Annotated in this window: 104 protein-coding genes and 2 pseudogenes (2 of these 106 running past the window's edge); 41 read left to right on the top strand and 65 right to left on the bottom strand. The window is 71.6% G+C overall.

Annotated features, from left to right (window positions below):
* Positions 1-334: the 3' portion of a hypothetical protein gene (locus ACIBSV_RS14565; RefSeq protein WP_395862743.1), read on the top strand. It extends 443 nt beyond the left edge of the window; only the last 334 of its 777 coding nucleotides appear in the window; its start codon lies off the left edge, out of view; the stop codon is at positions 332-334.
* 36 nt (positions 335-370) lie between these two features.
* Here ACIBSV_RS14565 and ACIBSV_RS14560 read toward each other — a convergent pair whose 3' ends face one another.
* Positions 371-2,902 (bottom strand): FHA domain-containing protein, encoded by a 2,532-nt coding sequence (locus tag ACIBSV_RS14560; RefSeq protein WP_395862741.1) that lies wholly within the window; start codon positions 2,900-2,902, stop codon positions 371-373.
* Positions 2,903-3,286: 384 nt separating this feature from the next.
* Here ACIBSV_RS14560 and ACIBSV_RS14555 point away from each other — a divergent pair, with 384 nt between their 5' ends.
* Positions 3,287-4,921 (top strand): streptophobe family protein, encoded by a 1,635-nt coding sequence (locus ACIBSV_RS14555; RefSeq protein WP_395862739.1) that lies wholly within the window; start codon positions 3,287-3,289, stop codon positions 4,919-4,921.
* An 86-nt stretch (positions 4,922-5,007) separates the two neighbouring features.
* Positions 5,008-6,192: a phosphoserine phosphatase SerB gene (serB, locus tag ACIBSV_RS14550; RefSeq protein ID WP_395862737.1), complete on the top strand. Its 1,185-nt coding sequence runs from the start codon at positions 5,008-5,010 to the stop codon at positions 6,190-6,192.
* Between the two features lie 119 nt (positions 6,193-6,311).
* Here serB and ACIBSV_RS14545 read toward each other — a convergent pair whose 3' ends face one another.
* Together ACIBSV_RS14545 and ACIBSV_RS14540 are read right to left on the bottom strand one after the other, a co-directional pair.
* Positions 6,312-6,827: a SixA phosphatase family protein gene (locus tag ACIBSV_RS14545; RefSeq protein WP_395862735.1), complete on the bottom strand. Its 516-nt coding sequence runs from the start codon at positions 6,825-6,827 to the stop codon at positions 6,312-6,314.
* Positions 6,828-7,059: 232 nt separating this feature from the next.
* A complete protein-coding gene (locus ACIBSV_RS14540) occupies positions 7,060-9,411 on the bottom strand; it encodes an MMPL family transporter (RefSeq protein WP_395862733.1) in 2,352 nt (783 codons plus the stop codon).
* Between the two features lie 418 nt (positions 9,412-9,829).
* Between ACIBSV_RS14540 and ACIBSV_RS14535 the strand changes: the two genes are divergently transcribed.
* Entirely contained in the window at positions 9,830-10,135 is a 306-nt protein-coding gene (locus ACIBSV_RS14535) for a hypothetical protein (RefSeq protein WP_395862731.1), read from the top strand.
* A gap of 200 nt (positions 10,136-10,335) precedes the next feature.
* Here the strand turns inward: ACIBSV_RS14535 and fabI are convergent, their stop codons facing one another.
* Positions 10,336-11,115, bottom strand: coding sequence for an enoyl-ACP reductase FabI (gene fabI / locus ACIBSV_RS14530; protein WP_395862729.1), 780 nt, complete (start codon positions 11,113-11,115; stop codon positions 10,336-10,338).
* A 4-nt stretch (positions 11,116-11,119) separates the two neighbouring features.
* A complete protein-coding gene (gene fabG, locus ACIBSV_RS14525; RefSeq protein ID WP_395862727.1) occupies positions 11,120-11,824 on the bottom strand; it encodes a 3-oxoacyl-[acyl-carrier-protein] reductase in 705 nt (234 codons plus the stop codon).
* Between the two features lie 347 nt (positions 11,825-12,171).
* Between fabG and ACIBSV_RS14520 the strand changes: the two genes are divergently transcribed.
* The 5 genes from ACIBSV_RS14520 (at position 12,172) to ACIBSV_RS14500 (ending at position 17,029) form a co-directional block, all read left to right on the top strand.
* Entirely contained in the window at positions 12,172-13,695 is a 1,524-nt protein-coding gene (locus ACIBSV_RS14520) for a TldD/PmbA family protein (protein WP_395862725.1), read from the top strand.
* Positions 13,692-15,101, top strand: a complete 1,410-nt coding sequence (locus ACIBSV_RS14515) for a metallopeptidase TldD-related protein (RefSeq protein ID WP_395862724.1) — start codon at positions 13,692-13,694, stop codon at positions 15,099-15,101. The genes ACIBSV_RS14520 and ACIBSV_RS14515 overlap by 4 nt, the downstream gene beginning before the upstream one ends.
* Positions 15,102-15,294: 193 nt before the next feature.
* Complete coding sequence (locus tag ACIBSV_RS14510; RefSeq protein WP_395862722.1) at positions 15,295-15,834, top strand: RNA 2'-phosphotransferase; 540 nt, start codon at positions 15,295-15,297, stop codon at positions 15,832-15,834.
* Between the two features lie 133 nt (positions 15,835-15,967).
* On the top strand, positions 15,968-16,474 hold the full coding sequence (locus ACIBSV_RS14505; RefSeq protein ID WP_395862720.1) for a DUF3099 domain-containing protein: 507 nt from the start codon (positions 15,968-15,970) through the stop codon (positions 16,472-16,474).
* 297 nt (positions 16,475-16,771) lie between these two features.
* Positions 16,772-17,029 (top strand): hypothetical protein, encoded by a 258-nt coding sequence (locus ACIBSV_RS14500; RefSeq protein ID WP_395862719.1) that lies wholly within the window; start codon positions 16,772-16,774, stop codon positions 17,027-17,029.
* A 195-nt stretch (positions 17,030-17,224) separates the two neighbouring features.
* Here the strand turns inward: ACIBSV_RS14500 and moaA are convergent, their stop codons facing one another.
* On the bottom strand, positions 17,225-18,232 hold the full coding sequence (gene moaA / locus ACIBSV_RS14495) for a GTP 3',8-cyclase MoaA (protein ID WP_395862717.1): 1,008 nt from the start codon (positions 18,230-18,232) through the stop codon (positions 17,225-17,227).
* A gap of 195 nt (positions 18,233-18,427) precedes the next feature.
* On the opposite strand from moaA, the gene ACIBSV_RS14490 reads away from it, so the two are divergent.
* Positions 18,428-19,405, top strand: coding sequence for a D-alanyl-D-alanine carboxypeptidase family protein (locus tag ACIBSV_RS14490; protein ID WP_395862715.1), 978 nt, complete (start codon positions 18,428-18,430; stop codon positions 19,403-19,405).
* Positions 19,406-19,860: 455 nt separating this feature from the next.
* On the opposite strand, the gene ACIBSV_RS14485 is transcribed toward ACIBSV_RS14490, so the two are convergent.
* Together ACIBSV_RS14485 and ACIBSV_RS14480 are read right to left on the bottom strand one after the other, a co-directional pair.
* Positions 19,861-21,237: an ABC transporter substrate-binding protein gene (locus ACIBSV_RS14485; protein WP_395862713.1), complete on the bottom strand. Its 1,377-nt coding sequence runs from the start codon at positions 21,235-21,237 to the stop codon at positions 19,861-19,863.
* A gap of 54 nt (positions 21,238-21,291) precedes the next feature.
* The gene (locus ACIBSV_RS14480; RefSeq protein WP_395862711.1) at positions 21,292-21,927 is read right to left on the bottom strand and encodes a hypothetical protein; all 636 of its coding nucleotides are present in this window, start codon (positions 21,925-21,927) and stop codon (positions 21,292-21,294) included.
* Between the two features lie 293 nt (positions 21,928-22,220).
* On the opposite strand from ACIBSV_RS14480, the gene ACIBSV_RS14475 reads away from it, so the two are divergent.
* From ACIBSV_RS14475 to ACIBSV_RS14460, 4 genes are read left to right on the top strand one after another with little or no spacing between them, the layout of a single operon-like run.
* Positions 22,221-22,790: a hypothetical protein gene (locus ACIBSV_RS14475; RefSeq protein WP_395862709.1), complete on the top strand. Its 570-nt coding sequence runs from the start codon at positions 22,221-22,223 to the stop codon at positions 22,788-22,790.
* Positions 22,791-22,795: 5 nt separating this feature from the next.
* Positions 22,796-24,694: an ABC transporter permease gene (locus tag ACIBSV_RS14470; protein ID WP_395862707.1), complete on the top strand. Its 1,899-nt coding sequence runs from the start codon at positions 22,796-22,798 to the stop codon at positions 24,692-24,694.
* Positions 24,691-25,485: an ABC transporter ATP-binding protein gene (locus ACIBSV_RS14465; protein WP_395862706.1), complete on the top strand. Its 795-nt coding sequence runs from the start codon at positions 24,691-24,693 to the stop codon at positions 25,483-25,485. The genes ACIBSV_RS14470 and ACIBSV_RS14465 overlap by 4 nt, the downstream gene beginning before the upstream one ends.
* Entirely contained in the window at positions 25,485-26,165 is a 681-nt protein-coding gene (locus ACIBSV_RS14460; RefSeq protein WP_395862704.1) for an ABC transporter ATP-binding protein, read from the top strand. The genes ACIBSV_RS14465 and ACIBSV_RS14460 overlap by 1 nt, the downstream gene beginning before the upstream one ends.
* A 506-nt stretch (positions 26,166-26,671) precedes the next feature.
* Here the strand turns inward: ACIBSV_RS14460 and ACIBSV_RS14455 are convergent.
* From ACIBSV_RS14455 to ACIBSV_RS14445, 3 genes are all read right to left on the bottom strand, one after another.
* Positions 26,672-27,757: an amidohydrolase family protein gene (locus ACIBSV_RS14455; RefSeq protein ID WP_395862702.1), complete on the bottom strand. Its 1,086-nt coding sequence runs from the start codon at positions 27,755-27,757 to the stop codon at positions 26,672-26,674.
* A gap of 354 nt (positions 27,758-28,111) precedes the next feature.
* A complete protein-coding gene (locus tag ACIBSV_RS14450; RefSeq protein WP_395862700.1) occupies positions 28,112-28,741 on the bottom strand; it encodes a response regulator in 630 nt (209 codons plus the stop codon).
* Entirely contained in the window at positions 28,738-29,928 is a 1,191-nt protein-coding gene (locus ACIBSV_RS14445; protein ID WP_395862698.1) for a sensor histidine kinase, read from the bottom strand. Before ACIBSV_RS14445 ends, ACIBSV_RS14450 begins: the two co-directional genes overlap by 4 nt.
* Positions 29,929-30,205: 277 nt before the next feature.
* On the opposite strand from ACIBSV_RS14445, the gene ACIBSV_RS14440 reads away from it, so the two are divergent.
* Complete coding sequence (locus ACIBSV_RS14440) at positions 30,206-31,282, top strand: ABC transporter permease (protein ID WP_395862696.1); 1,077 nt, start codon at positions 30,206-30,208, stop codon at positions 31,280-31,282.
* A gap of 74 nt (positions 31,283-31,356) precedes the next feature.
* Complete coding sequence (locus ACIBSV_RS14435) at positions 31,357-32,070, top strand: ABC transporter ATP-binding protein (RefSeq protein ID WP_395862806.1); 714 nt, start codon at positions 31,357-31,359, stop codon at positions 32,068-32,070.
* Positions 32,071-32,176: 106 nt separating this feature from the next.
* On the opposite strand, the gene ACIBSV_RS14430 is transcribed toward ACIBSV_RS14435, so the two are convergent.
* From ACIBSV_RS14430 to ACIBSV_RS14420, 3 genes are all read right to left on the bottom strand, one after another.
* A complete protein-coding gene (locus ACIBSV_RS14430; RefSeq protein WP_395862694.1) occupies positions 32,177-33,136 on the bottom strand; it encodes an exonuclease domain-containing protein in 960 nt (319 codons plus the stop codon).
* A gap of 53 nt (positions 33,137-33,189) precedes the next feature.
* Positions 33,190-33,873, bottom strand: coding sequence for a YidC/Oxa1 family membrane protein insertase (locus tag ACIBSV_RS14425; RefSeq protein WP_395862692.1), 684 nt, complete (start codon positions 33,871-33,873; stop codon positions 33,190-33,192).
* Between the two features lie 78 nt (positions 33,874-33,951).
* Positions 33,952-34,257 (bottom strand): DUF6412 domain-containing protein, encoded by a 306-nt coding sequence (locus ACIBSV_RS14420; RefSeq protein WP_395862690.1) that lies wholly within the window; start codon positions 34,255-34,257, stop codon positions 33,952-33,954.
* A gap of 387 nt (positions 34,258-34,644) precedes the next feature.
* Here ACIBSV_RS14420 and ACIBSV_RS14415 point away from each other — a divergent pair, with 387 nt between their 5' ends.
* Positions 34,645-35,853, top strand: a complete 1,209-nt coding sequence (locus ACIBSV_RS14415) for a hypothetical protein (RefSeq protein WP_395862688.1) — start codon at positions 34,645-34,647, stop codon at positions 35,851-35,853.
* Between the two features lie 93 nt (positions 35,854-35,946).
* Here ACIBSV_RS14415 and ACIBSV_RS14410 read toward each other — a convergent pair whose 3' ends face one another.
* The gene (locus tag ACIBSV_RS14410; RefSeq protein WP_395862687.1) at positions 35,947-36,552 is read right to left on the bottom strand and encodes a TetR/AcrR family transcriptional regulator; all 606 of its coding nucleotides are present in this window, start codon (positions 36,550-36,552) and stop codon (positions 35,947-35,949) included.
* Positions 36,553-36,732: 180 nt separating this feature from the next.
* Between ACIBSV_RS14410 and ACIBSV_RS14405 the strand changes: the two genes are divergently transcribed.
* The 5 genes from ACIBSV_RS14405 (at position 36,733) to ACIBSV_RS14385 (ending at position 42,132) form a co-directional block, all read left to right on the top strand.
* A complete protein-coding gene (locus ACIBSV_RS14405) occupies positions 36,733-37,527 on the top strand; it encodes an acetoacetate decarboxylase family protein (RefSeq protein WP_395862685.1) in 795 nt (264 codons plus the stop codon).
* A gap of 45 nt (positions 37,528-37,572) precedes the next feature.
* Positions 37,573-38,463, top strand: a complete 891-nt coding sequence (locus ACIBSV_RS14400) for an SDR family NAD(P)-dependent oxidoreductase (RefSeq protein WP_395862683.1) — start codon at positions 37,573-37,575, stop codon at positions 38,461-38,463.
* 6 nt (positions 38,464-38,469) lie between these two features.
* A complete protein-coding gene (locus ACIBSV_RS14395) occupies positions 38,470-39,810 on the top strand; it encodes an amidohydrolase family protein (RefSeq protein ID WP_395862681.1) in 1,341 nt (446 codons plus the stop codon).
* A gap of 6 nt (positions 39,811-39,816) precedes the next feature.
* Positions 39,817-41,103 (top strand): amidohydrolase family protein, encoded by a 1,287-nt coding sequence (locus ACIBSV_RS14390; protein ID WP_395862679.1) that lies wholly within the window; start codon positions 39,817-39,819, stop codon positions 41,101-41,103.
* 225 nt (positions 41,104-41,328) lie between these two features.
* Positions 41,329-42,132 carry an SAM-dependent methyltransferase gene (locus ACIBSV_RS14385; protein ID WP_395862677.1) on the top strand — a complete coding sequence of 268 codons (804 nt, stop codon included), beginning with the start codon at positions 41,329-41,331 and terminating at the stop codon, positions 42,130-42,132.
* Here ACIBSV_RS14385 and ACIBSV_RS14380 read toward each other — a convergent pair.
* The 7 genes from ACIBSV_RS14380 to ACIBSV_RS14350 all read right to left on the bottom strand — a co-directional run bounded on the left by ACIBSV_RS14380 (position 42,102) and on the right by ACIBSV_RS14350 (position 48,913).
* Complete coding sequence (locus ACIBSV_RS14380) at positions 42,102-42,539, bottom strand: nuclear transport factor 2 family protein (RefSeq protein WP_395862675.1); 438 nt, start codon at positions 42,537-42,539, stop codon at positions 42,102-42,104. The two genes, ACIBSV_RS14385 and ACIBSV_RS14380, sit on opposite strands and share 31 nt — an antisense overlap.
* Positions 42,540-42,576: 37 nt before the next feature.
* On the bottom strand, positions 42,577-43,854 hold the full coding sequence (locus ACIBSV_RS14375; protein ID WP_395862673.1) for an MFS transporter: 1,278 nt from the start codon (positions 43,852-43,854) through the stop codon (positions 42,577-42,579).
* A gap of 63 nt (positions 43,855-43,917) precedes the next feature.
* Positions 43,918-44,652: a hypothetical protein gene (locus ACIBSV_RS14370; protein WP_395862671.1), complete on the bottom strand. Its 735-nt coding sequence runs from the start codon at positions 44,650-44,652 to the stop codon at positions 43,918-43,920.
* 147 nt (positions 44,653-44,799) lie between these two features.
* Positions 44,800-45,969, bottom strand: a complete 1,170-nt coding sequence (locus ACIBSV_RS14365) for a hypothetical protein (RefSeq protein WP_395862668.1) — start codon at positions 45,967-45,969, stop codon at positions 44,800-44,802.
* 92 nt (positions 45,970-46,061) lie between these two features.
* A complete protein-coding gene (locus ACIBSV_RS14360; protein WP_395862666.1) occupies positions 46,062-46,571 on the bottom strand; it encodes a SigE family RNA polymerase sigma factor in 510 nt (169 codons plus the stop codon).
* Between the two features lie 66 nt (positions 46,572-46,637).
* Positions 46,638-48,263, bottom strand: coding sequence for a protein kinase (locus ACIBSV_RS14355; protein WP_395862664.1), 1,626 nt, complete (start codon positions 48,261-48,263; stop codon positions 46,638-46,640).
* Positions 48,260-48,913 carry a hypothetical protein gene (locus tag ACIBSV_RS14350; protein ID WP_395862662.1) on the bottom strand — a complete coding sequence of 218 codons (654 nt, stop codon included), beginning with the start codon at positions 48,911-48,913 and terminating at the stop codon, positions 48,260-48,262. The genes ACIBSV_RS14355 and ACIBSV_RS14350 overlap by 4 nt, the downstream gene beginning before the upstream one ends.
* A 296-nt stretch (positions 48,914-49,209) precedes the next feature.
* Here ACIBSV_RS14350 and ACIBSV_RS14345 point away from each other — a divergent pair, with 296 nt between their 5' ends.
* Positions 49,210-50,013, top strand: coding sequence for an SURF1 family protein (locus ACIBSV_RS14345; RefSeq protein WP_395862660.1), 804 nt, complete (start codon positions 49,210-49,212; stop codon positions 50,011-50,013).
* A 22-nt stretch (positions 50,014-50,035) separates the two neighbouring features.
* On the opposite strand, the gene ACIBSV_RS14340 is transcribed toward ACIBSV_RS14345, so the two are convergent.
* Positions 50,036-50,794, bottom strand: coding sequence for an SIR2 family NAD-dependent protein deacylase (locus ACIBSV_RS14340; protein ID WP_395862659.1), 759 nt, complete (start codon positions 50,792-50,794; stop codon positions 50,036-50,038).
* 80 nt (positions 50,795-50,874) lie between these two features.
* On the opposite strand from ACIBSV_RS14340, the gene ACIBSV_RS14335 reads away from it, so the two are divergent.
* On the top strand, positions 50,875-51,639 hold the full coding sequence (locus ACIBSV_RS14335) for an SDR family oxidoreductase (protein WP_395862657.1): 765 nt from the start codon (positions 50,875-50,877) through the stop codon (positions 51,637-51,639).
* Between the two features lie 182 nt (positions 51,640-51,821).
* Here the strand turns inward: ACIBSV_RS14335 and ACIBSV_RS14330 are convergent, their stop codons facing one another.
* The 6 genes from ACIBSV_RS14330 to ACIBSV_RS14305 all read right to left on the bottom strand — a co-directional run bounded on the left by ACIBSV_RS14330 (position 51,822) and on the right by ACIBSV_RS14305 (position 54,502).
* Complete coding sequence (locus ACIBSV_RS14330) at positions 51,822-52,454, bottom strand: hypothetical protein (RefSeq protein ID WP_395862655.1); 633 nt, start codon at positions 52,452-52,454, stop codon at positions 51,822-51,824.
* Positions 52,455-52,461: 7 nt separating this feature from the next.
* A complete protein-coding gene (locus ACIBSV_RS14325; protein ID WP_395862653.1) occupies positions 52,462-53,088 on the bottom strand; it encodes a DUF6286 domain-containing protein in 627 nt (208 codons plus the stop codon).
* Positions 53,085-53,441: an Asp23/Gls24 family envelope stress response protein gene (locus tag ACIBSV_RS14320; protein ID WP_395862651.1), complete on the bottom strand. Its 357-nt coding sequence runs from the start codon at positions 53,439-53,441 to the stop codon at positions 53,085-53,087. The genes ACIBSV_RS14325 and ACIBSV_RS14320 overlap by 4 nt, the downstream gene beginning before the upstream one ends.
* Complete coding sequence (locus ACIBSV_RS14315; RefSeq protein ID WP_078977717.1) at positions 53,441-53,623, bottom strand: hypothetical protein; 183 nt, start codon at positions 53,621-53,623, stop codon at positions 53,441-53,443. The genes ACIBSV_RS14320 and ACIBSV_RS14315 overlap by 1 nt, the downstream gene beginning before the upstream one ends.
* Positions 53,624-53,735: 112 nt before the next feature.
* Complete coding sequence (locus tag ACIBSV_RS14310; RefSeq protein ID WP_395862649.1) at positions 53,736-54,014, bottom strand: hypothetical protein; 279 nt, start codon at positions 54,012-54,014, stop codon at positions 53,736-53,738.
* Complete coding sequence (locus tag ACIBSV_RS14305; RefSeq protein ID WP_395862647.1) at positions 54,011-54,502, bottom strand: Asp23/Gls24 family envelope stress response protein; 492 nt, start codon at positions 54,500-54,502, stop codon at positions 54,011-54,013. The genes ACIBSV_RS14310 and ACIBSV_RS14305 overlap by 4 nt, the downstream gene beginning before the upstream one ends.
* A 279-nt stretch (positions 54,503-54,781) precedes the next feature.
* Between ACIBSV_RS14305 and ACIBSV_RS14300 the strand changes: the two genes are divergently transcribed.
* Genes ACIBSV_RS14300 through ACIBSV_RS14290 form a run of 3 tightly spaced genes read left to right on the top strand, consistent with a single transcriptional unit; the run spans position 54,782 to position 56,366 of the window.
* Positions 54,782-55,336, top strand: a complete 555-nt coding sequence (locus ACIBSV_RS14300; RefSeq protein ID WP_360305297.1) for a sigma-70 family RNA polymerase sigma factor — start codon at positions 54,782-54,784, stop codon at positions 55,334-55,336.
* Positions 55,327-56,025: an Asp23/Gls24 family envelope stress response protein gene (locus ACIBSV_RS14295; protein WP_395862645.1), complete on the top strand. Its 699-nt coding sequence runs from the start codon at positions 55,327-55,329 to the stop codon at positions 56,023-56,025. The genes ACIBSV_RS14300 and ACIBSV_RS14295 overlap by 10 nt, the downstream gene beginning before the upstream one ends.
* Positions 56,022-56,366, top strand: coding sequence for an Asp23/Gls24 family envelope stress response protein (locus ACIBSV_RS14290; protein ID WP_395862643.1), 345 nt, complete (start codon positions 56,022-56,024; stop codon positions 56,364-56,366). The genes ACIBSV_RS14295 and ACIBSV_RS14290 overlap by 4 nt, the downstream gene beginning before the upstream one ends.
* A gap of 91 nt (positions 56,367-56,457) precedes the next feature.
* Here ACIBSV_RS14290 and ACIBSV_RS14285 read toward each other — a convergent pair whose 3' ends face one another.
* The 5 genes from ACIBSV_RS14285 to ACIBSV_RS14265 all read right to left on the bottom strand — a co-directional run bounded on the left by ACIBSV_RS14285 (position 56,458) and on the right by ACIBSV_RS14265 (position 63,023).
* A complete protein-coding gene (locus tag ACIBSV_RS14285; RefSeq protein WP_395862642.1) occupies positions 56,458-57,687 on the bottom strand; it encodes an FAD-dependent monooxygenase in 1,230 nt (409 codons plus the stop codon).
* Between the two features lie 67 nt (positions 57,688-57,754).
* Positions 57,755-59,644, bottom strand: coding sequence for an ABC transporter ATP-binding protein (locus ACIBSV_RS14280; RefSeq protein WP_395862640.1), 1,890 nt, complete (start codon positions 59,642-59,644; stop codon positions 57,755-57,757).
* Positions 59,645-59,807: 163 nt separating this feature from the next.
* Positions 59,808-60,557: an enoyl-CoA hydratase/isomerase family protein gene (locus tag ACIBSV_RS14275; protein WP_395862804.1), complete on the bottom strand. Its 750-nt coding sequence runs from the start codon at positions 60,555-60,557 to the stop codon at positions 59,808-59,810.
* 226 nt (positions 60,558-60,783) lie between these two features.
* Positions 60,784-61,017: a helix-turn-helix domain-containing protein gene (locus tag ACIBSV_RS14270; protein WP_020553538.1), complete on the bottom strand. Its 234-nt coding sequence runs from the start codon at positions 61,015-61,017 to the stop codon at positions 60,784-60,786.
* A 407-nt stretch (positions 61,018-61,424) separates the two neighbouring features.
* On the bottom strand, positions 61,425-63,023 hold the full coding sequence (locus tag ACIBSV_RS14265) for an ABC-F family ATP-binding cassette domain-containing protein (RefSeq protein WP_395862638.1): 1,599 nt from the start codon (positions 63,021-63,023) through the stop codon (positions 61,425-61,427).
* Between the two features lie 261 nt (positions 63,024-63,284).
* Between ACIBSV_RS14265 and ACIBSV_RS14260 the strand changes: the two genes are divergently transcribed.
* Entirely contained in the window at positions 63,285-64,187 is a 903-nt protein-coding gene (locus ACIBSV_RS14260; RefSeq protein WP_395862636.1) for a neutral zinc metallopeptidase, read from the top strand.
* A gap of 451 nt (positions 64,188-64,638) precedes the next feature.
* On the opposite strand, the gene ACIBSV_RS14255 is transcribed toward ACIBSV_RS14260, so the two are convergent.
* Complete coding sequence (locus tag ACIBSV_RS14255) at positions 64,639-65,178, bottom strand: hypothetical protein (RefSeq protein ID WP_395862634.1); 540 nt, start codon at positions 65,176-65,178, stop codon at positions 64,639-64,641.
* 191 nt (positions 65,179-65,369) lie between these two features.
* A complete protein-coding gene (locus ACIBSV_RS14250) occupies positions 65,370-65,858 on the bottom strand; it encodes an ATP-binding protein (protein WP_395862632.1) in 489 nt (162 codons plus the stop codon).
* A 384-nt stretch (positions 65,859-66,242) separates the two neighbouring features.
* On the opposite strand from ACIBSV_RS14250, the gene ACIBSV_RS14245 reads away from it, so the two are divergent.
* Positions 66,243-69,128, top strand: a complete 2,886-nt coding sequence (locus tag ACIBSV_RS14245) for a hypothetical protein (protein ID WP_395862630.1) — start codon at positions 66,243-66,245, stop codon at positions 69,126-69,128.
* A 398-nt stretch (positions 69,129-69,526) separates the two neighbouring features.
* On the opposite strand, the gene ACIBSV_RS14240 is transcribed toward ACIBSV_RS14245, so the two are convergent.
* From ACIBSV_RS14240 to ACIBSV_RS14205, 8 genes are read right to left on the bottom strand one after another with little or no spacing between them, the layout of a single operon-like run.
* A complete protein-coding gene (locus ACIBSV_RS14240) occupies positions 69,527-69,859 on the bottom strand; it encodes a metal-sulfur cluster assembly factor (RefSeq protein ID WP_355541487.1) in 333 nt (110 codons plus the stop codon).
* The gene (gene sufU / locus ACIBSV_RS14235; protein ID WP_395862628.1) at positions 69,856-70,317 is read right to left on the bottom strand and encodes a Fe-S cluster assembly sulfur transfer protein SufU; all 462 of its coding nucleotides are present in this window, start codon (positions 70,315-70,317) and stop codon (positions 69,856-69,858) included. The genes ACIBSV_RS14240 and sufU overlap by 4 nt, the downstream gene beginning before the upstream one ends.
* Positions 70,318-70,353: 36 nt before the next feature.
* Complete coding sequence (locus tag ACIBSV_RS14230; protein ID WP_395862626.1) at positions 70,354-71,613, bottom strand: cysteine desulfurase; 1,260 nt, start codon at positions 71,611-71,613, stop codon at positions 70,354-70,356.
* Complete coding sequence (gene sufC, locus ACIBSV_RS14225; protein WP_395862625.1) at positions 71,610-72,374, bottom strand: Fe-S cluster assembly ATPase SufC; 765 nt, start codon at positions 72,372-72,374, stop codon at positions 71,610-71,612. Before sufC ends, ACIBSV_RS14230 begins: the two co-directional genes overlap by 4 nt.
* A 7-nt stretch (positions 72,375-72,381) precedes the next feature.
* The gene (locus ACIBSV_RS14220; RefSeq protein WP_395862622.1) at positions 72,382-72,699 is read right to left on the bottom strand and encodes a non-heme iron oxygenase ferredoxin subunit; all 318 of its coding nucleotides are present in this window, start codon (positions 72,697-72,699) and stop codon (positions 72,382-72,384) included.
* Positions 72,696-73,928, bottom strand: coding sequence for a Fe-S cluster assembly protein SufD (gene sufD, locus ACIBSV_RS14215; RefSeq protein WP_395862621.1), 1,233 nt, complete (start codon positions 73,926-73,928; stop codon positions 72,696-72,698). Before sufD ends, ACIBSV_RS14220 begins: the two co-directional genes overlap by 4 nt.
* A 3-nt stretch (positions 73,929-73,931) precedes the next feature.
* Positions 73,932-75,344: a Fe-S cluster assembly protein SufB gene (gene sufB / locus ACIBSV_RS14210; protein WP_355541505.1), complete on the bottom strand. Its 1,413-nt coding sequence runs from the start codon at positions 75,342-75,344 to the stop codon at positions 73,932-73,934.
* On the bottom strand, positions 75,341-76,192 hold the full coding sequence (locus ACIBSV_RS14205) for a helix-turn-helix transcriptional regulator (protein ID WP_395862619.1): 852 nt from the start codon (positions 76,190-76,192) through the stop codon (positions 75,341-75,343). The genes sufB and ACIBSV_RS14205 overlap by 4 nt, the downstream gene beginning before the upstream one ends.
* Before the next feature lie 201 nt (positions 76,193-76,393).
* On the opposite strand from ACIBSV_RS14205, the gene ACIBSV_RS14200 reads away from it, so the two are divergent.
* The 3 genes from ACIBSV_RS14200 (at position 76,394) to ACIBSV_RS14190 (ending at position 79,170) form a co-directional block, all read left to right on the top strand.
* Positions 76,394-77,323, top strand: coding sequence for an ABC transporter ATP-binding protein (locus ACIBSV_RS14200; RefSeq protein ID WP_395862617.1), 930 nt, complete (start codon positions 76,394-76,396; stop codon positions 77,321-77,323).
* A 74-nt stretch (positions 77,324-77,397) separates the two neighbouring features.
* A complete protein-coding gene (locus ACIBSV_RS14195) occupies positions 77,398-78,123 on the top strand; it encodes an ABC transporter permease (protein ID WP_395862802.1) in 726 nt (241 codons plus the stop codon).
* Between the two features lie 93 nt (positions 78,124-78,216).
* Complete coding sequence (locus ACIBSV_RS14190) at positions 78,217-79,170, top strand: heme A synthase (RefSeq protein WP_395862615.1); 954 nt, start codon at positions 78,217-78,219, stop codon at positions 79,168-79,170.
* Positions 79,171-79,246: 76 nt separating this feature from the next.
* On the opposite strand, the gene egtD is transcribed toward ACIBSV_RS14190, so the two are convergent.
* The 4 genes and pseudogenes from egtD to egtA form a co-directional block, all read right to left on the bottom strand.
* Complete coding sequence (egtD, locus tag ACIBSV_RS14185) at positions 79,247-80,224, bottom strand: L-histidine N(alpha)-methyltransferase (protein ID WP_395862800.1); 978 nt, start codon at positions 80,222-80,224, stop codon at positions 79,247-79,249.
* A 120-nt stretch (positions 80,225-80,344) separates the two neighbouring features.
* A pseudogene (gene egtC / locus ACIBSV_RS14180) lies at positions 80,345-81,073 on the bottom strand (ergothioneine biosynthesis protein EgtC); the annotation flags it as partial.
* Complete coding sequence (gene egtB / locus ACIBSV_RS14175; protein ID WP_395862613.1) at positions 81,073-82,548, bottom strand: ergothioneine biosynthesis protein EgtB; 1,476 nt, start codon at positions 82,546-82,548, stop codon at positions 81,073-81,075. The pseudogene egtC and the gene egtB, both read right to left, overlap by 1 nt.
* A complete protein-coding gene (egtA, locus tag ACIBSV_RS14170; RefSeq protein WP_395862611.1) occupies positions 82,545-83,795 on the bottom strand; it encodes an ergothioneine biosynthesis glutamate--cysteine ligase EgtA in 1,251 nt (416 codons plus the stop codon). Before egtA ends, egtB begins: the two co-directional genes overlap by 4 nt.
* A 394-nt stretch (positions 83,796-84,189) precedes the next feature.
* Between egtA and ACIBSV_RS14165 the strand changes: the two genes are divergently transcribed.
* Positions 84,190-84,642, top strand: coding sequence for a hypothetical protein (locus tag ACIBSV_RS14165; protein ID WP_395862609.1), 453 nt, complete (start codon positions 84,190-84,192; stop codon positions 84,640-84,642).
* 233 nt (positions 84,643-84,875) lie between these two features.
* Here ACIBSV_RS14165 and ACIBSV_RS14160 read toward each other — a convergent pair whose 3' ends face one another.
* Positions 84,876-85,814, bottom strand: coding sequence for a MerR family transcriptional regulator (locus ACIBSV_RS14160; protein WP_395862607.1), 939 nt, complete (start codon positions 85,812-85,814; stop codon positions 84,876-84,878).
* A 104-nt stretch (positions 85,815-85,918) separates the two neighbouring features.
* On the opposite strand from ACIBSV_RS14160, the pseudogene ACIBSV_RS14155 reads away from it, so the two are divergent.
* Positions 85,919-86,202 (top strand): annotated as a pseudogene (locus ACIBSV_RS14155) (helix-turn-helix domain-containing protein); the annotation flags it as partial.
* 51 nt (positions 86,203-86,253) lie between these two features.
* On the opposite strand, the gene ACIBSV_RS14150 reads toward ACIBSV_RS14155, so the two are convergent.
* Both ACIBSV_RS14150 and ACIBSV_RS14145 read right to left on the bottom strand, forming a co-directional pair.
* The gene (locus ACIBSV_RS14150) at positions 86,254-86,613 is read right to left on the bottom strand and encodes a hypothetical protein (RefSeq protein WP_395862606.1); all 360 of its coding nucleotides are present in this window, start codon (positions 86,611-86,613) and stop codon (positions 86,254-86,256) included.
* Positions 86,614-86,705: 92 nt separating this feature from the next.
* Positions 86,706-87,650, bottom strand: coding sequence for a heme o synthase (locus tag ACIBSV_RS14145; RefSeq protein ID WP_395862604.1), 945 nt, complete (start codon positions 87,648-87,650; stop codon positions 86,706-86,708).
* Between the two features lie 425 nt (positions 87,651-88,075).
* Between ACIBSV_RS14145 and tkt the strand changes: the two genes are divergently transcribed.
* From tkt to pgl, 6 genes are all read left to right on the top strand, one after another.
* The gene (gene tkt, locus ACIBSV_RS14140) at positions 88,076-90,166 is read left to right on the top strand and encodes a transketolase (protein ID WP_395862602.1); all 2,091 of its coding nucleotides are present in this window, start codon (positions 88,076-88,078) and stop codon (positions 90,164-90,166) included.
* Positions 90,167-90,292: 126 nt separating this feature from the next.
* On the top strand, positions 90,293-91,405 hold the full coding sequence (gene tal, locus ACIBSV_RS14135) for a transaldolase (protein WP_395862600.1): 1,113 nt from the start codon (positions 90,293-90,295) through the stop codon (positions 91,403-91,405).
* Between the two features lie 192 nt (positions 91,406-91,597).
* A complete protein-coding gene (locus ACIBSV_RS14130; protein ID WP_395862598.1) occupies positions 91,598-93,280 on the top strand; it encodes a glucose-6-phosphate isomerase in 1,683 nt (560 codons plus the stop codon).
* Positions 93,277-94,833: a glucose-6-phosphate dehydrogenase gene (gene zwf / locus ACIBSV_RS14125; protein WP_395862596.1), complete on the top strand. Its 1,557-nt coding sequence runs from the start codon at positions 93,277-93,279 to the stop codon at positions 94,831-94,833. The genes ACIBSV_RS14130 and zwf overlap by 4 nt, the downstream gene beginning before the upstream one ends.
* Positions 94,830-95,996, top strand: coding sequence for a glucose-6-phosphate dehydrogenase assembly protein OpcA (gene opcA / locus ACIBSV_RS14120; RefSeq protein WP_395862594.1), 1,167 nt, complete (start codon positions 94,830-94,832; stop codon positions 95,994-95,996). The genes zwf and opcA overlap by 4 nt, the downstream gene beginning before the upstream one ends.
* Positions 95,993-96,748 carry a 6-phosphogluconolactonase gene (gene pgl, locus ACIBSV_RS14115; RefSeq protein ID WP_395862592.1) on the top strand — a complete coding sequence of 252 codons (756 nt, stop codon included), beginning with the start codon at positions 95,993-95,995 and terminating at the stop codon, positions 96,746-96,748. The genes opcA and pgl overlap by 4 nt, the downstream gene beginning before the upstream one ends.
* A gap of 238 nt (positions 96,749-96,986) precedes the next feature.
* On the opposite strand, the gene ACIBSV_RS14110 is transcribed toward pgl, so the two are convergent.
* Positions 96,987-97,598, bottom strand: a complete 612-nt coding sequence (locus ACIBSV_RS14110; RefSeq protein WP_395862590.1) for a hypothetical protein — start codon at positions 97,596-97,598, stop codon at positions 96,987-96,989.
* A 274-nt stretch (positions 97,599-97,872) separates the two neighbouring features.
* Between ACIBSV_RS14110 and ACIBSV_RS14105 the strand changes: the two genes are divergently transcribed.
* Positions 97,873-99,237 (top strand): tetratricopeptide repeat protein, encoded by a 1,365-nt coding sequence (locus ACIBSV_RS14105; RefSeq protein ID WP_395862589.1) that lies wholly within the window; start codon positions 97,873-97,875, stop codon positions 99,235-99,237.
* A gap of 191 nt (positions 99,238-99,428) precedes the next feature.
* On the opposite strand, the gene ACIBSV_RS14100 is transcribed toward ACIBSV_RS14105, so the two are convergent.
* The 13 genes from ACIBSV_RS14100 to rapZ form a co-directional block, all read right to left on the bottom strand.
* Positions 99,429-99,716, bottom strand: a complete 288-nt coding sequence (locus tag ACIBSV_RS14100; RefSeq protein ID WP_020553570.1) for an RNA polymerase-binding protein RbpA — start codon at positions 99,714-99,716, stop codon at positions 99,429-99,431.
* 209 nt (positions 99,717-99,925) lie between these two features.
* On the bottom strand, positions 99,926-100,162 hold the full coding sequence (gene secG / locus ACIBSV_RS14095; RefSeq protein WP_026218871.1) for a preprotein translocase subunit SecG: 237 nt from the start codon (positions 100,160-100,162) through the stop codon (positions 99,926-99,928).
* Between the two features lie 126 nt (positions 100,163-100,288).
* Positions 100,289-100,642, bottom strand: coding sequence for a hypothetical protein (locus ACIBSV_RS14090; protein ID WP_395862587.1), 354 nt, complete (start codon positions 100,640-100,642; stop codon positions 100,289-100,291).
* Positions 100,639-102,303, bottom strand: a complete 1,665-nt coding sequence (locus ACIBSV_RS14085) for a hypothetical protein (RefSeq protein ID WP_395862585.1) — start codon at positions 102,301-102,303, stop codon at positions 100,639-100,641. Before ACIBSV_RS14085 ends, ACIBSV_RS14090 begins: the two co-directional genes overlap by 4 nt.
* A gap of 306 nt (positions 102,304-102,609) precedes the next feature.
* Positions 102,610-103,410, bottom strand: coding sequence for a triose-phosphate isomerase (tpiA, locus tag ACIBSV_RS14080; RefSeq protein ID WP_395862583.1), 801 nt, complete (start codon positions 103,408-103,410; stop codon positions 102,610-102,612).
* Positions 103,411-103,415: 5 nt separating this feature from the next.
* A complete protein-coding gene (locus tag ACIBSV_RS14075; RefSeq protein WP_395862581.1) occupies positions 103,416-104,603 on the bottom strand; it encodes a phosphoglycerate kinase in 1,188 nt (395 codons plus the stop codon).
* 118 nt (positions 104,604-104,721) lie between these two features.
* Positions 104,722-105,726 carry a type I glyceraldehyde-3-phosphate dehydrogenase gene (gene gap, locus ACIBSV_RS14070; protein WP_020553576.1) on the bottom strand — a complete coding sequence of 335 codons (1,005 nt, stop codon included), beginning with the start codon at positions 105,724-105,726 and terminating at the stop codon, positions 104,722-104,724.
* Positions 105,727-105,924: 198 nt separating this feature from the next.
* Complete coding sequence (locus tag ACIBSV_RS14065) at positions 105,925-106,494, bottom strand: hypothetical protein (RefSeq protein ID WP_395862579.1); 570 nt, start codon at positions 106,492-106,494, stop codon at positions 105,925-105,927.
* A gap of 145 nt (positions 106,495-106,639) precedes the next feature.
* The gene (locus ACIBSV_RS14060) at positions 106,640-109,765 is read right to left on the bottom strand and encodes a M14 family zinc carboxypeptidase (protein ID WP_395862577.1); all 3,126 of its coding nucleotides are present in this window, start codon (positions 109,763-109,765) and stop codon (positions 106,640-106,642) included.
* A 281-nt stretch (positions 109,766-110,046) separates the two neighbouring features.
* On the bottom strand, positions 110,047-111,291 hold the full coding sequence (locus ACIBSV_RS14055; protein WP_395862576.1) for a GNAT family N-acetyltransferase: 1,245 nt from the start codon (positions 111,289-111,291) through the stop codon (positions 110,047-110,049).
* A gap of 142 nt (positions 111,292-111,433) precedes the next feature.
* Entirely contained in the window at positions 111,434-112,414 is a 981-nt protein-coding gene (whiA, locus tag ACIBSV_RS14050) for a DNA-binding protein WhiA (protein WP_020553580.1), read from the bottom strand.
* Positions 112,405-113,370, bottom strand: coding sequence for a uridine diphosphate-N-acetylglucosamine-binding protein YvcK (gene yvcK / locus ACIBSV_RS14045; RefSeq protein WP_395862575.1), 966 nt, complete (start codon positions 113,368-113,370; stop codon positions 112,405-112,407). Before yvcK ends, whiA begins: the two co-directional genes overlap by 10 nt.
* Positions 113,367-113,563 carry the end of an RNase adapter RapZ gene (gene rapZ, locus ACIBSV_RS14040; RefSeq protein ID WP_395862574.1) on the bottom strand. Its footprint extends 697 nt past the window's final position, so only the last 197 of its 894 coding nucleotides appear in the window; the start codon falls outside the window, past its right edge; the stop codon is at positions 113,367-113,369. The genes yvcK and rapZ overlap by 4 nt, the downstream gene beginning before the upstream one ends.

Raw genomic sequence — 113,563 nt, 5'->3', positions numbered from 1 at the left:
CGAGCTGGCCGAGGCGATGCGGGACGCCGTCGAGGACCTGACCCGGCTCGACGTGGCGGGCAGCGGTCCGGCCGCGCAACGTGCCCTGGCCGGGCTGTACCGCAAGGACTCGGACACCCGGGTCGCGCCGGGGCATCCCGGTCGGGCCGGCCGGGTGCTCGACCAGGCCCGCCGGATCCACGCGGTACTGAGCGTGGCCTGCGCCGAGGACGGCGCGGCGGTCAGCGCGGCCGAGATGTCCGCGCGGCTCGGCGCGCTCGCGCCGCTGGAGCGGGCCTGCCGCCGGGCGATGGTGGCGGCGTACGGCGCGGCCCTGGAGCCCGACCGCGCCTGAGCGGACACGAGACGCGCGCAGCGCGTGGAGCACGCTTCAGCTGCCGCGCTTGCGCTTGGTCTTCGGGTCGAGGCGGCGGAGCATCAGCAGGGCGATCAGGCCGTAGACCGCGATCTGGCCGGCCAGGATGCCGATGTTGCGGTACCAGACCTTCGGGTCGTGCTTCCACAGCGGATCCGGGGACTCGCCGGGTTTGCGCGGTAGTTGGGTGGCCAGATCTATCGTGCTGCCGGCCGCGGCGAAGGCCCAGCGGGCCGGGGCCAGCCAGGAGACCTGCTCGATGCCGGCCTTGCCGTTGAGCGGGAACAGGCCGCCGCACAGCACCACTTGCACGATCGCGATGACCACAAGCAGCGGCATCGCCAGCTCCGCGCTGCCGATCGACGCGGAGACCACCAGGCCCACCGCCATCGCCGCTATCGCGGACAGCACCACCGCGATGCCGATCTCGATGATCGGCGGGCTGATCACCACACCCTCGGCGGGCAACTTCTGACCGACCAGCGCGACCGCGGTGAGCACCACGCCCTGGATCGCGGAGATCAGTCCGAGCACGATGATCTTGGAGCCGAGATAGGCGGACACCGAGAGCCCGGCGCTGCGTTCGCGCCGGTAGATCGCGCGTTCCTTGATCAGCTCGTTGACCGCCGTGGCGGTGCCCATCAGACCGCTGATCACGAACAGCACGAGCAACTTGGTGGTCGCCTCCTGGTTCGAGCCCGGCGGCGATCCCTCCGGGCTGACCAGCTTGCCGGGGATCACCCGGCACAACATCCCCAGGAACAGCGGTGCTATCGCCAACAGCGCCAGGTACTTGCGGTCCGAGGAGATCACCGCGAGGTAGCGCCGGGACAGCGTGGTCAGCTGGGAGAACCAGCCCTGCGGCTTCGGCGGCTTGGCCTGGGGCCGATCGCCCTGCACGGCGTGCGCGCGATCGCGGCCGACCTCTATGTACCGCCCGTACAACTCGGAGCGCCGGAACGGACCCTCGTAGTCGCGGTCCGGCTCGTCGTCGAACATCTTGAAGACCTCGGGCCAGTCGCCCTTGCCGAAGAACGGCAGCGCCTCGTCCGGCGGTCCGAAGAAGGCGATCCGACCGCCCGGGGCGAGCACCAGCACGCGGTCGCAGACGTTCAGGCTGCGGGTGCTGTGCGTGACCACGATGACCGTACGGCCGTCGTCGGCGAGTTCGCGCAGTTTCTCCATCACCGAGCGCTCCAGGCCCTCGTCCAGGCCGGACGTCGGCTCGTCCAGGAACAACACGGAGGGCTTGGTGAGCAGTTCGACGGCGACGCTCACCCGCTTGCGCTGACCGCCGGAGAGGCTGCTGACCTTGGTGTCGGCGTACGGCGCCGTGGCGCCGCGCGGCATCTTGTCCAGGCTCAGCTCGCCGATCACCTCCTCGACCCGGCGCTCGCGCTCGGACGCCTCGGTGTCCTCGGGGAAGCGCAGTTGCGCGGCGTAGCGCAGCGCGGTGCGCGCGGTGAGTTGGGCGTGCAGGATGTCGTCCTGCGGAACCAGGCCGATCCGCTGGCGCAGTTCGGCGTTGTTCGCGTACAGGTCGCGGCCGTCGTAGAGGATCTTGCCGCTGGCGGCTCGCCGGCTGCCGGTGAGCGCGCCGAGCAGGGTGGACTTGCCCGCGCCCGAACCGCCGACGATGGCAAGCAGGTTGCGCTCGGCGAGCGGGAAGGAGACGTTGTCGAGCAGGACCCGCTTGCCCGCCGTGACGGTGAGGTTCTGCACCTCCAGCGAGACCTCGCCGGTGTCGATGAACTCGCGTAGTTCCTGCCCGTCCAGCCGGAACGTGGCGTGCCCGATGCCGACCAGGTCCGCCTCGCCCAGCAGCGCGCGCTCGATCGGCTGACCGTTGAGGAAGGTGCCGTTGTGGCTGCCGAGGTCGACGATCTCGCGCCGGCCGCCGGGCGTGGTGCGCAATTCGGCGTGGTGCCGGGAGACCATCAGGTCGGTGAGCACCAGGTCGTTGTCCAGCGCGCGGCCGATCCGCAGGGTGCGCACCGGGAGCGGGATGACCATGCTCGGCGCCCGGTCCACGCTCGGGCGCGGATCCGCGTGCGGCCCGGCGCCGATCTGCGCGCGGCCCAACGGGCGTGCCGGCTCGGAGACTTGCCGGGGCGGCTCGGGCACATACGGCGGTTCGACCCGGCGCGGGGGTTCGGCGCGGCGCGGCGGCGGTTCGCTCCGGCGCGGCGGCTCGGGGATCTGTACGTGGTCGTGGTGGGCCGGCCGCGGCGGCACCACCTCGGTGACACTCGACTCCGGGGCCAGGCGCAGCGGGTCGCCGTCGTCCGGGTCGCCGAGCAGCACCTCGCAGCCTCGGCCGACGACCACGCGGTGCACCCGATTGCCGCGCACCCACGAGCCGTTGACGCTGTTGGTGTCGACGAACTCCCAGCCGTCGGGCCCCACCCGCAGGATCGCGTGTTGGCGCGACACCCGGCGGTCGTCGAGCACGATCGCACAGGACGGGTCGCGGCCGACGACGTGTTCCCGCCCGGGATCCAGGATCACGGGTGCTCCGGCGCTGGTGCCGACGGTCAGGTGCGGCACTGCCGGTCCTTCTGGCGTATAGCTGTCCCCCACTCTTCGAGAGTGTAGGGACGCGCGGGCCTCGCGGGCAGCCTTTCTCATCCGGAAGGGCACCGAACCACTCCGAAGGGGGATTACAACATCAACTTCTCCGAATCGGGTGTGATCTCCTCCGATCATCCATCGATCGGATCTTTGCATTCATATCGCCGATTCGAAGATCTGCCGCAATCGTGACCATCCGCCACTGAAACATGGCCGTGCGTAACCGCCGGTCGGGCGCCGACTTCCGCCGTCCGCACGGGTGGCAGTCCGGCCGAATCCGTTGACGCGCGGGTCGGGGCGCTCGATAGTCGAGTTTGTCCCGCTCAACCGGCAGCCGGGTCGCACGTGACAGGAGCGGTCGTGTCCTGGAACCAGCAGCAGCACAACGCACCGCGGCAACACGATCCGCCTCCGGCCCGACCACCGGCCGGACCCGCCCCCTGGGGCGGCGTGGCGCCCTGGCTGCACGCGCTCGGCGCGGTGCTCGCGGCGTTCGTCGCGATGGCCGTCGCCGCGTGGGTGGCGCTGTGGCTGCTCGGCGCGGACGACCTGGGGTCGGGCACGATGCCCGCGCTGGTCGCGGCGGTGATCGCGCTGGCCGTCGGCGGCACCGTCGACCTCGAGGGGACCGAACAGGGCACCCCTGGCAACGACATCCTCAGCCAACTCACCGGCGACATCTCACTCGCCCAGGGCAGCGGCAAGGTCGACATCATGCTGCTCGGCATCGGCCTGATCGGCGCGCTGGTGCTGGGCTGGTTGTTCCTGCGCCCGCTCCGCCACCGGTTGGTGATCGGCGCGCTGGACCTGGTCGTGCACGGTGTGCGGGTCCTGGTGTTCACCATGGCCGCACTCGGCGTGGTGGTGTCGACGGGTGAACACTCGCTGCCGATCCAGCAGTTCGTCTCTCAGGTCGGCGGCGCCCAGGACCTGATGGGCATCTTCGACCTGGGCGCGGCGGCCAGGTTCGAGACCGACGTGAGCGGCACCCTGGTCTTCGGCGCACTGTGGTTGCTGATCACCCTGGTGGCCGCCGTCGCGGTGTCCGCGCGCGGGCCGCTCCCGCTCAAGTGGCTGCGGCACCGCGCGGTACTGCGGGCCCCGGTCGCCGGTCTGCTCGCGGTGCTGATCACCGCAGTGGTCGCCGGGATCGTGGGCACCCCGTTCGTGGCCGCCGCCGCGCCCGCGCCCAAGCGGATGATCGGCGGCATGTTGTTCGCGCTGCCCAACGCGGTCTGGCTGCTCGCCTCGCTCGGCCTGGGCATCCCGTGGAAGGCCACCAGCAGCGCGCCCACCGAGTTCGGCGGTTTCTCCTTCGGTCTGCCCGGCCCGCTGGGCAAACTGGTCAAGGCCTCCGCCGGGGAGGGCCTGCCGATCCGAATCGACCGGCTGGCGGAGCTGGACTCGCGCGCGTGGTTCGTACCGCTGTTCTCCGCGCTGCTCCTGCTGCTCGGCGCGACCGTGATGGCCATGCGCGCGCCGGCCTCGGTGCGTCCGCATCAGCACGCGTGGCGCTTCGCGGTCGCCCTCGCCGGCGGCCTGCTGGTGATCTCCTACCTGATGGAGCTCCAGCTCAAGGTCGCGGTGACCGTCCTCGGCGGGGTGATGTCCCCGGGCGCGTCGGTGTCGCTGCACGCGGACTACCTGTGGACCGTGCTGCTCGGGCTGCTGTGGGGCGCGTGCGCGGGCTTCATCGGCGGCGCGGTCGCGGACTGGGTGCGCTACCGCAGGACCGACCCCGCCGGCGCGCCGCCGGCCGCGGGTCCGCCGCGACCCACCCACGCCGCGCCGCCCGGCTCGCCTCGGCCGTACCCGCAGGGCGCGCCATACCCGCAGGACCGACCCGCCTCCCGGCCCCCGTCGACACCTCCGCCCGCCCCCGGCGCACCCGCGCCGCCCGGCCCGCCGCACTCGAACAGACCCGCCCCGGCGTACCGCCCGCCGCCGCCGCCCGATCCGCAGGGTCCGACCCGGTCGGGCCCCTGGCCTGGGTAGATCCGACCGGCGCGGGCCCTGCGCCGGTGTTCGTACCGTGGACCGGCGACGCGTGTGCCATCGAACGGCCGGTACCGTGAAGCATCATGAATGCGCCGCGCACTCTTCTCGTCAAGATCTTCGGCAAGGACCGGCCGGGGGTGACGTCGAGCCTCTTCGAGATCCTGGCCGGCCACTCCGTCGAGGTCGTCGACGTCGAGCAGACCGTCACCCGGGGCCGGCTCACGCTGTGCGTCCTGATCACCACGCCGGCCGACGAGGGCCGGCTGCGGGCCGGCGTGCACCGCTGGGCGGACGGCGAGCGGCTGGAGGCGGAGATCCTCTCCGGCGTCGGCGACAACCGCCCGCGCGGCGAGGGCCGCTCGCACGTCACCGTCCTGGGCCACCCGCTGGAGGCCACCGCCTTCGCCGGGATAGCGCACCGGATCGCGGCCACCGGCGCCAACATCGACCGGATCTTCCGCCTCGCCAAGTACCCGGTGACCGCGATCGAGCTCCAGGTCTCCGGCGTCGAGACGGACAAGCTGCGCCTGGAACTGGCCACCGAGGCCGCCGAGCGCCGGGTGGACATCGCGGTCCAGCCCGCCGGGCTGCGCCGCCGGGCCAAGCGGCTGATCGTGATGGACGTCGACTCGACCCTGATCCAGGGCGAGGTGATCGAACTGCTGGCCGAACACGCCGGCTGCCTGGACCAGGTGGCCGAGGTGACCGCCGCCGCGATGCGCGGCGAGTTGGACTTCGCCGAGTCGCTGCACGCTCGGGTGGCACTGCTGGCCGGGCTGGACGAGGACGCCATAGACAAGGTCCGCGAGCAGGTCGTGCTCACCCGCGGCGCGCGCACCCTGGTCCGCACGCTCAAGCGGCTCGGCTACCAGGTGGGCATCGTCTCGGGCGGGTTCACCCAGGTCACCGACGCGCTGGTGGAGCGGCTCGGGCTCGACTACAGCGCGGCCAACACCCTCGAGGTGGTGGACGGCAGGCTCACCGGGCGCGTGGTCGGCGAAATCGTGGACCGGGCGGGCAAGGCCCGACTGCTGCGCCGCTTCGCGGCCGAGGCGGGCGTCCCGCTGACCGCGACGGTGGCCATCGGCGACGGCGCGAACGACCTGGACATGCTCAACGCCGCGGGTCTGGGCGTGGCCTTCAACGCGAAGCCGGTGGTCCGCGAGGCCGCCGACACGGCGGTCAACGTGCCGTTCCTGGACACCGTGCTGTTCCTGCTCGGCGTCACCCGCGACGAGATCGAGGCGGCCGACGCCGCCGACGTGTAGCGCCGAACCGGGACACGCGTCCCGCGACGTCGAACGCCGGACGGGCCGAGTGCGGCCGTCCGGCGTTCGAGGCGGTGCTTCGAGGCGGTGTCTCGAGGCACCGCTTTTTTCGCGGCGGGTCAGGACTCCGGCGTGGTGAACCTGGTCAGGTGCGCCGAGCGCTCCCGAAGATCGGCCCACGGGGTGTGCAGGCTCAGCACCGACACGGCCGAGGTCGGGTACTTCTCCCGGAGCCGGACCAGCGTGTCGTCCTCGCCGCTGCCCGCCAACGCGTTGACCAGCGTGGCCACGCCGGGGTTGTGCCCGATCAGCAGCAGCGTGTCGACCTCGTCGGGGGTCTCCTGGACGAGGTACAGCAGCGCCTGCGCGCTCGCCTCGTACACCCGCTCGTCGTAGATCGTGTGCGGCTTGTGGTCGTAGACCTTGCCCACGAGACGCCAGGTCTCCCGGGTGCGTACGGCCGGCGAGCACACCACCAGATCGGGGGTGATGCCCTGGTCGAGCAGCCGGTGCCCGGTCTCGGCGGCGTCCTTGCGGCCGCGTTCGGCGAGGGGTCGCTCGTGGTCCGGCCCGTCGGGCCACTCGGCCTTCGCGTGCCTCATCACCACAAGATTGCGCTGTCGGTGGGATGCCATGGGTTCAGCCTCTCAGACATCGGCCTTTGTGCACTGCGGGTCGGCGCCTCGGTACACGATTGATTCGGCACCTGGGCACACCATCGACGGGACCGCCGGCGCCGGCCGGATCGCGTCGGTGGAGCCGACACGCACGACGGGTCGGGACCGAGTATCCGGTCCCGACCCGCGCTTTGCTCGGATCTACAGGGTGGTCACCGCCAGGATCCCTCCGGCGGCGGTCCGGTTCGGGTCAGCCGACCGGCGGCTGCGGGATCCGGCGCGACCGGGACACGCCCTCGTCGTATCCGGTCGTCCCCGGGTGCGCCGGCTCGTAGCCCGGCGAGGCGTAGCCGTTCGCCCCGGCGTACGCGGGAACCGGCCGGCCGGCGGGGGCCGGCACCTCGACCGCCTCGTCGCCGTGGTCCATCTGCGGCAGCCAGTTCAGCCAGCGGGGCAGGTACCAGTTGTGGTCGCCGAGCAGGCTCATCACGGCCGGGAGCAGCAGACCGCGGATGATCGTCGCGTCCAGCAGGACCGCGACCGCCAGACCGACACCGAACTGCTTCATCGACTGCATCGACAGGGTGCCGAAGACCGCGAACACCGCGACCATGATCGTCGCCGCACTGGTCACCACGCCCGCGGTGGTGCGGATGCCGTGCGACACGGCCGACTTGGTGTCCATGCCCTTGTCGTAGGCCTCACGGATGCGCGAGACCACGAACACGTGGTAGTCCATCGACAGGCCGAACAGGATCACGAACAGGAACATCGGGATCCAGGAGACGACCGCGCCGGGTGCGTCCGTGCCGACCAGGAAGTCGCCGTAGCCGTGCTGGAAGACCAGCGTCATCACACCGTAGGCGGCACCCACCGACAGCAGGTTGAGCACGATCGCGGTGACGGCGATGGCGATCGAGCGGAACGAGACCAGCATGAGCAGGAAGGCGAAGCCGAGCACGAAGGCGAAGATCGGCAGCCGCGCGTCGGCGAGCTTGTCGTTGAAGTCCTTGGAGCCGGCGGTGTTACCGGTCACCGGGGCGTCCACGCCGTCCAGCTTGCCCAGCGTGTTCGGGATGATCTTGTCGCGCAGCGTGGACAGGGCCTTGTCGCTGGTCGAGTCGTTGCCACTGCCGGCGAGCGGGACCGAGACCTTGAAGACGTTGGTGGTGCCCTGGCGTTCGACCTCGATCGGCTCGTGCATGCGACCGCTGGCGACCGCCTCGCGGCGCAGGTTGTCGAACGCGGCGGCGAGCTTGGGGTCGTCCGGGTTCTGCGCCTTGACCACGATCTGGGCGGGCGCCGGACCACCGGGGAACGCCTTCTCGATGTGCTGGTAGGTCTGCACGATCGACAGCGAGGTCGGCAGTTCCTTGTCGATCGGCAGCTCGGAGGTCTTCATGGCGAACATCGGGACGGTCAGCGCGACGAGCAGACCGCCGGCGAGCACCGTGGTGGCCCTGGGGCGGTTGAGCACGACGCCCAGGATCTTGCCCCAGATCTTGCTGCCCTCGGTGGGACGGCGCATCTTGGCCAGCCCGGGGATCTTGCCCAGGTCGACCCGGTCACCCAGCATCGACAGGATCGCGGGCAGCACGGTGAGCGAACCGAGCACCGCGGTGAGCACGACCAGGATGGTCGCGGAGGCCATCGACTTGAACTCGCTGATGCCGGACAGGAGCAGGCCGGCCATCGCGACCATGACGGTGATGCCGGAGATCAGCACGGACCGGCCGGAGGTGGCGGCGGCGATCCGCAGCGCGGTCTCCGGGTCGCGTCCCTTGGCCCGCTCCTCACGCTCACGGCGCAGGTAGAACATGCAGTAGTCGACGCCGACGGCCAAACCGATCAGCAACATCACCGACTGCGCGTTGTCGCCGACGGGCATCAGGTGGCTGCTCAGCGCGAGCAGGCCGCCGGCCGCGATGAACGCGGTCAACGCGAGGGCCACCGGCAGGAGGGCGGCGACGACGGCGCCGAACGCGACGAGCAGGATGCCGAGCGCGAGCGGAACGGCGGTCCATTCGGCCCGGGTGAAGTCCTTGGCGATGGTGTCCTCGAACCACTTGTCGCCGCTGGCGTCACCGAACTGTTCGATCGCCACGTCGGGGTGCGCCTTGCGGGCCTCGGCCACCGCGTCCAGCACGGGCTGGATGTTGTCGACGGCCTTGTCCTCCTCACCCGCCATGTCGAACTGGATGAGCGCCGAGTGCTTGTCCGCGGACAGGCCCCCCTCGGCCTCGTACGGCGAGCGCATGTGCTCCGTCGCCGGACCCTTGTTGCCCTTGATCTGCACGGCGTTGACGCGGTTGATCACGTCGTCGACGGCGGCCCTGAACCTCGGGTCCAGGGCGGGCAGCGTGTCGCTGCGCACCAGCACCATCTCGCCGGCGGGTTCCTTGATCCCCGCCTCGTCGATGATCCGCGCGGCCCGCCCGGACTCCCCCACGCCCTGGTCGACCTTGGTGATCTCCTGCGACCCCGCCATGTTGCCGATGACGACGGCGAGCACCACGAACAGCAGCCACCCGAATACCGCCGTCTTGCGATGCTGTGCACTCCAGCCACCGATCGAGGCGGCGAGATTACGCCTGGATGCCATTGGTCCCCGCTCCTGTGTTCTCCGTCGGCCGAGGGTTTCCTCGACACGGAAAAAGGTATTGGCGGGCAACCGGGGGTCACATCCTGCGGACAGGTGTCTTGATCGGGGGGCAGGCACCCCTGCGTAGTAGGGCTGGCCCTACCCCTGAGAACGAGCCTCGTGGTGACCAGTCGGGGCAAATCGGGATGCGTGTAAGGGGAAGCTTCCGCGATCAATCCGCTGACCTGCGCAAACGCGGGCAACGCCAGTCGGGGGAAGGACACATCGGACGAGGGTCGACACGTGTGCACAACGCCCGGGGCGAGGTGGGGAGTTCCCCACCACCCGGCCGGCTCCGCGCCGACGGGCGTTCACCCGCCGGGGCACGGCCGCGCCCCGCCGGTCGGTCCGACGGGGCGGGTCTGCGAAACTCGGTCCCATGGCTGCTACATCTGGCGAATCCTCCAAGGAGCGGTACGAGCGGGCCATGGCCGCTCGCAAGGCCCGCGAGGAGCGCACCCACGCGGAGGAAGTCGCGCGGTCGAACGCGCGCAACGAGATCCTCGCCCGCAAGGCCGCCGAGGCCGCCGCGTCCGGCGCGGACGACGAGATCCGCCAGACGGTGCTGGCGCCGCCGGACCCGAACAAATCCTCCGCCAAACAGCTCGGCGGCATCCTGGGCATCATGCTGCTGATCACCGTGCTGATCGGCATCGCCGCGACGATCGCCGCCGCCACCGGCTGATCGGTTTTCCGTCCGCCCACCCGTGCCGCTCCCGAACAGGGCCGCGGTCCCACGGGCGGCGACGCACCCGTCCCGATCCCGCGGCCCCTACGACACAGCCCGACCGCCGCGACCCTGTCGGGTCGGGCGATCGGGCTGCGGAGTGGATCGGTTGCGCCGCCGAGGATGATGCCCGGCGGCGCGGCCGCGCGGTGATCCGGCTACGCGCCGATGGCGTGCAGGCCGCCGTCGACGTGGATGATCTCGCCGGTGGTCTTGGGGAACCAGTCGGACAGCAGCGCGCACACGCCCCGGGCGGCCGGGTCCGCGTCGCGCAGGTCCCAACCCAGCGGCGCCTTCTCGTTCCAGACACCCTCGAACTTCTCGAAGCCGGGGATGCTGTTCGCGGCCATCGTCTTGACCGGGCCCGAGGAGATCAGGTTGACCCGGATGTTCTTCTCACCCAGGTACTTGGCCAGGTAGCGCGAGGTCGACTCGAGCGCGCCCTTGGCGACACCCATCCAGTCGTAGCCCGGCCACGCCACCTGCGCGTCGAAGTCGAGGCCGACGACCGAGCCGCCGGCGCCCTTGTTCGCCTCGATCAGCGGCAGACAGGCCATCGTCAGCGACTTCAGCGAGTACGCCGAGACCTGCACGGCCGTGGCCACGTCGGCCCACTCGGTGTTGAGGAAGTTGCCCCCGAGCGCGTCCTTGGGTCCGAACGCGATCGAGTGCACGACGCCGTCGAGCGAGGGCACGTGCGCGCGCACGTTGTCCGCGAGCGCCGCGAGGTGTTCGGGGTTCTGCACGTCGAGCTCGATCACCGGGGCCGGCTTGGGCAGCCGGTTCGCGATCCGGTTGACCAGCGAGAGCCGGCCGAATCCGGTCAGTACGACCTCGGCGCCCTCCTCCTGGGCCCGCTTGGCGACGTGGAAGCCGATCGAGGCGTCGGTGATGACGCCGGTGACGAGAATGCGCTTGCCCGCAAGCAGGTCGCCCATGAGTTCAGTGCCCCATTCCAAGTCCGCCGTCCACAGGGATGACGGCTCCGGTGATGTACGACGCGGCGTCCGAGGTCAGGAACTTGACCACGCCGGCGACCTCGTCCACGTCCGCGTACCGCGCGAGCGGGATCTCCTTGAGGATCTGCGCCTTGCGCTCCTCGCCGAGCACCTCGGTCATCGCGGTGTCGACGAAGCCGGGCGCCACCACGTTCGTGGTGATGTTGCGCGACCCCAGCTCGCGCGCGATCGAGCGGGCGAAGCCGACCAGACCGGCCTTGGAGGCCGCGTAGTTGGCCTGGCCCGCCGAGCCGAGCAGCCCGACCACGGACGAGATCAGCACGATGCGACCCTTGCGGGCCCGCAGCATGCCCTTGCTCGCCCGCTTGACCACCCGGAACGTGCCGGTCAGGTTGGTGTCGACGACGCTGGTGAAGTCCTCTTCGCTCATCCGCAGCAACAGCGTGTCGCGGGTGATGCCCGCGTTGGCGATCAGCACCTCGACCGGGCCGTGCGTGGCCTCGATCTCCTTGAACGCCTGCTCGACCTGCTCGCCGTCGGTGATGTCGCACCGCACTCCGAGCAGGCCCTCCGGGGGCTCGCCGGAGCGATACGTGATCGCGACCTTGTCGCCGTCGGCGGCGAAGGCCCGGGCGATGGCCAGGCCGATGCCCCGGTTTCCTCCCGTGACCAGTACGGACCGGCTCAACGGATCACTCCTTTGTCCTCGGACGTCCTGTGGATGCGCGCGCGCAGGCCGTCGGCTTGCGTCACGATGACGCTATCGGGCTACCCCGGGGTAAGGGGAATCCGGTCCGGGACAGCGTCCGCGGACCGATAGTTGTGGGAACCCGACAAGAGCCGGCGGGAAGCGGAATCATCGGCTCCACCGACCGAATCCGGCCGGCCTGCGCGCGGCAGGTTTCGTTCCGGTTGTCCGGGCGCAAGACCCGTCCGACCAGCGGACCGGTCCGACCGGCAGACCGGAATGCCGGCGACGTCGTGTCTGGTTGACTGAACGACGCGAGCCGACAGGCCGAACGTATGGAGGAATGGGTGCCCAACGAGATCGATCCGACGTTCCTCGCCTATCCCCTTCGGGAGCTGGCCGCCGCGGCCCTGTCCCGAGCCGGGGAACTGGGCGCCGAACACGCGGACTTCCGCTTCGAGCGGGTACGAGACGCGTCCTTCCGGTTGCGCGACGGGAAAACCGACTCGGCCGCGGACACCACCGACGTGGGCTTCGCGGTCCGGGTCGTGCACGACGGGGCGTGGGGCTTCGCCGCGGGTGTCGACCTGACCCCGGAAGCGGTGACGTACGTCGCCGAACAGGCCGTCGCGGTGGCCCGGGTGTCCCGCTCGGTGAGCGAGGCGGCCGGGGCGGGAGAGCGCGTCGCGCTGGCCGACGAGCCGGTGCACGCGGACAAGACCTGGATCTCGAAGTACAAGATCAACCCGTTCGACGTACCCGAGGCCGAGCGCATCGGACTGCTCGCGCGGTGGAGTCGGGAGCTGCTCGCCGCCGACGGCGTGGACCACGTGGACGCCACGTGCATGGTGGTGCAGGAGAACAAGTTCTACGCCGACTCGGCCGGCACCACCACCACGCAGCAGCGGATCCGGATACACCCCCAGCTCACCGTGATCGCGGTGGACCGCGACTCCGGCGCGTACGAGACGATGCGCACCGTCGCGCCGCCGGTCGGCCGCGGCTGGGAGTACGTCAAGGGCGAGGGCTGGGACTGGGACGAGGAGCTGGCGTCGCTGCCGGGCCTGCTCGCCGAGCGGCTCAAGGCGCCGAGCGTCGAGGCCGGCGAGTACGACCTGGTGATCGACCCGAGCAACCTGTGGCTGACCATCCACGAGTCGATCGGGCACGCCACCGAGCTGGACCGCGCGCTGGGCTACGAGGCCGCCTACGCGGGCACCTCGTTCGCCACGTTCGACCAGCTCGGCAAGCTCGAGTACGGCTCGCCGGTCATGCACGTCACCGGCGACCGCACCGTGCCGCACGGCCTGGCCACCATCGGCTTCGACGACGAGGGCGTCGCGACGCAGAGCTGGGACCTGGTCACCAACGGCGTGCTCACCGGCTATCAGCTCGATCGGCGGATGGCGCTGATGCAGGGCCTGGGCCGGTCCAACGGGTGCGCGTTCGCGGATTCCCCCGGCCATGTCCCGGTGCAGCGGATGGCCAACGTCTCGCTCCAGCCGGGCGAGGACAACCTGTCCACCGCCGAACTGATCGGCCGGGTGCACCGGGGCCTGTACATCGTCGGCGACAAGTCGTGGTCGATCGACATGCAGCGGTACAACTTCCAGTTCACCGGCCAGCGCGCCTACCTGATCGAGGACGGCCGGATCGTCGGCCAGGTCAAGGACTTCGCCTACCAGGCGACCACGACCGACTTCTGGGGCTCGATGGAGGCCGTCGGCGGTCCCGGCACCTACGTCCTGGGCGGCGCCTTCAACTGCGGCAAGGCGCAGCCGGGGCAGGTCGCGGCGGTCAGCCACGGTTGCCCCTCGGCGCTGTTCCGCGGCGTGAAGGTCCTCAACACGGTTCAGGAGGCGGGTCGATGAGCAGCGGGCAGACCGTGGTGACGCGGCCGAACGAGACGGTCGAGCGCGCGCTGGCGCTGTCCAAGGCGGACGGCTGCGTGGTGATCGCCGAGGAGACCTCGGCGGCCAACCTGCGCTGGGCGGGCAACGCGCTGACCACCAACGGCGAGACGCGCGGCCGGCGGATCACCGTGGTGGCCACCGTCGCGGGGACCGAGGGCACCGCGTCCGGGATCGTCTCGCGCGGCGGCGTGACGATGGATCGGCTGGAGGGCCTGGTCCGGGCCGCGGAGGCGGCGGCGCGCGACGCCGGACCGGCCGAGGACGCGCGACCGCTGCTCGGGGCCGGCGGCGGCCCGGACGGCGGCTTCGACCAGGCGCCCGCGCAGACCTCGATCGGGGTGTTCGCGGACTTCGCGCCCGAGTTGGGCGCCGCGTTCGGGCGGGCCCGGGAGAGCGACCGGCTGCTGTACGGGTTCGCGTCGCATCAGTTGACCTCGACCTACGTGGGCACCTCGGCCGGACTGCGACTGCGGCACGACCAGCCCACCGGGCACGTCGAGTTGAACGCGAAGTCGGCCGACCTGAGCCGGTCGGCGTGGGCGGGCGTGCCCACCCGCGACTTCCGCGACGTGGACCTCGCCGCGATGGACGCGGACCTGGGCACGCGACTGTCCTGGGCGACCCGCACGCTCGACCTCCCGGCGGGCCGCTACGAGACGCTGCTGCCGCCCACGGCGGTCGCGGACCTGATGGTCTACATGTACTGGCAGGGCGGCGCCCGGGACGCGCACGAGGGCCGTACGGTCTTCAGCAAGCCGGGCGGCGGCACCCGGATCGGCGATCGGCTCAGCGAGCTGCCGCTGACGCTGTACAGCGACCCGACCTACCCGGGCCTGGAGAGCGCGCCGTTCACCATCGCGCACGCCTCCGGCGACGCGTCGTCGGTGTTCGACAACGGGCTCGCGCTGGAGCGGACGAACTGGGTCACCGACGGCGTGCTCACGTCGCTGCTGACGAATCGGCACACCGCCGAGCTGACCGGGCTGCCGGTCGCGCCGGAGATCGACAACCTGATCCTGGACGGACCGGCCGACGGCCCGAGCATCACGGACATGGTCGCCTCGACCGAGCGCGGGCTGTTGCTGACCTGCCTGTGGTACATCCGCGAGGTGGATCCGCAGACGCTGCTGCTGACCGGGCTGACCCGGGACGGGGTGTACCTGGTCGAGGGCGGCGAGGTGGTCGGCGCGGTGAACAACTACCGCTTCAACGAGTCGCCGGTGGACGTGCTCGGGCGGGCGGTCGAGGTGGGGCGTACGGAGCGCACCTACCCGCGCGAGTGGGGCGACTGGTTCACCCGCGCGGCGATGCCGCCGTTGCGGGTCCGCGATTTCAACATGTCGTCGCCGAGCCAGGCGCAATGACCCCGGGGTCGGAGCGGGCGGCCCGCGGCTCGCTCGTCCTCGGGCGCCGGACAGGCTGAAGCTCCGGCCGGCGCGGTAGCGGCCGCGGTCCGCGGGACGCCGGGTGGGCCCGATCGGGCCCACCCGGCGTTCGGCGTCCACGGGGAAAACCGCTGTCCCCGTGCGGGACTCCGTGCTTTCGTTGGGGTTCATCATGAACATCGTCAAGATTTCGAAGTATCTGTCCCGACACCTGCGGCATCAGCCGGAGCGGCTCGGGATCACCCTGGACGAGGCCGGCTGGGTCGACGTGGACGTGCTCCTGGCGGCGTGTGCCGCGCACGGGGTGGCACTGTCCCGGGCGGGGTTGGAGCAGGTCGTCGCGGAGAACGACAAGCGGCGCTTCGCCTTCTCCGCGGACGGCACCCGGATTCGGGCCAGCCAGGGGCACACCGTCGTGGTGGACCTGGGTCTGGTCGAGGCCGTGCCGCCCGCCGTGCTCTACCACGGCACGAGTCCCAAGAGCGTGGCCGCGATCCTGGTCGAGGGCCTGCGGCCGATGGACCGGCACGACGTGCACCTGTCCGCCGACACCGAGACGGCCCGCCGGGTGGGCGCGCGGCGCGGGAGGCCGGTGCTATTCGTGGTGCGGGCCGAGCGCATGGTCGCCGCCGGGCATGTGTTCCGCCGCTCGGACAACGGCGTGTGGCTGGTCGCGGCGGTGCCGCCGGAGTTTCTGGAGCCGCTCGGCTGAGCCGGTTCCGGCGTCCGCCACTCGGGTCGGTTTGTGGCAAAGGTCCCGGCCCCGGTCTCGGTGTGGCCGGCTCGCGGGCGTACCGTGAAGGGCCGGACGAGTGTGTGGACACGTGGTCGGAGACGGTGAGGTCGTGAAGAACGCCAAGGGCTCGGTGTACCGGATCAGTGGTGCGCGCAAGGGACTGACCGAGGACGTGGCCGGGCGCCAACGCCGGTACGTCATCTCGATGTCGATCCGTACCGTGTGCTTCGTCGCGGCGGTGTTCACGCCGTCGCCGTGGCGGTGGATATTGGTCGCGGGCGCGCTGTTCCTGCCCTACATCGCGGTGGTGTTGGCCAACGCCGGGCGCGAGCCCACCTCGAACACACCCGTGCAGGCGCAGTTCGTGCCGCCGCTCCCGCCCAAGGCGCTGGAGCCGCCGCCCGGCGCGGTGCTCACCAGCGCCGAACGACAGACCGTGCACACCCACGCGGAAGACTCGTGGACGATGCCCGCCGGACCTGCTCCGACCACCGGCGCGGAGCCCACCGACCGTTCCTCGCACACGAATTCGGATACGCACGGTGACACCGGGGGTGCCGACCGGGGCCATGCGGGCGACCCGGCGGGTGCCCCCTCTCACAGCGTCAAAAATTAGCGGTAAGCGCTACGCGGGTTGGTGCTTCAACCGCATGCAGGACGTGCCATACTTCGAAACGTGCTCCGTATCCCCCGTCGGAGCGACCGACGCGATGCCGGGCGGCTCCCCCCGTGGCTGCCCGGCATCGCCCGTGTCCGGGTCGTTTGACTGTCAGGCAAGTCGACACTCGCGCGGTTACCGCACCAGCCCGTTGCTTACTGAGAGCAGCGCTCCGGTTGGTGTCTGACGCCAAGTCAGCTTCCCGTCCGACGCATCGCGACCGGTGTGCCGACCTCGTCTGAGACACTGGTGGGCATGTTCCCCACCCCCGCCGATCCCGTCCGGCCGATCTGTTCGGCGAAGGGCTGTCGTGCCGACGCCCGGTGGGTCCTGGCCTGGAACAACCCCAAGCTGCACACCCCGGAACGGCGCAAGACGTGGCTCGCGTGCGACGAGCACCGTGAGCACCTGTCGCAGTTCCTGGCGATTCGCGGATTCCTCAAGGACACCGTGGCGTTCGCGGACTGGCACGACCCGCAGGCCGCCGCCGGTCCGGCCACCGAGGGTTCCTGACCGACCTGCCGGGCAATCCGCGCCGCGCGTGCCTGCGCCGTGGCGAACTCCCTTGCCCACGAGGAAGGTTGATCGAGCCCGCGGCTCCCCCGCACAAAGGCCGGGTCGGTCGCGGACAACGACGCTCGGTCGCCGACGAGGGTCGGCAGCGGACGACGCTCGGTCGCCGACGAGGGGCCGGTCGCCGAGAGCGGATCAGCCGCCGATGGCCGACATCGGTCGGTCCGGCTGGAGGAACTCCGGGTCGTCGATGCCCGCACCGGCCTTCTTGCCCCACATCGCGGCCCGCCAGCGGTCCGCGATCTCCGCGTCGTCCGCGCCGCCGCGCAGGGCGGCCCGCAGGTCGGACTCCTCGCGGGCGAACAGGCAGTTCCGGATCTGCCCGTCGGCGGTCAGCCGGGTCCGGTCGCACGCGCCGCAGAACGGGCGGGTGACCGAACCGATCACGCCGACCGTGCCCGGGCCGCCGTCCACGAGCCAGCGCTCGGCCGGATTGCTGCCCCGCGCGTCCTCGGGGTCAAGACGGAACGCGCCGCGCAGCGAGGTCAGGATCTCGCCCGCGGTGATCATCTCGGCGCGCTTCCAGCCGTGCTGCGCGTCCAGCGGCATCTGCTCGATGAAACGCAGTTCGTAGCCGCGTTCGAGGCACCACGCCAGCAGCGCGGCGGCCTCGTCGTCGTTCACCCCGCGCATCAGCACGGTGTTCACCTTGACCGGCCCCAGGCCGGCGTCGACCGCCGCGGCGAGTCCCGCGAGCACGTCGGCGTGCCGGTCGCGCCGGGTCATCGCCTTGAACCGGACCGGGTCGAGGGTGTCCAGCGAGACGTTGACCCGATCCAGCCCGACCTCCTTCAGCGTGCCCGCCAATCGGGCCAGACCGATCCCGTTCGTGGTGACGGAGAGGGTGGGGCGCGGCTCCAGGGCCGCGGCGTCCCGCACGATCTCGACCAGTTCGCGGCGCAGCAGCGGCTCGCCTCCGGTGAACCGCACCTCGCGCACACCGAGCACGGTCACCGCGATCCGGACCAGGCGGGAGATCTCCGCACCGGTCAACAGTTCGGGCTTGGCCAGCCAGTCCAGGCCCTCCTCGGGCATGCAGTACGTGCAGCGCAGATTGCAGCGGTCGGTCAGCGACACCCGCAGGTCGGTCGCCACGCGGCCGAAACCGTCAACGAGTCCGCCGGTGCGGTGGTGCGTGCTCACCTTCGACCCCCTTTTCCTGGTTCCGGCAAGTTTCCCAGGTTACGCGGGTCACTCCGACCGCCGGGGTCCCCGGGGTACGAGTGGGGCGGTCGATCGGTTGCAGTGGCGTATCCCACACCGGCATCGACAACCGTGAGTCGAATACCGGACGTGATCCACGAGAGGATCCAGGCTCACTACGAGGAGGCTTCACCGGTGAGACACGCAGCGGGCAGCGGTGCACAGCCCGACGAAGGGGGTACACCCGACGGAGCGCACTTCCTGGACACCTCGTGGCAACAGCACACCATGGGCCCGGCAGGCACATCCGGCACTTCCGGCGCATCGGGCCCACCGGGCCCACCCGGCGCGTTCGACGCGGCGACCACGCCGGTCCCGGCCGACTGGTACCAGCGTGATCAGCAGTCCGTGCCCACGTCCACGCCGGAGGCCGCGGCCGCGCCGGCGAGGCCCACGCGCACGGACGAGCCCGAGCCGCCGCGGCGCGGCCGACGCAAGCTGGTCGTCTGGTCTCTCGCGGGCGCGCTGGTGCTCGCCGGAGCCGGGGCCGGAGCAGTGCTGTTCCTCGGGAGTGGAGACGACAACGACAAGAAGGACCGGGCTGGTTCGGTGGGCGCGGATCTGACGCCCGGCGCCACCACCGCTGCGTCCACGCCACCGGCGGCGGCCACGACCGCGCCGCCCACCGGCGCCCCGTCCTCGTCCCGGCCGCCGTCGTCGAGCAAGCCGCCGAGTTCGTCCTCGTCGGCGTCCTCGACCGCGAAGGCGCCGGCCAACGACGTGGACGCGCCCAAGGATCCGAGCGCGCTCAAGCCGGCCGCCTACGCCGCGTGGAAGAGGATCGACGCCGCGATGGCGGCCGAGGGCATCAAACTGAACCTCAACTCCGGCAAGCGCGGCTGGGCGCATCAGCAGCGGCTGCTCGACGACAAGATCGCCGAGGTCGGCTCGCGCCAGGAGGCGCTGCGCTGGGTGCTGCCGCCGGAGAAGTCGATGCACGTCCAGGGCGTCGCGGTGGACATCTACCCGGCCAACGCCCAGGCCTGGCTCCAGGCCAAGGGCAGCAAGTACGGCTGGTGCCGGATGTACGACAACGAGGCGTGGCACTTCGAGTACAACGCCTCCTACACCTCCGGCTGCCCGAAGCGCCTCCCGAGCGCACTGGACTCGTAGCCGAAGAGGCTCGATCGGGGCCGGGTACGCGGGGCCATGGGAGTGACCTCGCGACACCCGGCCTCGACCCGCTCGTTGTACGCCGTGTCCGCCGACGAGTCTCGGCGGGCGCGGCGTCGGGGCGTGGGATCTCGGGGCCGTCGTAGCGGAGAGGCTCTCCTGTGCGAGGTTCGGCCCTGATCGCCCCCAACCCCGATCCCAACCACCGCCGCCCGTTCGGCATGGTGCCGCTGCCGTACCCGGTGCCGCGGGCGGCCCGCCCGGCACCCGCGATTCCGCCGCCGGCGCTATGGGCTTCGCCGGCCCCACCGCAGCCCTGGTACCGCGCCGACTGGCGCTAGTGCCGCGCCCCGCGACGTTTGCCCCGTCGCGGCGCCCGGCAGGGCACGGCATGGCATGGCACCAAATGCGTCCCCGGGTATCCACCCGTGCCGGCGCGGCCTACGGCCGACCGGTCACGGCTTGTACGGCAGCGACGGCACGTCGAAGCAGTTCTTGGTCATGTCCGGCACCTGGCCGACCCAGCCGCCCGGCGCGGCGTCCTGCCAGCGGGCCACGTCGAAGCAGGTCCGGGTGGGCGCGGCGACGCGGTCGACCGGTTCGGCCTTGAAGTCGACCGGGATCAGCAGCCCGTGCGCGTCGTAGCCCTCGGGACGGTTGACGAAGGCCTCCACACAGGCCCGGGTGACGTTCGCGCCGCACGAGGCGATCGCGTCGGTGAGCCACATCGCCGAGGCCCAGCCCTCCAGTTCCCACTGGGAGAGCTTGTCCTCGCGGTCGGGGAAGTACTTCTTCATCGCGGCCCGGAACTCGGCCACCGCGGGCTGCGCGGTGTCCGTGTAGCCGCGGCTGTTGCTCGTCGCGTAGATGCTGTCGCGGCAGGTCGGGGACGCCTTGAAGTCCTCGCCGACGCGCGCGTTCCAGTTCTGCACGTTGGTCACCTTGGCGGTGACCCGCAGGCCGGCGCCGTCCATCGCCTTGCACAGTTCCGCGTTGCCGCGCGTGTCCACGGCGTCGAAGACGATGTCGACGCCCTTGCTGCGCATGTCCACCACGGCGGCGGCGAAGTTCGGCAGCGCGAAGTCGACCTGCTTGTCCAGCACGGTGTAGCCCTCGGCGCGCAGGCCGTCGGCGACGGTCTGCGCGTAACGCGCGGAGTCGGCCTGGTTGTACGACACCACGGCGGCGGTGCGCGCGCCGAGCTTCTCCTTGAAGTAGCGGTACACCTCGGTGCTCGCGTACAACTCGCCGTTCCAGCCCACCTTGCCCGCGCGCGGGGCCCGCGAGCCGTAGATCGAGTACAGGTGCGGGTAGGTCTCGTACGCGGTCCCGATCGGCTGACCGCCGACGTCCGGGACGCCCTTGTCGCTGACGTACCCGGCGGCGGTGTAGCTGTAGATGCTGTTGCCCGCGAAGGCGAACACCTTGTCGTCCTCGACGAGTTTGCGGGCGCAGCGCTGGTTGGCCACGCCGTACCCGTTGTCGTCGCACGCGGCCACCTTGACCCTGCGCCCGTTGACGCCACCGCGGTCGTTCAGCGCCCGGAACCAGGCCTGCGCGCCGTACATCGGCCCGGAGAAGGTCTCGTTGCCCAGGACGCCCTGGACGGTGTCGATCATGCCGACGGTGATCTCGGTGGGGGTCACGCCCACGTCGGACGCGGTGTTGGCGTTCGCCGCGGGCGCGCCGGTGCCCGCCGGGGCGGGCGTACGGTCCTGGAAGTCGCGCTCGGGCAACCGGGAGCCGCACCCGGTCAGTACGCACAACAACCCGGCCAGCAACAGGGCCACCGAGGCGCACGGTACGCCCCGTCGGTGGAAACGACGATGCATGGGTGCTCCTCGGTGGCCCGGGTGCGGCGGACGTCCGCCCGTTCGGGGTGTGGATCAGGCCTTCGGGCAACCCTCGACGACGGTGCCCGGCTTGAGCGCGCCGACCAGCGTGCAGACGGTGCTCAGGCTGACCTTCCAGGTGCCGTCCTGCTTGACCGCCTGGCCGTTCTGGCCGGGCAGCGCCGGGGTGCCGGCGAGCAGGATGTCGAACGTCACGGCCGCCTTGTCACCGCTGATCTTCACCGCGGTGGTCTTGGACGTGACCGACTTGGCCATCGGGTCGTTCGCGAGCGTCTCCACGAGCGTGCCCATCTTGTCCGCGTTCTCCAGGACCGCCTTGCGGTCGGCGAGCGGCGCGGTGTTGTCGAACAACTTGTCCCAGTTGTCGGCGACCTTCTTCTCCTCGCCGGTCAGCGTGGTGCCACCGGCGGCCGGCGGAGCGCTGGTGGCGCCGCCGGGCGCGGACGCGCCCGTGCTCGGGGTGGTCGCGGCCGGCGTCGTCTGCTGGGCGGCCGGCGCGGAGGCCGACGGCGTCGACTTCGACTCGTCGTCCTTGTCGTCGTCGCCGCCACATCCGGACAGCACCAGCACCGCCGCCACCGGCAGGGCCAGCCATGCGCGGCGCGCCCCCTTGCGACGACCGACGCCGGTGCCCGTCTTCGCCCGCTCGTTGATCATGTCCACGCTCACGTGCGTTCACCACCCGTTCCGCCGGTCGCCCGGCGTCCTGTTGCTGTTGATGTAGCCAGGTAGTACCTGGGTTACCGGCAAGTCATGTTGCCACGTGCGACTCGGTATCCAATCGTGTTCCGGCCCGTATGACCAGATCCCGGAGAACTACGCTGAGGCACGGATGCGCGATCGGGCGGACTCGACGGGTGGACCCTATGGCAGGTTCGACGGACTCGGCAGGTTCCACGGGAAAGGCGAACTCCCCTATCGAACGACAGCGTACGACCGACGCCGCGACGACCCTGGCCGGTTTGCGTCGGTTGTCGCGCACGCACGGCGGTTGGCTGGTCGGACTGTGCGGCGCGCTGTTGTGCGCACTGGGGTGGTACGGCGTTTCGGGCGAACGGTATGAAGCGCGCCAATTGCCCTATCTGGCTTCGGCCACCATCCCGGGCGCGGCCCTGATCGTCGCCGGCGCGGTGCTCGTGGTGGGCACCCGGCGCGGCACGGCGGGCGAGTCCGGCGACGTCGACGCGGAACTGCGGTTGATGGTGGGGCAGTTGTACAGCCTTCTGGTCGAACCGGTGCCGGCCGATACGGCGGCGGAGGCACCCGTCGAGGGGCGGTGGGTCGCGGTGCCCGGCGGGGCGCGCTACCACCGGCCCGGATGTTCGCTGGTACGGGGCAAGGACGGCGTGCGTCGCGTGGACGAGACGACGGCGCGGGACAAGGACCTGCGGCCGTGCCGGTTGTGCGACCCGGGGCCCGGGTCGGGCGGGTCCGCCGGCTCCGAGGCCGGCCGGGGCGCGGGTGCGGGCGGTGCCCCGGCCGTCGGTGACGCGGGTCCGGACGGGCCGCACGTGCCCCCGACCGGCGGCTGAGCGTCGTGCTCACACTGGAACTGGCGCTGGCCGGACTGGGCGTGGGCGCGATCGCCGCGCTCGCGGCGGTCGGCATGATCACCTCGTACCGGGCGACCGGCGTGTTCAACCTGTCCTTCGGCGCGCTCGCGATGATCGTGGCCTACCTGGTCTGGCAGCAGGTCCGGGTGTGGGGCTGGCCGCTGTGGGCCGCGGTGCTGCTCGACGTGGGCGTGGTGGCGCCCGCGCTCGGCCTGGTGCTGGAGCGTTTCGTTTTTCGCGGGCTGCACCGCGAGGGAGCCGGTCCGGCCCGGATGCTGGTCGCCTCGCTGGGCGTGTTCGTCCTCCTGGTCGGCGTCGCGACGCTGACCTGGGGCACCCAGGCCCGCCTGGACCCGCCGTCGATCGTGCCGAGCGGCTCGGTCGCGCTGCCCGGTGACACCTCCGTGCCCACCGGCACGCTGGTCGAACTGGGCGTGGTGATCGCCGTCGCCGCGCTGGTCGCCGGCGTCACCCGGTACACCCGGTTCGGGGTCCGGCTGCGCGCGGTGGTGGATCGACGCTCGCTGGCCGAATTGGCGGGCGTGCCGGCCGACCGGGTGGCCGCGGCCGGCTGGGCCTTCGGTTCGATGCTGGCGGGCTTGACCGGCGTGCTGTTGGCGCCGCACCTGCGGCTGGATCCGTACGGACTGACCCTGCTCGTGCTGGAGACGATCGGCGTCGCGGTGGTGGCCCGGCTGGCCAGTCTGCCGGTGGCGATCCTGGCGGCGTTGGCGATCGGGGTGGGGCAGAGCGAACTGTCCCGGCTGGAACTGGACTCGTGGGGTCTGGTCCAGGCGCTCCAGGCGAACCTGTTCGTGGTGGTCATGCTGGTCGCGCTCCTGGTGCTGCCCCGGATGGTCGAGGTGGGCGGCCCGGACACCGTGCGGGCGGCCGCTACCCGGATAGGGACCGGGCACGGGGAGAGCGCGCCGGCAGGCTGGTGGGTGCCGTTCGTCGCGGTCGCGGCGGCGCCGCTCGCGCTGGGCGCGGAACATCTGCGGATCGCCCAGCAGGTGCCGGCGATGGCGATCGTATTCGTGTCCCTGGTGATGCTCACCGGGTACGCGGGCCAGATCTCGCTCGGCCAGGCCGGCTTCGCGGGTCTGGGCGCGCTCTTCGCCGGACAACTGATGGGCCGGGAGGTCCCGGGCCTGGTCGCGCTGTTCCTGGCCGCGCTGCTGGTGGTGCCGGTCGGCCTGGTGACCGGGTGGCCGGCGATTCGACGGCGCGGGTTGACGCTCGCGCTGACCACGTTCGCGGTGGCCGCGGTGGTCAGCCGGTTCGTCTTCGCGCAGCCGCGCTTCACCACCGGCACCGCGCTCGACCACCCGTGGCCGTTCGAGGGCGAACGTGCTTTCTACGCACTGGAATTGGCCTGTCTCGGGCTGGTCCTGCTGGTGATCCGCCGGCTGCATGTGAGCCGGCTCGGGCGGATGCTGGTCGCCGTCCGCGACCACGAGGACGGCGCGGCGGCGTCCGGGGTGGACGTCTCCTCCGCGAAGGTCTTCGTCTTCGCCGTCGGCGCCGGCGTCGCGGCACTCGGCGGCGCGCTGCTCGGCATGGGCGGCCGGGCCTTCGACGCGGCGGCCTTCGACCCGGTCCTGGGCCTGGTCTGGTTCGCCGCGGTGGTGGTCTTCGGCGTGGACAGCGCGGCGGGCGCGGTTCTGGCCGCGGGCCTGGTGGTCGCCCTGGACGCGGCCACCACGGCGGGTATGTCCACGATCGTGATCGGCGCGCTGGCCGTGCTGCTGTCCCGGATGCCCGGCGGCGTCTCGGCCACCCTCCTGCGCCTGGTGGCGGGCCGCCCACCCGCTCCCGTGACACCTTCCCCGGTCCGCCTCACCCCACTGGGCCGGACCCTGCGCGCGCGGGTGCGCCCGTGAACGCGCGCCGGGAGTCGCCGACGACCGCGGACGCGGAGGGCGGGGAGCCGATGGACGCGTTGCGGGCCGAGGGGGTGGTGCGCCGATTCGGTGGGCTGCGGGCTGTGGACGGGGTGGATCTGCGGGTGCCGGCGGGTGTGGTGACGGCGGTGATCGGGCCCAACGGGGCCGGCAAGAGCACCCTGTTCGACTGCCTCGCCGGCGGCCGGGTCGATGCCGGGCGGGTGTATGTGGGCGGGCGCGACGTCACCCGGCTGCCGGCGCATCGCCGGGCCCGGCTCGGGGTGGCCCGTACCTTCCAGGTGGTGTCGGTGTTCCCGAGCCTGACGGTGCTGGACAACCTGCGGGTGGCGGCGGAGAACCGGTCCGGCGCCTCCGCCCTGACCCGCCTGTTCGGCCTGCCCGACCCGGCCCGGGGGCGTACCGGGAGCGCCGTCGAGAGCGCGCTGCGCCGGCTCGCGCTGACCGAGCACGCGCACACCCCGGCGGGCGAACTCCCGGTCGGGATCCTGCGCATGGTCGAACTGGCCCGCGCGCTCGCGTCCTCGCCCTCGGTGCTGCTCCTGGACGAGCCGGCCAGCGGGCTGGACGACGCGCAGACCGACCGGCTGCGCCACGAACTTCGCGCGCTGGCCGCCGACGGCCTGGCGATCCTGCTGGTCGAACACGACATGGACCTGGTCTTCGGTGTGGCCGACACCGTGCATGTGATGGCGGCGGGTCGGATCGTGGCCTCGGGCACGCCGGCCGAGATCCGCCGCGACGAACACGCCCGGGAGGTGTACCTCTGATGGCGATCGCCCTGTCGGTCACCGGACTTCGCGTCCGGTACGGCCCGATCGAGGCGCTGCACGGCGTCGACCTGGACTTCCCCTCGGGCGCCGTGACGGCCCTGGTCGGCCGCAACGGCTCCGGCCGCAGCACGCTGCTGAACACGCTGGCCGGCCTGGTCCGCCCGAGCGCCGGTCGGGTGGTGTGGAACGGTACGGACATCACCGCGTGGCCCGCCGACCGACGCGCCCGCGAGGGCCTGACCCTGATCCCCGAACGCGGCGGCGTGTTCGCGGGCCTGGCCGTGGCCGACAACCTGAGGCTGTTCGCCGACGGCGCCGACGTCGAGCCCGCGCTGACCGCGTTCCCGATCCTCGCCGAGCGCATGTCCCAGCGGGCCGGCACGCTCTCCGGCGGCGAACAGCAGATGCTCGCGGTGAGCCGAGCCCTGCTCACGCCGGCCCGACTGCTCCTCCTGGACGAACTCAGCCAGGGCCTGGCCCCCCGGATCGCCGCCCGCCTCTACGAGGTCGTGACCACCCTGGCCACCGCCGACCGCACGGTGATCCTGGTCGAACAACACACCGGCGAGGCGCTGGAACGCGCCGAGGTCGTCTACGCCCTCAGCCGAGGCACCGTCACCTTCCGCGGCGACCCCACCGAATACCGCACCCACCCGGACACGGCCCACCGCAGCTAAGCCCTGTCCGGGTCGTACGGCGGTGAAGACCCGGAATGCGGCCACCGTCGTACCACTGCCCACCACCGGCGGCACGGTTGCCGCGAACGACCGAACCGCCGTCATCGCGCCGAAGAGCCCCGGGGCGGTGGCCCGCGACCCGCTCCGGCAGCGACCGGAACAGGCCACGCCGGGCGGTCGAGCCACGCCCACCGGCGTTCGCGGGTGAGCGTCGGGCCGTACCGCTCGCGGCGGGGGCGGCCGTGCTCCCGATGGAACGCGTACGCCGCCTCGACGCCGTCGCCACAGCGAACGTGGCGTGGTCTTGGGCGCCGGGTCGTACATCCTGGAGTAACGACTTCGACGCCCGACGCGCGGCGTTCGCGGACCTCGCCCCGACCGGCCCGCCCTCGGGGGGTGAACCTCTCCTTCTCGGATGTCGCCGAGGCGGCCGACGCCGGGCGTCTTCCGGTGCTTCGGACGCCGATCCCTGGAGACCTCGACCCGACTCGGCGGCGACCGGCCGGTCAGCGGGGCATCAGCGCGCCGCGCAGCACCACCGCTCGGGGGTCGGCCAGGGTGGCGATGTCGGCGCGCGGGTCGGCCGCGTAGACGACCACGTCGGCGGAGGCGCCCTCGGTGATCGCGTCCCGGCCCAGCCACTTGCGTGCGGACCAGCACGCGGCCGAGAGCGCGTCGACGGCGGGGATGCCGGCCTCGACCAGCTCGGCCACCTCGTCGGCGACCAGGCCGTGCGGTAGCGAGCCGCCCGCGTCGGTGCCGACGAAGATCGGGATGCCCGCGTCGTGTGCCGCCCGGACCGTGGCATAGCGGTTCGCGTGCAGCGCCCGCATGTGCGCGGCGTAGGTCGGGAACTTGCCGGCCGCCTGATCCGCGATGCCCGGGAAGGTGCCGATGTTGACCAGCGTCGGCACGATCGCCACGCCGCGCTCGGCGAACATCGGGATCAGTTCCTCGGTCAGGCCGGTGGCGTGCTCGACGCAGTCGATGCCCGCCTCGACCAGGTCCGGGAGCGAGTTCTCGGCGAAGCAGTGCGCGGTGACCCGGGCGCCCTCGGCGTGCGCGGCGGCGATCGCCTCCTTGAGCGCGTCCAGTGGCCACAGCGGGGCCAGGTCGCCGGTGTCCCGGTCGATCCAGTCGCCGACCAGCTTGACCCAGCCGTCGCCGCGCCGAGCCTCCTGGATGACGAACGCGGTCAGGTCGCCGGGCTCGATCTCGTGCGCGTAGTTGCGGATGTAGCGCTTGGGCCGGGCCAGGTGGCGGCCCGCGCGGATCAGTCGGGGCAGGTCCTCGCGGCCGTCGATCCAGCGCGTGTCGGCGGCCGAACCGGCGTCGCGCAGCAGCAGCGCGCCCGCGTCCCGGTCGGTGCGCGCCTGGCGTTCGGAGGTGGCGGCGTCGACGGCGCCGTGCTCGTCGATCCCGACGTGGCAGTGCGCGTCGACCAGGCCGGGCAGTACCCAGCCCTCCAGGGTCGCGTCGACGGCAAGCGACGTCGGCCGGTCGAACGTGATCCGCCCGCCCACCACCCACATCTCGTCACGAACTTCGTCCGGGCCGACCAGAACGCGACCCTTCACGTGCAACACGGTCATGCCGAGACCCTACGACCGCCCCACCGAAAACCGCCCCACCCCGCCCCGAACCCGCCGCTCCACGCCTCCGGTTCCACCCACGGCCACTCACCGCCGCCCCGACACCCCACGGCGCGCCACCGCCGCGCGCGAGTCGACGCCGAGCACCGCACCGCCCGCCGCGAACCCCCAGCGCCCCGCCACCCCACACACCCGTTCCCACCCGCGCACCATCCGACCGCGCTCAGCGCCGGCCCGACCCCACGTCATACCGCCGCAACCCCCGCTACGCGCGAGCCGACGCCGAGCACCAACCCCCCGCACCCCGGCCCACCCCACACCAAGCCCACCCGCGCGCACCGCACCGCCTCACGCTCAGCGCCGACCGAGCACCCCGCGTTGTATCGCCGCCGCCACCGCCGCGGTGCGGGAGTCGACGTCGAGCTTTGCGTAGATGTGCACCAGGTGTGATTTGACGGTGGCCTGGCTCAGGAACAGCGCCTTGCTGATCGCGAGGTTGGACAGGCCGTCCGCGACCAGCGCAAGCACCTCGATCTCGCGACCGGTCAGCGTCGGGAGCGGATCGCGCAGCCGACTCAACAGCCGGCCCGCGATCCGCGGCGCGAGCGCGGATTCGCCCGCCGCGGCGGTACGCACCGCGGCGGCCAGTTCCTCGGGCGGGGCGTCCTTGAGCAGATAGCCCAGCGCACCCGACTCGACCGCCGCCAGGATGTCCGCGTCGGTGTCGTACGTGGTGAGCACCAGCACGTGCGGCGCGTCGGGCAGCGCCGTGATCGCCGCCGTGGCCGCGTTTCCGTGCATCCCGCCCGGGGCGAACCGCAGATCCATCAGCACCACGTCCGGCGCGAGCACGCGGGCCAGTTCGACCGCGCGTTCGGCGGTGTCCGCCTCGCCCACCACCGCGAAGTCCGGCTCCGCCGCCAGCACCGCGCGCAGCCCGGCGCGCACGATCGGATGGTCGTCGGCCAGCAACAACCGGATCATCGCGCCGACCCACCCGGTGCCGGCACCGGGAACGTCACCGCGATCGCCGCACCCTGCGCCGGCCCGGACTCCACCGTCAGCACACCACCGAGTTCGGCGGCCCGCGTCCGCATCGCGGCCAGCCCGAACCCGGTCCCGGCGGACCCGCCGGCGGCGGCCGAGTCCGCGCCGCCCCGCCCGACTCGCGCGGCCGGATCGAAACCGCGCCCGTCGTCGACCACGTCCAGCGTCACCGAAGCGTCCATGTGGCTGAGCGTCACCTCGGCCCGGGACGCCGACGCGTGCCGCACCGTGTTGCCCAGCGCCGACTGGGCGATCCGCAACAGCGCCACCTCGACGGCGGTCGGCAACCCGACCGCGTCACCGGTGTTGTGGAAGCGCACGTCCAACTGCCCCTCGGCGGCGGTCCGCGCGCACAACCGCTCCAACGCCGCCGGCAGCGAGGACCCGTCCAGCTCCGGCGGCGCCAGCGCCCGGACGAACCGGCGCGCCTGGGCCAGGCTGTCGGTCGCGGTGACCCTGGCCAGCCGTACGTGCCGCTCCGCGTCGAGGGCATCGCTCGGCAGCGCCCGCTCCGCCGCGCGCAAGAGCAGTTGGATGCTGCTGAAGCCCTGCGCGAGGGTGTCGTGGATCTCCCGGGCCAACCGCTCGCGCTCGGCGAGCACCCCCGCGTGCCGCTCGGCCGCGGCCAGCGACGCGCGTGCCGCGACCACGTCCTCCACCAGCCGGCGTCGCTCCTCGCTCTCCCGGTGCAGCGCCTGGTAGCCCAGTACGGTCGCCACCGCCACCGCCGCGCCCAGCACCGGACCGAGCAGCATGCCGGTCGTCACCGCGCCGCGATGCGCCGCGTAGCCCGCGATCGCGACCACCGTGAGCCCGGCCACCACCGGCAGCGCGACACGCACCGGCAACAGATGCGGGACCAGGAAGAACAACGGGAACGCGAACCAGATCCCCTCCGCCGTGAGCGCGTACAACCCGCCCCAGGCCAGGGTCAGACACCCCAGCCACAGCGCCGAGGCCCGCACCGAGGACTCCACCGAGGGCAGCAGGTTGCCGACCACGTACACCCCGACGGTGACCGCCACCGCGGCCACGATCAGCGCGGCCCGCGTGGCCGGTATGTCGGTACCGATCAGCGCGCGCAGCGCGGCGAGGGCCAGGAGCAGCGCCACGAGCCCGTGCATGCAGGCACGGAGCGCGCGGGGGACCCGAGCCGGGCCGGGCGGTGTGGGGGCGGGGGTGGGGCACATGTCGGTTCAAGGGTAGAGCGGGTGGATTCGGGCGGCATCGATCGAAAGGTTGAGTCGGGAACGGCCAGGTCGATCGATGATGCCGCTGGTGGTCGAGGAGCAGAGTCGGGTTGTCCTCGGACGCCGGACCGGCCGCTCTCACCGGCCCGGGGACGCGGCGCCGCGGGTCACGCGTGCCGCACATCTTCCAGCCAGGAGGCCTCGACCAGCCGTGTTCGTCGCAGTGCGGGACCTCGTGTTCGCCCGAGGGCGGTTCGCCCTGATGATCGTCACCGTGGCGCTGCTCACCGCGCTGGTCGGCCTGGTGTCCGGTCTGACCGTCGGGCTCGGGCGGGCCAACACCTCGGCGATCGACGCGCTGCCCGCCGATCGGCTCGCGTTCGCCGCGCCCGCGTCCGGGCAGGGGGTCTCGTTCGCGGACTCGGCCGTGGACGAGAGCCAGTGGCGGCGCTGGGCCGAGCAACCGGGGGTGCGCTCGGCCGCGCCGCTGGGCATCGCGACCACCCGGCTCGGCGCCGGCGAGCGCACGGTCGCCGCCGCCGCGTTCGGGGTCGAGCCCGGCGGGCCGCTCGCGCCCCGGGCGCTTGCCCCGGGCACCGTGGTGTTGTCCCGGGCGCTGGCCGAGGACCTGCGGGTCGCGGTCGGCGCCCGGCTGAGCGTCGGGTCCGGTACGTCGCTGACCGTGGCGGCGGTGGTGTCGGGGTCCTCGTACAGTCACACCCCGGTCGCCTGGACCACGCTGGCCGACTGGCAACCGTTGCGCCCGGCGCCGGCGCGCGGCGGACCATACGCGACGGTGATCGCGCTCGACCTGGCCGGCGCGCACACCGGTGCGGGCGACCGGACGATCGGCACCCGCAGCACCACGATCGGCGCCGCTCGGAGCGCGATCGGGTCGTACACCGCCGAGAACGGGTCGCTGCGCCTGATGCGCGGCTTCCTGTTCGCGATCTCGGCGCTGGTGGTGGGCGCGTTCTTCACGGTGTGGACGATTCAGCGGGCCGGCGACATCGCGGTGCTCAAGGCGCTCGGCGCGCCCACCGGTTATCTCCTCGGGGACGCGCTCGGCCAGGCGTTCCTGGTGTTGCTGGTGGGGACCGCCGTGGGCACCGGAATCGCCGCGCTGTTCGGCGCGGTGACGCCGGCGGGGGTGCCGTTCGTGGTGGACCCGTCGACCACGGCGTTCCCGGCGGCGGTGCTGATCCTGCTCGGCATGGTCGGCGCCGGGCTGGCCGTGCGCCGGGTGACCTCGATCGACCCGCACACCGCGCTGAGCGGCACCCGATGACCGTCGGCCCGACCCGAGCCGGCGGCGGCCGGTCCGCGCCGCGCGCCACCCCCGGCGACCCCGAAAGGCACCCGATGCACCCGTCGCACCCGTCGCACCCGTCGCCCGGTCTCGAACTCGCCGACGTCACCCTCACCTATCCCGACGGCGACACCCGACTCACGGCCCTGGACCGGGTCGGCCTGCTCGTGCCGTCCGGCACGCTGACCGCCGTGGTCGGCCCGTCCGGGTCCGGCAAGTCCAGTCTGCTCGCCGTCGCCGCGACACTGACCGCGCCGGACCGCGGTCGGGTCTCGATCGCCGGCCGGGACGTCGCGGCGCTGTCCGCCGCCGAACGTGCCAGACTGCGCCGGACCACCATCGGCATCGTGTTCCAACAGCCCAACCTGCTCGCGTCGTTGACCTGCGTCGAGCAGCTCCAGGTGATGGCGCATCTGGCCGGGCGCAGCCCCCGTCGGGCCCGCGCGCGGGCGCTGGAACTGCTCGACCGGGTCGGCCTCGCGGACCGCGCGGGGCATCGCCCGCAACGCCTGTCCGGCGGCCAGCGGCAACGCGTCAACATCGCAAGGGCCTTGATGAACGAGCCGAGCGTGCTTCTGGTGGACGAGCCCACCGGAGCGCTCGATCACGATCGCGGCGCCGCGATCGTCGCGCTGCTCGCCGAACTGACCCGTGCGAGCGGCACGGCCACCGTCCTGGTCACCCACGACCACAGCCATCTCCCGCACGCGGACCACACGATGGAGCTGATCGACGGCCGCCTGGGCACCCTCGCCACGAGCCGTTGACGCGGCGGACGACATGCTTGGCCCACCGAAGCGACGGACGGCCGACGGCCGGGCCGGCGAAGCGGCGACCGCCGGCCGGGCCCACCGAAACCCCCACCGAAATCGCCTACGCGCCCTCCCCCGGCCGCCACGCGCTCGACCCCGACCGCTCCCGATCGGCGTCCGGGTGCCACGCACTCGACCCGCCGGGGCCGGCATCCGGCCCGCCGGGCGACCCCGCACCGTCCGAACCATGCGGAATCACCGGCCAGTTCGGGTCGACCACCTCGCCGCCGTCCGGGTTGCGGCGGTCGAAGTACTGCTGCAGCGAGGCCGCCTGCTCGGCGTACCAGCGGACCTGCTTCTCGTGCAGCGTGCGCAACGAGTCGGCGGCCAACTCCGGGAAGCGCGCGCCCAGATCCCGGGCGAGCAGCAGGCACGCGAGCGCGTCGCCGTCGGCGGTGTGCGCGTCGGTCAGCACCACCTCGTAGAACGCGCTGGTCGCGGCCAGCGTGCGCTTGCCCTTGCGGTATCGGTCCAACTGCTTGTCGATCACCAGCGGGTCGATGATCGGTGCGGTGTACGGGAGTTGCGGCAGGTTGTGTCGACGCAGCTCGGTTTGCAGGATGGTCAGGTCGAACGGCGCGTTGTAGATCGCGATCGGCGTGCCGGCCTCCAGGTACGCGGTCATCGCCGCACCGATCTCGGCCAGGCAGAGCGCGGGCGCGCGCCCCTGGGCCCGGGCCCGCTCGGTGTCGATCCCGTGGATCGCGGTCGCCTCGGCGGGAATCTCCCGCTCGCCCGGGTCGAGCAGCCAGGACCGTCGGGTGCCGGTCGCGTCGACCAGGGCGGCGGTGACCACGAAGTCCGTGTGCGGGTCGACGCCGGAGGTCTCCACGTCGAACGCCGCCATCGGACCGCGATGCCAGCCGTCGTGGTTGCCTCTCGGTGGCGCGGCCGGCTTGGGCTCACCGCAGGTCGCGCAGTACGTCACCCATTTGCCGTCCTTGCGGACCAACAGGCCGTCGCCTGCCTTGACATAGGTCGTGCACGTGGCACAGGTCGCGCCGAACTTGTTCGTAGCCATGGGGTGCTCTTTTCCGATCGCGGATCAGATTCACGTCGTCACTGCGCGAAACGCTAGTGCCCGGGTACGACGCGATCCGCGCGCCGGGTGGCGACCCGGCGCAGCAGTGGGCGTTCGACGGTGGTCCACGCGGTGCTCGTGAGCAGGTACAGGCCGGCCGCGAGCGGTACCAGGGCCGCGGTGAGCACGGTGCCGAAGGGCATCCAGCGGATCAGCGCGGGCGCGTCCGGGACCGCGCGGGCGGCGCGGTATTGCGCGTAGGCCACGCCCGCGAGCAGCACCAACAGGCCCACCAGCACAAGCGTGTGCGGCCCGCCGAGCCCGGTCACCGGATGCAGGCCGAGCGGTGCGCCGGCCAGGGTGTGGCCCAACAGCGCCGGGTCGCCGCTGAACAGACGGTACGTCAGGAACAGGAATGGCAGACCGGCCAGGGCCGGGAGCATGCCGGCGAACATCGAGGTGCCGGACTCCCGGTGCAGCGCGCTGAGTTCGCGGGCCAGGCGCTGCGGGTCACGCGCGTGCCGGTCGCGGAGCCGGCGGACCTGCGGGGCGAGCCGGGCGCGGGCCACCTCGGCGCGGGCCTGGGCGTAGCCCAGGGGCAGCAGGGCGAGTCGCACGCACGCGGTGAACACGACCACGGCGCCGGCCACCGAGCCGGTGCCGAGCAGCGGCGCGAGGGCGTCGGCGAGAGTGAGCAGGACGTCGTGCGCGACGCCGAGAACGGGGATGCCGAACATGGGAAGGGCCTTCCGTGACGCGGGAATCAGGGCTGCGTCAGGCGGCCGTGCCGAACCTGTGGAACAAGGTCGTCGGGGTCAGCAGCGGGCCGCCGGGCCCGCTCCCGGTGCTCTGGGCCGCGATCGGCCCGGCCCGTCGGGATCCCGCGAGGGCAGGAAGGCCAGCCGATCGGCTTGCCTGCGCAACACCGCGCCGCGAACGTGCGCGCGCTCGGCGGACGGCGCGCACGCGGCGGCGGTACAGCAGGCCAGCGCGAGCACCGCGGTCACCGCGACGGCGACCAGACCGGGCAACGCCCCGTCCACGAACAGCCCGAAGCCGACCAGCGCGAGCAGCGTCGCGCACAGCGACGTCGACGCGGTGGCGGGGCCCGAGCGGTACATGCGCCCCACCCTAAACCGACACCGCACCGCACCGCATCGCTCCGTGCCGACTCCGACTCCGCGCGCCACCCTTGCCGGATCCACGCTCACCCGACCCCGGCTCCACGATCCGCCCGCGCCCGACACCGCACCGCGCTGCTCCGCACCACACCGCACCGCGCCGGCTCTGATTCCGCGCCCCACCCTTGCCGGATCCACGGTCGCCCCGCCCCGGCTCCACGATCCGCCCGGCCCGACTCCGCACCCCCGCGACCCGGCCCCACGCCGCACCCGGACGGGACGCTCCGGTCTCGCTCCCGCCCGGGTCCGAGGCCGCCCGAGCCGAGGATGCGAACCCGCACCGGCCGTGAGGTGAGCACGCACGCACGTTCGTGCCAGGATGACCCCGTGCGCGTGCTGCTAGGGGACGGCTTCGGGGTGACGTCACGTCAGATCGCGATGGCGATCGGGCGGTCGGGGCAGGACGTGGCGGTGCTCGCACCGCCCGGTCGGCCGGTTCACGCACGCCCTCGCTCGGTCACGGCGGTGCACGAGGTGCCCGCGTTCGGCGCCGATCCGTGGGCGTGGCTGGCCCGGACCGAGGCGGTGTTGCGGGCCGAGCCGCACGACGTGCTGCTGGCCACGAACGAGCATGTCGCGGTGCTCGCGCGCGAGCCGGAGCGGATCACCACACACGGTGTGGCCCTGGCCGTACCGCCGTTCGCGGCGCTGCGCCGAGTGGCGGACCGGGCCTCGGCGGCGAGCACCCTCACCGAGATCGGGATGCCGCAGCCGGCCGGGACGGTGGTGGTGCGCTCCGCCGAGGAGTTGCGCCAGGTCGCCGATCCGCCGTTGTACGTGAAGACCCTCGCGGGTTCGCACCGGGTCGAGCGGCGCGAGCAACTGCTGCGGCTGGCCGACTCGTTGGAGCAGGGCGGTGCGTTCGTGGACGGCGCCGGCGTGCTGGTGCAGGAGCCGGCCCAGGGCCCGGTCCTGTCCGCCCAGGCGGTGTTCGAGCACGGCCGACTGGTCGCGGTGCACGCGTACGAACACCTGCACGGCAGCGCGGTCAGGCGCAGCGTGGTGGTGCCGGAGGTGCGCGAGCAGGTCGCGATGCTCGGCGGCCACCTCGGCTGGCACGGCGGCCTGTCGCTGGACGCGGTGCGCACCGCGCACGGCGGCCCGGCCTGGCTGGATGTGCGCCCCTACCTCGCCGAACCGGGCAACGCGGGCGCCGCGGGCACCGATCTGGTCGCGGCGCTGATCGCGGTCTCCCGGGGCGAGGCGCCGGCCTCGATGCCGTGGGGCCGGCCGGACGTACGCACCCGGCAGGCGCACGGCGGGCTGCTGACCGCCGCCCGGGCCGGGCGCCGCCGGGCCGGCCGCGAACTGCTGCGGATCGTGGTGCGGGCAATTCCGTACCGGGACGCCGTCGAGGAGACCCTGAGCCTGCGTCGCGAGCCGCGTCGGATCGCCGGATCGTTGTGGCTGACCACGACCGTGCTCACCATGCCGGCCCGCGTCCTGGCCCGGATCGACGCACAGGAGGCCGGGGGCACGCTGTCCCCCGCGGCATGGCGCCGCGTCCTGGCCGGCGCCCCACCGCGGGTGCCCTGACCACCTCACCGAAGCGGCGTTTTCATCACCGCGCGTGCCTTGATCGCCCGCACCCGAGCGGCGACCGCACCAGCGCGCGTGCCCTGACGTCCCTCACCCGAGCAGCGACTCCACCAGCGCTCGCACCGACAGCACGAACAGCCGGTCACCGTCGGTGACGTTGCTCAGACTCGCCGCCAGTTCCGGATCCTTCAGCGCCAACTCGCCGCGCCACCGGTCCACGGCCGGCGGTTCGGCCGCGCTGTTCTCCAGGGCACGCTCCAGCATCACGAAGCCGGCGATCTGGTACTGCACCGCCTGCACCGCCTCGCCCGCCCGTGCGCCGCGCAGGCCGGCCGCCGTCATCTCGTGTACCAGCGCCTTGCGGGCGGGCAGCATCATCAGCGACTCCAGGCCGCGCTCGCGGACCAGGCCGACCAGGTGCGGGCGCTCCAGGATCAATCGCCGACACGATCGCGCGATCGACACCACCCGCTCGACCGGCGTGCTCCCGTCCACCGAGATCGCGCCCATGTCCGCGATCACCCGATCCACCAGTTGGTCCACCAGCACGTCGCGGTTGCCCACGTGCCAGTAGATCGAGGTGACGGCGACGCCCAGTTCGGCGGCCAGTTTGCGCATGCTGAGGTTCTCGATACCGGATTCCATGACGAGACGCATGGCGGTGTCGAGCACGGTGTCTCGCGTGATCTTGTCCATCACGTCCCATTCTCGCGCCCGGGCGGGGTCGCCCGATACACGGGCAAGCAACCCCGCCACAGGTCTTTACCTCGCCGACCTACCGGTGTAACAGTGTTACAGAACACCCGGCACCACCGCGCACGGGATCGGGCAACCGGCCCGCGCGCAGCCCTCGCACGAGCGGAAGAGGTGAGGTACGTGGCACGCATTCGGTACGGCGCCCGGCCGGCGGAAACGTTGAAGAAATCCTCGCGGGAGCGGTCCAGCCTCCCGGAGATCTGGTCCACCGGCGTGATGGCGATCTGGGAGACCGACCCCGAGGTGATCGCGGCGATCCTGCCGCCGCCGCTGGTCCCCGTGGACCGGCCGCTGGTGCGGGTGAACATCTCCGCCTGCGACATCAACGGTCACCCGCTCGGCGCGGGCGCGGTCGCGGTGCGCTGCAAGCACGGCGACATCGAGGGCGACTACACGCTGACCATGCCGATGACCACCGAGCGGGCGGTGATCGGCGGTCGCGAGGTGTTCGGCGAGCCGAAGAAGCTGGCCGACGTCAAGGTCGAGCGGGACGGCGACGAGGTCGTGGCCACCGTGAACCGGATGGGCGTCACCTACGTCGAGGTGCGCGGCACCGTGGTCGAGGAGCTGGCCACCCCCGAGCCCCGACAGACGCTGAGCTTCTACTACAAGTTCCTGCCCGCCGTGGACGGCGACGGCTTCGACGCCGACCCGATGCTGGTGCACGTCACCCGCAACGAGCGCACCCGCAGCGCGCACCGCCTGGACGGCGAGGTGATCCTGCGCGACTCGGACTTCGACCCGGTCGCCGACCTGCCGGTGCGCAAGCTGATCTCGATCACGCTCAGCGAGCGCACCTCCGACCAGCAGGGCTTCGTCGCCGAGCACGTCAAGGCCGACCTGGTGCTGCCGTACATCCACCAGCGCTACGACGACGTGCAGCAGATCACCGACGATCCGCCGCCCGCGAAGTAGCACCCCGGCAGGCAAGGCAGCGACGACAGCAAGGGATCGACAGACATGCTGCAGGAATTCGACGGCAGAGTCGCCGTCGTCACCGGTGCCGCGAGCGGCATCGGGCTCGCGATGGCCGAGCGGTTCGGCGCGGAGGGCATGAAGGTCGTGCTCGGCGACATCGAACAGGGCGCGCTGGACAAGGCGGTCGCGCGGATCACCGACGCGGGCGGCGAGGCGCTCGGGCACGTCGTGGACGTGTCGGTGCGCGAATCGGTGTTCGAACTGGCCGACGCCGCGTTCGAGCACTTCGGCGCCGTGCACGTGCTGTGCAACAACGCCGGGATCGGCTCGGGCTCCGAGGGCAAGATGTGGGAGCACGACCCCAAGGACTGGGACTGGTGCTTCGCCGTCAACGTGTTCGGCGTCTTCAACGGCATCCAGGCGTTCGTACCGAGGATGCTCGCGCAGAACACCCCCGGCCACATCGTGAACACCTCCTCCGGCGACGGCGGCATCGCGCCGCTGCCGAACGCGTCGGTGTACGCGACCACCAAGGCCGCGGTGGTGACCATGACCGAGGCGCTGTACGCCCAGCTCGGCCAGGTGCACGCGCAACTCGGCGCGTCCGTGCTGTTCCCCGGGCCCAAGATGTTGCGCACCGGCCTGTGGGAGTCCTACCGCAACCGGCCCGAGCGGTTCGCCAAGTCGGTGCCGCGCAAGACGCCCTACAACACGCTCGACGCGTGGGAGAAGGCGATGCGCGACGCGGGGCAGGAGATCGAGTTCACCCCGGTCGAGTCGGTCGCGGCCGACGTGCTCGACGGCATCCGGGACAACCGGTTCTGGATCCTGCCCGCCAGTGAGCACAGCGACGGACAGATCACCGCGCGGTCGCAGAGCATGCTCGCCCGCAGCAACCCCTCGTACCTCGAGACCTTTGTCCTGGACAAGTGAGTGACCATGACCCAGAGCAGCGAACACCCCGAGCGGAACGAACTCACCACCCCCTACACGATCATCTCCTCGGACACCCACGCCGGGCTGCCGACCGAGTTGTATCGCGACTACCTGGCCACCCGGCATCACGCCGCCTTCGATCAGTTCATGTCCGAACGCGAGGCGCAGCTCAAGGCGATCACCGACCTGGGTGTGCGCAACGAGGACTTCGCGGCGAACTGGTTCGAGACCAACGAGGAGGTGCTGCGCAGCGGTTGGGAGGTGGACCGGCGCGACCTGGAGTTGGACAAGGACGGCGTGGTCGGCGAGGTGATCTTTCCGGACGCGGACGCCGTCGAGTCGCGCACGTGTGTGCCCTTCGGCGCGGGCCTGGGCCTGTCCGGGGACATGGATCCGGAGCTGGGCCTGGCCGGCGCGCAGGCGCACAACCGCTGGCTGGCCGAGTTGTGCAAGACCAGTCCGGAACGGCGGCGCGGGGTCGCGCTGATCCCGATCACCGCGGCGATCGAGGACGTGCTCGCGGAGATCCGCCGGATCAAGGCGGACGGGCTGGGCGCGGTGATGATCCCCGCGATGTGGATGAACCAGACGCCGTACCACGATCGCAAATACGACCCGGTGTGGGCGCTGTGCCAGGACCTGGAACTCCCGGTGGTCACCCACTCGGGGCCGGCCGACCGCGAATCGTACGGTAACCACCTGGGCATCTACGTCACCGAGGTCACCTGGTGGCCGTCCCGGCCGTTGTGGTTCCTGCTGTGGTCCGGCGTGTTCGAGCGGTTCCCGCGGCTGAAGTTCGGGGTGACCGAGGCGGGCTGCTGGTGGGTGGGCAACCTGCTGTGGTTCACCGACCGGCTGCTGCTGGGCTCGCGCGGCGCGGCCAAGTTGGCCGGGTTCGAGGAGATCAAGCTGCTCCCGAGCGAGTACTTCGACCGCAACTGCTTCATCGGCGCGTCCAACACCAAACGGCGCGAGATCGGCATGCGCTACGAGATCGGTGTCGGCAACATCTGCTGGGGTAACGATTTCCCGCACCCCGAGGGCACCTGGCCGGAGACCCTCAACATCCTGCGCAAGACGTTCTCCGACGTCCCGATCGCCGAGACGCGCGTGATGCTCGGCGAGGCGGTGGCCGACGTGTACGGCTTCGACCTGGCCGCCCTCGCGCCGCACGCCGAGCGGGTCGGGGTCACCCCCGCCACGCTCGGTCAGGTGCACGAGGACGGTTCGGCGAAGGACCTGACGACCAAGTGGGCAGCGGCCGCCGAGATCGGCCGGCACTGGCTCACCGGACACGACACGGGCGCCGCGATCAACCCCAACGCGGAAGCCCTGGAGGTCTGATCCCCCATGACTGACAGCACCACCCCGCTCCCCGTCCCGAGCGGCCCCCCGTCCGGCGACCACCCCGAGCGGTACACCGTGATCTCGGCCGACTGCCACGGCGGCGGCGAGATCCACGGCTATCGCGACTACCTACCGACCCGCCTGCACGCCGAGTTCGATGCCTGGGTGGCGAACTACGAGATCCCGTATCCGGACCTCAAGGGGGACCTCGGCCCGCGCAACTGGGACTCCGACCGACGCCTGCGCGACCTGGAGGCGGACGGGGTGGTGGCCGAGGTCATCTTCCCCAACACCGTGCCGCCGTTCTTCCCCAAGCCCTCGCTGACCGACCAGCCGCCGGCCGCGAACGCGGGCGACCTGGCGCTGCGGTGGGAGGGGCTCAAGGCGCACAACCGCTGGATGGTCGACTTCTGCGCGGCCACGCCCGGGCGCCGGGCGGGCATCGTGCAGATCATGCTGCACGACATCCCGGCGGCGGTGGAGGAGATCCGCTGGGCCAAGGATGCCGGGCTCACCGGCGGCGTGTTGCTGCCCGGCACCCCGCCCGGTTCCGGTCTGGTGCCGATGTTCGACTACGCGCACTACGAGCCGCTGTGGCGGGTGTGCGAGGAGTTGGGCATGCCGGTCAATCACCACACCGGCTCGGCCGCGCCGCCGGCCGGGGACACCGACGTGGACAAGGTGGTGTTCCTGACCGAGGTGTCCTGGTGGGCGCACCGCGCGTTCACCCACCTGGTGGTCTCCGGCGCGATGGATCGCCACCCGGAGCTCCAGTTCGTGTTCACCGAGCAGGGCACCGCCTGGATCCCGGAGGAGACCCGGCGGCTGGACTACTACTGGCACCGGATGAGCACCGCGGTCGGCTCCCAGGAGTACGAGTGGGGCAGCGCGCTGGTCGGCCGGATGGAGCTCAAGCCGAGCGAGTACTGGGCCCGGCAGTGCCACGTCGGGGCCAGCTTCCAGCGCCCGGCCGAGGCCAAGCTGCGCTATCAGGTGGGCGTGGACCGGATCATGTGGGGCAGCGACTATCCGCACAAGGAGGCCAGCCATCCGTTCAGCCGCGAGGCGCTGCAGTTGACCTACAACGGCATCGACCCGGTCGAGGTCGCCGCCATGGTCGGCGGCAACGCGGCGAAGCTGTACGGCTTCGACCTGGACGCGCTGGCCCCGATCGCGGCGAAGGTGGGCCCCCGGGTCGACCAGGTGTGGGCGCCGCTGGCGCCCGAGGACATCCCGGTCGGCGCGGACAAGTGCCCGGCGTTCGTGGGCGCGGTCGGCATCAAGCCGTAGCCGCGTCGAGCCGTGGCCGCGTCGAAACCGTGGCCGCGGGCAACCGCGGCCGCGACCACCGCGTGCGGACCTCGGCGTCGAGGGGCCGGAACCCGCCGTTCCGGTCCCGTCGACGCCGAGGCCGTCGCGGCGGGCGCGCGGGTGTGACGCCTCGCACAGGGCTGCCAACCGTCGGGCCGGCGATTTCTCCGGTGAATCGTGGCGACACGCTTTAGAGTCCGATCCATGACTCGACCGGACTGGGCTCCAGAGCACATCGACATCACCCGCGCCAGCGTGGCCCGCGTCTACGACTACGCGCTCGGCGGCGCGCACAACTTCGCGGTCGACCGCGAGGCGGCCGAACTGGTCACCCAGGCGATGCCCGAGCTGCGCGACGTGCTGCGCGGGAACCGGGTGTTCCTCACCCGCGCCGTACACCACCTGCTGGACCTGGGCATCCGGCAGTTCCTGGACCTGGGCTCGGGCATCCCGACGGTGGGCAACGTGCACGAGATCGCGCACAAGGCCGACCCGGACGCGCGCGTGGTGTACGTGGACAACGATCCGGTCGCGGTCGCGCACAGCCAGGCCCTGCTCGCCGACAACCCGAACGCGACCGTGGTGGGCGCCGACCTGACCGATCCGTCCAAGGTGATCGACTCCCCCGAGGTGCGCAAGCTGATCGACTTCTCCCAGCCGGTCGGCGTACTGATCGTGTCGGTGCTGCACTTCCTCCCGGACGAGGCGGACCCCATCGGCGTGGTGCGCCAGTACATGGACGCGACCGTGCCCGGCAGCCACCTCGCGCTCTCGCACGCGCACCGCAGCGAGGAGCGCCCCGCCGGGATGGACCGCGCACTCAGCGAGTACTCCTCCAACGTGCAAAAGATGCACGCCCGTTCGCACGACGAGATCCTGGCCGTCTTCGGCGGCCTGGAGCTGCTGCCCGCGCGGCTGGTCCCGGTGGACGTGTGGGGCCCGGGCGGCGCGCTCGGCGAGCCCGCCGTGAAGCTGCCTCAGTTGGCGGGCGTCGCGGTCAAGGCCTGAGCGGCCGGCACCGGGTTGTAGAACTCGCGCTGGCCGACCACCAGACCGTCCCGGAAGGCCAGCACCGCGATGTAGGTGTTGGCGTAGGCGCGGTCGGTGGGCCTGGCCCGCCCCTCGCCGATGAACTCGACGATCACGGTGTCCGGGTCCACGCAGTCGTGGACCCGGGTCACCGTCAGCCGCAGCTCGAAGACGCCGAGCGCGATCGCCAGATAGGCGTCCACCGCGTCCTTGCCCTCGATCCGCACCGGCGGCGCGGCGTACGGGAACTCCAGGACGACGTCGGGGTGGTAGCAGGCCACCTGCGCGCCGCGGTCGCCCGCGCCCACCGCCGCCAACAGCCGCTCGGCGATCCGGACGTTGTGCGCGCGCCGCGCCCGGGCCTGTTCGGGAACACCTGAGTCCATGGCCGCAGCCTGGCCCAGAACGGTTGTCGAGGGAAGATCACGCGGTGGCCGGTTGTCCCTCCCACGCCCGCACCGCGCGGGTCTCCGGCAGCGCGGAGAAGCACGCCACGCTCAGCGCCGCGGCGGCCGCGAGATAGGCCGCGACGCTCCACGGGGTGCCGTCGCCTCGGGCCAGTTCGGTGGCCACGATCGGGGTCAGCGCACCGCCGAGCACGCCGCCCAGGTTGTACGCGGTGGACGCACCGGTGCACCGCACGCGCGGCTCGAACAACTCGGACAGATAGGCCCCGACCACCGAGAACATCGCGATGAAGGCGACCAGGGTGCCCAGGCACGCGAGCGTCATCCACACCGGCTCGCCGGTGGCCAGCAGCCCCAGCATCGGGAACGCCCACAGGCCCATCGCCGCGCAGCCCGCCACACACAGCGGCTTGCGCCCGTACCGGTCGCCGAGCAGCGCGAACAACGGGGTGGCCACGGCCTTGCCGACCACCGCGATCATGATGCACGCGAGCATCGTGGTGCGCCCGACCCCCAGCCTGCTGGTGGCGTAGTGCAGCGACCAGGTGGTGGTCAGGTAGAAGCCCACGTAGCCGCAGGTCAGCGCCCCGGCGATGAGCAGGATCAGCCGCCACTGGTCACGCACCACCTCGCGGAACGGGCTCGCCGAGAGTTCGTTCGCGACGGCCAGTTCGCGAAACGCGGGGGTCTCCTCGATCGAGGCGCGCAACATCAGTCCGACGCCCGCGAGCACGCCCGCGAACAGGAACGGCACCCGCCAACCCCAGGAGTGGAACTGGGCGTCGGTCAGCACCCCGGACAGGGTCAGCATGATGCCGTTGGCGAGCAGGAACCCGATCGCCGGCCCGGCCTGCGGAAAGCTGCCCCACAACGCGCGACGGCCCGGCGGCGCGTGTTCGGCCGCCAGCAGCACCGCGCCGCCCCATTCGCCGCCGACCCCGAGCCCCTGACAAAAACGCAGCAGCACCAGCAGGATCGGCGCGGCCAGGCCGATCCGGTCGTAGGTGGGTAACAGTCCCACCAACACGGTGGCGACGCCGGTCAGCAGCAGCGAGACGACCAGGACCGGCCGACGCCCGCGCCGGTCGCCCAACCGGCCGAAGAGCACCGAGCCCAGCGGCCGCGAGACGAAACCGACCGCGTAGGTGGCGAACGCCGCGAGAGTGCCCGCGATCGGCGAGAACCCGGGAAAGAACAGCGGGCCCAGCACCAGGGCCGCGGCCGTGCCGTAGACGAAGAAATCGTAGAACTCGATCGACGTGCCGGCGAAGGACGCCGCCGCGATCCGGACCATGGAGACATTTCGCGTCACACCCGGCCCAACGATCGGGTCGAGGTGTGGTCACCCGTGCGGGCGTCACCCGTCCGGGGCGGTCTGTCGCGCCTTCCCGTGCGTCTCGGGTCGGCCGGGAGTACGCGCCTCACCCAGATCGGCCAGCCACGGCGCACCCGCGTCGTCGCCCACATGACCCAGCGCCCAGGCCGGGTTCCGGCACATCGCGGTCTGCACGATCTGGGTCCCCGGCAACGTCACCGGCCAGCACAGCAGATGACCCGCCAACCACCAGAACTTGCCCAGCACCGCGACCGAGAGGTCGTCCTCACCGGGCGGCCGGTCCCGGTACTCGTGCCGGTACCAGGTGCGCACCACCTGCGACCAGGACTGCTCGGCGATCACCGTGCCGTCCCGATCGCGCAGCGGCCCGTTGCGAAACGCCACGTCGCGCGCGATCCGGTGGGTCACCCGCAGGCCCAGCGCACGCCGCACCGGAGTGAGCACGATGGTCACCCCGCCGCACACCGACCAGGTCACCATCGACGGCCACAACCCGAACACCAGGAACAACACCGCACCCGCGGCGCCCAGCGGCAGGCCGACCGCGCGCGCCGCGACCGGCTCCGCGTACACCTTCAGCGGTGTGATCGGCACCCGGAAGACGGTGTCGGGCGCGGTGGCGTAGCGCGACTCGTCGAAGTCGAGCGCGCGCGCCCGGCGATACGTCCGGGTCTGGAACCACGGCAGGGTCAGGGACAACACCGCGCCTGCGACACCCAACACAAACCAGGGCAGGGACACCTCGGGCAGTTCCATCGCCACGTCACCCCTTAGCGCGTCGATGTCTCCACGGTCGCCTATGGCGGCCTCCGGCGGAAGAGCACAGCCGCCACAAGTGGCAGAAAATGTGCGCCTTCGCCCACCTCGGCACCCGCCGCGGTCGTCACACCCGGATCATCCGGATCATCCGGTCCAGCGCGGGGACGCCGCCATCGTCTTCAACTGCTCGATGGAGAGCAGCGGTTCGGGCAGTGGGGCCGACTCGGCGCTCCGGCCGTCGCGCACCTCCAGGGAGACCGCCAGGCCGCCCGGGCGGATGACCAGGAGCGAACGCGACTGGACCCGGCCGTCGTTCGCGACCACCTGATGGGTCACTCCGGGCGTTCCGTCCGCCAGCGTCACGTTCACACAGAAGTCCTCCTTCGTACCGACCGGGCAAGGCGTCACAGCCGGGTCCCGGGTCGAGCGCAGCCGCACGGTCAGGTCCGACATCGCCTCATGGAGGCCGCCGAGGACGAAGTTGCCCACGGTCGTCTTCACCGCGCTCCGTACCCGGATCCCCTTGGGCAGCACGGCCGACACCGGCTCGAACGCCGCGGGGGGCACGTCGGACGGGTCGACCCCCACCACGGTCCACGCCTGGCTGTGCGCGATGGCGGTCAACTCCTCGGGCCCCAGGACCTGGCGCGTTCCCCTCGGCGTGTCCACGAGCTCGCCGGCCCGGACCTGGACGCCGTCCGGCCGCGTGTACACGACGGCGTAGGACTGCCGTTCGGCCCCCGGCGGCCAAAACCCGGAAACCATGAGCACGCCCCCGTCCGGCTCCACCGTGCGGACACACCGGAGTCGCGAACCGCCATCCGATGACGGGCAATGCGGGCCACGCCACAGATCCTCGACCGAACCGAACAGCGGACGGGAGAGTTCCACCTCGAGCCCCGTGGAGCCGTTGTGTCCGGTGTAGGTGCCGGCGATCCGGGTTTGGCCCGGCACCGGGCCCTCGCGGCTCGGCTCGAAGCGGTCGGTACGACCACCGTCCGGCAGCGCCGCGCGCACGTACGGGACCAACTCCCTGCCGACGGGAAGTCTCGCCATCGCTTCGAGCCGCCTCGCGGCAGGGCCCGAATCGGCGCTCGACCCGGCGAGCACCCCGTCGGGCAAGCCCAGCCCGCCGCTTCCGCCCAGCACCAGTACGGCGGCCACCGCCGCGCCCACCGCCAGCCGCGCCCGGCGCTGCCGCCTGCCGAGCCGGATACCGCGCTCGATCAGATCGGGGCTGGGTCCGCGGAACTCGGCGACGGCCGAACGCATCGCGCCCGGCAGATCCCGCTCGAACCTGTCGTCGGCGTCCACGCTGATCAGCTCCCTTCCGTCGATGCGAGGCGATCCGGGCAACGGCGCCGCCCGGCCCCCGGGCGATCGCGGCGACCGGCCCCGATCGCCGGTCAACATGCCATGCCCAGGTCGACCAGTTCCGCGCCGAGCATCGCGCGCAGCCGATCCAACGCCCGCTTGGACCGCACCCGGACCGCCCCGGGCTTGATCCGCAGGACGTCCGCGGTCTCCTCGACCGACCGGTCCTCCCAGTAGCGCAGCACCAGCACCGCGCGATCGGCGGGCGAGAGTCGGGCCAGGCCCTGAAGCAGGGTCAGGCGCAGCTCGATGTCCTCACCGGGGGCCGGCGGCGGCTCCGGCAGCGCGTCGCTGGGGCGTTCCGAGGAACGCCTGAGCCGACGCACGGACAAGAAGGTGCGCACCAGGGTGGTGTGCGCGTACGCGATCGGCGACTCCATCTCGCGGATCCGCCGCCAACGCCGGTACAGCTTGCCCAGCGTCTCCTGGACCAGATCCTCCGCCGTGTGCCAGTCGCCGGTGAGCAGACAGGCCGTGCGCAGCAGTTGGCCGCTGCGGGCCCGCGCGAACTCGTCGAAGCTCGCGCCCCCGTTCCCGCTCATGGTGCCTCCGCGCCTCGGTGTCGTGCGAATAACGCCGCGACCCGCCAAGCGCGTTACACCCCCGCGTCACCGACGCCGGTAGCCGGTCGCGCCGTGGATGCGGCCCAGGTGTTGGCGCAGCGTGGACACCCGGGGATGTTGCGGGCCCAGCCGGTGCTCCTGCTCGGCCAGCAGCGGCACCAGCACGCTCTCGGACCGGTACGGGTCGCCGAGCGCGGCGAGCAGCAGCCCGATCCGCTCGCGCAGGTCGAAACCCTGGTAGACGTCGGCCTCCGGGATCCGCCGGTGCAGGTCGAGCAATCGCCGGTACTCGCCGAGCGCGGCGGGCAGTTCGCCCAGTTCCTCCAGGCACGCGGCGACCTGCCGGCCGTATTCCATCGCCTCCGCGTCGGTCGGCCCGCCGGACGCCGCGAACACGCCCGCGATGTATTGCAACTCGGGGAGCGCGCGCCGGAACTGACGGTCCGCCAGCAATGTGTCGGCGAGCGCCTGTCGCAACCCCAGGACGAGCGGGTCGCGTTCGCCGTGCCGGGCGATGGCCACCGGCAGGGCGGCACCGAGCACGTCCACGGCCTGGGTCAGCGCACCCTCGCCGAGCAGCCGGTTGGCCTCGTCGAGCGCACTGCGCACGTCCAACGTGGGCGGCGCGGCGGAGGGCACCGCCGCCCAGTCCGGATCGGCGCGCGGCACGTGTGCCGAGGGGCCCGCGCTCATCGCCCACGGCGGCGTGGGCGGGGCCGGCACCGACGCCCGCACCGGGCCGGGCACCCCCGGCAACGGCTGCGGCGCGGCCGGGAAACGCAGCGGGCGGGTCGGGTCCATCGGCGCGGTCGGCGCGAGCGCGTCGCCGCGACTCGCGGGCAGCAGCGGAACGAGCCGCCGGTAGACCTCCTGCGCGTTCGCGGGCCGCTGGTCGGGCTGCTTGCCCAGCAGGTCCAGCACGAGCCGTTCCAGCCCGGCGGGGATGTCCGGGCGGTGCGCGCCCAACGGCTCGGGCGTCGCGCTGAGGTGCCCGAGCATCACCGAGGCCATCGTCGGCCCGGCGAACGGCGCCCGCCCGGCCAGCATCTCGTACAGCAGGCAACCGAGCGCGTACAGGTCGGTGCGCGGCTCGACGATGCCGTTCATCTGCTCGGGCGCCATGTACGCGGGCGAGCCGGGCATCGCGCCGGTCGTGGTGAGCTTGGTCGACTCCGGGTCGAGCACCGCGGCCACGCCCAGGTCGAGCACCTTGACCGTGCCGTCGCGCCGGACCATCACATTGCGCGGCTTGAGGTCGCGGTGCACCACCGGCACCGCGTGCACGGCGGCCAGCACCGAGCAGATCTGCGCGGCCACCGCGACCGCCCACTCCCACGGCACCGGCCGGTTCTCCGCGATCAGGTCGGCCAGGTCGCAACCGTCCAGGAGTTGCATCACCAGATACAGGTCGCCCTCGTCGGTGCCACCGTCGAACACGGTGACCAGGCCCGGGTGATCGATGCCCGCGGTGACCCGGCACTCGCGCAGGAAGCGCCGTTCCATCGCGCCGCGGCCGCCGCCCCCCTCGACCAGGTCGGTGCGCAGCAACTTGACCGCGACCCGGCGTTGGAGGGTCTGGTCGTACGCCTTCCAGACCTGGCCCATGCCGCCGCGGCCGATCGCCGCGGACAGTTCGTAGCGGCCCGCGATCACCCGTCCGGGAGCGCTCATCGGGGCCCTCCGGGGTTGCCGCCGTCCTGCTCGCGCAGCCGCTCGCTGAGCCCTTGCAGTCGGGCCCGGGCACGCGCGGCGGGATCGTCGACCGGTACCGGCCCGGCGACGGGCGGCGGGGCGACCGGTCCGCGCGGGGTCCCGGGCCCGACCGGCGGGCCGGGCACCAGGTAGCCCGGCGGGGCCTGCGGCGGGGCCGGGGGGTAGGCCATGGGATGCGGTCCGACGGGCGCCTGCGGCCACGGCGTGTACCCGGCCGGCCCGTACGCGCGCATCGCCCGGGCCCAGCGGGCGGATCCGACACACCACCAGACCGGCACCGCGACCATCAGCACCAGCAGCATGACGGTGCCCACGTCGTCCAGGATCGTCTGGGGTTCGGGCGCGCCCAGCGCCTCGCGCGCGGCCTGCTCGTCGCTCGACTCGCTGCCCATCACCAGGAACACGAAGGCGAGGACCACGCTCACCGAGGTGACCGCCAGGACCACCCAGTCCCAGTGCTTGCGGGTGCGAACTCCCGCCACGAGCGGGGGAATCCACGACAGCAGTCCGATCGAGAGGAACGCGACCGCGGCGAGGCCGACAAGCCCGAACCAGTGACCGGCGGTACCGCGTCTACCGGGCACCGGATCGCGCGACGGACCTTGCATGCTGTGTGACTCCCGAGGCTGTGGGACTCCCGAGGCCGGACGACTCCCCCGCGGGGCGAGCCGATGCCGCGTCCGCACCCGGTCTGCCGGGAGTCGCGGGCGATGGGCCGGGAGACGGCGTGCCGGAAGCCTATCGGCGGGACCGGCCGGCCGGCTGCCGACCTGGACAAGCGCCCACCCACAGACCGTTCGCCCACCGGTTCGGGTCCGGGGCGCGGGCGCGCCGGGGCACCGCGAACGCCGACACCGCGCACCCGGCGGGACACACCGGGCGCGGCGAGGGGTACCGTGCTCGGGTGTACCGCTTCCTGCTGACCCCGCGCTGGATCGCGATGGCGCTGCTCGTCCTCGTGCTGGTCCCGATCATGGTCGAGCTCGGTTTCTGGCAGTTCCACCGGCACGAGAACAAGGTCGCGCACAACGACCTGATCAGCGCCAACAGCAAGCGCGAGCCGGTGCCCGCGCAGGAGATCCTCGCGGTGGGCCGGAAGCTGCCCGGCGACCTCCAGTGGCGTCGGGTCACGGTGACCGGCACCTACGACACCGAGCACGAGATGCTCGCGCGCAACCGGTCGCAGAACAACGTGCCCGGCTTCTACGTGGTCACCCCGCTGATCACCGCCGACGGCCGCGCGCTGCTGGTGGACCGGGGCTGGGTGAAGAACCCGCCCACCGCCGCCGAGCGCCCCGAGGTGCCGCCGGCGCCGGCCGGGCAGGTCACGGTGACCGGTCGGCTGCGCCCGGACGAGACCCGCAAGGACTCCGGCATCCGCGACCTCGAGGTGCCCCAGGGCCAGGTGATGCGGATCTCCTCGTTCGAACTGGCCGCGAAGTTGCCGCATCCGATCCTCGGCGGCTATGTCGAACTCACCGAACAGACCCCGATGCCCGCCAAGGCACCGGCGCTGATCCCCGAGCCGGACGACGAGGACCTGGGCCCGCACCTGGCCTACGCGGTGCAGTGGTGGATCTTCGCGTTCGCGCTGCTGGCGATGCTCGTCAAGCTGGTTCGCAGCGAGGCCAAGGAGTTGGAGGCCGAGTTGGCCGCGCTGGACGAGGCCGACTCGGCGCCCGCGCCCGAGGAAGCGGCCAAGGTCTGAGGTGTCCCGGCCGGGACAACGCTCACAACCCCGCGACCAACTCCGGCAGCACCTCGCCGATCGGCTCGCGGATCACCGCGTCGGCGACCCGGTCGTAGGGCGTCTCCCCGGCGTTGACGATCACCAGCTTGGCCCCCGCCTCCTGCGCCACCCGGCACAACGACGCGGCGGGCTCGACCTGGAGCGAGGTGCCGATGGCCAGGAACACGTCGCCGATCTGCGCGGCGATCGCGGCCCGCTCCAGCACGCCGTGGTCGAGCCCCTGCCCGAACATGATCGTCGCGGTCTTCTGGATCCCGCCGCAGCGTAGGCAGCGCGGGTCGTCCTCACCCATCGCCACCCGCTCCAGCGCCGCGTCGAGCGTGGTGCGCGCGTCGCAGTCGGTGCACAACACGTAGAACATCGTGCCGTGCAACTCGATGATCTTCTCCGCGCCGGTTCCCGCCCGCAGGTGCAGCCCGTCCACGTTCTGGGTGATCAACGCGTTGAGCCGACCGGCCCGCTCCAGCGCGACCAGCGCGGCGTGTCCCGCGTTCGGCCCGGCCAGCCGCGCGGGGTTGTCCCGGCGCAGCAACCACGAGCGGCGGCGGATGTCCTCGTCGCCCATGTAGTAGCCGTAGGTGACCAGCTTCTCCGCGTCCGGGTCCTTGGTCCACACGCCCTGCGGGCCCCGGTAGTCGGGGATCCCGGAGTCGGTGGAGATGCCTGCCCCGGTGAGCACGGTGACCCCGTCCTCGGCCGCCCGGATCCACTCCCGCACCACGTCGATCTGCTCGGTCATGCCACCGAGGGTAGCGACCGGCCGAGCTGACGACCTGTCAATTACCGCGCGTCGGGGCCGGCACGAGGCAGGATGGTGGCATGGATCTTGGACTGCGCGATCGCGTGTATCTGGTCACCGGCGGCACCCGCGGCCTCGGCTTCGCCACCGCCCGCGCGCTGGTGGACGACGGCGCCCGGGTGGTGGTCACCGGGCGGGACGAAAAACGCGCGACGGAGGCCGTCGCCGCGCTCGGCGGGCCCGAACAGGCGTTGGGGATCGCCGCCGACAACGGCGACAGCGGCACCGCCGAGCGGCTGGTCGCGGCGGCGCTGGCCCGCTTCGAGCGGCTGGACGGCGCGTTGGTGAGCGTCGGCGGACCACCTCCGGGCGAGATCACCGCGATCGAGGACGACCAGTGGCGGGACGCGTTCGAGTCGGTGTTCCTGGGCGCGGTCCGGCTGGCCCGGGCGACCGCCTCGGCGCTGGGCACCGGCGGCGGATCGATCGGCTTCGTGCTGTCCTCGTCGGTGCGTCAACCGATCCCCGGCCTCGGCGTCTCCAACGGTCTGCGGCCGGGCCTGGCGATGGTGGCCAAGACCCTGGCCGACGAGCTGGGCCCGCGCGGCATCCGGGTGTTCGGACTGCTCCCCGGCCGGATCGACACCGACCGGGTGCGCGAACTGGACGATCTCAGCGGCGACGCGGAGGCGACCAGGGCCGCGCACACCGGAAGCATCCCGCTGGCCCGCTACGGCACCCCGGAGGAGTTCGGCCGGGTGGCCGCCTTCACACTGTCCCCGGCCGCGTCCTACCTGAGCGGCGTGATGATCCCGGTCGACGGCGGCCTGGCCCGCTCGTTGTGACACCCGTGCGGCTCGGGGCTCGACACCGATGTGGCCCGAACCCCGACGCGAGTGCAGCCGGAGCCCGACCCCGGTGACACCCGGGGCCCGACAGGAGTGGCGTCCGGGACATCACCCGGGCCCGAGACACGGGTGGGGCCCGGGACACGTCCCGGGCCCCACCGCCGTCCATCCCGCGCCGCTCAGTCCAGGTGTCGCTTGGGCAATCCCCGGCTGGTCCGCAGGGTCATCATCGTGGGCAGCGTGTCCAGGCCCACCGCCTCGCGCGCGTTGGGCAACACCCGATCGCGCACCGCGCTCAGCAACGCGCGCGGCTCGGCGCCGGGTTCGGCCCGGACCATGACCCGCAGCGTCGGACCGTGCCGGCGGCGGATCAGATGCGCCGAGACGTGCTCGACGCCGTCCACGTACGACAGGTCGTCCTCGATCGCGTCGGCGAGCGCGTGACCGGTCACCGTCAGCGTGTCCGCCTCGTCGCCGACCATGCCGAAGCCGGTGCCCAGACCGGACGGACCGTCGCCGGCCCCGTCCGTGGTGTCCTGCACCCGCAGCGAACGCACCGCCCGCCGGCCGAACTGCGCGAGCAGCCACCACAGCGCGAGCACCAGGATCAGCCCCGGCGCACCGAAGGCGACCCACCACCACCAGCCGTGGTCGGTGAGCCGCTCGGCCTGACTCGTGGTGACGAACGGCTTGTCCGCGGTGTGCAGCAGGTCGGGATACCAACCCCGCCCCCGGGCGGCGACGGCGAGCCCGCCGCCGATCAGGCCCAGACCGACGAGGAACAACAGGATCCGGTTGCAGACCGTACGCATGCTCGCCTCACCTCCCGCTCACGGGCTGAAGGCGCAGATCCACCCGTGGCACCCGGGCCAACGTGAGCGCGTTCGCGCGTTGCTCCAGTCGTTCCATCAACTCGTCGTGCAGGTCGTCCGGGTCGCGGAAGTGGTAGTCCACCCGCAGCACTGCCTTGCGCCGGCCCATCCGCACCCGCGCGTCCAGTACGCCCGAGGACGCCAGCGCGGTGTGCCGCAGGAACGAGGCGGCGGTGCGCCGGGTCATGTACACGGTCATCGCGTCGCCCGGCGAGCGCAGTCGCAGCAGGCTGCGTCGCCCGGGGGTGACCGCGAGCACGATCAGCCACAGGCCCAGCACCGCGGCGATCAGCCCGGCGGCGATGGTCGCGTTGTCGCGCCACACGTGCGTCTGGGCGCGCTCCAGGAGTTCGCGCGACCAGCGCGGGGCCCGGTCGATCCGGGCCGTGACGCCGATGTACAGCGCGGTGCCCGCGACGCCGCCGACGAGCAGCGCGACCAGCCCGGCCGGGAAGCCGCGCGTCGACCAGGCCCGGCGCACCTTCGCACCGTCGCCCCAGTCGTCGATCGCACCCGCCGACGTCTCGGCCGGCGAGGCACCGGAAGGCGCCTTTGGCGAAGCCTCCAGGCTCACTCGACTCTCCTCTTGCCGTGCCCCCCACGGGTCAACCGGCCGACCGTGACGTCCACCCGCACCACCGGCATCCCGGTCAGGTACTCCACGTCGGCGCGCACCCGCCGGCGAATCGTCCGGGCGATCTCGACCACGGGCCCGGGGTAGGGCACGTCCACGTCGAGAGTCACCGTCGCGTGGTCGTGGTGCATGGTGGCGCCCGCGCGCGGCACGCGCAGCACGGTCTCCGGCGCGGCCTCGACGGTGGCCTCGCGTGCCGCGCGGGCGGCGATCTTCTCCACCACGCGCCCACCGATCTGCAGTACTCCGCGGTGCGCGGCCGGCGCCAGGCCCTCCGCCGGTACCGCGCGCATCAGCGCCGCCGGTTGCGCGAGCTGAACAGCTCGCCGAGGTCCAGGTCGCCGTCCAGGAAACGACCGACCAGGAAGCCGACCACCCCTAGCGCGGCGACCAGGAGAAAGGCCCCGAACCCGCCGAGCGCGGCGGCCAGGCCGAGGGCCATGCCGACCAACAGGCCGACCATGGGTGTAGTCATTGGCGAACGACTCCTCACTGAACCGACCATCGGTTGTTGTCGACCCTGTCGGGTCGGGTATCGAGAGACCGTGCGGATCCTTCGCGGATTCCACCGGTCCTCGCCCCGCCCGCTACTCGACGCGCGGGTTGTTGCGCCGTCGATGCCGCTCCGTCAACTGGCGCCAGAGCCGACCCGGCAGTCGGCCGCGGCGGTAGACCGTGGTCTCCGCCGCGGCCCCCGAACGAACCGGCGCCGATGGCCCGGCCGCGTCGATCAGCGCTCTGAACCGCTCCAGCCCGGCGACGAATTCCTCCGGGTCACCCCCACGATCGGGATGACTCGCACGGATGAATTCCCGGTATTCGCGCAGCAGTCGTCGCCGCGCGTCGTCGCCGGGCCCGACCGTCACTGAAGCTGGCGCTCCTTGGAGTCGTCTCCGTCGTACTCGATGTGGATGTCGTCCACCGCGATGTTGACCTCGACCACCTCGAGCGCGGTCATCCGCTCGACGGAGTCGATCACATTCTCTCGGACGGCCTGCGCCAATTCGGCGATGGGCACGCCGTAATCCACCACGATGTTGAGATCCACGGCACACTGCCGCTCGCCCACCTCGACGCTGACACCCTGCGCCACGTTGGGCTTGCCCCCCGGAATGCGCTGACGCACCGCGCCGAACGCCCGGGCCGCGCCCCCACCGAGCGCGTACACGCCGGGGATCTCGCGGGCGGCGATGCCCGCGATCTTGGCGACCACACCGTCCGCGATGGACGTGCGGCCCTTGTCCGTGGCCAGCTTGACGACCTCGGTCGAACGAGCCCCGCCCGCCGGCGAGCGCTCCTCGTCCTTCTCGAGCGCCTGCGTGCCGGTCTTGCCCTGGGTCGTTGTGTCCGCCATCGGCGCACTTCCTTCCTCGACTGCCCGAACCATGCGACCGGAACCCCACTCGGTCCCGCCTGACATCGGTGCCCCTTGCCGGGTCCACCACACCTGTACGACACACACACCGGGCGAACGTCACGCGTCGATCGGCGAATGTTTCGCCGAATCCGACGTTATCGGGCCGGACGGTTCCCGGCGTGGACCCACGCCCGCGCCTCGCCGTGGGGGTGGCGGTTCTCGTGTTGCGACCCCGGGCGCAGTACGGTCGCCGGGTTGGGACGAGGAGGGAAGCCGATGGCCGACGAGGCCGAGCTCGACGAGGGCACCCTGGTGGTGCGGGCTCAAGAGGGCGACGCCGAGGCATTCGAGGTACTGATGCGTCGGCACGGTCGATCCCTGTACACGCTCGCGCTGCGCATCCTGGGACGGCCCACGGACGCGGAGGACGCGGTTCAGGAGGCGTTCATCAGCGCGTGGCGCCGACTGCCCGGGTTCCGCGCCGAGTCGTCGTTCCTGACCTGGATGTATCGCATCGTCACCAACCGCGCGTTGAACATCGCCCGGACCAGACGGCCCACCGTCGGCCTGGACCAGGTACCCGATCGGGCGATAGAGCAGATGGCGGACAATCCGGAGCGGCGGGCGGAGGGGTCGGCGGCGCTCAAGGCGCTTCAGGAGGCGATGACCACGCTCACCGAGGAGCAGCGGGCCTGCTGGGTTCTGCGCGAGTTGCACGGGCAGAGCTACGACGAGATCGCGGCGGCCGTGGGGATCGGGGCGAACGCGGTCCGGGGCAGGATCTTCCGAGCACGACAGACCCTGGCGGAGGCGATGCGGCCGTGGACGTGACGAACGAGGCGGGCGACGCGCCCGACGCGCTGCGGCTGCCGTCCGCGGCGGAACTGCTCGCGACGACCCGGCACGCCCCGGTGGGGGCGACCACCTCGGCCGACCCCGACCCCGACCCGGATCGGGAGCTGCTGCCGTGCGGGCGCGAGCCCGAAGGGGTGCTCGAACACGCCGCCGAGGGCGGGCTGGACGAGCACGAGCGCTCGTGTCCGGAATGCCAGGCGGTGCTGCGCGACCACTCGGTGCTCGATCAGGTCACCCGCGAGTGGGCCGAGTTGCCGGTCCCGGTGCCGGACGACCTGGGCGCGCGGGTGATGCGCCTGGTCCGCGCCGAGTTGCACACCGGTCGGCTGCTGCCGCTGGGCGAGCCGGACGAGCAGTTGACGCTCACCGAGACCGCCGCGGCGCGTACGCTGCGCGCGGCGGTGGACGCCGAGCCCGGCGTACAGGCCCGCAGTTGCCGGATCCGGCCGTACGAGAACCGGGCGGGCGCGGCGGTGCCGGGTCCGGTCACCGTGCGGCTGTCGGTCGGCGTGCCGTACGGCGAGCCGATCCACGCGCTGGCCGAACGACTGCGCGAACGGGTGCGCCGGGCCGCGAGCGAACGACTGGGGTTGGAAGTGGCGAAGGTGGACGTGGACGTGGTCGGCCTGGAACCGGCTGCCGGGAATCGGGAGGCGAGCCGATGAGGCAGCCCGCGACGGGCACCTCGCGCGAGATGTCCGTCCTGGCCCGGACCACCGCGGGCGGCGCGGCGCTGACCGTGCCGGGCGTGGTGGACCTGCAACCGGGACTGCTCGACGCGGTCGCCCAGGTCTCCGGCGGCCTGATCCCGGGCCGGGTCCCGGGGGTGACCACGCGCGTGCTCGACGGAGTCCTGCACGTGGACGTGCAGTTCCGCGCGGCGGCGGACCGCCGGGTACTGGACGTGGCGCGCGAGGTGCGCGCGGCGGTCACCGAAGCGGTGCGGCAGCGGACCGGACACAAGCACGTGGTGGTACACATCCTGGTCACCGACGCGGGACCCTGAGCACGGTGGCCCCGAGCCCGGACGTCCCGAGCCACGTCGTCGTGAGCCGTCGTCCCGAGCACCGTGCGCGCCACGCGCGTCCGACGCGCGGTCAGACCCTCGCGAGGCTGTACGAGGGCCGCTCGTTCAGGGCCGCCGCGTCGTGCCCGGGCAGGTGGCCGTAGGCGCCGATGATGCCGCCGATCTCCTCGGTGGCGGTCAGCGGCCCGCTCGCGTCGGCGGCCCGCGGCACCCGGCCGTGGCCGATCAGTTGCAGCCACTTGTTCAGCGGCAGCCGGGCCCGCTCGTACATCTCCAGGGCCTCGGTCGGATCCTGGTACGAGGCCAGCGAGCGGGCCAGCACGCGCGCGTCGACGATCGACTCGGACGCGCCGCCGAGCACGTAGGGGTACATCGGGTGGGCCGCGTCGCCGAGCAGCGTGACCCGGCCGAACGACCACTGGTCCAGCGGCGGTCGGGTCACCAGCGGATAGCCGGAGGCCTCGGTCGGCGTCTTGACCATCGCGCCGACGTCGGCGCCGGCGATGCTCCAGCCGCGGAACACCCGGGTGAGCCGGCGCAGGTCCGCGGGTCCGTTCCACCCGGTGTCGCCGAGTTCGCCGGCCGACTGCCGATCGGGCAGTTCGGCGAGCCAGTTGGTGAGCGTGGTCCCGTCCCGCGGATCGATCGGCTTGATCGGGTGCGCCATGAAGCGCGCCTCGCCGTGCGCGGTCATGATCATCGTGTGCCCGTCGGCGAACGGCGCGCAGCGGGTGGTGCCGCGCATCAGGATGCGCGGCTGGGCCACCGGCGAGCCCTCGTCCGGCAACAGCGTCGCGCGCGTCGCCGAGTTGATCCCGTCCGCGCCGATCAGCACGTCGGCCCGCTCCCGCCAGGGCCGCCCTTCGCCGTCGACGAAGTAGCCGGTGACCCCGTCGTCGTCCTGGTCGAACCCGGTCAGCCGGGACCCGGTGCGCACCGCCGGGCGGCCGAGCCGCTGGTAGACCGCGCGCAGCAGGGCCACCTGCAATTCGCCGCGATGCACGGACAGATGCGGCCACAGGAAGCCGGCCCGCTGCCCGCGCGGTTCGAGCACCACGCGCTTGGCCGCCCGGTCGGGATAGGCCACACCGGACAGCGGCACGCCCAGGTTGGCGATCGGATGGTAGAGGTCGAGTTCGGCGAGTTCGCGCACCGCGTGGGGCAGGAGGCTGATACCGAGCCCGAGGGGCCGGATTCTCAGTGCCGCGTCGACCACCGTCACCTCGGTGATGCCCGCGTCGTACAGGCTCAGTGCCACAGCCAGTCCACCTATGCCGCCGCCGGCGACGAGAACACGCACGTAGAAGCCCCTCTTGCCAACCGTTTGGAATATCACCACACTACCCGCCGCCCCGGGCTGTGGTCGGTCAACTCGCGAGGGCCCGATCTTGTTCCTGGTCCCGGAACTGACGGTGGTACAGGTCCGCGTACAGTCCGTCCCGGGCGAGCAACTCGGCGTGTGTGCCGCGCTCCACGATGCCGCCGCCGTCCACCACCAGGATCAGGTCGGCGTCGCGCACGGTGGACAGCCGGTGGGCGATCACCAGCGCGGTACGACCCTCCAGGGCCGAGGCCAGCGCGTGCTGCACGGCCGCCTCGGACTCGGAGTCCAGGTGCGCGGTCGCCTCGTCGAGCACCACCACACGCGGTGACTTCAGCAACAGTCGGGCGATCGCGAGGCGTTGCTTCTCGCCGCCGGACAACCGGTGTCCGCGCTCGCCGACCACCGTGTCCAGTCGGTCCGGCAGCTCGGCCACCTGCTCGCCGATGTTCGCCGCGTGCAACGCGGCCCACAACTCGTCGTCGCTCGCGTCCGGCTTGGCGTAGAGCAGGTTGCCGCGGATCGTGTCGTGGAACATGTGCGAGTCCTGGGTGACCACGCCGACGGTGTCCCGCAACGACGCGAGCGTGACATCGCGCACATCGTGGCCGCCGATTCGCACCGAGCCCTCGGTGGCGTCGTAGAGCCGGCCGACCAGGGAGGTGATCGTGGTCTTGCCCGCGCCCGAGGGGCCCACCAGGGCCACCACCTGACCGGGCTCGGCCCGGAACGACACGTCGCGCAACACCGGCTCGGAGCGCCGCCGATCGAGCACCGCGACGCTCTCCAGCGAGGCCAGCGAGACCTCGTCCGCGCCGGGGTAGGCGAAGCCGACCGCGTCGAACTCGACCGTCGCCGCGTCCGCCGGCAGCGGCTCGGCGTCCGGCTTGTCGGCGATCATCGCGGGCAGGTCGAACACCTCGAAGACCCGCTCGAAGCTGACCAGCGCGGTCATCACGTCCACCCGCACGTTCGCCAGCGCGGTCAGCGGCCCGTACAGCCGGCCGAGCAGCACGGTGAGCGCGACCAGCGTGCCCACGGTCAGTTGCCCGTCCACCGCCAGGTGCCCGCCGATCAGGTACACCAGCGCGGTCGCCAGCGAGGCGACCAGGGTCAGCGCGGTGGCGAACACCCGGTTCACCAGGGCGATTCGGATGCCGATGTCGCGCACCCGGGCGGCCCGCCCGGAGAACAGCGCGTCCTCCTCCTCGGGCCGGCCGAAGATCTTGGCCAGCATCGCGCCGGACACGTTGAACCGCTCGGTCATCACGGTCGACATCTCCGCGTCGAGCTGCATCTGCTCGCGCGTCATGGCCTGCAACCGACGACCGATCCATTTGGCCGGCAGCAGGAACAGCGGCAGCAGGACCAGCGAGATCAGGGTGATCTGCCAGGCCAGGTAGAACATCGTGCCGGCCACCAGGACCAGGCTGACCAGGTTGGACACCACACCGGCCAGGGTCGAGGTGAACGCGCGCTGCGCGGAGAGCACATCGTTGTTCAGGCGCGAGATCAGCGCGCCGGTCTGGGTCCGGGTGAAGAACGCGATCGGCTGTCGCTGCACGTGCGCGAACACCTGGCTGCGCAGTTCGTAGATCGAGCCCTCGCCGATCCGCGCCGAGTACCACCGTTCGGCCAGGCCGAACCCGGCGGCGAGCAGCGCGATGCCCGCCACCACCATCGCGAGCACGGTCACCAGGTGACCGTTGCCTTCGAGCACCCCGTCGTCGACGATCCGCTGCGCGAGCAGCGGCGGCACGACGGTCAGCACCGCGCCGATCACGACCAGGATCAGATACACGGTGATCTGCCGTGCGAAGGGTCTCGCGAACTCGCCCACCCGCCGCACCGTGCCGGGCGCGAGCTTGCGCTCGACCACCGACGCGTCGCGGGTGTAGGAGCGCAGGTTCATTCCCATCGGGCCGCCGCCACTCATCACGCCTCGCTCCCGTACATATCGAATGATGAAATGAAATCCTGAGTCAACCTCAGCACTTCGTGTACGGGAACACCGACGTGGGCCCGCTTACTCCCGGGAGTCCCGGGCCCGACACGGCTTCGCCGGCCGTCGGCGGCGGCCGGATGTGACGTGGGTCTCACTACTCGCCGATGCCCGCGAGGTCACGCAGGCGGCGGGCCTGGGCGGCGCGTTCGGCGGCGCGCTGTTCGTCGTAGGTACGCCCCGCGGCGCCCGCGAGCAGGGCCTTCGTCTCGATCACCGCATCGCGCGGCGCGGCCAGGAGCGCGGCCAACAGGTCGCGCGCGGCGCCGTCGAGTTCCTCGCGCGGCACCGCGAGCGTGGCCATCCCCATCGACACGGCCTCCTCGGCACTCACCCAGCGGCCCGTGACGCAGATCTCCAGGGCACGGGCATAGCCCACGAGGTCGGTCAACGGCTTGGTCCCGGCCAGGTCCGGGACCAGACCGAGCGCGGTCTCGCGCATCGAGAACCGCGCGTCGTCGGCGCACACCCGCAGATCGCACGCCAACGCCAGCTGGAACCCGGCGCCGACGGCGTGCCCCTGCACCGCGGCGACGGTGAGCAGGTCGGGGCGGCGCCACCACGTGAACGCCTCCTGGAACGAGGCGATGGTCGCGTCGAGTTCGTCGTCGCTCGCCCCGGCCAGCGAGACGAGATCCGACTCCCCCGAAATGCCCCCGCCGCCCGGGAACATCCGCCGATCCAGGCCCGCGGAGAAGGAGGCGCCCTCCGCGCGCAACAACACGGCTCGGACGTCACCGGGCAGGTCGCGGCCGACGGCGGCGAGCGCGCGCCAGAGCGCGGGAGTCTGCGCGTTGCGCCGATCGGGATTGGTGAGGGTCACCACCGCGAACGAACCTTCGATCACGACCGAAAGATCCTGCCGTGCGGCGACGTCGGCACCGCCGACCTCACCGCCGTTGCCGTCCGTACCGCCATTGCCATTCGTACTGTCGAGCTGATTCGCCACCACGTCCACGGTCCCTCCCGTGTTCGGGTCGCTTCCGTCGAACGACCACGCGCCCGACGTTACCGGTCGGTCACATGGTCGTTCGACGGACGGTACGGTGATGCGGATCCTCCGGAGCTCGACCTCAGGCCGAGGACGACGCGGCGGTCTTGGCCTTGCCCCGCGTTGCCCCACCCCTGCCTCGGAGGGTCACCCCGGATTCGCTGAGCATCCGGTGCACGAAGCCGTAGGAACGGCCCGTCTCCTCCGCGAGGGCGCGGATGCTGGCACCGGAGTCGTACTTCTTCTTGAGGTCAGCCGCGAGCTGCTCGCGCGCGGCACCGGTCACCCGGCTGCCCTTCTTCAGAGTCTCGGCCACACGTGCCTCCTCATAGGAAGTGCGCTCTGGAATCCCATGATCACCCCTGGGGCATGGCATGGCCAGTGATTCCACCAGGCCCGATGGCTTGATCATCGCGGCGCGTGGCCCGTTGCACACAAAGATCACCCGAGCGGAATCACGCCTTCCCGTGCCGAATGCTTGACCGAATCCTGTGTCCGCCGACAAAGGCCCTGGTCACCCATGAGATTCGCGACCTTGCTCTGCGTCGCCGTCGAGCCTGGTGACCGGCATCACGTGCGGACCGGAAGGATGGCTTCCCCTTGTGAGGGTTTCGTGGTGAAAACCGGTCGGGGGACGAAAGCGAACACCCCGTCGGGTTGCCGAGGACGGCAACCCGACGGGGTGTCGGTGGTTCGGGCTTCCCGGGCGCGCACGCCCGACGATCAGGCGAGCGCGACCAGGTCGGCGTAGTCCTCGTTCCACAGGTCCTCGACGCCGTCCGGCAGCAGGATGATCCGCTCCGGCTGGAGCGCCTCGACCGCGCCCTCGTCGTGCGTGACGAGCACGACCGCGCCCTCGTAGGTGCGCAGCGCGTCCAGCACCTCGGCGCGGCTGGCCGGGTCGAGGTTGTTGGTCGGCTCGTCCAGCAGCAGCACGTTCGCCTTGGAGACCACCAGCGTCGCCAGCGCGAGCCGGGTCTTCTCACCGCCGGAGAGCACCCCGGCCGGCTTGTCCACGTCGTCGCCGGAGAACAGGAACGAACCGAGCACCTTGCGCACCTCGACCAGGTCGAGGTCGGGCGAGGACGAGCGCATGTTCTCCAGCACCGTGCGCTCCGGGTCGAGCGTCTCGTGCTCCTGCGCGTAGTAGCCGAGTTGCAGCCCGTGGCCGGGCTCGATCTTGCCGGTGTCCGGGTCCTCGACCCCGCCGAGCAGGCGCAGCAGCGTGGTCTTGCCCGCGCCGTTGAGGCCCAGGATCACCACGCGCGAGCCCTTGTCGATGGCCAGGTCGACGTCGGTGAAGATCTCCAGCGAGCCGTACGACTTGGACAGGCCGGTCGCCATCAGCGGAGTCTTCCCGCACGGGGCCGGCTTGGGGAAGCGCAGCTTGGCCACCTTGTCCGACTTGCGCTCGCTCTCCAGTCCGGACAGCAGCTTCTCGGCACGACGGGCCATGTTCTGCGCGGCCACCGTCTTGGTCGCCTTGGCCCGCATCTTGTCGGCCTGCGTGAAGAGTTGGTCGGCCTTCTTCTCCGCGTTGGCCCGCTCGCGCTTGCGGCGCCGCTCGTCGGTCTCGCGCTGGAGCTTGTAGGCGTTCCAGCCGACGTTGTAGATGTCGATGGTGGTGCGGTTGGCGTCCAGGTAGAACACCTTGTTGACGCACGCCTCCATCAGGCCGACATCGTGACTGATCACGATGAAGCCGCCCTTGTAGGTCTTGAGGAACTCGCGCAGCCACCCGATCGAGTCGGCGTCGAGGTGGTTGGTGGGCTCGTCCAGGAGCAGCGTGTCGGCGTCCGAGAAAAGGATCCGGGCCAACTCGACCCGGCGGCGCTGGCCGCCGGAGAGGGTGTGCAGTTCCTGACCCAGGATCCGATCCGGCAGACCCAGGCTGGCCGCGATGGTGGCCGCCTCGGCCTCGGCCGCGTAGCCGCCCTTGGTCAGGAACTCGGTCTCCAGGCGCGAATACCTGCGCATCGCCTTCGCGGCGGTCTCGCCGCTCGCGCTGGCCATCAGACCCTCGGCCTCGCGCATCCCGGAGAGCGCCACGTCCAGCCCGCGCGCGGACAGGATCCGGTCCCGGGCGAGCACGTCCAGGTCACCGGTGCGCGGGTCCTGCGGGAGGTAGCCGACCTCGCCGGTACGGGTGATGGTGCCGGACGCGGGCTGGGTCTCCCCGGCCAGCGTCTTGGTCAGCGTGGTCTTGCCGGCGCCGTTGCGGCCGACCAGCCCGATCCGGTCGCCGGCCGCGACCCGGAAGGAGGCCGGCTCCAGCAGGATGCGGGCGCCGGCGCGTAGTTCGACGTTGGTTGCGTTGATCATGAAGGACTGGACTCCCGGTCGGGGACTGACGAAGACGGACGGTCGCGCGGGGCTCGCGGGGAAGCCGCACCGCTCTAAGGCCGCTCGCGGGGATATCCAGAGAAACCGACCATGCCCACGAGTCTACGGGAGGGCTCGCACCGGATTCCCGGGCGTCCCGCGGCCACGAACGGGACGCCGGCGATAGAAACCCGGAAAAGGGATATCCGTCACCCGACATCTTCGTCTGGCCCTGTTCCCCAGCCCGCAGGCGGTGCCGTGATGCAGTTCAACGACGACGCGGATCTCGACACGTCACAGATCGAGGACCGTCGCGGCTCGGGCGGCGGCGGTCTGCGCCGGCCTGGCCTCGCGGTGGGCGGCGGGGCGGCGGGCCTGATCGCGGTGGTGCTCGGCCTGATCTTCGGCCTGAGCCCCGACCAGCTCGGGCTGAGCGACGACGGCGGAGGCAACTCGGTGCCGGCGGACAACCGGGCACTGCAGGACTCGTGCCGCAAGGGCACCGACGCCAACGCGCGCGACGACTGCCGAATCGTGGGCGTGGTCAACAGCGTGCAGGCGTATTGGACGGACGAGTACCGGCGCCGGGGCGCGACCTACAAGCCGGCGCCGACCCAATTCTTCACCGGCAGCACCTCGACCGCGTGCGGCGGGGCGACCTCGGCGGTGGGCCCCTTCTACTGTCCGGGCGACCGCAAGGTCTACATCGACCTGGGCTTCTTCGACGACCTGCGCACCAGGTTCGGCGCCAAGGGCGGCCCCTTCGCCGAGGCATATGTACTCGCCCACGAATACGGCCACCACATCCAGGACCTGACCGGCCAGATGGCCAAGGTCGGCAACGACCGCCAGGGCCCGCAAAGCGGCTCGGTCCGCCTCGAACTCCAAGCCGACTGCTACGCGGGCGTCTGGTCCCACCACGCCACCACCACCCCCCAGGCCGACGGCCAACCCCTGATCACCACCCTCACCGACCAGGACATCGCCGACGGCCTGGACGCCGCGGCCGCGGTCGGCGACGACCGCATCCAAGAACAATTCCAGGGCCGAGTAACCCCCGAATCCTGGACCCACGGCTCCGCAACCCAACGCCAACAATGGTTCCGCCAGGGCTACACCACCGGCGACCCCACCAAATGCGACACCTTCACCTCCCGCATCTGACCCACCCAACGCATAACGCCACCCCACCAGAACCAACGCCAACCGAGCACCACATCAGCCCGGCCGGCGCATGAGGCCACCCCAACAGAGCCAACGCCCAACGCCAACCGAGACCAAATCAGCCCGGCTGGCGCATGAGGCCACTCAGCCCGTGCGGCGCTTGAGCACACTCAGCCCGGCCGGCGCATGAGGCCACCCCAACAGAGCCAACGCCCAACGCCAACCGAGACCAAATCAGCCCGGCCGGCGCATGAGGCCACCCCAGCGGAGCCGACGCCCATCGCCGGCCGAACCAATTCAGCCCGTGCGGCGCTTGAGCACACTCAGCCCGGCCGGGCGCATGAGGCCACCCCAGCGGAGCCACCGCCCAACGCCACCCGGCGCGCGAGGCCCACCAGCCACCGACCGCCCGATCGCGCAAGAGGCCAACTCGCCCCCGCACGAACCGAGTTCAGCCGACCGCAACCCGCGCCCGATCCACGATGTCCTCCGCATCGGCAACAGCCGAAAGATGCCGCGCCAACCGAGACCGGACCTCGCGCCCCCCACCATCGGCAACAACCAGCGAGACCCACGCCGCCGAAGCCTCCAGCGCCGCCCGCGCGCTGGCCGCCGCAGCCGCGAGATACGGAAGCACGTCCTCGTCCCCGCCATCGCGGACCGTACCCGCCAGTCCGATCAAATCCGCCGCCAACGCCGCGATACGCAAAGGCACTTCGGCCTCGCCCACGGCAACGGAATCCACCCCGGCCGCATGGCCAACCCGCATCGCCCGCTCCCGCATCCGCCCCGCCTCGGCCCGCGCCGCCCGCATCGTCTCCTCGGCGTCGGTCGTGTGCAGCGCCAGCGCGGCCGCCCGCTCGATCAGCGCCGCGGCCTGCGCGGCCTGGAGCGCGGCGGCGGCCCCTCGTACCGCGACGTCGGGACTGGCCAGTCGGTCGAGGTGTTCCCCGATGGTCTGTTCGCGCAACGGATCCTCCTTGCACAGCATGGACAAACAGTCGAACCGTCCCTGCCAGAGTGCACGCCGAGATCCAATTACGCCATTTTTCCGCCGTGTTGGTTTAAACCCGCCCCAACTCCGATCACCAACCGCGCACACCCGCACACCGCACGCGCACGCGCAGCCACCGAGCCCCACGGACCAAACCCCACGCGCCCCACGCATTTCCGCGCCCGAGTTCACTCCACGGTCTTCACGTCACACCAGACAACCTTCCCGTCCGGCACGGGATAGCTCCCCCACTCCTCCGCCATCGCGTCCACAAGCAACAACCCGCGCCCGTGCTCGTCGAGCAGATCCACCGCGTCCCCGGGCTCGGGGAGCGCCGGGTCGTTGTCCACGACCGCGATCCGAATCGAGTTCTCCCGACGCAGAATCGCCACCGCGACCGTATGACCCCGCACCGAGTGCTTGACCGCGTTGGTCACCAGTTCCGACAGCAACAGCTCCAGAGTGTCCACGGGCGCGTCCGGAACCCGTTCACCCAGCACCCGCCGCAGCGCGTGACGCGCCCGAGGCACCGCCTCCACAGTGGCCGTCAGCCTCAGCGACAGGAGCAGTGGGCCGGCCGAAGACTCCCCGGATCGCGGCGATGATGCGATTTCGCCCACGTCTCCCCCTGTATCCCCTGTATCCCCTGGTGGCGCGGATGAGGCGGCCGGAGGCATCGGCAACCTTTGTCCAAACTAGCCGCCCTTGTCTCCACTGTTGGTGAGATCGACTTCTTTCCCCCTGGTGAAACGTGGCGCGGGCCGGCGGTGGACGTGCGACCGGCGCTCGATCGGCGCTCGCGGTCGATGCGAGCGCCGTCGGGCGCCCGGGGCGCGGTTCCCGGCCCGCGTCGCGGGGTAGCGATCTGCGACGACAACGCTCCGAGCAGCACGTCGAGGCCGACACGTGACCGGTATCGCAGGGCCCGAGAGGGCGCTCGGGGAACCAACAGATCCGCCGCTTCGTCCCGCAAGCAGATGGCAACGGCCCGGGACACCCGGTGCCGGCTCGCCACCCGGCCGCTAACGTCGGGGGTACCGACCGCGTCACGGAGGACCTGCATGCAGCCCCGGCTCCAGGCCACTCTGGCCGATTTCGTCCCAGCCCTGCGCTTCGTCGCGCCCGAACTCGTCGCCGACTACCTCGAACACGAGGACCTGCCCGCGGCGTGGTGGATGAGCGTGCCCGTGGTGCGGGCCGCGGACACCTTCGGTCGCGACGAGCTCCCGGGGCGGCTCGCCGATCTGGCCTACACCGAGCTTCGCCACCTGCGCCTGGGCGACCTGCTGCCGGGCGCGTGGCTGGCCCGCAACGGCTTCCGGCTGTCCCAGTGGCCGGACGGCGCCCGGACGAACGTGATGGTGCGTACCCCGGACTGGGCGGACCTGCTGACCACGACCGTGCGCGAGGTCGGCGACTGGACCCAGATCGGCACCTCGACGGTACGACCGCTGGTGGCCCGGCTGTTCGAAGAGGTGCTCGGACTGCTGCCCGCGGACGACGAATCGGTGGACGTGGACGCGGTGTTCGGCACACCGGAGACCGCCGCGAGCGCGCCGGCCGTCGCCTCGACACCCGAGCCGGATCCGAACCCGGCCGAGCCGGAGCCGCATCCCGAACCGGAACCCGAGCCGGAACCCGAGCCCGAGCCGAAGCCGGTTCCCGCCGCGTCCGTCGCGATCCCGGCAGCGCCGCCCGAAGGTGACTGGGACACCCCGGACGAGTGGGGCGACCTGGACGAGGACGAGCTGTACCCGGTCAAGATGCCCGAGCCGTTGACCGCCGAACTGGGCACGGTGGTGCGCTGGCTGGCCGCCCAGGCGCCGGATGTTCCGCTGATGGCCCAGCTCGCCCAGGTCACCCTGGAGACCGCCGCCGTGGTCGGCCTGGAGGACGCCACGGACGAGGTCCGGACGGCACTGACCGCGCTGCTCACCCAGGTCCCGTCCGGCCTGCGCGCGTCGCTCGCGATGCCACCCGCACCGGTCGCGCCCGAGTCGGACGAGGCGGAGTCCGCGTCGACCGCCGGCACCGCGGCGGGCCGGGACGCGTACGGCGAGGTCCCGCCGCCCACCCGGGCGGACGTGGCCCCGGCCGCCCCAACCGGACGCAAGCAGGCCGAACCGCGCCCCGAGCCCGTACCCGAGCCCGCGGCCGAGTCGACGTCCACCGGAAAGCGGCAGCCGCGGGTCCGGACCGAGGACACCTCCGAGGACGCGCCGCCGCGCGCCGTGTCCGCCGAACTCGCGACCGAGGGCGACCACCCGGGTCTGGACGCGTACGGCGAGACACCGCCGATGACCGTCGCGGACATCCCGATCCGCACGATCAAGGACCGCGGCCGGGCCGACGCGCCCGCCACCCGGTCGCCCCAACAGGCCCCCAAGCCGGCCAAGGACGAGGACGAGGACCCCGGGCAGGACGCGTTCGGCGAGGTCCCACCGCCCACCGCCGGCGAGTTGCCCGTCGTCGCCGAGTCGAACGTGCCGCGCACTCCCGAGGGACTGCGCATCCCGCCGCGCCCGAGCCACCCGCCGCGCACCGCGACCGCCGCGAGCCCGAGCACCCCGAATCCGACCACGGCGACGCCCGCCGCCGAGGCGGCCGCGACCGCCGCCGAGATGCCGTCCGTTCCCGCGCCGCCGGACCACTCGGTGGTGCCGCGGACGAACCGGGGTACGAAGGCCGCCGCCGACCCGGAGGCCACCGTCGAGATGGTGCCGGGCACACTGCCCGGGACCCAGGACGTCACGATGCTCGTCGACCGGCCGCTGCCCCGCGCCGGCGAACCCGGCGGCGGTGACCTCGTCGCGATCCTGACCTCGTGGTTCGCCGCTGTCGAACCGCAGCGCAAGGTGCTCGCCCGGGATCGGCTGTTCACCGACGCGCCGCGCGAACTCGAGTCACTGGCAGCCGAGTTCGGCACCTCGCCGGCCGAGGTCAAGATCATGGAGCGGGACCTGCGGCGCACCCTGGACGAGCGGATCGCCCGCTCCGACGGCGCGCCGGTCCGGGTCCACCTGAGCTTCGTCCGAGACCGGCTCGGCGTGCTCACCACGGTGTCCGAGCTGCGCGCGCTGCACCCCAAGCACACCGAGACCGTGCCGGGTCTGGAGATCCAGGTCTGGCAGGTGCTGCGCGGCCTGCTCGGGCTGCACATGTCGGTGGACGGCTGGCTGTCGAGCGCCCCGCTCGGCGAGCTGTCCGACCGCACCCAGAGCACCCTGGACGCGGCCTGCGCCCACGGCCCGGTTCCGCTCGAGGCGTTGGAGCGGGACCTCGCCGCGATGGGCATCCGCAAGCCGCTCCAGACCGCCTGGGTCGGCCGGCTGGACGGCTTCCAGGTGGAGAACGGCCACGTGCTCTCCCGCTCGGCGGACACCCTGGAACGGCCCGCCCGGAAGCAGCAGTCGGCGCCGATCGGCGACCCCTCCTGGACGGCGGGCTGCTTCCGCGAGGACACCGGCGCGTGGGCGTTCCGGGTGGACGTGTCCACCGCGATGCTCGAAGGCGAACCGGTGAAGCTGCCGCCGGCGTTCGCACAGTCCCTGGGGGTCACCCCCGGCGGCCAGGTCCGACTGCACCACGGACACGGCCCCGCCGCGCTGCGCTGGTCCGACACGCCCTACCTGGTGTCGATGCGGGCGATCCTGACCGGTCTGGCCGCGCACGAGGGCGACATGGTCTTCATCTCGTCCATCCACCAGGGCCGCCTGGAGGCACGCCTGGTCCGCGGCGACGCAACCGTACGCCTCCCCCGCTGGGCCCGCGCGCTACGCCACACCGGCGTCGACCCGGTCCCCGAGCAGGTCAACCTCCCCGAACTCCTCGGCGCCCGGATCGGCCTCGACCCCGGCATCGACCTCAAGGCAGTCCTGCACCGCCTCCAGCAACGAGGCGACACCGACGTCCTCGAACTCCTCGGCGTAAGCCAACCCCGCCCCTGACCCAACAAAAAAGCGCCGGGCGGACCGACCCGAAGTCGACCCACCCGGCACCCAACACCGCCCAAGCCCCAACCACCCCAACCGGCACCCGAGCCCACTCAGCCCAGCAGGCGCTTGAGGCCACCCCAACCAAACCAAACGCCAACGCCGGCCAAAAGCCAAAACAGCCGGGCCGGCGCTTGAGGCCACTCAGCCCGGCCGGCGCTTGAGGCCACCCCAACCAAACGCCAACGCCGGCCAAAAGCCAAAAACAGCCCGGCCGGCGTTTGAGGCCGCTCAGCCCGGCCGGCGCTTGAGGCCAACCAAGCCCGGCCGGCGCTTGAGGCCACCGAGGCCGCAGGCCAGGCAACCAAGCCCGGCCGGCGCTTGAGGCCAAAGGGCCCAGCCGGCCCGGAAGGCTACAGGTTGAACCCGAGCGCCCGCAGTTGCTCACGCCCGTCATCGGTGATCTTGTCCGGCCCCCACGGCGGCATCCAGACCCAGTTGATCCGCATGTCCGCGACGATCCCCTCGGTCGCGGTCCGCGTCTGGTCCTCGATCACGTCCGTCAACGGACACGCCGCGCTGGTGAGCGTCATGTCGATGGTCGCGATGTTCGCGTCGTCGACGTGCACCCCGTACACCAGGCCCAAGTCGACGACGTTGATCCCGAGCTCCGGGTCGACGACGTCGTACATCGCCTCGGTGACGTCCTCCGGCGTAGCCGCGGGACGCGCCTGCGTCTCGGTCATTTCTGCCCTTCCGTCGTCTGCAGCGTCTGCAGCGCCTGCGCGGTGGCGTCCTTGAAGGCCATCCACCCCAGCAGCGCACATTTCACCCGCGCCGGGTACTTGCTGACGCCGACGAACGCCACGGCGTCCTCCAGGACGTCCTCGTCCGGCTCACCCTGCCCCTTGGACTGCATGAGCGCGAGGAACTCGTCCCCGGCGTGCAACGCGTCCTCGATGGTGTGCCCGATCACCAGATCGGTCATCACGGACGCGCTGGCCTGGCTGATCGAACAGCCCTGACCCTCGTAGCTGACGTCGAGAACCTTCTCGCCGTCCAGCTTCACCCGCAGCGTGACCTCGTCCCCACAGGTCGGGTTGACGTGGTGGACCTGGGTGTCGAACGGGTCGCGCAGCCCCTTGTTATGGGGGTGCCGGTAGTGGTCCAGGATGATCTCCTGGTACATCCCGTCAAGCTTCATCTCTTCGCCTCCCGCCCCACTCAGCCGGAACCAGTGCTAACCGAAAAACTGTCGGACATGTTCCAGCCCGGCCACCAGCGCGTCGACCTCGGCCGGCGTGGAGTACAGGTAGAACGAGGCTCGCGTGGTCGCCGGCACTCCGTAGCGCAGGCACACCGGACGTGCGCAGTGGTGACCCACCCGCACCGCGATGCCCTGCTCGTCGAGCACCTGACCCACGTCGTGCGGGTGGATGTCGCCGAACGTGAAGGAGATCGCCGCACCGCGCGCGACATTGTCCGCCGGGCCGATGATCTTCAGGCCCTCGACGCCGTTCAGCGCGTCGATCGCGTAACCCGTGATCGCGTGCTCGTGCGCGGCGACGCGGTCCATGCCGATCGCCGACAGGTAGTCGATCGCCGCACCGAGCCCGACCGCTTCCGCGATCGGCGGGGTGCCGGCCTCGAACTTGTGCGGCGCGGGCGCGTACGTGGACGCGCTCATCGTCACGGTCTCGATCATCTCGCCGCCGCCCAGGAACGGCGGCAGCTCCTCCAGCAGACCGAGCCGGCCCCAGAGCACGCCGATGCCGGTCGGACCGCACATCTTGTGCCCGGTGAACGCGACGAAGTCGGCGCCCAGGGCCTGTACGTCCAGCACGGTGTGCGGCGCGGCCTGCGACGCGTCGACCACGACCAGCGCGCCGACGTCGTGCGCGCGGCGCACGATCGGCTCCAGGTCGTTGACCGTGCCGAGGATGTTCGAGGTGTGCACCACCGAGACGACCTTGGTCTCCTCGGTGATCACCTGCTCGATGTTCGACAGGTCCAGCCGGCCGTCGTCGGTGAGCCCGAACCACTTGAGCTGCGTACCGGTGCGCTGCGCGAGCAACTGCCACGGCACGATGTTCGAGTGGTGCTCCATCTCGGTGATCACCACGTCGGCGCCCACGCCGACCTTGAACGGTTCGTCCGCCCAGGTCAGCATGTTCGCCACGAGGTTGATCGCCTCGGAGGAGTTCTTGGTGAAGATCACCTCGTCCCGGCTGGGCGCGTTGATGAACTCCGCGACCTTGTCCCGGGCACCCTCGTACAGCGCGGTGGCCTCTTCGGCCAGCACGTGCACGCCGCGGTGCACGTTCGCGTTGCTGTTCGCGTAGTAGTGCGTCATGGCGTCGATCACCTGGCGCGGGGTCTGCGACGTGGCCGCGTTGTCCAGGTAGACAAGCGGTCGGTCGCCGTGCAGGAGCCGTTCGAGGATCGGGAAGTCCTTGCGGATCGCGTCCGTGTCGAGCAGCCCCGGCAGGTGCACTGTCATGCAGTCTCCCCCTTGCCGGTGTAGGCCTCGTAGCCTTCGTCCTCGAGCTTGTCCGCGAGTTCGGCGCCGCCGGATTCCACGATCCGGCCGCCCGCGAAGACGTGCACGTGGTCGGGCTTGATGTACTTCAGGATGCGGGTGTAGTGGGTGATCAGCAGGGTGCCGATCTCGCCGGTCGCCTGCACCCGGTTGACACCCTCGGACACCACGCGCAGCGCGTCGACGTCCAGGCCGGAGTCGGTCTCGTCGAGGATCGCGATCTTCGGCCGGAGCAGTTCGAGCTGAAGGATCTCGTGCCGCTTCTTCTCACCGCCGGAGAAGCCCTCGTTGACGTTGCGCTCGGCGAAGGCGGGGTCCATCTGGAGGCGCTCCATGGCCTCCTTGACCTCCTTGATCCACAGCCGCAGCTTGGGGGCCTCGCCACGGGTGGCGGTGGCGGCGGTGCGCAGGAAGTTGGACACCGAGACGCCGGCGACCTCGACGGGGTACTGCATGGCCAGGAACAGGCCGGCGCGGGCCCGCTCGTCGACGGTCATGGACAGCACGTCCTCGCCGTCGAGCAGCACAGTGCCGCCGGTGACCTTGTACTTCGGGTGGCCCGCGACCGAATACGCGAGGGTCGACTTGCCGGAGCCGTTCGGGCCCATGATGGCGTGGGTCTCGCCCTGCTTCACGGTCAGGTCGACGCCGCGCAGGATCTCGCGCGGACCGTTCTCGGCGTCCACACTGACGTGCAGGTCGCGGATCTCAAGCGTTGCCATAACGGACTCAGGACTCCTGGTTCACTTCGACGAAGACGGCGCCGCCGTCGATCTTCACGGGGTACACGGGGACCGGCAGGTTTGCCGGGGGGCCCGAGGGGCGGCCGGTGCGCAGATCGAAGCGCGAGCCGTGCAGCCAGCACTCGATCGCGCAGTCCTCGACCTCGCCCTCGGAGAGCGACACGTTGGCGTGCGAGCACACGTCGTTGATCGCGTACACGTCGCCCTCGGTGCGCACGAGGGTGACCGGGATGTCGTCGAGCACGACCCGCAGGGGCGTGTCCTCGTGCAGGTCGGTCTCGGCGCAGGCCTTGAGGTAGCTCATCGGGCGCCGCCTTCGAGGCGTGCCTCGATCTGCTTCATCAGGCGCTCCTGGAGGTCGGTGATGCCGACCCGGGCGATCACCTCGGCGAAGAAGCCGCGCACGACCAGGCGGCGGGCCTCGTCCGCCGGGATGCCGCGCGACTGCAGGTAGAAGAGCTGCTCGTCGTCGAAGCGCCCGGTCGCGCTGGCGTGCCCGGCGCCGGCGATCTCGCCGGTCTCGATCTCCAGGTTGGGCACCGAGTCGGCGCGGGCCCCGTCGGTGAGCACCAGGTTGCGGTTGAGCTCGTAGGTGTCGGTGCCCTCGGCCGCGGCTCGGATGAGCACGTCGCCGATCCACACCGTGTGCGCGTCCGCGCCTTGGAGCGCGCCCTTGTAGGTGACCAGGCTGCGGCACTGCGGCACGTCGTGGTCGATGAACAGGCGGTGCTCCAGGTGCTGGCCGGCGTCGGCGAAGTACACGCCGTACAGCTCGGCGTCGCCGCCCGGGGCGTCGTAGACCACGCGCGGGAAGAGCCGGACCAGGTCGCCGCCGAGGGTGACCACGACGGAGGCGAAGGACGCGTCCCGACCCACCCGGGTCAGGTGCGAGCCCACGTGCACGGACTCGGCGTCCCAGTCCTGGATCGAGACGACCTTGAGCCGGGCGCCGTCGCCGACGATGAACTCGACGTTCTGCGCGTAGGTCGCCGAGCCGCTGTGGTCGAGCACCACGGTCGCCTCGGCGAACCGCTGGACCTCGATGGTGACGTGCCCGAACGCGGTGCCGCCGGTGCCGCGCAGGTCGACGACGACCGGCTCGGCGAGTTGCGTGTCCTTGCCGACCACGATCAGCGTGGCCTTCTCGAACGAGCTGTACGCCTGGGCCGCGACCCGGTCGACCGGGCGGCCGGCCCGGCCGATCCGCGCGTCGGTGCGGTCCACCGTCTCGACGGTGACGCCCTCGGGCGCGGTCACCGAGACGGTGACCTCGCCCCGGTCGCCCGCGGCGGCGGTGCCGTCGTGCAGACCGCGCAGTCGGGCCAGCGGGGTGAACCGCCAGTCCTCCTCGCGGCCGGTGGGCACCACGAAGTCGGCCACGTCGTAGGACGCGACGGCGACCTGGCGGGCGTCCGCGGGCTGGGCGACCGAGCGGCCGGTGCCGGGGCCGGCGAGCACGTTCGCGGCCCCGGCCTCGCGCACGGCGATCGATCCGGCGGTCGTGCTACCGGGAGTGTTGGTGTTCGCAGCCATGGACTAGCCCACAGCCCCTTCCATCTGAAGCTCGATCAGGCGGTTCAATTCGAGGGCGTACTCCATCGGGAGTTCGCGCGCGATGGGCTCGACGAACCCGCGCACGATCATCGCCATGGCCTCGTCCTCGGTCATGCCGCGGCTCATGAGGTAGAAGAGCTGGTCGTCGGAGATCTTGGAGACGGTCGCCTCGTGACCCATCGACACGTCGTCCTCGCGGACGTCGACGTACGGGTAGGTGTCCGAGCGGCTGATCGTGTCGACCAGCAGCGCGTCGCACTTGACCGACGACGTCGAGCCGTGCGCGCCCTCCTCGATCTGCACCAGTCCGCGGTAGGACGTGCGGCCACCGCCGCGCGCGACCGACTTGGACACGATGTTGGACGACGTGTTCGGGGCGCAGTGCACCATCTTCGAACCGGCGTCCTGGTGCTGGCCCTCGCCCGCGAAGGCGATCGACAACGTCTCGCCCTTGGCGTGCTCGCCGAGCAGCCACACGGCCGGGTACTTCATGGTGACCTTGGAACCGATGTTGCCGTCGATCCACTCCATCGTGGCGCCCTCGTGGGCCACCGCGCGCTTGGTCACCAGGTTGTACACGTTGTTCGACCAGTTCTGGATGGTCGTGTAGCGCACCCGGGCGTTCTTCTTGACCACGATCTCGACCACGGCCGAGTGCAGCGAGTCCGACTTGTAGATCGGCGCCGTGCAGCCCTCGACGTAGTGCACGTGGGAGCCCTCGTCGGCGATGATCAGCGTGCGCTCGAACTGGCCCATGTTCTCGGTGTTGATCCGGAAGTAGGCCTGGAGCGGGATCTCCACGTGCACGCCCGGCGGGACGTAGATGAACGAGCCACCGGACCAGACCGCGGTGTTCAGCGCGGAGAACTTGTTGTCGCCGGTCGGGATGACCGAGCCGAAGTACTCCTTGAACAGCTCCGGGTGCTCGCGCAGCCCGGTGTCGGTGTCCAGGAAGATGACGCCCTGCTCCTCCAGGTCCTCGCGGATCTGGTGGTAGACGACCTCCGACTCGTACTGCGCGGCGACACCGGCGACCAGGCGCTGCTTCTCCGCCTCCGGGATGCCCAGTCGGTCGTAGGTGTTCTTGATGTCCTCGGGCAGGTCCTCCCACGAGGCGGCCTGCTTCTCGGTCGAGCGCACGAAGTACTTGATGTTGTCGAAGTCGATTCCGGAGAGGTCGGAGCCCCACGTCGGCATCGGCTTCTTGCCGAAGAGCCGAAGGCCCTTCATGCGCTGCTTCAACATCCACTCGGGCTCGGACTTCTTCGCCGAGATGTCCGCGACGACCTCTTCGGAGATGCCCCGGCGCGCGGAGGCGCCGGCGGTGTCCGAGTCGGCCCAGCCGTACTCGTAGGTGCCCAGACCCTCAAGCTCGGGGCGAGCGTCGGTGGTCATGAAGTAGTCCTCCCGGAAGCCGGGGTGGCGTCGGTCGATTCCCGCGAACGGGAAGGGCCCCGGCGCGGCGGATTGTGTTCGGTGTTCAGGCCGGAGGAAACGGCCTTCGGGCCGGACGAGCCGACCCTGCGGCCGGTGGACCCGGCCGATTCAGCCTGCACAGCAGGAACGTGCGTGGTGCAGACGCCGTCGCCGTGGGCGATCGTCGCCAGCCTTTGCACGTGCGTACCGAGAAGGCGCGCGAACACCTCGGCCTCGGCCTCGCAGAGCTGCGGGAACCGCTCGGCGACGTGAGCCACCGGACAGTGGTGCTGGCAAAGCTGCTCTCCGCCGGGTGCGGGCCGCGCACTCGCGGCATACCCGTCGGCGGACAGCGCCTCGGCCAGCGCTCGGGCCCGCTCCCCGGGGGGCGCGGACTCGACCGAGGGACGATACCTCTCCTCGCGGGCGGCAAGCCGCTCGCGGGCGAATTTCGTCACGGCCTCGTCGCCGAGATGCTCGGCGACGAAGTTCAGCGCCTCGGCCGCCAGCTCGTCGTACTCCTGGTGGAACCCGGAGCGGCCGACGTCGGTGAGCGCGAACACCTTGGCCGGACGACCCCGGCCCCGGCGTCCGTAGACGCGCTGCTCGGTGGCCTCGACGACCCCCTCGGCGACCAGTGCGTCCAAATGGCGACGCACGCCCGCCGGGGTCAGCTCCAATCGCTCGGCCAGGTCCGCCGCGGTGGACGGGCCGTGGTCGACGATCGAGCGGGTGACCCGGTGCCGGGTGCCCTCGTGACCGTCATGCTCGGGCGTGCCGGCAGCCGCTGCGGTGACCCGCCGCGGTGCCTCTTCGCTCGTTCGCATGTTTTCCACAACACCATTGTTGCGTTAATCGCGCCCCAGGCCAAACGGCGATCGCGTGCGGTCCGTCACTTAGGTGTGCCTAACAACACACGCCCGTCGACACCCGTTCCGACCTGCGAGTTCTCCTGACACACCGTCAGATGAACCGATCCGGACAACCCCCGCACCGGGGGCGCCGAGACCTTTCTAGACTGACTCGTCATGGACTCCTCGCCGCCGGCAGTCGCGATCACGGGCCTGGTCAAGCGCTACGGCGACAAGACCGCCGTGGACGGGCTCTCGCTCACCGTCGAACGCGGTCTGGTGACCGCGGTGCTCGGTCCCAACGGCGCCGGGAAGACCAGCACGATCGAGATCTGCGAGGGATACCGGCGCGCGGACGCGGGCGAGGTACGGGTGCTCGGCCTGGACCCGCGGCGCGACGCCGCCGCGCTGCGGCCCCGGATCGGGGTGATGTTGCAGGCGGGCGGCGTGTACTCGGGGGCGCGCGCCGAGGAGATGTTGCGACACGTGGCGAAGCTGCACGCCCACCCCCTGGACGTGTCGATGCTGATCGAGCGGCTCGGCCTGGGCTCGTGCGGGCGGACCACCTACCGGCGGTTGTCCGGCGGCCAACAGCAGCGGCTCGCGCTCGCGCTCGCCGTGGTCGGCCGCCCCGAGCTGGTCTTCCTGGACGAGCCGACCGCCGGACTCGACCCGCACGCCCGGCACGCCGGCTGGGACCTGGTGCGCGAGCTGCGCGCCGACGGGGTGAGCGTGGTGCTGACCACCCACCTGATGGACGAGGCGGAGAAGCTCGCCGACGAGGTGGCGATCGTGGACCACGGTCGGGTGATCGCCTCCGGCTCGCCCGAGGCGCTGTGCCACGACGGCGCGGAGAACTCGCTGCGCTTCGCCGGGCCGCCCGGCCTGGACCTGGGATCGCTGCTGAACGCGCTGCCGGTGGGTGCCAAGGCGCTGGAGGTCTCACGCGGCGCGTACCGGATCGAGGGCGAGATCGACCCGCAACTGCTGGCCACGGTCACCTCGTGGTGCGCGCAGCACGGGGTGATGCCGGAGCGGCTGACCGTGGAACGACGCAGCCTGGAGGACGTGTTCATGGAACTGACCGGACGGGAGCTGCGCAGTTGAGCACGCCGACGCGGGATTCGGTGGCAAAGGAACGACACCGCGGTACGTTCGCGCCCGCCCCCGGGGCCGCGCCGATGTCCCGGATGATCGGGGCGCAGACCGCGTTGGAGACGCGGATGTTGTTGCGCAACGGCGAGCAACTGTTGCTGACGGTGATCATCCCGACGCTGCTGCTGGTGGTCTTCGGGTCGGCGGACATCGTCGACACCGGGGACGGCGAACGGGTGGACTTCCTGGCGCCGGGGGTGCTGGCGCTGGCGGTGCTGTCGACCGCGTTCACCGGTCAGGCCATCGCGACCGGGTTCGAGCGGCGCTACGGAGTGCTCAAGCTGCTCGGTTCGACGCCGCTGCCCCGCTGGGGGCTGATGGTCGCGAAGACGGCGTGCGTGATCCTGGTGGAGATCCTCCAGGTGGCGCTGCTCGTGGTGATCGCGCTGGCGATGGGCTGGTCGCCGCACGGCAATCCGGTCTGGGTGATCCTGCTGCTCGTGCTGGGTACGGCGGCCTTCTCCGGACTCGGCCTGCTGATGGCCGGGACGCTGCGCGCCGAGGCCACCCTCGCCGCCGCGAACCTGGTGTTCATCCTGCTGCTGCTGGGCGGCGGGGTGATCGTGCCGCTGGACAAGTTCCCCTCCGGGGTCGAGCACACGCTCGCGCTGTTGCCGATCTCGGCACTGTCCGACGGACTGCGCGACGTGCTCCGGGACGGATCGGGACTGCCGCTGGGCGACTTGGCGATCCTGGCGGTCTGGGCGGTTTTGGGCCTGGGCGCGGCGGCGCGCTTCTTCCGCTGGGAGTGAGGTCCGCGAGTGGTCCGGGGGGCGCGGCCGGCCCGGCGTCGGCCGACACCCCTGGTGCGCTTGTGAATTCATTCACGACGTAGCATGTCGCGCATGAGTCTGCAGGCCGTCTCCCCCCTCGTCGCCCGCCGCGTGTTCCTCGCGAACCTGGTGGCGCAGATCGGCATCGTCGTCACGGGCGGTCTCGTCCGACTCACCGACTCGGGCCTGGGGTGCGACACCTGGCCCCGGTGCGACAGCGACACCAGCAACTGGACGCCGCACGAGGCGATCAGTCACCACGCGTACATCGAGTTCGGCAACCGCATGCTGGCCTACGTGGTCGGCGCGATCGCGGTGGCCTGCGTGGTGGCCGCCTACCGGCTGACCGTGCGCCGCAAGGACATCACCACGCTGGCCTGGATCCAGATCGGCACGGTCGTCGGCCAGGCCGTGTTGGGCGGGATCACCGTGCTCACCGACCTGCACCCGATGGCGGTGGCGAGCCACCTGCTCCTGTCGATGTTGCTGATCGCGTCGGCGGTGATGCTGTACGAGCGCGCCGGCGAGGGCGACGCGCCGGCCCGGCTGCTGGTCCGCCCGGAGATCCGCTGGTTCGGCTACGGCACCCTCGCGGTGGCCGGCGCGCTGATCGTGGTCGGCACCGTGGTCACCGGCTCCGGGCCGCACGCGGGCGACCTCAAGGCCAAGCGCTTCGACGTGGACATCGACCAGACGGCCTGGCTGCACGCGGACCTGGCGTTCCTGCTCCTGGGCGCGGCCGTCGCCCTGGCGCTGGCGCTGCGCGTCACCGACGCCCCGCTCGCCGCCCAGCACCGCGTGTGGTGGCTGCTCGCGGTGCTGATCCCGCAGGGCCTGATCGGCTACGTCCAGTACTTCAACGGCCTCCCCGAGTGGATGGTCCTCACCCACATGTTCGGCGCCGCCCTGACCGTGGTCACCGCCACCCGGGTCCTGTTCGCCCTGCGCATGCGCGGCGACACCCGGCCCGAGGGGGCCGACGACCTCGACGCCGAGCTGCGCGAGCCGGTCGCCACCCGTTACTGACCGCCCGATGCCGGGCCCGAAACGGGTCGAACCCTCGCGGGTCCGACCCGTCTCGGCGTTCCTGGTCCCGCCTCGATCAGCGGCTGGGGACCGCCAACAGGAGTGCGAAGCGCTCCTGCGGGTCGGTCCACCACTGGCGGACGGTGAAGCCCGCCTCGGCCAGCTCGGCGAGCAGGGCCTCGCGGCGGAACTTGGTGGAGATCTCGGTGCGCAGCAGCTCGCCCTCGGTGAAGTCCACCGACAGGTCCACCGCCGGGATCTTCACGGTCTGCCCGACGCGGGAGCGCAGGTGCATCTCGATGCGCTCCTCCCCGGCGTTCCACACGGCCACGTGGTCGTAGGCGTCCGGGTCGAAGTCCGCGTCGAGTTCGCGGTTGAGCACGTGGAGCACGTTCTTGTTGAAGGCGGCGGTGACGCCCTGGCTGTCGTCGTAGGCCGCGACCAGGACACCCGGGTCCTTGACCAGGTCCACGCCGAGCAACAGGGTGTCGTCGGCGCTCAAGGCGCGCCGCAGGATGCGGTAGAAGTCGGTGCGCTGGGCGGGGCCGAGGTTGCCCAGCGTGCTGCCCAGGAAACTGAGCAGTCGAGGGCCGGGTTCGTCGGCCAGTGCCAGGTCGTGTTCGAAGTCGGTGACGGTGGCCGCGACCCGCAGGCCGGGATAGTCGCGGCAGAGTGCCTCGCCGGCCTGGGTCAGCGCCGAGTCGCTCACGTCCAGCGGCACATAGCGCTCCAGCGTGCCGGCCGCGGTGAGCGCGTCCAGGAGCAGCCGGGTCTTGCGGGAGGAACCGGAGCCGAGCTCGATCAGCGTGTGCGCCCGGGTGGCGGCGGCGATCTCGGCGGCGCGCCGGGTGAGGATCTCCTGCTCGGCGCGGGTGGGGTAGTACTCGGGCAGGTGGGTGATCTGTTCGAACAGTTCGCTGCCGCGCGCGTCGTAGAACCACTTGGGCGGCAGCGACTTGGTCGGTGCCGTGAGGCCCCGGAGCACGTCGGCACGCAGCGTGGTGTCGAAATAGTCGGCCGGCAGCCGGTGGTCGAGGGTGAAGCGGCTGTTCATGGGACGCCGTTCCTGTGGGGCGGATGACGGACGTGCGGCGACGGCCCGTACCGGGCGGATCGCGGCGATGCGGACCCCGCTGCGGGTGGCCAGCAGGAGGGAGCGTTCGGGTACCTCGAGCCACTCGCCCCAACCGCCGCCCGTGTTCGCGTCGGGCTCGGAGGCGACCAGGACCCGGCCGGGGGCGGTGCGGTACCACAGGGTGTCGCCGTACCGGGTGGCGAAGACGGTCCGGCCGTCGGTGAGCAGCAGGTTGAGCCGGGCGTTCGGACGCACCTCGGCGATCCGCCGGACCAGGTCGGCCAGCGCGCCGCCGACCGGCTCCCGCTGCCGGAGTCGGCGCGCGAGCATGGCCCAGAGCAGCGCCGAGTCGCAGCGCGACTCCAGGGCGAGCAGGTCGGCCGGATCGAGCGCGGGCCCGATCGGCAGCCGGGTCCATTCCGGGATCGCGCCGTTGTGGCTGAACAACCAGCGGCCGTCCCGAAACGGCGCGGCAGCGGCCTCGTCCTGACTGGTGCCCGCGGTGGCGCTGCGGACGGCGGCCAGGAAAGCGCCGCTGCGGATGGTGCGCGCCAGGTCGGGCAGGTTGGGATCGGCCCAGATCGGCAACGCCCGCCGGTAGCGGGCGGGTTCGACGTCGGCCCCGGCACCGGCCTCGGCCTCGGTTTCGTCCCGGGACGCCGAGGCCGGCTGGTCCGGATACCAGCCGAAGCCGAAGCCGTCCACGTTCACCGTCCCGTACCGCTGCCGACGCGGCGCCCAGGACTGCTCGTACAGGCCCTGCGCCGGGTCCACCAGGACCTCGGCGAGGGTGATCTCCGGTCCCAGATAGGCCAGATGACGACACATCAGCGCGCCTCCCGGGGCGCAGCGTCGCGGGCGGTCCGGAAGCCGGCGAAGATCTGCCGGCGGATCGGCAGATCCCAGTTGCGGAACGTGCCCCGGGCGACCACCTCGTCCACCCCGAACGCGCCGCCGCGCAGCACCTTGTGCCCGGGGCCGAAGAACACCTCGGAGTACTCCCGGTAGGGGAACGCGGCGAATCCCGGATAGGGGGTGAAGTCGGAGGAGGTCCACTCCCAGACGTCGCCGATCAACTGCCGCGCCCCGCACGCGGCGGCTCCCGCCGGGTAGGCGCCGGCCTGCGCCGGTCGCAGGTGCCGTTGGCCCAGGTTGGCGTGCTCGGGCGTGGGGTCGGCGTCACCCCACGGATACCGCCGCGAGCGGCCCTCGGCCGGATCGTGCCGGGCCGCCTTCTCCCACTCCGCCTCGGTCGGCAGCCGCCGCCCGGCCCAGCGCGCGTACGCGTCGGCCTCGTACCAGCACACGTGCAGGACCGGCTCGTCGAGCGGCACCGGCTCGGTCCGGCCGAACCGCCGAATCAGCCACGTGTCACCGTCGCGCCGCCAGAACAACGGGGCGGTGAGCTCGGCGTCCTGTCGGTGCCGCCGACCCTCCGGGCTCCACCAGCGGTCGTCCGCGTAACCGCCGTCGGCGATGAACTCCAGGTAGGCCGCGTTGGTCACCGGCGCCGTGTCCAGCCAGAACGCCGGTACGTCCACCATGTGCGCGGGTCGTTCGTTGTCCAGTGCCCACGGATCGTCCGTGGTGCCCATCTCGAACGGCCCGGCGGGGACCAGGACTTCACCGTCGAGCGCGTCCGCATCGGCCGCGCCCGGCGGTCCCGGGGCATCCAACACCGCTGCCCCGTCCCGCAGTTGATGGGTCGCCAGCATGGTCTCGTCGTGCTGCTGCTCGTGTTGGGCGAGCATGCCGAACACGAATCCGTCGGCCAGGAGCGGATCGCCGCCCGTGCCGAGATCGGCGGATTCCAAGACGTCGAAGGTGTGTTCACGCACCCGCCCGACGTACTCCCGGGCCTGCTCCGGCCCGAGCAGGGGCAGCGCGGGCCGGTCGGCGCGCGGATGCCGGAACGCGTCGTACAGCGGATCCAGGTCCGGGCGCAGCGCGGGTCTCCCGCCGGCGCGGCGGACCAGCCACAACTCCTCCTGGTTGCCGATGTGGGCCAGGTCCCAGACCAGCGGCGACATCAGCGGGGAGTGCTGGGCGGTCAGTTCCTCGTCGGTCAGGCAGTCGGTCAGGGCCAGGGTCCGACGTCGGGCCCGGATCAGCGCGGCCCGGGCTATCGCACGGCGATCGGTGGTCGGGGGTTCCGGATGGGATCCGCCGGATCCCGCGGACCCCGTGGCCCCAGTGGACGGTGTGGATGCTGTGGGCTGCGACGTCTTCGTCGACGCCGCCCGGCCGGACCGCTTCGACGGCTTCGGCGCCTTCGGCGGCTGCGATGGCTTCAACGACTTCATCGACGGGTCCTTTCCAGCAGGTCGTCCGCGGGACATCGGCCCCGTTCGGCGTAGCGCCGGGTGAATTCGGCGACGGCCGCGCGCAGCGGGCCGGGGGCGCCGCCGTCGGCCAGGGCGTTCTCGGTGGCGGCGAAGCACGCGCGGACCACCTTGCCCAGCACCGGGTCGGCGGGACCGAGCCGGGCGGCCCGGGTCCACATCGACTCGTCGGGCACCGCCGCGCCGTTCGGGCACAGCGGCTCGGTCGCCGCCCAGGCCGCCTCGGCCGCGACCGGGTCGTCCAAAAGGGTGGCGGCCATCGCGGCGGGGACGACCCAGTCGTCGCCGCACTGGGCGTCGATCATCCGCAGCTCCAGCCAACCGCGCGGGCGGACCGGCGGGAAGAGCGTGGTCAGGTGGTAGTCCAAGTCCTCCAGGGTGGGTGGGCGCACGCCGGGTGCGCCGCGCAGCCAGGAGCGGAAGGTCAGCCCCTCGGGTGCGGTCCAGCAGTCCTCCTCACTGCCGCGTACGCACAGCAGCGGGGCGTCCAGCGCGTAGCACGCCCAGGCGGCGCGCGGATCCGGGTCGGCTCCCGGCTGCGGCTCCGGCGGCCGGGTGCGGCCGGGGTCCATCCGGGTCCAGACGAGTTGTCGGGTCGACCGCCAACCGGTCGGCCTGCCCTGCCACAGCGGCGAGTTGGCGAACGCGGCGACCAGTACCGGGCCGAGTCGGTGGGTCAGTTCCCAGCGCGACCGATAGCCCTGACGGCCCTCGCCATCGTCTCCCGCGTCCAGGTTGACCTGGACGGACGCGGTACCGCGCATCATCATCCGGCCCCACGAGCCGGCACGGTCGAAGTACGCCTCCATCGCCCGATAGCGGGGATGGTCGACGATCCGTGGTGGGTTTTGGTACGGCTCCAGGCCGTGGCCGGCGAGCACCAGTCCGCTCGCGGCCAGCGCCTGTTCCAGGGCGACCTTGTCGGCCCGGAGGTCCTCGGCGCATCCGGCGAGCGTGGCGGCGGGTGGTGAGCTCAGCTCGACCTGCCCACCCGGCTCGCGGGTCAACCTACTGCCGAACGGCAGCCCATCAGCCTTCAGCGGGGCCAGGGCCTCGTCCAGCCGCTCCGGCGCCACCTCCCGGCGGGCGTCGGCGCCGTCGTGCACGATCCATTCCAGCTCGATCCCCACCCGTGCGGGTGGGCCGGTCTTGAAGCACACCCCGTGTACGTGGGCCTGTGCGTCGTCCTCCCTCAGAGCGGCAGCCATCGCCCTCACTCCTTCGGTCCATCGTGTGGGCCCGTGGCCGGTCCCACGTGTGGCCCCATTTTGGTCCCTCACGTCACTTTCCCGCTCTGCTGTACCCGGCGGATGGGACCGGAACACCCGTACCCCGATGAACCCGGAACCACGCCCCGGTGACGCCGGGGGGGACCCCACGGCCGGACGATCCGGTTGCCCATCGGGGCCCGAATGCGCCGGCGCCGTCCCGCGGCCGGGTCGCAAAGGACGCCACTCCGACCGGTCGACCGCCGTCGTTCACGACCTCGGTGCGCAGGTCGGCCGGTTCGCTCCGCCGCGCGCCGCTGCGGCCGGGCTGGACAACGCCGTACGGGTGCCCTGTCATGGTGCGATGACCGCCGCGCAGCCTACGCCGACACCGATGTCGCCCATCGACCTGGACGGCTACACCGGCACGCACGCCCATGACTTCCCGCTGCACCGAGAACGCGGCTTCGCCTTCTTCGCCCCGCCGCCCGAGGGCACGACAGCGGACCCCGGTCGGCAATTCGAGTCGGCCCGGCGAGACAAACTCCTCTTCGACCTCGCCTCCTGGCACCACGACATCGCGCCGACCCACGCCCGGGCCCGCGCGACGGCGGAGCACGCACACGAGGCACTGCGAACCGGAAGGTGTCGCGAGGAGGCGCTGCAAGCGGTCAGGACATATGCCTGCGCCCGCTCCGCCCTCCTCACCCTCCTCGACCGCCGACCCATGCCCCGCGGCGCCGAACCCCTCTACGAGCACTACGTCCCCGCCCCCACGCGTATCGACCCGACCACCCTCCCTCCGGAAGCCGACCTCCGCCGCCGCGCCGGTCTGCTCCGGCCGTGACGCACAGCACCGCGTGGGCGAGGCCGTCGTCCCGCCGCCCGACGGCCGCGAGATCGGTGCTCGAAGCGAGGATCCGGCCTGATTCGAGTGCGGGGCGAGTCGGCGCACGGCGTGCCGACCGGAGCGGAGCAGCGGATCGGCATCCGTCGTGACCGTCGCCCGCCGCCGCGGTGGGCCGATGCTCGGCCGCCTTCGGGTTGTTCACCGCCGTGGCCGGAAGTCCCGGCTCTTGGTTACGTCGGTGTCCCCGCGCGCAAGGCGTGGATGGGCCAGGCGAGTTCGGGGGTGGGGTCGATCGGGGCGGGCCAGCCGTTGACGAGTGCGAGGAGGTGGAAGTAGCGGTGGCGGCGGGGGTCGTTCGCGGAGTGCAGGCGGGTGAGTAGGCGGCGGCGCAGGTGGGCGTCGTCGGGGAGGCCGGTGGTTCGGGCGCAGTCCGCTGTCAGCGCGGCGACGATCGGGGCGGCTTCGGGTGCGGTCGGGGCGATGCCGGCTGCCAGGGCCGCTGCCGCGTGGGTGCGGGCGACGGCGATGGTGTCGCGGCGCGGGACCGTGGCTCCGGACCGGGTGCGTTCGGTGCCGTGTTGCTCGGCCAGGTTTCGGAGGGCGGTGCGGAAGTCCGGGTCGCGGGTGAGTTCGGCCAGTTCGACCCACGCCTCGACCTGTTCCGGCTCGGGGTGGTCGGGGAGCTCGGGCGTCATCGAGCGGATGATCCCGGCGAACGCGGGATCGGCGTCCGGGTCGCCGAAGATCGACGTGAGGAAGTCGGCGATCAGGTGTCGACGTTCGTCTTCGGAGAGCTTGGCCAGGGTGTGCAAGAGATCCATCTCCTCGGGGCCGGCCCCGCGTCGAGCCGCCACCGTGAGCACCGCGCGACGCAGACGCAGCGTGTGGATCTGCGCCGCCAGCGCCTCGGCATGTGCCGCCGCGACCTCCGGGAGGGACTGCTCCCGGTCCACGACCCGGCGGATCGTGGGCAGGTCCAGTCCCAGGTCGCGCAGTGTGCGGACGAGGTCCAGGCGGGCGACGGCGTCGGTGTCGTAGCGGCGGTGGCCGGCGGGGCTGCGATCGGTGGGCGGCACGATCCCCGAGTCGGAGTAGAACCGAATGGCCTTGACCGTCAGCCCGGTCCGCCGAGCCAGGTCCCCGATCGTGTGGAGCGCGTCGCCGTTCATGCCCCCACCCTCACGGCTCCCCCTACCGGAGGCGCAAGTCCCCGCGTCGCGGCGGACACACTTCACGCCCCGACCGGGTGAAGCGCCGACGGGTAGTCGGGTACGCGTTCGCGCTCGGCCGGGCCGTCCACGACCGCCGTGTCGAACTCGGTTTGTCGCAGAGCGAACCGGCGGGGCGCGCGGGAAGGACCCAGCCGCGCCGCGGATCTCCGACATCGAGGGCGGCGACTCCGTGCCGACCCTGCCGCTGCTCACGCGCCTCGCGAAGGCCCTGGATGCGTCGCTGACCATCGACCTGGACGGCGATGCCTCGGCTTTCGTGTTCACCGCGCACGACAGCCGCGATCCCGACGAAGCCCGTCCGGGCGGACACGACGAAGTGGCCTGACCCGCGCCGGCCGGCGCGCGCGGGCCGATGCCACGCCATGGTCCGACCGGGTCAGCCCTGCGAGCCGCCCAGTTGCATGCCCGCCATGCGGTTCCACTCGTACTTGGTCGTGCGTACCTTCGCCGCGAGGTCGTTCGGGAACTCCTCGTGCAGCGTGACGCCCGCCTTGACGATGGCCGCGCGCGCGATGTCCGGGTTGCGGACGACCTGGTCGCCCCATGCCCCGTCGGTCCCCACGAGCACGATCCGGGTCGCGTCGCGCCCGACGTACTCGACGATCGCGTCGCCTCCCCCGCCGTGCGCGGCGGTGAAGCGCTCGATGTGCTTGGCGATCCTGCGCACCTGTCGCTCGACCCGCGTGTCCGGGGTACCCGGGTCCGGCGTGGCCGTCGTGGTATCGGTGTCCGTCATGGCGCCCACATTACCGAGGGCGCGTCGCCGGATCCGAGTGAACCCACGTGGTCCGGATCACGTCCCCGGAGCCGACCGACGAGGGGGTCGGCTCAGAACACCAGCGGGTCCACCGCCACCGCGACGAACAGCAGCGTCAGGTAGGTGATCGACCAGTGGAACAGCCGCATCTCCTTCAGCTTGCCACCGGTGACCTCGGCCTTGGCTCGACGCTGGAGACCGTGCGCCTCCCACAACCACGCGATGCCGAGCAGCGCCGCCGCGATCGGGTAGAGCGGGCCGGTGTCGGCGGCCGGCCACAGCAGCATCGAGACACCGACCATGACCCAGCTGTAGGCCACGATCTGGTTCGCCACGACCTTGTTGCCCGCCACCACCGGCAACATCGGTACGCCGGCGTTGGTGTAGTCGTCGGTGAACTTCATGGACAGCGGCCAATAGTGCGGCGGCGTCCAGAAGAAGACCACCGCGAAGAGCACCACCGGCGCCCAATCCAGCGAATTCGTCACCGCGGTCCAGCCGATCAACACCTGCATACAGCCGGCGATGCCGCCCCACACGATGTTCTGCGGCGTGCGCCGCTTCAGCAGCATCGTGTACACGACCACGTAATAGAAGATCGCGAAGACCGAAAGCGCCGCCGACAGCGGATTGACCAGGAACCAGAACCACGCGGTGGAAATCACCCCGAGCGCGCTCGCGAACACGATCGACTCGCGCGGGGACACCATCCCGGTGACCAGCGGTCGCCGCTCGGTGCGGTGCATCAACCGGTCGATGTCCCGGTCGATGTACATGTTGAAGGCGTTGGCACTGCCCGCCGAGAGGTAGCCGCCGAAGACGACCAGAAGCACCAGACCCAGGTCCGGCAGCCCGTCGGCCGCGAGGAACATCACCGGAATCGTGCTGATCAGCAGCAGTTCGATGATGCGCGGCTTGGTGAGGGCCACGAATGCGAGAACCCGGGCCATCGGCGGGCGGGCGCCGGCGGGCGCATTTCCCACCAGCCCGGCCGGTCGGGATTCGACGGCTGTCACGAACACCCCATCAGCAGCGTTTTCGGCCGGGCCCGGGTGCCGCCCGGAAGCCGGTTTGCTCGTCAATATGTAAGCGGTATCGAGCGGCGTCGGGATGTCGAGGCCCGGACCCACTAGCAGGAAACTGTAGTCCCTCACCAGGGGCACAAACCCTCCGGGGCATGCCCGCCGCATGCCGGGGTAGCCGAGCCGAAGGCAGCCGCGCGTCGAGTCCCGCGCCCACCGCGTGTCCCGCCTCGTCCCGCCCGCACCTCCCGTCCTGTCCACCAGGTGAACGTCACCACCCGGGTGGCCGTCCTCCGAGCGAGCGGGCAGGTCGCCCCCGGTAGGCTCGGCCACGTGCCTGAGGCGCCGGGGCGTAGACCCCGAGCCGGCCGCTTTTTTTCGGCCTACACCGGAAGACCCCGGAAGGAGCCCTGACCAGGGTGAGCACCAAGCCGACCCCCGACAACAGCTCTCTCGACTGGAGCGACCTCGACAAGCGAGCCGTCGACACCGCTCGCGTGCTGGCGATGGACGCCGTTCAGAAGGTCGGTAACGGCCACCCCGGAACGGCCATGAGCCTGGCCCCCGCGGCCTACCTCATCTGGCAGAAGTTCCTGCGCCACGATCCGACCGACCCGGACTGGACCGGCCGCGACCGCTTCGTGCTGTCCCCGGGTCACACCAGCCTGACCCTGTACACGCAGCTCTACCTGTCCGGCTACGGCCTGACCCTGGACGACCTCAAGTCGTTCCGCACCTGGGGCAGCCGCACCCCCGGCCACCCCGAGCACGGCCACACCGCCGGCGTCGAGACCACCACCGGGCCGCTCGGCCAGGGTGTGGCCAACGCGGTCGGCATGGCGATGGCGGCCCGCTACGAGCGTGGCCTGTTCGACCCCGACGCCGCCCCCGGCACGTCGCCGTTCGACCACACCATCTGGGTGATCGCCTCCGACGGCGACCTGGAGGAGGGCGTCTCCGCCGAGGCCAGCTCGCTCGCCGGCCACCAGAAGCTGGGCAACCTCGTCGTGCTCTACGACGACAACCACATCTCGATCGAGGGTGACACCGAGACCGCGTTCAGCGAGGACGTCCTCGCCCGCTACGCGGCCTATGGCTGGCACACCATCCGGGTCGAGCCGCAGGCCGACGGCGACATCGACATCGCGGCGCTGAACGCGGCGCTGGAGGCGGGCAAGGCGGAGACCGGCCGGCCGACCATGATCGGCATGCGCACGATCATCGCGTGGCCGGCGCCGAACGCGCAGAACACCGGCAAGGCGCACGGCTCGGCGCTGGGCGCCGAGGAGGTCGCGGCCACCAAGCGGATCCTGGGCTTCGACCCGGAGCAGAACTTCGAGGTCGCCGCGGACGTACTGGCGCACGCCCACAAGGTGGTCGACCGGGGCCGTGCCGCGCACGACGCCTGGAAGAGCGCGTACGCCAAGTGGGCCGAGACCAACCCCGAGCGCGCCGCCGAGCACGCCCGGATCTCCGCCCGCCGGCTGCCCGACGGCTGGGAGAAGGTGCTGCCGGAGTTCGAGGCCGGCAAGCCGGTCGCCACCCGCAAGGCCTCCGGCAAGGTGCTCGCCGCGCTCGGCGCGGTCATCCCCGAGCTGTGGGGCGGCTCGGCCGACCTGGCCGAGTCCAACAACACCACCATCGACGAGGGCAGTTCGTTCCTGCCCGAGGGCAACCCGCTCAAGGGCGCGAGCCCGTACGGGCGCACCGTGCACTGGGGCATCCGCGAGCACGCCATGGGCTCGACCATGAACGGCATCGCCCTGCACGGCGGGACGCGCATCTACGGCGGCACGTTCCTGGTGTTCAGCGACTACATGCGCCCGGCCGTACGGCTCGCCGCGCTGATGAAGCTGCCCACGACGTACGTGTGGACGCACGACTCGATCGGCCTCGGCGAGGACGGTCCCACCCACCAGCCGATCGAGCACATCGCCGCGCTGCGCGCGATCCCCGGCCTGGACGTGGTCCGCCCGGGGGACGCGAACGAGGTCGCGGTGGCCTGGCGCAAGATCCTGGAGACCACCGACCGCCCGGCCGGCATCCTGCTCACCCGCCAGGACGTACCGACCTGGGACCGGGGCGAGTTCGGTTCGGCCGAGGGCACCGCGCGCGGTGGCTACGTGCTGGCCGAGGCGTCCAGCGGCACCCCGCAGGTGATCCTGATCGGCACCGGCTCCGAGGTGCAGATCGCGGTCGCGGCGCGCGAGGTGCTGGAGGCCGAGGGCGTGCCGACCCGGGTCGTCTCGCTGCCGTGCCTGGAGTGGTTCAACGAGCAGGACCAGGCCTACCGCGAGCAGGTGCTGCCGCCGTCGGTCAAGGCGCGCGTGTCGGTCGAGGCGGGCATCGCGCAGGGCTGGCGCGAGCTGGTCGGCGACGCCGGCCGGATCGTCTCGCTGGAGCACTTCGGCGCGTCGGCGGACTACAAGAAGCTGTTCGCCGAGTTCGGGCTGACCCACGAGGCGGTCGTTTCGGCCGCCCGGGAATCCCTGGCGCAAGCCGGTAGCTGAAGGTCACGTAACCCTGTGGGCGGTGTCGGGTGGGAACACCCGCCCGACACCGCCCACGACGGGCGCCGGTCCGGCACCCAAGAGCGATCCGGACCCGGCCGCCGACTCGAGAAGGAGCAAAGTGTCATGACGGAACCCCTGCGTCGCCTGTCCGCCGAGGGCGTGGCCGTGTGGCTCGACGACCTGAGCCGGACGCGGCTGGAGTCCGGCAACCTGCACGAACTCGTCCGCGACCGCGAGGTCGTCGGCGTGACCACCAACCCGGCGATCTTCCAGAAGGCGATCACCGGCAACGACGTCTACGACGCGCAGGTACGCGACCTCGCGGTGCGCGGCGTCACCGTCGAAGAGGCCGTGCGGATGATCACGTCCGCCGACGTGCGCCAGGCGTGCGACGTGCTGCGCCCGGTCTACGAGGCGACCGACGGTGTCGACGGCCGGGTGTCGATCGAGGTCGACCCGCGGCTGGCGCACAAGACCGAGCCGACCATCGCCGAGGCCCGCCAGCTCTGGTGGCTCGTCGACCGGCCGAACCTGTTCATCAAGATCCCGGCCACCAAGGCCGGCCTGCCCGCCATCTCGCAGACGCTCGCCGAGGGCATCAGCGTCAACGTCACGCTGATCTTCTCGCTGGCCCGCTACCGCGAGGTGATGGAGGCCTACGTCGAGGGCATCGAGCGCGCTCGCGCGGCCGGTCTGGACATCTCCAAGATCGAGTCGGTGGCGTCCTTCTTCGTCTCCCGTGTGGACACCGAGATCGACAAGCGGCTGGCGGCCCTGGGCACCGACGAGGCCAAGGCCGCGGCCGGCAAGGCGGCGGTCGCCAACGCGCGACTGGCCTACCAGGCGTACGAAGAGGTCTTCGGCACGGAGCGGTGGCAGGCCCTCGCCGCTGCCGGCGCCCGGCCGCAGCGCCCGCTGTGGGCCTCCACCGGCGTCAAGGACCCGGCGTACCGCGACACGATGTACGTGGACGACCTGGTCGTCAAGGGCGTCGTGAACACGATGCCCGAGGCCACCTTGAACGCGGTCGCCGACCACGGCGCCATCACCGGCGACACCGTGCACGGCACGTACGAGTCGGCCCGGGCCGACCTGGACGCGATCGCCAAACTCGGCATCTCCTACGACGAGGTCGTCGACCTGCTCGAGGAGGAGGGCGTCGAGAAGTTCGAGACCTCCTGGAACGAGCTGCTCGCGTCCGTGCAGGGCGAGCTGGACCGGCTCGCCAAGGGCTGACGCCCGCCGGACCGACGAGCAGTCGCTCGAGACCGCAGGACCCGGTCGGCCTCCCTCGCCGACCGGCGCAGCACCCCTTCGTCCCGTCGCCGCCGAACGTGACCCGTTCGGCGGCGACGGGACGGATACTCCACGCAATCAGGGCATGATTTCAGCACACTCCCACCCCATTAATAGGAGGGCTGACCGCCCGTGGTACACGCAAACGACGAACGCGTGACCGCCGGCGGCGTGGACGTCACCGTTTCCGGTGACCTATCGCACGCCGCCGCAGTCGCCGAAGTCATCACCGCCTGCGTCGTGGACAAGGTGCCCGCGCGCCTGGTCGCCTCCGACGCCACCCTGTGGGGTCCGGAGGCCGAGTCGTTGGCCGCGATCCGGCTGGGTTGGGTCGATCTGCCCGCCTCCTCGCGCGCGCTCCTGCCGCAGCTCGCCGAGCTGCGCGAGCGGCTGAGCGCCGAGGGCCTGGACCACGTGGTCCTCGCCGGCATGGGCGGCTCGTCGCTGGCGCCCGAGGTGATCGCCGCCACCTACGGCAAGAAGCTCACCGTGCTGGACACCACCGACCCCGCCCAGGTCCGCCGCGCGCTCGGCGAGGACCTGGAGCGCACCGTCGTGGTCGTCTCCAGCAAGAGCGGCGGCACGGTGGAGACCGACAGCCACCGCCGCGCGTTCGAACAGGCCTTCCTGGACGAGGGCTTGACCAACGACCAGCTCGCCGGCCGGATCGTGGTCGTCACCGACCCGGGCTCGCCGCTGGAGAACACCGCACGCAACGCCGGCTACACCATCGTGCTCGCCGACCCCAACGTCGGTGGCCGCTACTCGGCGCTGACCGCGTTCGGGCTGGTGCCCAGCGCGCTGGCCGGCGTGGACGTCGAGCAACTCCTCGACGACGCCGCCGCGCTCGCGCCCGCGCTGGCCGGCGACCGGGACAACCCGGGGCTGCTGCTGGGCGCGGTGCTCGGGGCCGCGGCCAACCACGGCCGGGACAAGCTCGTACTCGCCGAGACCGGCGACATCGTCGGCTTCGGCGACTGGGCCGAGCAGTTGATCGCCGAGTCCACCGGCAAGCAGGGCCGGGGCATCCTGCCGGTCGTGGTCGAGGGCGTGGACGCGCCCGGGTTCGGCCACAAGGTGGGCATCGACGCGGTGCGCACCATGATCGGCGCCGAGGAGATCGAACGACCCGACGTCGACCTGCGCGTCAGCGGACCGCTGGGCGCGCAGCTGTTGCTGTGGGAGTACGCGACGGCGATCGCCGGTCGGGTGATCGGCATCGACCCGTTCGACCAGCCGAACGTGCAGGAGTCCAAGGACAACACCGGCGCGCTGCTGACCAAGGCGGGCGACGACGGCCCGCTGCCGGTGGGCACGCCGGCCTTCGTCGAGGGCGCGGTCGAGGTACACGGCGACGCCGCGCTGCTGGAGGGCGCGAGCGACCTCACCGGTGCGCTGCGCGCGCTGCTGGCGACGGTGCCCGACAACGGCTACCTCGCGGTGATGGCCTACCTGGACCGGCTCGGCGACACCGACGCGCCCAAGCTGCGGCCGCTGCTGGCCGAGGCTCTGGACAGCGCGCAGGTCACCTTCGGCTGGGCGCCGCGATTCCTGCACTCCACCGGCCAGTTCCACAAGGGTGGCCCGCCGGTCGGGGTGTTCCTCCAGATCACCGGCGCGAACGCCGAGGACCTGGACGTGCCGGCCAAGCCGTACAGCTTCGGCCGACTGCAACTGGCCCAGGCCCTGGGCGACCTCGGCGCGATCACCTCGCGCGAGCGCCCGGTGCTGCGCCTGCACCTGACCGACCGCGCGGCCGGACTCGGGCAACTGCTCGACGCCGCCCGCGCCCTCGTGGACGGAGCGGCTCGATGAGCCCCAAGGCCGCCAAATCCAAGCCGGCCGCGTGGCCGGAGAACCCGCTGCGCGACCCGCAGGACCGCCGACTCCCGCGCATCGCGGGCCCGTCCGGTCTGGTCATCTTCGGCGTCACCGGCGACCTGTCCCGCAAGAAGCTGATGCCGGCGATCTACGACCTGGCCAACCGCGGCCTGCTGCCGCCGGGCTTCGCGCTGACCGGCTTCGCCCGACGCGACTGGGAGAACCAGGACTTCGCCCAGGTCGTCTACGAGGCGGTCAAGGAACACGCCCGGACCCCCTTCCGGGAAGAGGTCTGGCAGCAGCTCTCCGAGGGATTCCGGTTCGTCCAGGGCGAGTTCGACGACGGCAAGGCGTTCGACCAGCTCCGCCAGACGATCGACGAGCTGGACGAGCAGCAGGGCACCCAGGGCAACCACGCGTTCTACCTGTCGGTGCCGCCGAAGGCCTTCCCCGAGGTGGTGCGCCAGCTCAAGGAGCACGGCCTCGCCGATCCCAAGGCCGACTCGTGGCGCCGCGTGGTGATCGAGAAGCCCTTCGGGCACGACCTCAAGAGCGCACGCGAGTTGAACAAGGTCGTCGACGAGGTCTTCCCGCCCGAGGCGGTCTTCCGGATCGACCACTACCTGGGCAAGGAGACCGTCCAGAACATCATGGCGTTGCGCTTCGCCAACACCATGTTCGAGCCGCTGTGGAACCGGTCCTACGTGGACCACGTACAGATCACCATGGCCGAGGACATCGGCATCGGCGGCCGGGCCGGGTACTACGACGGCATCGGCGCCGCGCGCGACGTGATCCAGAACCACCTGCTCCAACTGCTCGCGCTCACCGCGATGGAGGAGCCGGTGTCCTTCGACGCCGACTCGCTGGTCGCCGAGAAGCTCAAGGTGCTCAGCTCGGTCAAGCTGCCCGACGACCTCTCGCGCGGTACCGTCCGGGCCCAGTACACCCGCGGCTGGCAGGGCGGCGAGCTGGCCAAGGGCTACCTCGAGGAGGACGGCATCCCGCCGGACTCGCGCACCGACACCTACGCCGCGATCAAGCTGGAGATCGCCAACCGCCGCTGGGCGGGCGTGCCGTTCTACCTGCGCGCGGGCAAGCGGCTGGGGCGCCGGGTCACCGAGATCGCGGTGGTCTTCCAGCGCGCGCCGCACCTGCCCTTCGACGCCACCGCGACCGAGGAACTGGGGCAGAACGCCCTGGTCATCCGGGTGCAGCCGGACGAGGGCATGACGGTCCGGTTCGGCTCCAAGGTGCCCGGCACCGCGATGGAGGTGCGCGACGTGAACATGGACTTCGCGTACGGCGAGTCGTTCACCGAGTCGAGCCCGGAGGCGTACGAGCGACTGCTGCTCGACGTCCTGCTCGGCGACGCGCCGCTGTTCCCCCGGCACGAGGAGGTCGAGCTGTCCTGGAAGATCCTCGACCCGATCGAGGAGCACTGGGCGCAGCACGGCAAGCCCGAGCCCTACGTGTCCGGGACCTGGGGTCCCGACGCGGCCGACGAGATGCTCGCACGTGACGGACGGAGCTGGCGCCGCCCATGATGATCGATCTGACGGACACCAAGTCGAGCAAGATCAATGCCGCACTGGTGGAGGCCCGCCGAGGAATGGGCAGCCCCACTCTCGGCATGGTGCTCACCCTGGTCATCGTCACCGACGAGGCCAACCAGTACGACGCGATGAAGGCCGCGAGCACCGCCGCCCGCGAGCACCCGTCCCGGATCCTGGTGGTGATCGGCCGCCCCGGCCAGGAGATCAGCCCCCGGCTGGACGCCGAGGTCCGGGTCGGCGACTCGGGTGTGGGCGAGACCGTACTGCTGCGCATGCACGGCGAGTTGGCCAACCACGCCGAGTCGGTCGTGCTGCCGCTCCTGCTGCCGGACGCGCCGGTCGTGGTGTGGTGGCCCGGTCGGGCGCCGGAGGTGCCGAGCAAGGACCTGCTGGGCGCGCTGGCCACCCGCAGGGTGACCGACGCCGCCGCGCCGCCGCGCCGGGCCGATGTGCTGCGTCTGCGCGCGAGCGCGTACACGCCGGGCGACACCGACCTGGCCTGGACCCGGACCACGCCGTGGCGCAGCCTGCTGGCCGCGGCGCTGGACCAGAAGTACAGCCGGATCCTGCGCGCCAAGGTCGGCGCCAAGGCGGGCAACCCGAGCGCGGAACTGCTCGCGCTGTGGCTGACCGACCGGCTCGAGGTCGACGTGGAGCGGGTGGAGACCGGCGGTCCCGGGATCACCTCGGTGACGCTGGTGACCGAGGACGGCGAGATCGTGATCGACCGCCCGGACGGGATGATGGCGTCGTTGTCCTCGCCCGGCCAGCCGGACCGCGTGGTCGCGCTCAAGCGCCGCGAGGCCTCCGACCTGGTCGCCGAGGAACTGCGCCGGCTGGACCCGGACGACGTGTACGCGGCGACCCTGGCCCGGGCCGCGCTGGAGGCGGCGCGCGATCCCTCGCCGGGCTCGTTCACCGAACCTCCGGTGTCGCAGACGCCGGTGCGGGACGTGGAGCGCGCCGAGGAGGGCGAGGCGCCGCGCCCGAAGGCGACCAAGGACCTCGGTACGGCTCCGCCGCTCAAGCGCACGTCGAGCGCTGCGGCGACCAAGCCGGTCGCCACCCGCAAGGCCGTCGACAAGGGCGAGGCCGCCGCGGCCAAGCCCGCCGCGCCGCGCACCCCCCGGAAGAAGAAGGACGGCGGCGCGTGAGCGCGCACGGGCCGGTACGGGTGCACGCGGACACCGTGCTGATGGCCAAGGCGGCGGCGACCGGGCTGATCCAGCGGGTCGCGGACGCCCAGGCCGAGTTCGACGTCGCGCACCTCGTGCTGACCGGTGGCCGCAACGGCAACACGCTGCTGCACGAGTTGTCGCTCACGCCCACTCTGGGCGCGATCGACTTCGACCGGCTGCACATCTGGTGGGGCGACGAGCGCTTCCTGCCGGCCGGTCACCCCGACCGGAACGAGACGCAGGCGCGCAAGGCGTTGCTGGACACCGTCCCGGTGGTGCCGGAGCTGGTGCACGCGATGCCGGCCAGTGACGGTCCGGACGGCGACGACGTGGACGCGGCGGCGCGGCGCTATGCCGCCGAACTGGCCGCCGCCGCGTCGGACGGCGCGTCGGTGCCGGCGTTCACGCTGGCCATGTTCGGGGTCGGCCCCGACACGCACGTGGCGTCGCTCTTCCCGGGCTTCGCCGCGACGGCGGAGTCGGTGCGCACGGTGGTCGCCGTACGCGAGGCCCCCAAGCCGCCGCCGACCCGGATCACCCTGACCTTCCCGGCGATCCGAGCGGCGCACGAGGTGTGGCTGCTCGCCGCGGGCGAGGACAAGGCGGACGCGGTCGCCACGGCCCGGACCTCCACGGACGCCACGAAGACCCCGGCGGCCGGGGCCTACGGCACGGGCGCGACGTTGTGGCTGCTGGACCGGGCGGCGGCGGCGAAGCTGCCCGAGTAGATCGAAGCGGCTTCGGCCGTGGGCCGGTTGCGAACACGGGGTGGGGCGGGAGCCGGTCGGCTCCCGCCCCACTTTTTCGCAGGTGCCGTGCGGGTCCGGGCGGGCCGTCCGCCATCGCCGCGGCACGCCGGCCCGTCTTCGTCGCCGTGGAGTTCCACGGGTCGATGGTGTCCTCTCGAGGTCGACCCGGGCACGCCCACCCGCCGGCTCCCGCGTCACGATCGCACCCGCGTCCCGCTCAGGAGTGGAAGATCTCCTTGATGTCGGTGATCTCGTTCGCCGCGTTCAGGGTGATGTCGTACGTGCCGTTGGACGAGCACAGGTTGTCGCCGTCGGTCTGGTGGGACAGGCACTTGTCGATGTGCTCCCAGATCTGGCCGATGTACTCCGCCTTCCGCGCCGGCGGGCCGGCGAAGGTGCCGGTGGCCTTCGGGGCGAACAGCAGCGGCGTCTGCTCGGCGCCGACCGGCTCGTAGTGGCCGTCGTTGGGATCGCAGACGAACTTGGTGTTCTTGTAGTACAGCGAGCCCTTGGTGGGCAGCTTGGTCGGATACACGATCTTGTGGCCGGGCTTGGCCGCGGGCGGCGGGCCACAGTCCTCACCCGGTTCGCCGCTCGCCCCGCCCGTCGACGGCTCGGCGGACTTCGGCGCCTGGGTGCGCGCCGGGCCGGAGGCGGTGGGACCGCCGCTGGGCGCGGGTGCCACCACCTGTGCCGTGGCGGCCGGCGTGTCGGCCGCCTTCGGCGTGTCCTTCTTGTCCTTGTCGTCCGCGTCACACGCGACCAGCGCGAGCGCGGCGACCGTCGCGGCGGTGATTCCGCCCCACATCCTGCGAGTCGTCGGATACATCGACCCCCTGTACGCCGGGCGCCGAGCGCCCGCACTTCGATGGAACTCGCACACATTAGCGATCTTGGAATCTCGCCATACGTGAACCAACACGCGTAAGGTAAAGGTAACCTCAAGATAACTACCGACTCTGGTAAAATCGCGCTCGGTGGACATCTCGTCACCACACGGACGAGCCGACCGTGGCCGGATCCGCACCCGTTCGGCCCCGTCGGCGGCCCGCTCGCGATAGCGTCACGCGGAGGTCTTCGGGACCAGAGGCGAGGTGGGACCCGTGCGGTTCGGATGGCTGCGGCGCCATGAGCGTCACCTGGAGGAATACCGGCACCGGCGCGAGCAGGCGTCGCCGTGTCCGGGCCGTGCCACGCCCGAAACCCCGCCCGCCGCGCCCTCCTTCGCCGAATTCGCCCGCCGCGAGGGACACAATCCGGCCGAACCGGAATCGAATCCGCCGGGCGGCACCGGCCCGCCGGCCGAGTCCGACGACGCCGAGGCCACCCGGGCACGGATGCTCACCGAGAAGGCACAGCAACTGACCCGGGCCGGCCGGCACGCGGACGCGGCGGCACCCGCCCGCGCCGCGGTGCGGATGCTGGGGGCGTTGGCCGGCAAGGACCACCACCGGCACGGTCCCGCGCTGGTCGGCGGGTTGCGCGCGTTCGCCGCCGTGCTGGCGGCCGACGGCCGGGCCGAGGACGCGGTCAAGGTGGCCACCAGCGCCACCGAACACGCCCGCCGACTGGCCGCGCTCGACCACCGCGCACACCGCCCGCTGCTCGCGGTGGCGCTGCGCGAACTCGGCGCGCGGCTCGGCGACCACGGCGACGAGTCGGCGGCGCTGGGCGCGCTGCGCGAGTCGGTCCAGGTGTTCCGCACGCTCGCCGCCCAGGCGCCCGAGCGACATCGCGCCGAACTGGCCATGTCACTGGACGAACTCGCCGGTCGACTGGCCGCCACCGGAGGCACCGAGGCCGCGCTAGCCGCGTTCACCGAGGCCGAACGGCTGCTCGGGATCGGCCCCCCGCAGGCCCGCCAGGCCGCCGTACTGCTGCGCCACGCGACCCTGCTCGCCCGGCTCGGCCGAGGTCCCGAGGCGATCGCGCTGGCCACCGACGCGGTCGAGGTCCGCCGGGGCCACGCGGGCGCCGAGCACGCCCCGGCCGGCCGCCGCGAGGACGAACTCGCCGCGTCCCTGCAGAGCCTGGGCCTGCTGCACAGCGCCGGCGGCGCGCACGACGAGGCGGTGGACGCGCTGGAGGAGGCGGTCCGGCTGCGAGCCCGACGGGTCAGGGCCGACCCGGTGCTGGCCCGCCGCCCCGAAGTCCCGGTCACCTACGCGCTGTACGGCATCGTCCTGGTCGCCGCGGGCCGGCCCGCCGACGCCGTCCCACCCCTTGCCGCGGCACTGGGCGTGGGCACCGCGCTGAACCTGGACCGGGTCTCCGACCTGGCCGGTGACACCCTGGTCCGAGCGCATCGCGCCGACCCGGAGGCGGTCCGCAACCGCTGGATCGCGGCCACCGGCGAGGAGTTGCCCGCCTGGATCGAACGCGGCCAACGCCCGCTCCCACAGCAGGCCAACCGCCGCCAGGTGCAGCACCGCCCCGAACCCCGCGAGGCGCTGCCCGTCCACGACTGACCTCGCGCGGCGCCCCTGCGGCCCACGACGAAGGCGCACGACAAAAGAGCCGCCGGGAGCGGCGACGCACCCGAAGGTGTATCGCCGCTCCCGGCGGCTCACCCACGACGGCCTACGGCCGTACGTGTGGGTCGAGACTCACCGACTCCTCGCGACTCGCCGACGTGCCGACTCGTCGAGGCGCGGAAAACTCAGAGCTCGCCGCGCAGCTTCGCCAGTGCCTCGGCGAGGATCGCCTCGCCGTCGGCATCGCTGCGACGCTCGCGCACATAGGCGAGGTGCGTCTTGTAGGGCTCGGTACGCGGGGCGTCCGGCGGGTTGTGCTGGTCCTGCCCGGCGGGCAGGCCGCAGCGGGGGCAGTCCCACGTCTCGGGGACCTGAGCGTCGGTCGCGAAGCTCGGCTGCGTCTCGTGCTTGTTCGCGCACCAGAAAGAAATACGGAGACGTGGGGCTGCTTCGCCGCGCTCTGCCTCCCCCATCGGGCCGGCGCCGACCCGACTCCCACGGATGGCGTTGCCACTTGCCACGGTAAAAACTCCCCTTGGTCCTTGAGGTCGCGCCCCCGTTGCGCGGCTTGGCGTCCAGTGTACGTGCGCCCCGCGCAAGGTTGAACCGAGCGGTGGGCCTTTTCCGACAGTCCGTCAGAAAGGCCACCGCGCGGGTGGAAACAGCGGCCGAACCGGCGCTGTCAGTACGTGTTCTTGAGCAGCAGACCGAGTACGACGATCGTCACGAACCAGCACACACCGACGATGATGGTCATGCGGTCGAGGTTCTTCTCGACGACGGACGAACCGCCGAGCGAGGAGGACATGCCGCCGCCGAACAGGTCGGACAGGCCGCCGCCCTTGCCCTTGTGCAGCAGCACCAACAGCACCATGAGCAGGCTGAAGACGATCAGGGCGATCGAGAAACCGGTGACCACGGCCGGGCCCAACTCCTTCTGGCGGAACGCGGGGGCCGAGGATTCCCGGCCATCGGACAGAGTACGCTGCCGCGCCCCGCATGTGGGAGCCGTGCGCCCCTTCGGCTAATCCGGCGGATCATACTATTACGGTCGACCGGGCTCGGACCCCTCCCCCGGCGACCCGTGCCCTCGGGGCTCCTGCCCGGCATCGCCGGCCGGCTCCGGAGCGGCCGGATCCACGTCGCCGGTGTCCTCGACCTCCACGTCGTGGCCGGTGCCGCCGACCAGCGCACCCGTGCTGGTCAGCGGGTGCCCGGGATCGGTGCCGCGGGACCCGCGCGCGGAGCCGGTACGACGCACCGCGACGCGGTTGTCGCCACCGGCGACGATCGCGCCGGTGTTGGTCACCGGGCCACCCGACAGGCTGATCCCGTCGTTGCCGCGCGGCTCGTCCTCGTTCTCGTCCGGTTCGTCGGCATGCGACGCGGAATCGTTCACGTGGTACCTCCCGGTGTCGATCGTGCGCCCGATCCGGCCGCACCGGAACCCCGTACGGACGCCTGATTGCCCCGCCCGGCGACGATCGCGCCGCTGTTGTTCAGATCACCCGAGACGTGCTGGATGACGCCGTTGTTCAGGACCAGCTCGTTGCGCTGCCGATACTCGGTCACGTCCACGTGCCGGCGCTGGAGGAAGTCCAGCACGAACACGGTGAACTTGCGCTCGATCAGCTTGAGGTACTTCTCCGCGTCCGAGTTCTGGAAGAACGTCGCGTAGTTCGCCGACGCGCCCAACTCTCGCACCGACGCCCGGGCACCCCGGTCCACCGGGAGGTTGCGCGCCGCGCGCTCCTCCGCCGCGCGCAGATTGCCCGACCGGCGCCACCACGAGGCCCACACCCGCATCAGTCGACCCGCCGAGGAGACCATCAGCCCCGGCGCATCCACCAGCGAACGGCCGAACGCGCCCCACAACGTCGCCGCGTCGGCGGTGTGCAGCCACTCGTCGGCCACGTGGTAGTCCGGCCGGATCGGCGGCAGCACCAACTCGTGCAGTTCGGTGTACAGCAGTCGGCCGTCCATGGTGAAGCGGATCAGTACCGAGACCACCACCTCCTGCGACCACGTGCCCACCCGCACGCACAGGTACCGCCGGGTGGCCTCGGCCGGCGGCGGCACCGCGCCGCCGGTCACCCCGCTGCTGAACTCGTGCATCTGCACGTTCAGTCCGGACAACCGGTGCCGGCCCTCCTCGGACCGGGCCAGTTCCTCGAACGACGCGCAGATGGCGCTGGTCAACTCCTCGACGGTGAACGGCGTGAACGCCTTCGTCCCGCCGGACGGGCGCGCCGCCTCCAGCACCGAGGGCTCCGCGCCGCGCAACTCGACCGGGAAGGTCCAGCTCTCCACCAGTTCACCCGCGCCGACGAACGGCAGGTATCCGCTGTAGCGCACCGTGGAGGGAATCGGCGGGCCGGTCGGGAGCGTCCCCACCGAGCCGCCCACCGGCGCGTGCGTCGGGCGCGGCGGCAACACCTCGGCCAGGGCCCCCTGGAGGGTTCCCGGCGGGACCGGCGCCGCGTCGCCGGCCGGTGGCTCGGCCGGCATCCAGGTCCGCCCCGGCCCCAGGTCCGTGACCACGGTGGCCCGCTGCTGCATGCGCTCGATCCACACCACGAACACCACGACCGCGTAGGTGGGCAACACCGTCGCCGCCAGCGTGCCGCCGGACGGGAAGCCGCCCTCCCCGCCCGCGACGTACAACATCAACCCGAACAGCAACGCCGCCACCCAGGACACCTGCGCCGCGGCCCGGGTCCGGAAGTCGCGGACGCCACCGCCGCCGGCGACCCCGGTGCGCACCGTCAGCAGCCCGACGATGACCACGATCGCGAGCCAGAACAAGCCGGGCGCGAACCCGAAGCCGATCAGGAACATCACCGCGGGCACCAGGAACGCGATCACATCGCGCAGGATCCGCCGCCGTCGAGCGGCCAACGCGTGTTCCAGGACCGCCTGTTCGTTGTATCCGTAGGACGGCGCCCGGTCGCGGTGGGCGTTCTCCCACAGTTCCTCGATCACCCGGGCGGCGAACCGCTCGTCGATCTCCGCACCCGTGCACAGATACCGCGTCGCTCCGGTATCCCCTGTTCTGGACATGTCTGGAAATGACACCCGGACCCCCTGGGGTCGGCCGACCGAAACGCCTTGGAGGGGCGACTACCGGCCACTTGGCGATGACTTATGGTCAGGTACCGGTTACGCGAGGGGCAAGCGGATTGGAAATACTTACGTGTGGTTTATGAGGAACGAGCGATTCCGGCCGGCGGCCGGATCGCGGACGGTCCGGCGAACCCGTGCGGACGCCCCGGACGGTCCCGAACAGGCGCCTTGGGACATGGCGGAGGCCCGGAGCGATCTCCCGCTCCGGGCCTCCACCGCGGGTCACCCGCGAGCGCGCGACCGCTAGGCCTTCTGCTCCTGGTAGCGGACGATCTGCGCGAACTCCTCGGCCGCCAGGCAGGCGCCGCCGACCAGGCCGCCGTCCACGTCCGGCTGCGCCATCAGCCCCGCCACGTTGCCGGGCTTCATCGAACCGCCGTACAACACCCGGACCCGGTCCGCGAGTTCCGGCGTGTACAGCTCGGCGAGCTTGCCCCGGATCGCCGAGCACACCTCCTGCGCGTTCTCCGGAGTGGCCACCTCGCCCGTGCCGATCGCCCAGACCGGTTCGTACGCGATCACCACGGACTCGGCCTGCTCGGCCGTGATGCCCTTGAGCGCGCCCTCGACCTGCGCGAGCGTGTGGGCCACGTGCTCGCCCGCCTTGCGCACGTCCAGGCCCTCGCCGACACAGACGATCGGCACCAGGCCGCTGCGGTACGCCGCGTGCGCCTTCGCGTTCACCAGCGCGTCGTCCTCGGCGTGGTACTGCCGCCGCTCGGAGTGCCCGACCAGCGCGTACGTGCAGTTGAGCTTGGCCAGCATCGCGCCGGAGATCTCGCCGGTGTAGGCGCCGCCCACGTGCTGCGAGATGTCCTGCGCGCCGTAGGTGAACCGGAGTTTGTCCGCGTCGACCATGGTCTGCACCGAGCGCAGGTCGGTGAACGGCGGCAGCACCGCGACCTCGACCCGGTCGAAGTCCTTGTCGTTCAGGGTGAAGGCGAGCTTCTGCACCAGGGAGATGGCCTCCAGGTGATTCAGGTTCATCTTCCAGTTGCCCGCCATCAGCGGGGTGCGACCGGAGTTGTTCTTGACGGCAGACATCGGGTTCAGCCCTCCAGGGCTTCGAGGCCGGGCAGGGACTTGCCTTCGAGGTACTCCAGGCTCGCGCCGCCGCCGGTCGAGATGTGACCGAAGGCGTTCTCGTCGAAGCCCAGCGTGCGGACGGCCGCGGCCGAGTCGCCGCCGCCGACCACGGTGAACGCGTCGGAGTCGATCAGGCCCTGCGCCACCGCGCGGGTGCCGTGGCTGTAGGGCTCCATCTCGAACACGCCCATCGGGCCGTTCCAGAAGACCGTCTGCGCGTCCGCGAGCTTGTCCGCGAACAGTTCGCCGGACGCGGGGCCGATGTCCAGACCGAGCCGGTCCGCCGGGATCGCGTCGGCGGACACCACCGCGTGGTCCGCGTCGGCCGCGAACGCGGTGGCCGCGATCACGTCGACCGGCAGCACGAACTCCACGCCGTTCGCCTCGGCCCGCGCGAGGTACTCGCGGACCCGGTCGAGCTGGTCCTTCTCCAGCAGCGACTTGCCCACCTCGTGGCCCTGGGCGGCCAGGAAGGTGAACACCATGCCGCCGCCGACCAGGATCCGGTCCGCCTTGTCCAGCAGGCTGTCGATGACGCCGAGCTTGTCGGACACCTTCGAGCCGCCCAGGATCACCGCGTACGGACGCTGCACGTCGTCGGTGAGCCGCTTGAGCACGTCCAGCTCGGTGGCGATCAGGCCGCCGACCGCGTGCGGCAGTCGGGCCGGCACGTCGTACACCGAGGCGTGCTTGCGGTGCACCGCACCGAAGCCGTCGCCCACGTACACGTCGGCGAGCTCGGCGAGGCGGTCCGCGAAGGCGCCGCGCTCGGCGTCGTCCTTGGCCGTCTCGCCCGGGTTGAAGCGCAGGTTCTCCAGCAGCGCGACCCGGCCGTCGGCGAGCTTGCCGACCGTGGCCTGCGCGCTCTCGCCGACCGTGTCGGTCGCGAACGCCACGTCGGCGCCCAGCAGTTCGCCCAGCCGCCCGGCCACCGGCGCGAGCGAGTACGCGGGCTCGGGAGCGCCCTTGGGCCGACCCAGGTGCGAGCACACGATCACCTTGGCGCCGCGGTCGACCAATGCCTTGATGGTCGGCACGCTCGCCCGGATCCGGCCGTCGTCGGTGATACGTCCGCCGTCGAGCGGGACGTTGAGGTCGGCGCGCACCAGGACGCGCTTACCGGATACGTCGATGTCGTCGATGGTCTTCAAGTTCGACTCGTCCTCGGATGTCGAAGAAACGGGTGGGGTAGCGCAAGAAACGGGCCCGAGTGACGACGTGTCACCCGGGCCCGCATCGTCAAGCGTTATCGGTGCGTGTACCGCACCCTCAGAGCTGACCACCGATGTAGCCGACCAGGTCGACCAGGCGGTTGCTGTAGCCCCACTCGTTGTCGTACCAGCCGACGACCTTGACCTGCTTGCCCTGGGCCATGGTCAGGCCCGAGTCGAAGGTGCACGAGGACGGGTCGGTCACGATGTCCGAGGAGACGATCGGGTCCTCGGTGTAGGTGAGGTAGCCCTTGAGCGAGCCCTCGGCGGCCTTCTGGAAGGCGGCGTTGACCTCGTCGCGGGTCACCTCGCGCTCCAGCTCGACGACCAGGTCGGTGACCGAGCCGGTGGGAACCGGGACGCGCATCGCGATGCCGTCCAGCTTGCCCTTGAGCTCGGGGATGACCAGGGCGGTGGCCTTGGCGGCACCGGTCGAGGTCGGGATGATGTTGGTCGCGGCGGCCCGCGCGCGGCGCAGGTCCGAGTGCGGGAAGTCCAGGATGACCTGGTCGTTCGTGTACGCGTGGACCGTGGTCATCATGCCCTTGACCAGGCCGAAGTTCTCCAGGAGAACCTTGGCCATCGGCGCGACGCAGTTGGTCGTGCAGGAGGCGTTCGAGATGATCGTGTGCGCGGCGGCGTCGTACTTCTCGTGGTTGACGCCCATCACGATCGTGACGTCCTCATTCTTGGCCGGAGCCGAGATGATGACCTTCTTCGCGCCGGCCTCGATGTGCTTCTTGGCCTTCTCGGCGTCCGTGAAGATGCCGGTGGACTCGATCACGATGTCCGCACCCAGCTCGCCCCAGGGCAGCGCGGCCGGGTCACGCTCGGCGATGACCTTGAAGGTCTTGTCGCCGACGGTGATCGCGTCGTCGGTGTAGGTGACTTCCTGGCCGATCCGGCCGAGGATGCTGTCGTACTTCAGCAGGTGGGCCAGGGTCGCGATGTTCGTGAGGTCGTTGACCCCGACGATCTCGAAGTCCGCGCCCGAGGCCAGCGCCGCGCGGAAGAAGTTGCGGCCGATACGGCCGAATCCGTTGATGCCTACCCGGATCGTCACGAACCGATCTCCTCTGTCGAACGCCGAATGCCCTGATGGTGAATGGCCGAGGAGATGGTCAGTGGAATCTGCGATATCCCCGGCCATGTCCGACCCTACCGTGACGCCCCGGGCACCTCCACGCAGGCTTGCTGCACAAGACGCCCGGAGCCGTACGGACCATCACAAAAACGGATCAACGGGCGCTCGATATCGCGGTCACTTCTCGCCGACGGTCTTGGTGATACCGAAGCCGCCGAACAGCGCGAAACCGTAGATCAGCACGTCGAAGAACCCAAGTTCGTCCTTCCACTCCCGAAAGATCTCGTTGCTGAATTCGCGCACTGCGGTGAGCACCGAGATGTCCAGGCTGTCGGCGCCGTCGATGGTGATCTGAGTGAGTTGCCCGAGCGCGACGCCCAGGATCGCCAGTCCGGCACCGACGAACGGCAGCACCGGATCGGCGGCACCGATTCGGCCGAGCACGAACGCGATCAGGGCCGCGACGCCCAGACCGAACCAGTTGCTCTCGATGCCCGCCTTCGCGGTGATCACGCCGTACAGCCCGGCGGCCAGCAGCATCGCGACGACTCCGGCCAAGACGGCCAGGCCCGGCTTTCCCTGCCGGCGCGGCGGCACCGGCGGCGGGCCGCCGTACGGACCGGGACCGAACGGCCCGGGCGGACCCGGCTGTTGCTGCCACTGCCCCTGGCCCGGTTGCGGCCCCCACTGCCCCGGGCCGGGCTGCCCCTGCGGCGGCCCCCAGGGGCCGGGCGCGTTGTTGCTCAAGGTGATTCCCCCCGAATAAAAACTCGCACACGCGGGAACTCGCGTGTGCGCAGAGACGTTAATGGCCCCCGACGGAGGAGTCTCCGCCGGGGGCCATCGTTTGGCTACCGCTTTTCGCCGATCAGCACATCGTGTTCATCGGCTCCTACTTGTACAGCTCCCGCAGGATCCGGTCGACGACCACCTTGCGGTCCTCGGCCGAGGCCAACTGCTCCAGGCCGAAGCCGAAGAGCATGGTGTCGTCGGTGGCGATCACCGACGAACCGAACGCGGCCTGGCTGCGGCTGAAGCCGACGAGCGCGAGGTCACCGGGCGGCGGGCCGGCCAGGGCCCACGGACCCAGACCGGTCTCGAAGCCCTCGGCGTCCACGACGCCGGCGCTGGTGGTGACCTTGGTGTCGTCCACGAACAGGCCGGTGCCACCGGTGTTCGAGTCGCTCACGTACGAGATCGAGACCTCGATCTTCTTGCCCGCGTACGCGGACAGGTCGAACGCGACCGGCTTCCAGCCACCCGAGTTGCCGGTGAAGGAGTTCCACGCGCCGGTGGTGCCGGTGCTCAGGCACTTCGGGGTGGTCACCGTCAGGTAGTGCCGCAACTGCGTGTGGGTCCGGACGAAGTCGCCACCCTCACAGGAGGTGGGCGGCCTGGTGCTGGTCGCGCCGTTGAGGTCTGGCAGCGTCGTCCAGTCGTCGGCGCCGACCGTGTGGGCCTCCACGATCGCGTGGTCCCACTCGCGCTCGGTGTCGTACGAGAACTGCGCGGTGAGCTTCGCCGCGTCCGCCGCCGACACCCCGGTGAGGTCGATCGTGCGGGTCAGTCGCTTGTACGCGTTGTCCGAGTGCAGGCCGTTGATGTACCACGAGCCCTCGGCCGGCGAGTACGGCCCGGACGTGTTGCCCGAGTAGGTCGCCACCGAACGGCTGTCGAACATCGGGAACTGCTCCGGCGTCAGGATCGCGCTGGTGGGCAGGAAGCCGCCCGCCTCGTTCAGCGGGTTGCTCGCCGTGCCCGGCAGCGGCTTGTCGACACCCTGCAGCGGCGGGGCCGAACCGACCACGCCGGTGGCGCCGTTGGTCGCCGACCGGTCGTACGCGCCCAGCCAGTACTGGCTGAAGTCGTCCGAGACGATCAGACAGTCGCCGGCCGCGTCGGCGGTGACCTTGCAGGGCTGGTCGGGGTGCCCGTTCAGGCCGTAGTAGATGCCGCCGCCCGCCGCGCTGCGCAGGGGACCGTAGTAGGCCGCGGTCTCGCCGAGGAAGGCCAGCTTGCCGCCCTCGTTGAGGAAGTCGCGCACGTTGATGGTCACGTCCTGGACCACCGGGGTGACCTGGGCGTCCTGGACCGGCTCACCGAAGAAGTCGGTGTTCTCCCGGGCCGCGTCCTGGGTCAGTCGGTTGTCGCCGAGGTACCAGAACACCCCCTTGAAGTGCGAGAGCACGCCGAGGTGATGCGGTGCGCCGAGCTTGTCGACGTCGTACACCGCCGCCTTGATGCCGTTGGCCGCCAGCGCGTCCACGTACTGCCGGGCGTACTTGGGGCCGACCGTGTTCGGCGGGTAGGTCGGGTTGACGCCCTTGTAGTCCTCGTTGGCCAGGACCAGCGTCTCGGTCTTCTCGGCGATGCCGCTCTCCACCGTGAAGGTGAAGCGATCGCTCTCCACCTTGCCGGTGCCGGCCTTGTCGCCGGTGAACCACACCTCGATCCGGTCACCGGTACGCACGTTCTTGATGTCGCCGCGGTACTCGGCGTAGTAGTCCGAGCCCTGCTCGCCGTACCGCTTGCCGCCCTTCCACTCCTTGACGCCCGCGGTCTTGGTCGGGCCGCCGTTGACGCGGTAGTTGAGCTTGCGGTTGGTCAGCGCACGCTTGGCGATCACCGCGACGGTCTGGTCGTCGTGGTCCTCGGCGTAGGAGTGCGCGAACCGGTCGGCCACCAGGTCGGGGGCCTTGCGCCCGACCGAGGAGATCGGGTCGTCCGGGTCCTTGGCCGACTTGGCGATCGAGAGCGCGAACGCCTGGTTCTTGGCGTACTCCATCCCGACCAGCGTCTCGTCGTTCGGGAAGCTGAAGATGCTGCCGCAGTTCTCCACCGTGTACGGGTCGTCCGGCAGGTAACCGGCGGCCGTGGCGCACGTGGACATCTCCGGGGTGAACGACAGCGTCTTGTACGCCTCGTTCATCTGCCCGTCGGTGTCGCCGTTGGTGGTGTACAACTCCGCCGACAGGTCCGGGTCGAAGTCCGGGACCGCCGGGTGCTCGTCGTCGCCGGCGAGCGCGATCATGATCTCGTCGTCGGGGCTGGGTGTGGCCACCTGCGAGCCGACGCCGTACAGGATCAACTGCGCGGCGGAGTGGTAGTTGACCACGAACTCCGCCTTGATGCGCTTGGCGAAGTTCTGGATGGCCTGGGTCTCCGGCTCGGAGGCCGGAGCGGTGCCCCGGTAGGTCTCGTTCAGCGGGTCGGGCGAGGAACCCTCGTTGTCGTAACCCCACTTGTAGTCGAAGTTGCGGTTGAGGTCGACGCCGTCGCCGGCGGTGATCACACCGTCGCCGTTGTTGTCGCGCAGGTTCTTGCGCCACAGCCGCTGGCCGGTCTGGAAGGTCCAGTCGTAGCCGTCGGGGTTGGCCGAGAGCACGAACCACAGCTCGTTCTCCGAGACCAGCTTGGTGGCCTCGTCGTCCGTGCCGTAGCCGTCCACGTAGTGGTGCAGGAGCCGGCGGGTCATCTCCGGCGTGATCCACTCACGCGCGTGCTGGTTGGACATGTACAGCACGCCGGGCTTGGATCCGTCCGCGCTGGTCCGGACGTTCTTGGTCACCTTGACCGCGAGGATGTCCTGGCCGAGCACGGTCTTGCCGATGCTGACGGTCTTGGCGATGTCGGGGTGGTCCTTGGCGATCTGGACCAGCTCCGCGCCGAGGCCGCCGGGGCCGCTGTACTTGCGGAAGACGCCCGCCGCGGCGGGCGCGGCCTGCCGGTTCTGGACCTGGGACTTCGCCTCCAGGGCAATGCCGGCGGCACGCAGCTTGGCGGCCTGGGCATCCCCCAGGACCACGTCCAGCTTGGCCTTGCCGTCGGCTGCCTTGGTCACCTGGGTCTCGTGTCGGTCCACGCCGAGGTCGAAGATCTGCTTCAACTGCGCGGCGTCGGCCGTGACGGAATAGGACTGCGGACCGCTGTCGCCCGCCGGAGGAAGTTTCGCTTCCGGCGGCGCACTGGTCACTTCGGGATAGGAGACCGGTTTGTCGGCGGGTGCCGCGGTACTCACCGGCGCTGCGGTCAACAGACCGAGCGCCAGTGAGAGCGCCGCGATTCCCGTCGTTCCGATCCGGACTCGTGTGGTGGTGCCCCTGGAACGATGACGCCTCATCGACCCCCCAGTCGTGTGGTCGGCGTGCATAGGGACGGCGCGAAATCACGACCTAAGGGACGGAACGTGACTCCTGCGCCCGGGTGTTGCGCATGCTACGGCAACTACCGTGTGGTACACGAGACCTGACGGACGGTCATATTCGGTCGAAGCTACGCGCTTTCTAACCCGCATTGTGGTCAGAACCAGTCGGGGCACCACGGCTCGCGCGGCGTCCGCAACAGGGCCTCGGCACGCTCGGCCGCACCGGGCGTGCGCTCGGATATGCGGTCGGCGACGGCGAGCCGTACCGGCGACCCCGAACCCAGGTACAGCGCGCCCAGCGTCGAGGCGTCCAGGACCAGGTCGGCCGGGTCGCCGGTGGGTACACATCGCGCGTCCTCGGCCGCGCCGTCGATCGCGAACCGACCCGCGGCGTAGCCCATGTCGTCGCGCACCTCGACCACGAGCCGGTCGCGGGCGCCGTACGTGCGGGCCGAGAACGCGGCGGGCACGTCCAGGATCCGCGCCCACACGAAGTCACGGCGCGACTGCGTGGTGATCGCCCGCGGGTCCCGCACCAGCATCGGCAACAACTCGTCGGGACTGCGGTCGGGGCCCTCGATGCGCTCGACGTAGTCGACGCTCGCACAGAACCGCCACAGCGCGATCTCCGCCGCCGGGGTGAGCGCGAGCAGCGAGTCCACGGTCAGCGTGACCTTGGGTACGAACTCGTCCCAGTGGTCGTCGGTGCGATAGCTCACCAGTCCGGCGACCTTGCCGGAGGGATCGCGGTACACCGCGTGGAAGCGCGGCGGCACCGGGTTCATCGGCAACGAGACCAGACCGGTGTACATCTTCCACCACAGCGGGGTGCGGCCGATCGCGCCGGGCCGCAGCGGGCGGAACTCCTCGTGCAGCGGCGGACCCAGCTCTGCCACCTCCTCGGCGGAGACCAGCTCGATCCGGGCGCCGGGCTCCACCGGCGCGTCCGGCACGAAGTCGGTGCGCACCGCGTCCAGGGTCAGCTTCTGGTACTCGGTGGCCGCTCCGAAGCCGAACCGGCCGTAGATCCGGTACTCGGCGGCGATCAGGATGGCCAGCGCCTCGCCGCGCGCGGCGGAGTCCGCCAGGTCCAGGCCCATCATCTCGGTGAGCAGGCCTCGGCGGCGGTGCGTCGGCGAGACGGTGACGTTGGTGATCGCCGAGACCGGCACGATCGCGCCGCCGGGCACGGTCAGACCGGTGGCGAAGCTACGGAAGGTACCGACACAGCGTCCGCCGTCGAAGGCGCCGCGCGTACGGGCGAAGTCGGCCCGCTCGCGCCAGTGCTCGATCCGCTTCTCCCGAGTCTCCTTGGCATCGTCGGGAACCCGGAGAAAACCGATGCCGACGGCGTCGGTCCAGGGGATGATCTCGTCCTCGCCGATCGTGCGGATGTCCACTGCGGTGGTTCCTTCCTCGCGTGTGCGGCCTCCCTCCGACTACGGACGAAGGCGCCGACCCGGAGACCCTACGTCTCGCGGTTCGACGCCTTCGAGTGGTTTTCGGGTGCGCCGGTCCACATCCGGGCCGGTCGGGACCGGATCAGGACACGAGTATGTCCACCGACAGGCCCGCGTCGGTGCCGGGCATGCCCAACTCGCCCGCGCGCTTGTCGGCCATCGCGAGCAACCGACGGATGCGACCCGCGACCGCGTCCTTGGTCAGCGGCGGCTCGGCCAGCCCGCCGAGCTCCTCCAGGGACGCCTGCTTGTGGTCCAGCCGCAGCTTGCCGGCCGCGGCCAGGTGCTCCGGGACCTCCTCGCCGAGGATCTCCAGGGCCCGCTGTACGCGCGCGCCCGCCGCGACGGCCGCGCGGGCCGAGCGGCGCAGGTTCGCGTCGTCGAAGTTGGCCAGCCGGTTCGCGGTGGCCCGCACCTCGCGGCGCATCCGCCGCTCCTCCCAGGCCAGCACGCTCTCGTGCGCGCCGAGCCGGGTGAGCAGCGCGCCGATCGCGTCGCCGTCGCGGACCACCACGCGGTCCACGCCGCGCACCTCGCGCGACTTGGCCGCCAGGCCCAGCCGACGGGCCGCGCCGACCAGCGCGAGGGCCGCCTCCGAGCCGGGGCAGGTCACCTCCAGGGCCGAGGAACGGCCGGGTTCGGTCAGCGAGCCGTGTGCCAGGAACGCGCCCCGCCAGGCGGCCTCCGCGTCACAGGTCGCGCCGGAGACGACCTGGGGCGGGAGACCCCGCACCGGGCGCCCGCGCGCGTCCAGCAAGCCGGTCTGCCTGGCGAGCTGGTCGCCGCCGACGGCGACCCGGACCACGTAGCGGCTGCCCCGCCGCAGCCCGCCGGGGGCCACCACCACCAGGTCCGAGCTGTGCCCGTAGACCTCCAGGATGTCCTTGCGCAGGCGGCGCGCGGCCATCGCCGTGTCCAACTCCGCCTCGATGACGATCCGCCCGCCCACGATGTGCAGTCCGCCCGCGAAGCGCAAGAGCGCGGAGACCTCCGCCTTGCGACAGCACGACCGGGTGACCGGGAGGCGGCTGAGCTCGTCCTTCACTGCTGCCGTCATCGCCATGGAGCGATCCTTTCACGATCGACGAAGATCCGGCCGTAGGCTGCGGCCAACCGTTCGGGGTCGTGTCGCGGGGAGCCGTCGACCGCCGAAACGGGGGCCAAGTGGACGTGTCCACCGAGCGCCGCCGTGGCCCGTTCCAGGCCCGGTACGTCCTCCACACGGTCGCGGTCGCCGAGGACGATGTCAAAGGTCAGTCCCGGCGCGTGCGCGGCCAGTACCTCCAGGTGCTGCTGCGGCGAGAAGCCCGCCGTCTCACCCGGCTGCGGGGCCAGATTCAGCGCCAGCAGCCGTCTGGCCTTGGTCTCCACCAGGGCCGTCGCCAACTCGGGAACGAGCAGGTGGGGCAATACCGAGGTGAACCAGGAACCGGGCCCGACAACCACCCAATCGGCGTCACGAACCGCCGCGACCGCCTCCGGCACGGCGGGCGGATCGCCCGGCAGCAGCCGGATCCCGCGCACGTCGCCCGGGGTCACCGCGACCTGCGCCTGCCCGCGCACCACCGACACCTCGTCCGGCCGGGCCGGGTCGTGCCCGGCCACGTCCGCCTCGATGTCCAGCGGGACCGCCGACATCGGCAACACCCGCCCGTGCGCGCCGAGCAGCCGCCCCATCCAGTCCAGCGCCGCGATCGGGTCGTCCATCAGTTCCCACAGGCCGACCAGGAGCAGGTTGCCGACCGCGTGTCCGTTCAGCTCGCCCTCGCGGCGGAACCGGTGCTGGATGACCCGGCTCCAGGTCACCCCCCACTCGTCGTCGCCGCACAGCGCGGCCAGCGCCATCCGCAGATCGCCGGGCGGCAACACGCCCAGGTCCTTGCGCAGCCGCCCGCTGGAGCCGCCGTCGTCGGCGACCGTGACGATCGCCGTCAGGTCGTCGGTGAGCCGGCGCAGTGCCGCCAGCGAGGCCGAGAGCCCGTGTCCGCCGCCCAAGGCGACCACCTTGGGGCCGCTCATTCCCTGCCCATGTCGCGGTGCACGAGCACGGTGTCCAGACCGTCCTCGGTGAGCCGGCGGGCCAGTCGCTCCGCCATCGCCACGCTGCGGTGCTTGCCGCCGGTGCAACCCACCGCGAGCGTCACATAGCGCTTGCCCTCGCGGCGGTAGCCCTCGGTGACGATGTGCAGCAGCTCGGCGTAGCGGTCCAGGA

The organism is Embleya sp. NPDC050154, from assembly GCF_044460165.1.
In the GTDB taxonomy this organism is placed as follows: domain Bacteria; phylum Actinomycetota; class Actinomycetes; order Streptomycetales; family Streptomycetaceae; genus Embleya.
The sequence above is the reverse complement of the archived record's forward strand: the minus strand, read 5'-3'. Positions and strand labels throughout refer to the sequence as shown.

Excerpts from the sequence above, each read along its gene's own strand:
- serB (WP_395862737.1), top strand. The coding sequence starts at position 5,008 with ATGAATGCGCCGCGCACTCTTCTCGTCAAGATCTTCGGCAAGGACCGG.
- ACIBSV_RS14545 (WP_395862735.1), bottom strand. The coding sequence starts at position 6,827 with ATGGCATCCCACCGACAGCGCAATCTTGTGGTGATGAGGCACGCGAAG.
- ACIBSV_RS14540 (WP_395862733.1), bottom strand. The coding sequence starts at position 9,411 with ATGGCATCCAGGCGTAATCTCGCCGCCTCGATCGGTGGCTGGAGTGCA.
- ACIBSV_RS14535 (WP_395862731.1), top strand. The coding sequence starts at position 9,830 with ATGGCTGCTACATCTGGCGAATCCTCCAAGGAGCGGTACGAGCGGGCC.
- fabI (WP_395862729.1), bottom strand. The coding sequence starts at position 11,115 with ATGGGCGACCTGCTTGCGGGCAAGCGCATTCTCGTCACCGGCGTCATC.
- ACIBSV_RS14515 (WP_395862724.1), top strand. The coding sequence starts at position 13,692 with ATGAGCAGCGGGCAGACCGTGGTGACGCGGCCGAACGAGACGGTCGAG.
- ACIBSV_RS14510 (WP_395862722.1), top strand. The coding sequence starts at position 15,295 with ATGAACATCGTCAAGATTTCGAAGTATCTGTCCCGACACCTGCGGCAT.
- ACIBSV_RS14500 (WP_395862719.1), top strand. The coding sequence starts at position 16,772 with ATGTTCCCCACCCCCGCCGATCCCGTCCGGCCGATCTGTTCGGCGAAG.
- ACIBSV_RS14485 (WP_395862713.1), bottom strand. The coding sequence starts at position 21,237 with ATGCATCGTCGTTTCCACCGACGGGGCGTACCGTGCGCCTCGGTGGCC.
- ACIBSV_RS14460 (WP_395862704.1), top strand. The coding sequence starts at position 25,485 with ATGGCGATCGCCCTGTCGGTCACCGGACTTCGCGTCCGGTACGGCCCG.
- ACIBSV_RS14455 (WP_395862702.1), bottom strand. The coding sequence starts at position 27,757 with ATGACCGTGTTGCACGTGAAGGGTCGCGTTCTGGTCGGCCCGGACGAA.
- ACIBSV_RS14450 (WP_395862700.1), bottom strand. The coding sequence starts at position 28,741 with ATGATCCGGTTGTTGCTGGCCGACGACCATCCGATCGTGCGCGCCGGG.
- ACIBSV_RS14445 (WP_395862698.1), bottom strand. The coding sequence starts at position 29,928 with ATGCACGGGCTCGTGGCGCTGCTCCTGGCCCTCGCCGCGCTGCGCGCG.
- ACIBSV_RS14435 (WP_395862806.1), top strand. The coding sequence starts at position 31,357 with ATGCACCCGTCGCACCCGTCGCACCCGTCGCCCGGTCTCGAACTCGCC.
- ACIBSV_RS14430 (WP_395862694.1), bottom strand. The coding sequence starts at position 33,136 with ATGGCTACGAACAAGTTCGGCGCGACCTGTGCCACGTGCACGACCTAT.
- ACIBSV_RS14425 (WP_395862692.1), bottom strand. The coding sequence starts at position 33,873 with ATGTTCGGCATCCCCGTTCTCGGCGTCGCGCACGACGTCCTGCTCACT.
- ACIBSV_RS14420 (WP_395862690.1), bottom strand. The coding sequence starts at position 34,257 with ATGTACCGCTCGGGCCCCGCCACCGCGTCGACGTCGCTGTGCGCGACG.
- ACIBSV_RS14410 (WP_395862687.1), bottom strand. The coding sequence starts at position 36,552 with ATGGACAAGATCACGCGAGACACCGTGCTCGACACCGCCATGCGTCTC.
- ACIBSV_RS14400 (WP_395862683.1), top strand. The coding sequence starts at position 37,573 with ATGCTGCAGGAATTCGACGGCAGAGTCGCCGTCGTCACCGGTGCCGCG.
- ACIBSV_RS14395 (WP_395862681.1), top strand. The coding sequence starts at position 38,470 with ATGACCCAGAGCAGCGAACACCCCGAGCGGAACGAACTCACCACCCCC.
- ACIBSV_RS14390 (WP_395862679.1), top strand. The coding sequence starts at position 39,817 with ATGACTGACAGCACCACCCCGCTCCCCGTCCCGAGCGGCCCCCCGTCC.
- ACIBSV_RS14385 (WP_395862677.1), top strand. The coding sequence starts at position 41,329 with ATGACTCGACCGGACTGGGCTCCAGAGCACATCGACATCACCCGCGCC.
- ACIBSV_RS14380 (WP_395862675.1), bottom strand. The coding sequence starts at position 42,539 with ATGGACTCAGGTGTTCCCGAACAGGCCCGGGCGCGGCGCGCGCACAAC.
- ACIBSV_RS14375 (WP_395862673.1), bottom strand. The coding sequence starts at position 43,854 with ATGGTCCGGATCGCGGCGGCGTCCTTCGCCGGCACGTCGATCGAGTTC.
- ACIBSV_RS14370 (WP_395862671.1), bottom strand. The coding sequence starts at position 44,652 with ATGGAACTGCCCGAGGTGTCCCTGCCCTGGTTTGTGTTGGGTGTCGCA.
- ACIBSV_RS14360 (WP_395862666.1), bottom strand. The coding sequence starts at position 46,571 with ATGAGCGGGAACGGGGGCGCGAGCTTCGACGAGTTCGCGCGGGCCCGC.
- ACIBSV_RS14355 (WP_395862664.1), bottom strand. The coding sequence starts at position 48,263 with ATGAGCGCTCCCGGACGGGTGATCGCGGGCCGCTACGAACTGTCCGCG.
- ACIBSV_RS14350 (WP_395862662.1), bottom strand. The coding sequence starts at position 48,913 with ATGCAAGGTCCGTCGCGCGATCCGGTGCCCGGTAGACGCGGTACCGCC.
- ACIBSV_RS14340 (WP_395862659.1), bottom strand. The coding sequence starts at position 50,794 with ATGACCGAGCAGATCGACGTGGTGCGGGAGTGGATCCGGGCGGCCGAG.
- ACIBSV_RS14335 (WP_395862657.1), top strand. The coding sequence starts at position 50,875 with ATGGATCTTGGACTGCGCGATCGCGTGTATCTGGTCACCGGCGGCACC.
- ACIBSV_RS14330 (WP_395862655.1), bottom strand. The coding sequence starts at position 52,454 with ATGCGTACGGTCTGCAACCGGATCCTGTTGTTCCTCGTCGGTCTGGGC.
- ACIBSV_RS14320 (WP_395862651.1), bottom strand. The coding sequence starts at position 53,441 with ATGCGCGCGGTACCGGCGGAGGGCCTGGCGCCGGCCGCGCACCGCGGA.
- ACIBSV_RS14315 (WP_078977717.1), bottom strand. The coding sequence starts at position 53,623 with ATGACTACACCCATGGTCGGCCTGTTGGTCGGCATGGCCCTCGGCCTG.
- ACIBSV_RS14305 (WP_395862647.1), bottom strand. The coding sequence starts at position 54,502 with ATGGCGGACACAACGACCCAGGGCAAGACCGGCACGCAGGCGCTCGAG.
- ACIBSV_RS14300 (WP_360305297.1), top strand. The coding sequence starts at position 54,782 with ATGGCCGACGAGGCCGAGCTCGACGAGGGCACCCTGGTGGTGCGGGCT.
- ACIBSV_RS14290 (WP_395862643.1), top strand. The coding sequence starts at position 56,022 with ATGAGGCAGCCCGCGACGGGCACCTCGCGCGAGATGTCCGTCCTGGCC.
- ACIBSV_RS14280 (WP_395862640.1), bottom strand. The coding sequence starts at position 59,644 with ATGAGTGGCGGCGGCCCGATGGGAATGAACCTGCGCTCCTACACCCGC.
- ACIBSV_RS14265 (WP_395862638.1), bottom strand. The coding sequence starts at position 63,023 with ATGATCAACGCAACCAACGTCGAACTACGCGCCGGCGCCCGCATCCTG.
- ACIBSV_RS14260 (WP_395862636.1), top strand. The coding sequence starts at position 63,285 with ATGCAGTTCAACGACGACGCGGATCTCGACACGTCACAGATCGAGGAC.
- ACIBSV_RS14255 (WP_395862634.1), bottom strand. The coding sequence starts at position 65,178 with ATGCTGTGCAAGGAGGATCCGTTGCGCGAACAGACCATCGGGGAACAC.
- ACIBSV_RS14250 (WP_395862632.1), bottom strand. The coding sequence starts at position 65,858 with ATGCCTCCGGCCGCCTCATCCGCGCCACCAGGGGATACAGGGGATACA.
- ACIBSV_RS14245 (WP_395862630.1), top strand. The coding sequence starts at position 66,243 with ATGCAGCCCCGGCTCCAGGCCACTCTGGCCGATTTCGTCCCAGCCCTG.
- ACIBSV_RS14240 (WP_355541487.1), bottom strand. The coding sequence starts at position 69,859 with ATGACCGAGACGCAGGCGCGTCCCGCGGCTACGCCGGAGGACGTCACC.
- sufU (WP_395862628.1), bottom strand. The coding sequence starts at position 70,317 with ATGAAGCTTGACGGGATGTACCAGGAGATCATCCTGGACCACTACCGG.
- ACIBSV_RS14230 (WP_395862626.1), bottom strand. The coding sequence starts at position 71,613 with ATGACAGTGCACCTGCCGGGGCTGCTCGACACGGACGCGATCCGCAAG.
- sufC (WP_395862625.1), bottom strand. The coding sequence starts at position 72,374 with ATGGCAACGCTTGAGATCCGCGACCTGCACGTCAGTGTGGACGCCGAG.
- ACIBSV_RS14220 (WP_395862622.1), bottom strand. The coding sequence starts at position 72,699 with ATGAGCTACCTCAAGGCCTGCGCCGAGACCGACCTGCACGAGGACACG.
- sufD (WP_395862621.1), bottom strand. The coding sequence starts at position 73,928 with ATGGCTGCGAACACCAACACTCCCGGTAGCACGACCGCCGGATCGATC.
- sufB (WP_355541505.1), bottom strand. The coding sequence starts at position 75,344 with ATGACCACCGACGCTCGCCCCGAGCTTGAGGGTCTGGGCACCTACGAG.
- ACIBSV_RS14205 (WP_395862619.1), bottom strand. The coding sequence starts at position 76,192 with ATGCGAACGAGCGAAGAGGCACCGCGGCGGGTCACCGCAGCGGCTGCC.
- ACIBSV_RS14200 (WP_395862617.1), top strand. The coding sequence starts at position 76,394 with ATGGACTCCTCGCCGCCGGCAGTCGCGATCACGGGCCTGGTCAAGCGC.
- ACIBSV_RS14195 (WP_395862802.1), top strand. The coding sequence starts at position 77,398 with ATGTCCCGGATGATCGGGGCGCAGACCGCGTTGGAGACGCGGATGTTG.
- ACIBSV_RS14190 (WP_395862615.1), top strand. The coding sequence starts at position 78,217 with ATGAGTCTGCAGGCCGTCTCCCCCCTCGTCGCCCGCCGCGTGTTCCTC.
- egtD (WP_395862800.1), bottom strand. The coding sequence starts at position 80,224 with ATGAACAGCCGCTTCACCCTCGACCACCGGCTGCCGGCCGACTATTTC.
- egtB (WP_395862613.1), bottom strand. The coding sequence starts at position 82,548 with ATGAAGTCGTTGAAGCCATCGCAGCCGCCGAAGGCGCCGAAGCCGTCG.
- egtA (WP_395862611.1), bottom strand. The coding sequence starts at position 83,795 with ATGGCTGCCGCTCTGAGGGAGGACGACGCACAGGCCCACGTACACGGG.
- ACIBSV_RS14165 (WP_395862609.1), top strand. The coding sequence starts at position 84,190 with ATGTCGCCCATCGACCTGGACGGCTACACCGGCACGCACGCCCATGAC.
- ACIBSV_RS14160 (WP_395862607.1), bottom strand. The coding sequence starts at position 85,814 with ATGAACGGCGACGCGCTCCACACGATCGGGGACCTGGCTCGGCGGACC.
- ACIBSV_RS14150 (WP_395862606.1), bottom strand. The coding sequence starts at position 86,613 with ATGACGGACACCGATACCACGACGGCCACGCCGGACCCGGGTACCCCG.
- tal (WP_395862600.1), top strand. The coding sequence starts at position 90,293 with ATGACGGAACCCCTGCGTCGCCTGTCCGCCGAGGGCGTGGCCGTGTGG.
- zwf (WP_395862596.1), top strand. The coding sequence starts at position 93,277 with ATGAGCCCCAAGGCCGCCAAATCCAAGCCGGCCGCGTGGCCGGAGAAC.
- opcA (WP_395862594.1), top strand. The coding sequence starts at position 94,830 with ATGATGATCGATCTGACGGACACCAAGTCGAGCAAGATCAATGCCGCA.
- ACIBSV_RS14110 (WP_395862590.1), bottom strand. The coding sequence starts at position 97,598 with ATGTATCCGACGACTCGCAGGATGTGGGGCGGAATCACCGCCGCGACG.
- ACIBSV_RS14100 (WP_020553570.1), bottom strand. The coding sequence starts at position 99,716 with ATGGGGGAGGCAGAGCGCGGCGAAGCAGCCCCACGTCTCCGTATTTCT.
- ACIBSV_RS14085 (WP_395862585.1), bottom strand. The coding sequence starts at position 102,303 with ATGTCCAGAACAGGGGATACCGGAGCGACGCGGTATCTGTGCACGGGT.
- tpiA (WP_395862583.1), bottom strand. The coding sequence starts at position 103,410 with ATGTCTGCCGTCAAGAACAACTCCGGTCGCACCCCGCTGATGGCGGGC.
- whiA (WP_020553580.1), bottom strand. The coding sequence starts at position 112,414 with ATGGCGATGACGGCAGCAGTGAAGGACGAGCTCAGCCGCCTCCCGGTC.
- yvcK (WP_395862575.1), bottom strand. The coding sequence starts at position 113,370 with ATGAGCGGCCCCAAGGTGGTCGCCTTGGGCGGCGGACACGGGCTCTCG.